The sequence below is a fragment of the Micromonospora sp. NPDC049529 genome (assembly GCF_055586685.1).
In genome coordinates, this window is record NZ_JBVJHT010000002.1 from 1 (window position 1) to 115,055 (window position 115,055).

Annotated in this window: 98 protein-coding genes and 5 pseudogenes (1 of these 103 running past the window's edge); 65 read left to right on the forward strand and 38 right to left on the reverse strand. The window is 72.3% G+C overall.

Annotated features, from left to right (window positions below; all coding sequences use genetic code 11):
- Positions 1-201 precede the first annotated feature (201 nt).
- The 3 genes from ACZ6QQ_RS02770 to ACZ6QQ_RS02780 form a co-directional block, all read right to left on the reverse strand.
- Positions 202-453, reverse strand: coding sequence for a hypothetical protein (locus ACZ6QQ_RS02770; RefSeq protein ID WP_465873796.1), 252 nt, complete (start codon positions 451-453; stop codon positions 202-204).
- A 77-nt stretch (positions 454-530) separates the two neighbouring features.
- Positions 531-800 carry a hypothetical protein gene (locus ACZ6QQ_RS02775; protein WP_465873798.1) on the reverse strand — a complete coding sequence of 90 codons (270 nt, stop codon included), beginning with the start codon at positions 798-800 and terminating at the stop codon, positions 531-533.
- A gap of 296 nt (positions 801-1,096) precedes the next feature.
- The gene (locus tag ACZ6QQ_RS02780) at positions 1,097-1,306 is read right to left on the reverse strand and encodes a hypothetical protein (protein WP_465873799.1); all 210 of its coding nucleotides are present in this window, start codon (positions 1,304-1,306) and stop codon (positions 1,097-1,099) included.
- A gap of 516 nt (positions 1,307-1,822) precedes the next feature.
- Here ACZ6QQ_RS02780 and ACZ6QQ_RS02785 point away from each other — a divergent pair.
- Together ACZ6QQ_RS02785 and ACZ6QQ_RS02790 are read left to right on the forward strand one after the other, a co-directional pair.
- The gene (locus ACZ6QQ_RS02785) at positions 1,823-2,617 is read left to right on the forward strand and encodes a helix-turn-helix domain-containing protein (RefSeq protein ID WP_465873801.1); all 795 of its coding nucleotides are present in this window, start codon (positions 1,823-1,825) and stop codon (positions 2,615-2,617) included.
- Entirely contained in the window at positions 2,608-2,808 is a 201-nt protein-coding gene (locus tag ACZ6QQ_RS02790) for a DUF397 domain-containing protein (RefSeq protein ID WP_465873803.1), read from the forward strand. Before ACZ6QQ_RS02785 ends, ACZ6QQ_RS02790 begins: the two co-directional genes overlap by 10 nt.
- 150 nt (positions 2,809-2,958) lie before the next feature.
- On the opposite strand, the gene ACZ6QQ_RS02795 is transcribed toward ACZ6QQ_RS02790, so the two are convergent.
- Positions 2,959-3,954 carry an aldo/keto reductase gene (locus ACZ6QQ_RS02795; protein ID WP_465873805.1) on the reverse strand — a complete coding sequence of 332 codons (996 nt, stop codon included), beginning with the start codon at positions 3,952-3,954 and terminating at the stop codon, positions 2,959-2,961.
- 121 nt (positions 3,955-4,075) lie between these two features.
- On the opposite strand from ACZ6QQ_RS02795, the gene ACZ6QQ_RS02800 reads away from it, so the two are divergent.
- Positions 4,076-5,335: a DNA polymerase IV gene (locus ACZ6QQ_RS02800; protein ID WP_465873806.1), complete on the forward strand. Its 1,260-nt coding sequence runs from the start codon at positions 4,076-4,078 to the stop codon at positions 5,333-5,335.
- 115 nt (positions 5,336-5,450) lie between these two features.
- Positions 5,451-5,834, forward strand: coding sequence for a DUF3040 domain-containing protein (locus tag ACZ6QQ_RS02805; protein ID WP_465873808.1), 384 nt, complete (start codon positions 5,451-5,453; stop codon positions 5,832-5,834).
- 351 nt (positions 5,835-6,185) lie between these two features.
- Here ACZ6QQ_RS02805 and ACZ6QQ_RS02810 read toward each other — a convergent pair whose 3' ends face one another.
- From ACZ6QQ_RS02810 to ACZ6QQ_RS02820, 3 genes are read right to left on the reverse strand one after another with little or no spacing between them, the layout of a single operon-like run.
- On the reverse strand, positions 6,186-8,648 hold the full coding sequence (locus ACZ6QQ_RS02810) for a transglutaminase TgpA family protein (RefSeq protein WP_465873809.1): 2,463 nt from the start codon (positions 8,646-8,648) through the stop codon (positions 6,186-6,188).
- Positions 8,645-9,943 carry a DUF58 domain-containing protein gene (locus ACZ6QQ_RS02815; protein WP_465874484.1) on the reverse strand — a complete coding sequence of 433 codons (1,299 nt, stop codon included), beginning with the start codon at positions 9,941-9,943 and terminating at the stop codon, positions 8,645-8,647. The genes ACZ6QQ_RS02810 and ACZ6QQ_RS02815 overlap by 4 nt, the downstream gene beginning before the upstream one ends.
- Before the next feature lie 2 nt (positions 9,944-9,945).
- Entirely contained in the window at positions 9,946-11,010 is a 1,065-nt protein-coding gene (locus tag ACZ6QQ_RS02820) for an AAA family ATPase (RefSeq protein WP_329102473.1), read from the reverse strand.
- Positions 11,011-11,419: 409 nt separating this feature from the next.
- Between ACZ6QQ_RS02820 and leuS the strand changes: the two genes are divergently transcribed.
- A complete protein-coding gene (gene leuS, locus ACZ6QQ_RS02825; protein ID WP_465874486.1) occupies positions 11,420-14,275 on the forward strand; it encodes a leucine--tRNA ligase in 2,856 nt (951 codons plus the stop codon).
- A gap of 86 nt (positions 14,276-14,361) precedes the next feature.
- On the opposite strand, the gene ACZ6QQ_RS02830 is transcribed toward leuS, so the two are convergent.
- The 3 genes from ACZ6QQ_RS02830 to ACZ6QQ_RS02840 all read right to left on the reverse strand — a co-directional run bounded on the left by ACZ6QQ_RS02830 (position 14,362) and on the right by ACZ6QQ_RS02840 (position 17,124).
- On the reverse strand, positions 14,362-15,084 hold the full coding sequence (locus ACZ6QQ_RS02830) for a TVP38/TMEM64 family protein (RefSeq protein WP_465874488.1): 723 nt from the start codon (positions 15,082-15,084) through the stop codon (positions 14,362-14,364).
- Between the two features lie 20 nt (positions 15,085-15,104).
- The gene (locus ACZ6QQ_RS02835; protein WP_465874489.1) at positions 15,105-15,809 is read right to left on the reverse strand and encodes a type 1 glutamine amidotransferase; all 705 of its coding nucleotides are present in this window, start codon (positions 15,807-15,809) and stop codon (positions 15,105-15,107) included.
- A gap of 67 nt (positions 15,810-15,876) precedes the next feature.
- Positions 15,877-17,124, reverse strand: a complete 1,248-nt coding sequence (locus ACZ6QQ_RS02840) for a MurT ligase domain-containing protein (protein ID WP_465874491.1) — start codon at positions 17,122-17,124, stop codon at positions 15,877-15,879.
- 501 nt (positions 17,125-17,625) lie between these two features.
- Between ACZ6QQ_RS02840 and mraZ the strand changes: the two genes are divergently transcribed.
- The 24 genes from mraZ to ACZ6QQ_RS02960 all read left to right on the forward strand — a co-directional run bounded on the left by mraZ (position 17,626) and on the right by ACZ6QQ_RS02960 (position 44,531).
- Positions 17,626-18,057, forward strand: coding sequence for a division/cell wall cluster transcriptional repressor MraZ (gene mraZ / locus ACZ6QQ_RS02845; protein ID WP_465873811.1), 432 nt, complete (start codon positions 17,626-17,628; stop codon positions 18,055-18,057).
- A gap of 206 nt (positions 18,058-18,263) precedes the next feature.
- Positions 18,264-19,397, forward strand: a complete 1,134-nt coding sequence (gene rsmH, locus ACZ6QQ_RS02850) for a 16S rRNA (cytosine(1402)-N(4))-methyltransferase RsmH (RefSeq protein ID WP_465874493.1) — start codon at positions 18,264-18,266, stop codon at positions 19,395-19,397.
- On the forward strand, positions 19,394-20,137 hold the full coding sequence (gene ftsL / locus ACZ6QQ_RS02855; protein WP_465873813.1) for a cell division protein FtsL: 744 nt from the start codon (positions 19,394-19,396) through the stop codon (positions 20,135-20,137). The genes rsmH and ftsL overlap by 4 nt, the downstream gene beginning before the upstream one ends.
- Before the next feature lies 1 nt (position 20,138).
- On the forward strand, positions 20,139-22,436 hold the full coding sequence (locus ACZ6QQ_RS02860; RefSeq protein WP_465873815.1) for a peptidoglycan D,D-transpeptidase FtsI family protein: 2,298 nt from the start codon (positions 20,139-20,141) through the stop codon (positions 22,434-22,436).
- Between the two features lie 91 nt (positions 22,437-22,527).
- On the forward strand, positions 22,528-24,054 hold the full coding sequence (locus ACZ6QQ_RS02865) for a UDP-N-acetylmuramoyl-L-alanyl-D-glutamate--2,6-diaminopimelate ligase (RefSeq protein ID WP_465873817.1): 1,527 nt from the start codon (positions 22,528-22,530) through the stop codon (positions 24,052-24,054).
- Positions 24,051-25,478: a UDP-N-acetylmuramoyl-tripeptide--D-alanyl-D-alanine ligase gene (locus ACZ6QQ_RS02870; RefSeq protein ID WP_465873818.1), complete on the forward strand. Its 1,428-nt coding sequence runs from the start codon at positions 24,051-24,053 to the stop codon at positions 25,476-25,478. Before ACZ6QQ_RS02865 ends, ACZ6QQ_RS02870 begins: the two co-directional genes overlap by 4 nt.
- On the forward strand, positions 25,475-26,581 hold the full coding sequence (mraY, locus tag ACZ6QQ_RS02875) for a phospho-N-acetylmuramoyl-pentapeptide-transferase (RefSeq protein WP_465873820.1): 1,107 nt from the start codon (positions 25,475-25,477) through the stop codon (positions 26,579-26,581). Before ACZ6QQ_RS02870 ends, mraY begins: the two co-directional genes overlap by 4 nt.
- A 310-nt stretch (positions 26,582-26,891) precedes the next feature.
- Entirely contained in the window at positions 26,892-28,319 is a 1,428-nt protein-coding gene (locus ACZ6QQ_RS02880) for an FtsW/RodA/SpoVE family cell cycle protein (RefSeq protein WP_465874495.1), read from the forward strand.
- Positions 28,319-29,425, forward strand: coding sequence for an undecaprenyldiphospho-muramoylpentapeptide beta-N-acetylglucosaminyltransferase (gene murG, locus ACZ6QQ_RS02885; RefSeq protein ID WP_465873822.1), 1,107 nt, complete (start codon positions 28,319-28,321; stop codon positions 29,423-29,425). Before ACZ6QQ_RS02880 ends, murG begins: the two co-directional genes overlap by 1 nt.
- Before the next feature lie 31 nt (positions 29,426-29,456).
- Positions 29,457-30,944 (forward strand): UDP-N-acetylmuramate--L-alanine ligase, encoded by a 1,488-nt coding sequence (gene murC / locus ACZ6QQ_RS02890; RefSeq protein ID WP_465873824.1) that lies wholly within the window; start codon positions 29,457-29,459, stop codon positions 30,942-30,944.
- 101 nt (positions 30,945-31,045) lie between these two features.
- Complete coding sequence (locus ACZ6QQ_RS02895) at positions 31,046-31,783, forward strand: cell division protein FtsQ/DivIB (RefSeq protein ID WP_465874497.1); 738 nt, start codon at positions 31,046-31,048, stop codon at positions 31,781-31,783.
- Positions 31,784-32,079: 296 nt separating this feature from the next.
- Positions 32,080-33,210, forward strand: coding sequence for a cell division protein FtsZ (gene ftsZ / locus ACZ6QQ_RS02900; protein WP_465873826.1), 1,131 nt, complete (start codon positions 32,080-32,082; stop codon positions 33,208-33,210).
- Positions 33,211-33,219: 9 nt separating this feature from the next.
- Complete coding sequence (locus ACZ6QQ_RS02905) at positions 33,220-33,966, forward strand: YggS family pyridoxal phosphate-dependent enzyme (RefSeq protein ID WP_465873828.1); 747 nt, start codon at positions 33,220-33,222, stop codon at positions 33,964-33,966.
- A 191-nt stretch (positions 33,967-34,157) separates the two neighbouring features.
- The gene (locus tag ACZ6QQ_RS02910; protein WP_465873830.1) at positions 34,158-34,883 is read left to right on the forward strand and encodes a cell division protein SepF; all 726 of its coding nucleotides are present in this window, start codon (positions 34,158-34,160) and stop codon (positions 34,881-34,883) included.
- 24 nt (positions 34,884-34,907) lie between these two features.
- Positions 34,908-35,207 (forward strand): YggT family protein, encoded by a 300-nt coding sequence (locus ACZ6QQ_RS02915; RefSeq protein WP_465873831.1) that lies wholly within the window; start codon positions 34,908-34,910, stop codon positions 35,205-35,207.
- A gap of 52 nt (positions 35,208-35,259) precedes the next feature.
- Positions 35,260-36,063, forward strand: a complete 804-nt coding sequence (locus ACZ6QQ_RS02920) for a DivIVA domain-containing protein (protein WP_121155746.1) — start codon at positions 35,260-35,262, stop codon at positions 36,061-36,063.
- 68 nt (positions 36,064-36,131) lie between these two features.
- A complete protein-coding gene (locus ACZ6QQ_RS02925) occupies positions 36,132-36,836 on the forward strand; it encodes a hypothetical protein (RefSeq protein ID WP_465873833.1) in 705 nt (234 codons plus the stop codon).
- A 13-nt stretch (positions 36,837-36,849) separates the two neighbouring features.
- Positions 36,850-37,176: a DUF167 domain-containing protein gene (locus tag ACZ6QQ_RS02930; RefSeq protein ID WP_465873835.1), complete on the forward strand. Its 327-nt coding sequence runs from the start codon at positions 36,850-36,852 to the stop codon at positions 37,174-37,176.
- A 22-nt stretch (positions 37,177-37,198) separates the two neighbouring features.
- A complete protein-coding gene (locus tag ACZ6QQ_RS02935; RefSeq protein ID WP_465873837.1) occupies positions 37,199-38,701 on the forward strand; it encodes a potassium/proton antiporter in 1,503 nt (500 codons plus the stop codon).
- A 501-nt stretch (positions 38,702-39,202) separates the two neighbouring features.
- Positions 39,203-39,625 carry a TraR/DksA family transcriptional regulator gene (locus ACZ6QQ_RS02940; protein WP_329102442.1) on the forward strand — a complete coding sequence of 141 codons (423 nt, stop codon included), beginning with the start codon at positions 39,203-39,205 and terminating at the stop codon, positions 39,623-39,625.
- 103 nt (positions 39,626-39,728) lie between these two features.
- Entirely contained in the window at positions 39,729-40,394 is a 666-nt protein-coding gene (gene lspA, locus ACZ6QQ_RS02945; RefSeq protein ID WP_465873839.1) for a signal peptidase II, read from the forward strand.
- Complete coding sequence (locus ACZ6QQ_RS02950; protein ID WP_465873840.1) at positions 40,391-41,353, forward strand: RluA family pseudouridine synthase; 963 nt, start codon at positions 40,391-40,393, stop codon at positions 41,351-41,353. Before lspA ends, ACZ6QQ_RS02950 begins: the two co-directional genes overlap by 4 nt.
- A gap of 49 nt (positions 41,354-41,402) precedes the next feature.
- Positions 41,403-42,488 carry a hypothetical protein gene (locus tag ACZ6QQ_RS02955; protein ID WP_465873842.1) on the forward strand — a complete coding sequence of 362 codons (1,086 nt, stop codon included), beginning with the start codon at positions 41,403-41,405 and terminating at the stop codon, positions 42,486-42,488.
- Between the two features lie 525 nt (positions 42,489-43,013).
- Positions 43,014-44,531, forward strand: coding sequence for a MinD/ParA family ATP-binding protein (locus tag ACZ6QQ_RS02960; RefSeq protein ID WP_465874499.1), 1,518 nt, complete (start codon positions 43,014-43,016; stop codon positions 44,529-44,531).
- A 20-nt stretch (positions 44,532-44,551) separates the two neighbouring features.
- Here the strand turns inward: ACZ6QQ_RS02960 and ACZ6QQ_RS02965 are convergent, their stop codons facing one another.
- Positions 44,552-46,348 (reverse strand): hypothetical protein, encoded by a 1,797-nt coding sequence (locus ACZ6QQ_RS02965; RefSeq protein ID WP_465873844.1) that lies wholly within the window; start codon positions 46,346-46,348, stop codon positions 44,552-44,554.
- A gap of 270 nt (positions 46,349-46,618) precedes the next feature.
- Here ACZ6QQ_RS02965 and dnaE point away from each other — a divergent pair, with 270 nt between their 5' ends.
- Together dnaE and ACZ6QQ_RS02975 are read left to right on the forward strand one after the other, a co-directional pair.
- Positions 46,619-50,152, forward strand: a complete 3,534-nt coding sequence (dnaE, locus tag ACZ6QQ_RS02970) for a DNA polymerase III subunit alpha (protein WP_465873846.1) — start codon at positions 46,619-46,621, stop codon at positions 50,150-50,152.
- Positions 50,153-50,334: 182 nt separating this feature from the next.
- Entirely contained in the window at positions 50,335-51,222 is an 888-nt protein-coding gene (locus tag ACZ6QQ_RS02975; protein WP_465874501.1) for a DUF2567 domain-containing protein, read from the forward strand.
- On the opposite strand, the gene ACZ6QQ_RS02980 is transcribed toward ACZ6QQ_RS02975, so the two are convergent.
- Positions 51,137-51,841, reverse strand: coding sequence for an LON peptidase substrate-binding domain-containing protein (locus tag ACZ6QQ_RS02980; protein WP_465873848.1), 705 nt, complete (start codon positions 51,839-51,841; stop codon positions 51,137-51,139). The genes ACZ6QQ_RS02975 and ACZ6QQ_RS02980 overlap by 86 nt on opposite strands.
- 109 nt (positions 51,842-51,950) lie before the next feature.
- Here ACZ6QQ_RS02980 and hisD point away from each other — a divergent pair, with 109 nt between their 5' ends.
- The 10 genes from hisD (at position 51,951) to hisF (ending at position 58,627) form a co-directional block, all read left to right on the forward strand.
- Entirely contained in the window at positions 51,951-53,285 is a 1,335-nt protein-coding gene (gene hisD / locus ACZ6QQ_RS02985; RefSeq protein ID WP_465873850.1) for a histidinol dehydrogenase, read from the forward strand.
- Positions 53,282-54,364, forward strand: coding sequence for a histidinol-phosphate transaminase (locus ACZ6QQ_RS02990; RefSeq protein WP_465873851.1), 1,083 nt, complete (start codon positions 53,282-53,284; stop codon positions 54,362-54,364). Before hisD ends, ACZ6QQ_RS02990 begins: the two co-directional genes overlap by 4 nt.
- Positions 54,361-54,972: an imidazoleglycerol-phosphate dehydratase HisB gene (gene hisB / locus ACZ6QQ_RS02995; RefSeq protein ID WP_465873853.1), complete on the forward strand. Its 612-nt coding sequence runs from the start codon at positions 54,361-54,363 to the stop codon at positions 54,970-54,972. The genes ACZ6QQ_RS02990 and hisB overlap by 4 nt, the downstream gene beginning before the upstream one ends.
- The gene (locus ACZ6QQ_RS03000; RefSeq protein WP_465873854.1) at positions 54,972-55,130 is read left to right on the forward strand and encodes a hypothetical protein; all 159 of its coding nucleotides are present in this window, start codon (positions 54,972-54,974) and stop codon (positions 55,128-55,130) included. Before hisB ends, ACZ6QQ_RS03000 begins: the two co-directional genes overlap by 1 nt.
- Entirely contained in the window at positions 55,130-55,750 is a 621-nt protein-coding gene (hisH, locus tag ACZ6QQ_RS03005) for an imidazole glycerol phosphate synthase subunit HisH (RefSeq protein ID WP_465873856.1), read from the forward strand. The genes ACZ6QQ_RS03000 and hisH overlap by 1 nt, the downstream gene beginning before the upstream one ends.
- 16 nt (positions 55,751-55,766) lie before the next feature.
- Entirely contained in the window at positions 55,767-56,093 is a 327-nt protein-coding gene (locus ACZ6QQ_RS03010) for a hypothetical protein (protein WP_465873858.1), read from the forward strand.
- 23 nt (positions 56,094-56,116) lie between these two features.
- Positions 56,117-56,839: a bifunctional 1-(5-phosphoribosyl)-5-((5-phosphoribosylamino)methylideneamino)imidazole-4-carboxamide isomerase/phosphoribosylanthranilate isomerase PriA gene (gene priA / locus ACZ6QQ_RS03015; protein WP_465873860.1), complete on the forward strand. Its 723-nt coding sequence runs from the start codon at positions 56,117-56,119 to the stop codon at positions 56,837-56,839.
- An 87-nt stretch (positions 56,840-56,926) separates the two neighbouring features.
- Complete coding sequence (locus ACZ6QQ_RS03020; RefSeq protein WP_465873861.1) at positions 56,927-57,376, forward strand: MarR family winged helix-turn-helix transcriptional regulator; 450 nt, start codon at positions 56,927-56,929, stop codon at positions 57,374-57,376.
- A gap of 5 nt (positions 57,377-57,381) precedes the next feature.
- Entirely contained in the window at positions 57,382-57,807 is a 426-nt protein-coding gene (locus tag ACZ6QQ_RS03025; RefSeq protein ID WP_465874502.1) for an organic hydroperoxide resistance protein, read from the forward strand.
- Between the two features lie 49 nt (positions 57,808-57,856).
- Entirely contained in the window at positions 57,857-58,627 is a 771-nt protein-coding gene (gene hisF, locus ACZ6QQ_RS03030; RefSeq protein ID WP_465873863.1) for an imidazole glycerol phosphate synthase subunit HisF, read from the forward strand.
- On the opposite strand, the gene ACZ6QQ_RS03035 is transcribed toward hisF, so the two are convergent.
- The 3 genes and pseudogenes from ACZ6QQ_RS03035 to yczE all read right to left on the reverse strand — a co-directional run.
- Positions 58,584-59,423 (reverse strand): metallophosphoesterase family protein, encoded by an 840-nt coding sequence (locus ACZ6QQ_RS03035; RefSeq protein ID WP_465873865.1) that lies wholly within the window; start codon positions 59,421-59,423, stop codon positions 58,584-58,586. The genes hisF and ACZ6QQ_RS03035 overlap by 44 nt on opposite strands.
- Before the next feature lie 100 nt (positions 59,424-59,523).
- Positions 59,524-59,982, reverse strand: coding sequence for a hypothetical protein (locus ACZ6QQ_RS03040; RefSeq protein WP_465874503.1), 459 nt, complete (start codon positions 59,980-59,982; stop codon positions 59,524-59,526).
- A gap of 114 nt (positions 59,983-60,096) precedes the next feature.
- Positions 60,097-60,748 (reverse strand): annotated as a pseudogene (yczE, locus tag ACZ6QQ_RS03045) (membrane protein YczE); the annotation flags it as partial.
- 60 nt (positions 60,749-60,808) lie between these two features.
- Between yczE and yczR the strand changes: the two are divergent.
- A complete protein-coding gene (gene yczR / locus ACZ6QQ_RS03050; RefSeq protein ID WP_465873867.1) occupies positions 60,809-62,269 on the forward strand; it encodes a MocR-like transcription factor YczR in 1,461 nt (486 codons plus the stop codon).
- 111 nt (positions 62,270-62,380) lie between these two features.
- Here the strand turns inward: yczR and ACZ6QQ_RS03055 are convergent, their stop codons facing one another.
- Entirely contained in the window at positions 62,381-64,207 is a 1,827-nt protein-coding gene (locus tag ACZ6QQ_RS03055; RefSeq protein WP_465873868.1) for an AMP-dependent synthetase/ligase, read from the reverse strand.
- Positions 64,208-64,457: 250 nt separating this feature from the next.
- Between ACZ6QQ_RS03055 and ACZ6QQ_RS03060 the strand changes: the two genes are divergently transcribed.
- Entirely contained in the window at positions 64,458-65,687 is a 1,230-nt protein-coding gene (locus ACZ6QQ_RS03060) for a S8 family peptidase (RefSeq protein WP_465873870.1), read from the forward strand.
- A gap of 131 nt (positions 65,688-65,818) precedes the next feature.
- Here ACZ6QQ_RS03060 and ACZ6QQ_RS03065 read toward each other — a convergent pair whose 3' ends face one another.
- From ACZ6QQ_RS03065 to ACZ6QQ_RS03075, 3 genes are all read right to left on the reverse strand, one after another.
- Positions 65,819-66,343 carry a PepSY domain-containing protein gene (locus tag ACZ6QQ_RS03065; protein ID WP_465873872.1) on the reverse strand — a complete coding sequence of 175 codons (525 nt, stop codon included), beginning with the start codon at positions 66,341-66,343 and terminating at the stop codon, positions 65,819-65,821.
- A gap of 81 nt (positions 66,344-66,424) precedes the next feature.
- Positions 66,425-67,753, reverse strand: a complete 1,329-nt coding sequence (locus tag ACZ6QQ_RS03070) for a sensor histidine kinase (RefSeq protein WP_465873874.1) — start codon at positions 67,751-67,753, stop codon at positions 66,425-66,427.
- A complete protein-coding gene (locus tag ACZ6QQ_RS03075; RefSeq protein ID WP_465873876.1) occupies positions 67,750-68,478 on the reverse strand; it encodes a response regulator transcription factor in 729 nt (242 codons plus the stop codon). Before ACZ6QQ_RS03075 ends, ACZ6QQ_RS03070 begins: the two co-directional genes overlap by 4 nt.
- 112 nt (positions 68,479-68,590) lie before the next feature.
- Between ACZ6QQ_RS03075 and ACZ6QQ_RS03080 the strand changes: the two genes are divergently transcribed.
- Entirely contained in the window at positions 68,591-69,106 is a 516-nt protein-coding gene (locus ACZ6QQ_RS03080; protein ID WP_465873878.1) for a septum formation initiator, read from the forward strand.
- Between the two features lie 17 nt (positions 69,107-69,123).
- Here ACZ6QQ_RS03080 and ACZ6QQ_RS03085 read toward each other — a convergent pair whose 3' ends face one another.
- Together ACZ6QQ_RS03085 and ACZ6QQ_RS03090 are read right to left on the reverse strand one after the other, a co-directional pair.
- Positions 69,124-70,077: a terpene synthase family protein gene (locus tag ACZ6QQ_RS03085; RefSeq protein ID WP_465873880.1), complete on the reverse strand. Its 954-nt coding sequence runs from the start codon at positions 70,075-70,077 to the stop codon at positions 69,124-69,126.
- Between the two features lie 551 nt (positions 70,078-70,628).
- The gene (locus ACZ6QQ_RS03090; RefSeq protein ID WP_465873881.1) at positions 70,629-71,258 is read right to left on the reverse strand and encodes a TIGR03085 family metal-binding protein; all 630 of its coding nucleotides are present in this window, start codon (positions 71,256-71,258) and stop codon (positions 70,629-70,631) included.
- A gap of 162 nt (positions 71,259-71,420) precedes the next feature.
- Here ACZ6QQ_RS03090 and ACZ6QQ_RS03095 point away from each other — a divergent pair.
- From ACZ6QQ_RS03095 to ACZ6QQ_RS03105, 3 genes and pseudogenes are all read left to right on the forward strand, one after another.
- A pseudogene (locus ACZ6QQ_RS03095) lies at positions 71,421-72,536 on the forward strand (ABC transporter transmembrane domain-containing protein); the annotation flags it as partial.
- 114 nt (positions 72,537-72,650) lie between these two features.
- Positions 72,651-73,472, forward strand: a pseudogene (locus ACZ6QQ_RS03100) (ABC transporter ATP-binding protein); the annotation flags it as partial.
- On the forward strand, positions 73,469-75,274 hold the full coding sequence (locus tag ACZ6QQ_RS03105) for an ABC transporter ATP-binding protein (RefSeq protein WP_465873883.1): 1,806 nt from the start codon (positions 73,469-73,471) through the stop codon (positions 75,272-75,274). The pseudogene ACZ6QQ_RS03100 and the gene ACZ6QQ_RS03105, both read left to right, overlap by 4 nt.
- 160 nt (positions 75,275-75,434) lie before the next feature.
- Here ACZ6QQ_RS03105 and rpsD read toward each other — a convergent pair whose 3' ends face one another.
- Positions 75,435-76,046 carry a 30S ribosomal protein S4 gene (gene rpsD / locus ACZ6QQ_RS03110; RefSeq protein WP_465873884.1) on the reverse strand — a complete coding sequence of 204 codons (612 nt, stop codon included), beginning with the start codon at positions 76,044-76,046 and terminating at the stop codon, positions 75,435-75,437.
- A 75-nt stretch (positions 76,047-76,121) separates the two neighbouring features.
- Between rpsD and ACZ6QQ_RS03115 the strand changes: the two are divergent.
- Positions 76,122-76,853: pseudogene (locus ACZ6QQ_RS03115) on the forward strand (DUF2470 domain-containing protein); the annotation flags it as partial.
- Positions 76,854-77,144: 291 nt separating this feature from the next.
- Here the strand turns inward: ACZ6QQ_RS03115 and ACZ6QQ_RS03120 are convergent.
- From ACZ6QQ_RS03120 to ACZ6QQ_RS03130, 3 genes are all read right to left on the reverse strand, one after another.
- Complete coding sequence (locus ACZ6QQ_RS03120; RefSeq protein ID WP_465873885.1) at positions 77,145-77,771, reverse strand: TetR/AcrR family transcriptional regulator; 627 nt, start codon at positions 77,769-77,771, stop codon at positions 77,145-77,147.
- 91 nt (positions 77,772-77,862) lie between these two features.
- Positions 77,863-78,618 carry an ABC transporter permease gene (locus ACZ6QQ_RS03125; RefSeq protein WP_465873887.1) on the reverse strand — a complete coding sequence of 252 codons (756 nt, stop codon included), beginning with the start codon at positions 78,616-78,618 and terminating at the stop codon, positions 77,863-77,865.
- A complete protein-coding gene (locus ACZ6QQ_RS03130) occupies positions 78,615-79,367 on the reverse strand; it encodes an ABC transporter ATP-binding protein (RefSeq protein WP_465873889.1) in 753 nt (250 codons plus the stop codon). Before ACZ6QQ_RS03130 ends, ACZ6QQ_RS03125 begins: the two co-directional genes overlap by 4 nt.
- Positions 79,368-79,528: 161 nt before the next feature.
- Here ACZ6QQ_RS03130 and ACZ6QQ_RS03135 point away from each other — a divergent pair, with 161 nt between their 5' ends.
- The 4 genes from ACZ6QQ_RS03135 to ACZ6QQ_RS03150 all read left to right on the forward strand — a co-directional run bounded on the left by ACZ6QQ_RS03135 (position 79,529) and on the right by ACZ6QQ_RS03150 (position 82,602).
- Complete coding sequence (locus ACZ6QQ_RS03135) at positions 79,529-79,915, forward strand: MerR family transcriptional regulator (RefSeq protein WP_465873890.1); 387 nt, start codon at positions 79,529-79,531, stop codon at positions 79,913-79,915.
- 70 nt (positions 79,916-79,985) lie between these two features.
- Positions 79,986-80,444, forward strand: coding sequence for a phosphoribosyl-AMP cyclohydrolase (hisI, locus tag ACZ6QQ_RS03140; protein ID WP_465873891.1), 459 nt, complete (start codon positions 79,986-79,988; stop codon positions 80,442-80,444).
- The gene (locus ACZ6QQ_RS03145) at positions 80,441-82,000 is read left to right on the forward strand and encodes an anthranilate synthase component I (RefSeq protein ID WP_465873893.1); all 1,560 of its coding nucleotides are present in this window, start codon (positions 80,441-80,443) and stop codon (positions 81,998-82,000) included. The genes hisI and ACZ6QQ_RS03145 overlap by 4 nt, the downstream gene beginning before the upstream one ends.
- Positions 81,997-82,602 carry a Trp biosynthesis-associated membrane protein gene (locus ACZ6QQ_RS03150; protein ID WP_465873894.1) on the forward strand — a complete coding sequence of 202 codons (606 nt, stop codon included), beginning with the start codon at positions 81,997-81,999 and terminating at the stop codon, positions 82,600-82,602. The genes ACZ6QQ_RS03145 and ACZ6QQ_RS03150 overlap by 4 nt, the downstream gene beginning before the upstream one ends.
- Here ACZ6QQ_RS03150 and ACZ6QQ_RS03155 read toward each other — a convergent pair.
- Positions 82,595-82,879, reverse strand: coding sequence for a hypothetical protein (locus tag ACZ6QQ_RS03155; protein WP_465873895.1), 285 nt, complete (start codon positions 82,877-82,879; stop codon positions 82,595-82,597). The two genes, ACZ6QQ_RS03150 and ACZ6QQ_RS03155, sit on opposite strands and share 8 nt — an antisense overlap.
- 409 nt (positions 82,880-83,288) lie before the next feature.
- Between ACZ6QQ_RS03155 and trpC the strand changes: the two genes are divergently transcribed.
- The 4 genes from trpC (at position 83,289) to ACZ6QQ_RS03175 (ending at position 90,466) form a co-directional block, all read left to right on the forward strand.
- Positions 83,289-84,092: an indole-3-glycerol phosphate synthase TrpC gene (gene trpC, locus ACZ6QQ_RS03160; RefSeq protein ID WP_465874505.1), complete on the forward strand. Its 804-nt coding sequence runs from the start codon at positions 83,289-83,291 to the stop codon at positions 84,090-84,092.
- 293 nt (positions 84,093-84,385) lie between these two features.
- Complete coding sequence (gene lgt / locus ACZ6QQ_RS03165; RefSeq protein ID WP_465873897.1) at positions 84,386-85,654, forward strand: prolipoprotein diacylglyceryl transferase; 1,269 nt, start codon at positions 84,386-84,388, stop codon at positions 85,652-85,654.
- 18 nt (positions 85,655-85,672) lie between these two features.
- The gene (locus ACZ6QQ_RS03170; RefSeq protein ID WP_465873899.1) at positions 85,673-86,872 is read left to right on the forward strand and encodes an FAD-dependent oxidoreductase; all 1,200 of its coding nucleotides are present in this window, start codon (positions 85,673-85,675) and stop codon (positions 86,870-86,872) included.
- Positions 86,873-87,145: 273 nt separating this feature from the next.
- A complete protein-coding gene (locus tag ACZ6QQ_RS03175; protein WP_465873901.1) occupies positions 87,146-90,466 on the forward strand; it encodes an AfsR/SARP family transcriptional regulator in 3,321 nt (1,106 codons plus the stop codon).
- A 174-nt stretch (positions 90,467-90,640) separates the two neighbouring features.
- Here the strand turns inward: ACZ6QQ_RS03175 and ACZ6QQ_RS03180 are convergent, their stop codons facing one another.
- Complete coding sequence (locus tag ACZ6QQ_RS03180; protein ID WP_465873903.1) at positions 90,641-91,486, reverse strand: GNAT family N-acetyltransferase; 846 nt, start codon at positions 91,484-91,486, stop codon at positions 90,641-90,643.
- 202 nt (positions 91,487-91,688) lie between these two features.
- Here ACZ6QQ_RS03180 and gltB point away from each other — a divergent pair, with 202 nt between their 5' ends.
- Complete coding sequence (gene gltB / locus ACZ6QQ_RS03185) at positions 91,689-96,380, forward strand: glutamate synthase large subunit (RefSeq protein ID WP_465874506.1); 4,692 nt, start codon at positions 91,689-91,691, stop codon at positions 96,378-96,380.
- A complete protein-coding gene (locus ACZ6QQ_RS03190) occupies positions 96,373-97,854 on the forward strand; it encodes a glutamate synthase subunit beta (RefSeq protein WP_465873904.1) in 1,482 nt (493 codons plus the stop codon). Before gltB ends, ACZ6QQ_RS03190 begins: the two co-directional genes overlap by 8 nt.
- A gap of 316 nt (positions 97,855-98,170) precedes the next feature.
- Here the strand turns inward: ACZ6QQ_RS03190 and ACZ6QQ_RS03195 are convergent, their stop codons facing one another.
- Positions 98,171-99,118 (reverse strand): type IV toxin-antitoxin system AbiEi family antitoxin domain-containing protein, encoded by a 948-nt coding sequence (locus ACZ6QQ_RS03195; RefSeq protein WP_465873905.1) that lies wholly within the window; start codon positions 99,116-99,118, stop codon positions 98,171-98,173.
- 212 nt (positions 99,119-99,330) lie between these two features.
- Here ACZ6QQ_RS03195 and ACZ6QQ_RS03200 point away from each other — a divergent pair, with 212 nt between their 5' ends.
- Entirely contained in the window at positions 99,331-101,871 is a 2,541-nt protein-coding gene (locus tag ACZ6QQ_RS03200) for an FtsK/SpoIIIE domain-containing protein (RefSeq protein ID WP_465873906.1), read from the forward strand.
- The gene (locus ACZ6QQ_RS03205; protein ID WP_465873908.1) at positions 101,868-102,725 is read left to right on the forward strand and encodes a hypothetical protein; all 858 of its coding nucleotides are present in this window, start codon (positions 101,868-101,870) and stop codon (positions 102,723-102,725) included. The genes ACZ6QQ_RS03200 and ACZ6QQ_RS03205 overlap by 4 nt, the downstream gene beginning before the upstream one ends.
- Positions 102,726-103,159: 434 nt before the next feature.
- Here the strand turns inward: ACZ6QQ_RS03205 and ACZ6QQ_RS03210 are convergent, their stop codons facing one another.
- Both ACZ6QQ_RS03210 and ACZ6QQ_RS03215 read right to left on the reverse strand, forming a co-directional pair.
- Positions 103,160-104,116: a hypothetical protein gene (locus tag ACZ6QQ_RS03210; RefSeq protein WP_465873910.1), complete on the reverse strand. Its 957-nt coding sequence runs from the start codon at positions 104,114-104,116 to the stop codon at positions 103,160-103,162.
- The gene (locus tag ACZ6QQ_RS03215; RefSeq protein ID WP_465873912.1) at positions 104,113-104,307 is read right to left on the reverse strand and encodes a hypothetical protein; all 195 of its coding nucleotides are present in this window, start codon (positions 104,305-104,307) and stop codon (positions 104,113-104,115) included. Before ACZ6QQ_RS03215 ends, ACZ6QQ_RS03210 begins: the two co-directional genes overlap by 4 nt.
- Positions 104,308-104,566: 259 nt before the next feature.
- Here ACZ6QQ_RS03215 and ACZ6QQ_RS03220 point away from each other — a divergent pair, with 259 nt between their 5' ends.
- The gene (locus tag ACZ6QQ_RS03220) at positions 104,567-104,758 is read left to right on the forward strand and encodes a winged helix-turn-helix domain-containing protein (RefSeq protein WP_465874508.1); all 192 of its coding nucleotides are present in this window, start codon (positions 104,567-104,569) and stop codon (positions 104,756-104,758) included.
- Between the two features lie 57 nt (positions 104,759-104,815).
- Here ACZ6QQ_RS03220 and ACZ6QQ_RS03225 read toward each other — a convergent pair whose 3' ends face one another.
- From ACZ6QQ_RS03225 to ACZ6QQ_RS03240, 4 genes are all read right to left on the reverse strand, one after another.
- Positions 104,816-105,427: a hypothetical protein gene (locus tag ACZ6QQ_RS03225; RefSeq protein WP_465873913.1), complete on the reverse strand. Its 612-nt coding sequence runs from the start codon at positions 105,425-105,427 to the stop codon at positions 104,816-104,818.
- Between the two features lie 59 nt (positions 105,428-105,486).
- Positions 105,487-106,125 (reverse strand): hypothetical protein, encoded by a 639-nt coding sequence (locus ACZ6QQ_RS03230; protein ID WP_465873915.1) that lies wholly within the window; start codon positions 106,123-106,125, stop codon positions 105,487-105,489.
- Positions 106,126-106,139: 14 nt separating this feature from the next.
- Positions 106,140-106,400 carry a hypothetical protein gene (locus ACZ6QQ_RS03235; protein WP_465873916.1) on the reverse strand — a complete coding sequence of 87 codons (261 nt, stop codon included), beginning with the start codon at positions 106,398-106,400 and terminating at the stop codon, positions 106,140-106,142.
- 89 nt (positions 106,401-106,489) lie between these two features.
- Entirely contained in the window at positions 106,490-106,768 is a 279-nt protein-coding gene (locus tag ACZ6QQ_RS03240) for a hypothetical protein (RefSeq protein WP_465873918.1), read from the reverse strand.
- A gap of 107 nt (positions 106,769-106,875) precedes the next feature.
- On the opposite strand from ACZ6QQ_RS03240, the gene ACZ6QQ_RS03245 reads away from it, so the two are divergent.
- Entirely contained in the window at positions 106,876-107,259 is a 384-nt protein-coding gene (locus tag ACZ6QQ_RS03245) for a peptidase inhibitor family I36 protein (protein ID WP_465873920.1), read from the forward strand.
- Positions 107,260-107,304: 45 nt separating this feature from the next.
- Here ACZ6QQ_RS03245 and ACZ6QQ_RS03250 read toward each other — a convergent pair whose 3' ends face one another.
- Entirely contained in the window at positions 107,305-108,942 is a 1,638-nt protein-coding gene (locus ACZ6QQ_RS03250) for an alpha/beta hydrolase family protein (RefSeq protein ID WP_465873922.1), read from the reverse strand.
- A gap of 679 nt (positions 108,943-109,621) precedes the next feature.
- Between ACZ6QQ_RS03250 and ACZ6QQ_RS03255 the strand changes: the two genes are divergently transcribed.
- The gene (locus ACZ6QQ_RS03255; protein ID WP_465873924.1) at positions 109,622-110,497 is read left to right on the forward strand and encodes an ArsR/SmtB family transcription factor; all 876 of its coding nucleotides are present in this window, start codon (positions 109,622-109,624) and stop codon (positions 110,495-110,497) included.
- Positions 110,498-110,540: 43 nt separating this feature from the next.
- Here ACZ6QQ_RS03255 and ACZ6QQ_RS03260 read toward each other — a convergent pair whose 3' ends face one another.
- Together ACZ6QQ_RS03260 and ACZ6QQ_RS03265 are read right to left on the reverse strand one after the other, a co-directional pair.
- Positions 110,541-112,196 carry an amidase gene (locus tag ACZ6QQ_RS03260; RefSeq protein ID WP_465873926.1) on the reverse strand — a complete coding sequence of 552 codons (1,656 nt, stop codon included), beginning with the start codon at positions 112,194-112,196 and terminating at the stop codon, positions 110,541-110,543.
- Entirely contained in the window at positions 112,184-112,483 is a 300-nt protein-coding gene (locus ACZ6QQ_RS03265) for a hypothetical protein (RefSeq protein WP_465873928.1), read from the reverse strand. Before ACZ6QQ_RS03265 ends, ACZ6QQ_RS03260 begins: the two co-directional genes overlap by 13 nt.
- Before the next feature lie 277 nt (positions 112,484-112,760).
- On the opposite strand from ACZ6QQ_RS03265, the gene ACZ6QQ_RS03270 reads away from it, so the two are divergent.
- Entirely contained in the window at positions 112,761-113,273 is a 513-nt protein-coding gene (locus tag ACZ6QQ_RS03270) for an O-acetyl-ADP-ribose deacetylase (protein WP_465873929.1), read from the forward strand.
- Between the two features lie 197 nt (positions 113,274-113,470).
- A pseudogene (locus ACZ6QQ_RS03275) lies at positions 113,471-113,590 on the forward strand (cellulose binding domain-containing protein); the annotation flags it as partial.
- Between the two features lie 186 nt (positions 113,591-113,776).
- Here ACZ6QQ_RS03275 and ACZ6QQ_RS03280 read toward each other — a convergent pair.
- A protein-coding gene (locus ACZ6QQ_RS03280) for a galactose-binding domain-containing protein (RefSeq protein ID WP_465873931.1) crosses the window boundary here: on the reverse strand, positions 113,777-115,055 show its 3' portion. It continues 995 nt past the right edge of the window; the window shows 1,279 of its 2,274 coding nt (coding positions 996-2,274); its start codon lies beyond the right edge, outside the window; the stop codon is at positions 113,777-113,779.

Consider the following 115,055-nt stretch of genomic DNA (forward strand, 5'->3'; position numbering starts at 1 on the left):
AGTCCTTCTCCCCCCCCCCCCCCCCCCCCCCCCCCCCCTCCTCCCCCCCCCCCCCCCCCCCCCCCCCCCCCCCCCCCCCCCCAACCCCGTCCGGCTTGCTCTGGTCGGGTGGGCGCCGGGTGCGTTGTCGCACGATCGGTTTGGGATACGGCGAAGCCGTTCGACCCGTCGCGGCGTGGGTGGCGCTGGGCGGGGGAAGGGTCAGAGCGGGCCGTTGCCGCATTGTTCGTAGACGGTCACCTGGTAGCCGGAGAGGTCGCCCCAGGAGAAGTGGTAGCCATCGCAGTTGGTGCCTTGCGCGCCGCTCGGGGCGCCGGGGTAGCCGTAGGCGTAGTAGGTGGTGACGCAGGATTGGACGCGCCCGCACGGGTTCGGCGGTATCGCCGAGGCCGGAGCGGCGGTGAGAAGGAGGAGAACGGTGGCGGCGGCGGGTAGCCAGAACCTGCGAAGCACGGTGATCTCCTTTGGTCGGCCGAACATCTATGGCGGTCGACGTTATCCGTAGCGGATTTCTTTGGCCAGATGTGTGGTCAGATTGATCGTTTCACCTGTCGGACGGGTGGGTCCCTGACCCATCCGATGAACCGGACGATGGCGATCTCGCGGGGCATGCCGCCCACTATGGCGCTGTCGCGGTATTTGGCCATGATCCCCTCCAGCCGGGGTCGGTCATGCCGGTAGTACGTCCACATGCGGCGTTTCCAGGTCGGGCACGGCCATTCCTCGCCGTCATCGGTGCAGTACCAGTTTTCCTTCGGTCGGTGCAGGGCGCCCTGCGATTCGGTCTCGTCGTGACCCATGCCGCACTCCCGTCAGAGCAGGTGTACCCGTTCGGTGCCACCGTCGCGGTTTTGCAGGGTGAGGCTCCCGCCGTCACGTTCCATCAACTCCAGCACCAGGTTCTAGACGACCAGCGCCCGATTGATCGTGTCCGTCTTGCTGTCCCGCGTGCGCCCGCAGGCCAGATCGAGCGCGTCCACCGCGCGCGGGGCAAGATTGACGGTGACTTTCACCAGTGAGCGTGTGCCGTCCCCGGCCGGGGCGGCTGTTCCCACATTCTCGACGGGAGGGGGTGCGGCCGAGCTTGATGCGTTGGTCACGGGATCACCCCCGCCCCGGCGAGTAGTACCGATACCGGTGAGGTCGGCCTGGCCTCGGTCCACTCCTTGATCGCCCAGTCGAGTTGCCGGCACTCGTGCTCGTCCGTGCACTGTGGACAGCGTCGGCCGTTGACGTGACCTTGGAGTGTCATGCGGACGGCCCACCAGATCCCGGCCCTCGTCAGCGGCTCGTCCTGCCTGCTCATGATTCCTCGACGCCGGCCTGTGAGGCAGACCGGTCGAGGCTCGGTTCCCCACTCATCGGTCACGTGGTGGGGTTCCGCCGGACGCGTCCGGACATCCCGACAGCAAAGAACTCCATGGGTACGCTCCGGCGGTCGGAGTCGTACCGGCCGGCGTTGGGCATCCGGCGCCGTGTGCCGGGAGCTGGCGGCGTATCGGGTTGCCTCTCGTCGGAGGCCGAATCGTCGGTGGTCGGGTCGGTCTGGTTGTCGCGCACGTTTGCGCCTCCCTCGGCTTGGATTAGGTGGGGTCGCCCCAATGTCGAGCAATGCGGGTGCGGGACGATCCCCGGTTCCGCCCGTCCACGTCCGGTCGTCGTCCTACCGGGAGGGTCCGAGCGGTTCCTTGATGACACTGTGGTGTGGAGGGGATTAGTCTCGGAAGGCATTTCGGGAGGCCGTGGGCATCTTGTGGGCTGCTGTATCGGTGACTCGGTGATTTTGGGTGCCGTGGGCGCCCGGTAGAGATTGTGGGATGGTGTGAAGTTGGACGACGATCGTGATCAACCGCTACTCCACGAGCTACGCCAGATGCGGACTGCTCGGGGCATGACCCAGGACGATCTGGCAAAAGCCGTCAGGTATTCCGCCTCGCTGGTGGGAATGATCGAGACCGGATCGCGAAAGCCACCCCTCGGCTTCTGGGACCGGGTAGACGAGGCGCTCCAGACCGGAGGACTGTTCGCTCGGCTGGACAAACGGTTCGGGACGCCAAAGTGGAAGATCGATTGGGAAACCACCGAGCGTGAGGCCGTCGCGCTCCGTTCGTTTCAACCTCTGGTCGTCCCCGGCTTGCTCCAGACGGAGGCGTACGCGCGCGCCATACTGACCGACGCCGGTCTACTCAGCCGCGACGACATCGAGCGCTACCTAGCACAGCGACTCGCACGGCAGGCGGTCCTGGCCGGCGAGTCGCCCCCACAGTTCACCGCCGTGATCGACCACTCCGTCCTGCGCCGGCCGGTCGGTGGACCGGAGGTGATGCGGGAGCAGATACAGGCCATCATCAAAGCGTGCGAAGAACCTCACGTCCGCGTGCACATCGTGCCGGACACGGTCGGCGCGTACGCTGGGCTGAGCGGATCTTTCGTGCTCGCCACCGCACCGGATCAGACCATCATTGGGTACATGGACGACCAGGTGCAGGGCCATCTGGTCAACCGTGCGGACGGCATCAAGGCGATGCAGGCAGCGTGGGAGGCCGTCAGGGGTGAGGCACTACCGCACGGCCAGTCAGTCGACCTGATGAGGGAAGTGGCAGACACATGGATCTAACGGGTGCGCGGTGGCGCAAGAGCACGCGCAGCAGCGGCGGCGCGAATGAGTGCGTCGAGGTTGCCGACAACCTGCCCGGTCGGGTGTTCGTTCGGGACACCAAGGATCGTGATGGCGGTACGTTGGCCTTCGGTCCGGCGCAGTGGCGGGGGTTCGTGGCCTTCGTCAAGGAGATTGGCCCCGTCGGCTGATCGCGCCACAGACAACACGGAAACGCTCCCGACCGGGATGGTCGGGAGCGTTTCCGCATCCAGCGGTGTCGGGTACGGCGGGCGGTGTCTGCGCGTACCCCTGGTTGTGACGCCGCCCCCCGATGCTCGCGGCGTCACGGGGTGGGTGGGTCAGGCGGTGGCCTGGTCCAGGCGGGTGAGGTGGTCCGGGGTGAGTTTGATTTCCAGGGCGGGCAGGGCGGCCTCGTACTGGGCGAGGGTTCTCGGGCCGATCAGGGAGACCAGGGTGGGGTTGTCCTGGTGCAGCAACCAGGCCAGGACGAGTTGGTTCGGGGTGACGTCGAGTTCGGCGGCGATCGTGTCGAGTACGGCGAGCCGGGCATTCGAGTCGGCGCCCCGGTACGGGTCGAGCACCGGGTGTTCGCGGCGTTTGGTCTCGTCGTCGTAGCTGCCCTTGAGGATCGGCGAGTACGCCACCAGGGTCAGGTCGTCGTGCGCCCGCAGGTAGTCGAGCTGCTCGTCGTCAACGATAGAGGCGTGCTCCACGCCGGGACGGCGGCGCAGGTAGGAGTGCTGCTGCTGGAGCGCGACGGGTGCGGGCCAGCCGTACCGGTCGCAGAGCTGGCGGATGCGTTCGAGGCGCCAGGTGTGCACGTTGGACCAGCCGAGGTAGCGGACCTTGCCGGCGGTGACGAGGCCGGCGAGCGCGTCCAGGGTCTCCTCCAGCGGGGTGGACCGGTCGTCCACGTGCACGTAGTAGAGGTCGACGTGGTCGGTGCCGAGCCGGCGCAGGCTGTCGTCGAGTTCGCGGCGTACGGTGTCGGCGCCGGCACCGGAGTAGTTGTCGCGGGCTTCGGCGCGGCCGCTGAGCACGGCGGCCGGGTCGGCTATCCAGGCGGTGCCCTTGGTGGCGAGGAAGACCTGGTCGCGGCGCCCGCTGCGGGCGAACCAGCGGCCCAGCAGGGACTCGCTCTCGCCGCCCCGGAAGGTCGCTCCGGGCCACCAGGCGTAGCAGTTGGCGGTGTCGAGGAAGGTGCCACCGGCGTCGAGGTAGTGGTCGAGCATCGCGTACGAGGTGTGCTCGTCGGTGCTCGTGCCCATCAGCATGCAGCCGAGGGCGAGCTGGCTGACCTGCTCGCCGGTGCGGCCCAGAGCGACGGTTTGCATCGGGGAACTCCATTCGGTGAGGGGATCCGTCGGCGACGTTACGAGTTGAGGTGCACTCGAAGTCAAGGGTTGGCCCGACAGCGGGCGGGGTGCTGTCGTACCGGGGGTCTAGCCTGCGGTTATGGGGCGGAGCCAGGCGGTGCGGGGCGGTGATGACCCGCGTTTCGGGCCGGATGGTGACGACGAGGGCTGCTCGATTCTGCACGTCGACATGGACGCGTTCTTCGCGGCGGTCGAGGTGCGCAAGCGGCCGGAGCTGCGGGGCAGGCCGGTGGTGGTCGGCGGGATCGGCCCGCGCGGCGTGGTCAGTTCGGCCAGCTACGAAGCCCGGCGGTACGGGGTCCGCAGCGCCATGCCGTCGATGCGGGCGCGGGCGCTCTGCCCGCACGCGGTGTTCCTGCCGCCGGACTTCACGGAATACTCGGCCGCCTCCCGGGCGGTGATGGAGATCTTCCGTGCGGTCACCCCGCTGGTCGAGCCGCTCTCGCTGGACGAGGCGTTCCTCGACGTATCCGGGGCCCGGCGGCTGTTGGGGCGGCCGGCCGAGATCGCCCGGATGATCCGGGCCCGGGTGGCCGAGCAGGAGCGGATCACCTGTTCGGTCGGGGTGGGGCCGACGAAGTTCATCGCGAAGCTCGGTTCGACCCGGGCGAAGCCGGACGGGCTGATGGTGGTGCCGGCCGGGCTGGTCCTCGAATTCCTGCACCCGCTGCCGGTGGAGGCGCTCTGGGGGGTGGGGGAGCGCTCGGCGGAGACGCTGCGCCGGCTGGGGCTGACCACGGTCGGGGATCTCGCCCAGGCCCGGGTGGAGATGCTGCGCGGGGCGTTGGGTGAGGCGGCGGCCCGGCACCTGCACGAGTTGGCCTGGGGGCGCGATCCGCGCGGGGTGAGCCCGGAGCAGGTGGAGAAGTCGATCGGCGCCGAGGTCACCTTCGACACCGACATCAGTGATCCGGAGCAGGTCCGGCGGGCCCTGTTGGCGCTGGCCGAGAAGGTCGGGGTGCGGCTGCGGCGGGCGGGTCAGGTGGGTCGGACGGTGTCGATCAAGGTACGGCTCTCCGATTTCCGTACGGTCAGCCGCTCCCGGACCCTCGGCGGTGCCACCGACGTCGCCCATGAGTTGTTCGAGGTCTCCTGGGCCCTGTTCGTGGCACTCAGGGTGACTGACCGGATCCGCCTCCTCGGGGTCCGGATGGAGGGGTTGACCGACGAGCGGGCGACTCCCCGACAGCTCGCCCTGGACGAGCCGGAGCACGGTTGGCGGGACGCGGAGGCGGCGGCGGACGCGGCGGCTGCCCGTTTTGGGCGTGCAATCGTGCGGCCCGCGAGTCTGTTGGGGCGTGATGACCTGCGCCGGACGGAAAATCAGGCGCGACCGTAGGTCGTCCCGCTTTCCGAGCGCCGACCCCCCTCGTAGACTTGCGCTAAGCAGCCGGTTGGCTGCCACGGTCTGTCGGTCCGACCGGACCGACTCAACGTGACCGGGGAGGAGTGCCGTGCCGCTCTCGGAGCACGAGCAGCGGCTGTTCGAGCAGATCGAACAGTCGCTTGCCGAGGACCCCAAATTCGCCTCGGCTGTGCGTGCCAGCGACCCGCGTTTCCACGCGCGACGTCGCCTGCTCGTCGCCGCTGGCGTGATCATCGCTGGCCTTGCACTGGTCGTTTACGGCACGGTGGACAAGACTCCGCTCATCGGAGTGGCTGGCTTCGTGGTCATGCTCGGCGCGGCCGCGTTTGCGATGCAGTCCCATCGCAAGGGGCAAACGCCCGATCTGCGCGTGGTCGGTGGTTCGACCAGCCGGCGCACGCGAGGTCGGCGGATGTCATTGCTCGACCGTCTCGAAGACCGGTGGCGGCAACGGCCGGAAGGCCACCGCTGACACCGGGGTGGTTCCGCCTTCGCGGGTTCGCCCGCGAGGCGGCTTCGCCGGACACCCCCGCTGGTGTCCGGCGATGATGTCTGTTCACTTTCTGGCGATTCGCCCTAACCCCCCTCGCCAAAACCCCCCAAAACCCCCTCCCCTCCCTCCCTCCCTCCCCTCCCCTCCCCTTCCCGCCCCCCACTGCGCCCGCGATCTAGGGCATATGGTGGCTTGTTGATCTCTAGTCACCACCATATGCCCTAGATCGCGGGGCAGAGGGCGGGGCAGAGGGCGGGGCAGAGGGCGGGGGAGGGAGCCCGTGGGGCCCGGAACCAGGTGCGGTTCCGGGCCCCGCGGGTTTACCGCTGGTTACCTCGCTCTATTGGCGAGTAGGCGGCGGGGGCTCCAGCGGAGCAGGCCCTCGCGCAAGCGGCCGTTGGCCGTGACGAACCGGCCCGAGCCGTCCATGATCGCCAGGCGCCAGCGCAGCAGCACCGACGGCGGCAGCACCGTGGCCAGCAGCCGGGTACGCCGGTCCGCCCGAGCCGCGAGGGAATCGCGTACCGCCCGCAGGGCCGGGTTCAGCTCCCCGCCGGTCAACGGGGCGCGGGCGTACCTCGCCCGCTCCTCGGCCCGACCGAGCAGCCGGGCGGCGTCCGCCCCTCCCGCAGTGAGCCCTTCGGCCACCAACCGGTCGGCGGTCGCCCGAGGCGTCTCCGTCCGGTCCACGGTCACCCGGAAGTCGACCATCGTGTCGATCAACTCGTCCCAGGCCGCGTGGGCGTCGGCGCGGGCCCGATCGGCCTCCGCCCCGGTCACCACCACCCGGGCCACGCCCGGCGGCGGATCACCCTCGACGGCGGTGGCGGCCGATGTCGTCGCCGTGAGCGTCGCCACCTGTCTCCGTCGCCGTACCGAGGCCCGCAGCAGCGCCGGCAGGGCGAGCAGCGCGAACAGCAGCAGCACCCCGCCACCGGCCCAGTACGGCCAGGTCGTCGAGGACGCGGCGAGCTGCCCCTCGGAGCCCACCACCCCGTCGTCGAAGCCCCGGTCCAACCGGTCGTCCGGGTTCGGCCCGGCGGTGCTGCCCACGCCCGGTGCCGCGCTCGGCACCGCCGCCGGGGCGACCGGATCGGGCGCGTCGGTGTCCGGCGCGTACTCGGTCCGGGTGGAGCCGGTCACGTTCGCCGCCGGGGTGGCGTCGAACGGGACCCAGCCGACGCCGGAGAAGTAGACCTCGGTCCAGGCGTGCATGTTCAGGTTGGTCAGCGTGTACGTGTTGTCCTGCCGGCCGCTGCCGACGGTGAAACCGAACGCCACCCGGCTCGGGATGTCGGCCGCCCGGACCAGCCAGGCCAGCGCCGCCGCGTACTGCTGACAGAAGCCGACCTTGCTGGTGAGGAAGTTGACGATGTCCTCACCGCTGGTGCCGCCCTGGGTGCTCAGGCTGTAGCTGAACCCGTTCTGCCGGGAGAAGTAGTCGTAGAGCGCCCGGACCTTCGCGTACTGCGTCTGCTTGCCCTCGGTCAGCCGGGTGACCAGCTCGTCGACCTGCGGCACCGGTGGCACGTTGGTGAACTGCCGCTGGATCGGATCACTGCCCGACAGCGGCGCCACCGCCTCCAGCACCTTCTGGTTGTACGCCGACCGGACGTAGTCGAACGAGTACTTCTTCCCCTTCGACTGCCGCCGGCTGGAGAACAGGGTCTGGGTGCCCCGGTCGTAGAGCCAGTTGCCGTCGAGGTTCTGCACCGACAGCGGGTTGGCGTAGATCGGCAGCAGCGGCATGTCGAAGTTGGTCACCTCGACCTGCGCCCGGTACGTCTGGAACGACACCCCCGGTGCCGCCCCCTCGCGCGGGTCGGGCATCCGGTTCAGCGGTGTCCCGGTCGGCGTACGGACCTCGAAGCCACCCGAACGCAACTGGTCCGCCGCCCCGAACCGCAGGTAGAACGGATCGGGTTCGTTCGTGGTCACCTTGACGTAGTCGGTGACCGTGGTCTGGTTGAGCTGACCGCGCAGGGCCGCGAACAACTGGACCCCGCCACCGGCGCCGCCCCGGCCGTTGCCCTCGCCGCCGACCCCGGTGCCGGTGTTGTTGAACCGGTTGAGCAGCCCGTCGGTCATCTGCGGCACGGCCAGCGGCAGCAGCACCGCCAGCACCACCCCGACGACCGCGAGCCGCCGGCCCGCCGCCGCCAGTGGTGACGGCTCCCAGATGTCGACGTCGCGCCCGTCGCCGGTGAACCGCCGACCGAAGTGCCGGACCCGGTTGACGTTGTCGGCCACCAGCAACCAGAGGAAGCCGACCGCACCGACGACGAACGGCACCGCCGGCACGTTGTCGACGTACACCGCGACCGGCACCGAGTAGATCGCCAGCATCGGCAGCCCGGCCAGCGCCGGCCGGCGCAGCCCGACGGTGAGCAGGTCCACCACGATCGCGACCCCGCCCACCCCCAGTACGGTGACGAAGAGCAGACCCTTGGTGTCCGGGACCTTCACCCCGTACGACTGCATGTCGGCGGCCGAGGAGTTCAGCAGCGTGCCGAAGTGCGCGATCGTGCCGGGCGTCGGCAGGATGCCGAGCAGTTCGTCGCCGCTGGCGAACAGCCAGGTCAGGCCGAGCAGCAGCGCCCCGAGCATGCTCAGCACCTGGGCCCAGACCGGCGCCCGCAGCGACCGGGTCAGGGTGGCGACCCCGGCGATCAGCGCCACCGCGAGCGCCGACTGGAGCAGCCAGGTCCACTGTTGGAAGATCGCCGACAGCGGCGCGGCGGCGAGCAGGGTCGCCGCCGCCGCGACGAACCCGAGATGACGTCGTCCCCTCATCGCATGCCCCCGGCAACGGTCTCGGCCATCGCGGCCCGCCAGGCGAAGCCCTGCGACCCCCGGGCGGCCTGCGGCCAGAGCGCGGGCAACCGGCTGCCGTGCTCGACCGGGATCACCCGCCAGCCGCTCTGCATCAGCGCCAGCACGGCGGCGCCGTGGGCGTGGTCGGCCTCGGTCCGTGCCGTTGCCGGCAGGGTCAGCCAGGTGGTGCTGTCGACCAGGAACGCCAGGCAGGTCGCGCCGTTGCCGCGCAGCCCGGCCAGGACCTCCGCCTCGGCGACGCTGAGCGTGCCGAGGACGGCGATCACCAGGCCGCCGTCGGAGCGCTGCCGGACCTGCTCGACCAGGGTGGCGACGTCGCCGCGCTGGCTCAGCCGCACGTCGGCGAGGTGGTCGAGCAGCAGACCCTCGCCGCCGCCCTCGGCCGCGTCGGCGTCCATCCCGGAACCGGTGACCAGCCGCAGCTTGTAGCCGGACTGGCGCAGGTGCACGGCGACGCTGGCGGCGGCGGAGACGGCCCACTCGAAGCTGGCGGTCGGCCCCTCGCCCCGGTGCGCGGTGGCGCGGGTGTCCAGCACCACGGTCGCCCGGCTCTCCCAGGGCTGTTCCTCCCGCCGCACCATCAGCTCGCCGGTGCGGGCGGTCGACTTCCAGTGCACCCGGCGCAGGTCGTCGCCGCGCCGGTACTCGCGGGTCGCCGCGTCGTCCTCACCGTGCACCGCCACCGACCGGGCCCGGCTGTCGCCGGTGCCGGCGTACTCGCCGGCCAGCCGGACCTGGGGCAGCGGGGTCACCTGGGGGATCACGGTGAGCCGGTCGACGCTGGGGAAGGCGCGGGTCAGCTCGCAGAGCCCGAACGGGTCGGTCAGCCGGACCACCAGCGGGCCGACCTCGTAGCGGCCGCGTACGTCGGCGCGCACCGTGTACGCCACCGAGCTGGCCTGGTGCGCGCCGAGCCGCTCCAGCACCACCCGGGGCCGGCTGCCCAACGCGTACGGCAGCCGGTCCTCCAGCAGCAGGGTCCCGGTCGGCAACCGGGACATGTTCTGTAGGCGCAGCACCACGCGGGAACTGGCACCGATCGGCACCCGCTGCGGTTCCAGCGACCGGGAACAGGCCAGTTTGTACCGGCTGCGGCCGACGTAGGCGGCGGCCAGCAGCGGCAGGACGCAGAGCAGCACCGCCACCCGGAGCAGGTCCCGTTCGCCGAGGATCGCCGCGGAGATGGCCGCCGCCACCCCCGCGGCGAGGAAGGACCGGCCACGGGTGGTGAGCCCGCGCAGTGCCTCGCGCACGGTCACCGCCTCCGCGGCTCGTACTGGGATCGACCCTTACCGTCCGGGGGAGTCGCCGGCCGGGTGTCGTACTGCGAGCGCTGCTGCCGTTCGTGCGGCAGCGGCAGCCGGTGCACCAGGTCGGAGACGACGGCGTCGGTGGTCCGCCGGGCGAGCTGCGCGTCCGCCGTGGGGATGATCCGGTGGGCGAGCACCGGTACGGCGAGGGCCTGCAAATCGTCCGGAAGCACGTAGTCCCGGCCCTCCAGTGCGGCCACCGCGCGGGCGGTCCGCAGCAGTTGCAGGGTGGCCCGGGGGGAGGCGCCGAGGCGCAGGTCGGGGGCCTCGCGGGTGGCGGTGACCAGGTCGACGGCGTACTGCTTGACCGCGTCGGCGACGTGGATGTCGCGTACGGTCGCGATCAGCCTGCGTACGGTGGCGGCGTCGGCGACCGGTTGCAGCGCGTGCAGCGGGTCCCGTCCACCGTGCCCGTCGAGCATCGCCAGCTCCGACCCGGCGTCCGGGTAGCCCATCGCGATCCGGGCGGTGAACCGGTCGCGCTGCGCCTCGGGCAGCGGGTAGGTGCCCTCCATCTCGATCGGGTTCTGGGTCGCGATCACCATGAACGGGGTCTGTAGCTCGTAGGTCACCCCGTCGACCGTGACCTGGCGTTCCTCCATGCACTCCAGCAGCGCCGACTGGGTCTTCGGCGAGGCCCGGTTGATCTCGTCGCCGACGACCAGGTTGGCGAAGACGGCGCCCGGCTTGAACTCGAAGTCGTGCGTCTCCTGGTTGTAGACGCTGACCCCGGTGACGTCGCTGGGCAACAGGTCGGGGGTGAACTGGATCCGGCGGACGGAGCAGTCGATCGAACGGGCGAGGGCCTTGGCGAGCTTGGTCTTGCCAACCCCGGGAACATCCTCGATCAGGAGATGGCCCTCGGCGAGCAGGACGGCGAGCGCGAGCCGTACCGTCGCGGTCTTGCCCTCGATGACCTGTTCGATGTTGGCCACGATGGCTTCGCTCGCGGTACGGAACTCGTCGGGTTGTAGTGCGCCGCCCAACTCGTCCCACGTCTGTTGTGTCACGGGCCTCCTCCTCGTCGCAGCACGGCTTCTCTGTCCAGACATGCTGGGTCGGCCGTAAGGTTCGCGGGAAAATACGGTCGCGGGGCGCGCCCGGATCACCCGCATGGAATCAGGCTAGCCGGAACTGACGCTCAAGCCGACCACACGTACGGTCCTGCTGACCGGTCGGCCCCGTACCCGCGACCGCCCGAACCGGGCGCGACAGCCCGTCGGGTGAGGGCGTAGACTGCCCGGTATGGCCCGGGCCTACCTGCTTCTTAGCGAGCCGTGCTGACGCTACCGAGCGCGACAGCACGGCTACCCCTCCTGTGTGAGGGGCTTTTTTATGCCCGGAAAAGCATGCCCTGAAATGCGAAACGTGCCCGTGTACGCACAACGGTGAGCGCGGCGAGGAGACGACGTGACTGACATGGCCGAGCCGGCGGCGGATACCCCGCCCTTCCGGTACACCGCCGGGCTGGCGGGGGAGATCGAGCACCGCTGGCAGGACCGCTGGGAGAAGTGGGGCACCTTCCACGCGCCGAACCCGGTCGGGCCGCTCGCCGACCCGGACCACCCCCGGGCCGGTGCGGAGAAGCTCTACGTCCTGGACATGTTCCCGTACCCGTCCGGCGCCGGCCTGCACGTCGGGCACCCGCTGGGCTACATCGGCACCGACTCGTACGCCCGCTACCAGCGGATGGCCGGGCGCAACGTGCTGCACGCGATGGGCTTCGACGCGTTCGGCCTGCCGGCCGAGCAGTACGCGGTGCAGACCGGCACCCACCCCCGGACCACCACCGAGGCGAACATCGAGCGGTACCGGGCGCAGCTGCGCCGGCTGGGCATGGGGCACGACGACCGGCGTTCGGTGGCCACCATCGACGTCGACTTCTACCGCTGGACCCAGTGGATCTTCCTACAGATCTTCAACTCCTGGTACGACCGGGACGCCCGCCGGGCCCGCCCGATCGCCGAGCTGATCGCCGAGTTCGAGTCCGGCGTCCGGGCCCTGCCCGACGGCCGGGACTGGGCGCAGCTGTCCGCGACCGAGCGGAACGTGGTGATCGACGACCACCGGCTGGCGTACGTCTCGCAGGCGCCGGTCAACTGGTGTCCGGGGCTGGGCACCGTGCTGGCCAACGAGGAGGTCACCGCCGACGGGCGCTCCGACCGGGGCAACTTCCCGGTGTTCAAGCGGAACCTGAAGCAGTGGAAGATGCGGATCACCGCGTACGGTGACCGGCTGCTGGAGGACCTGGACCGGCTGGACTGGCCGGAGCCGATCAAGCTGATGCAGCGCAACTGGATCGGCCGCTCGGTCGGCGCGCACATCGACTTCCCGGTCGCGGCCCCGGCCGAGACCGGAGCCGAGGTGGAGCCGATCCGGGTCTTCACCACCCGCCCGGACACCATCTTCGGCGCCACCTACGTGGTGCTGGCCCCCGAGCACGAACTGGTCGACCTGCTGACCCCGGCCGCCTGGCCGGCGGGGACGAAGGACGCCTGGACCGGTGGGCACGCCAACCCGAGGGTCGCGGTCGAGGCGTACCGCAAGGCCGCCGGCGCCAAGACCGACGTCGAGCGGCAGGCCGACACCAAGGAGAAGACCGGGGTCTTCGTCGGCGCGTACGCCACCAACCCGGTCACCGGCGCGCCGATCCCGATCTTCATCGCGGACTACGTGCTGGCCGGTTACGGCACCGGGGCGATCATGGCGGTGCCCGGTCAGGACGAGCGGGACTGGGCCTTCGCCGAGGTCTTCGACCTGCCGATCGTGCGGACCGTCCAGCCGTCGGCCGGCTTCGACGGCAAGGCGTACACCGGGGACGGCCCGGCGATCAACAGCGCCGCGCCCGAGCGCGGCCTGGACCTGGACGGCCTGGCCGTGACCGAGGCCAAGGCCAGGATCATCGAATGGCTGGAGACCAACGGGTACGGCCAGGGCGCGGTCACCTTCCGGCTGCGCGACTGGCTGTTCAGCCGCCAGCGCTACTGGGGCGAGCCGTTCCCGATCGTCTACGACGAGGCCGGCACCCCGATCGCCCTGCCGGAGTCGATGCTGCCGGTCGAGCTGCCCGAGGTGGAGGACTTCTCGCCGCGCACCTTCGACCCGAACGACGCCGACTCCAACCCGGAGACCCCGCTGTCGCGCAAGGCCGACTGGGTGGAGGTCGAACTGGACCTGGGCGACGGGCCCAAGCGCTACACCCGCGAGACCAACGTGATGCCGCAGTGGGCCGGTTCCTGCTGGTACGAGCTGCGTTACCTGGACCCGACCAACGAGACCCGGTTCGTCGACCCGGACAACGAGGCGTACTGGATGGGGCCGCGCGGCGGCACCGACCCCGGCGGCACCGACCTGTACGTCGGCGGCGCCGAGCACGCCGTACTGCACCTGCTGTACGCCCGGTTCTGGCACAAGGTCCTGTACGACCTGGGGCACGTCTCCTCGGTCGAACCGTTCCGCAAGCTGTTCAACCAGGGCATGATCCAGGCGTACGCGTACACCGACGAGCGGGAGCGCTACGTCGAGGCCGCCGAGGTGGTCGAGCGGGACGGCGCCTGGTTCCACGGTGACAACCAGGTCACCCGCGAGTACGGCAAGATGGGCAAGTCCCTGCGCAACGTCGTCACCCCGGACGACATGTGCGCGGCGTACGGCGCCGACACCTTCCGGGTGTACGAGATGTCGATGGGTCCGCTGGAGGTCTCCCGCCCGTGGGAGACCAGGGCGGTGGTCGGGTCGTACCGGTTCCTGCAGCGGGTCTGGCGGGCGCTGGTCGACGAGAACACCGGCGCCTCGCGGGTGGTGGAGTCACCCGCCGACGAGCCGACCCGGCGGCTGCTGCACAAGACCATCGACGGGGTCCGGGCCGACATGGACGGGATCCGGTTCAACACCGCCATCGCGAAGCTGATCGAGCTGACCAACGGGCTGACCCGGCTGGCCGGCACGCCCCGCGAGGTGGCCGAGCCGCTGGTGCTGATGCTGGCGCCGTTCGCCCCGCACATCGCCGAGGAGCTGTGGCAGCGGCTGGGCCACGACACCTCGCTGACGTACGCGTCGTTCCCGGTCGCCGACCCGGCCCTGCTGGTGGCCGACACGGTGACCTACCCGGTGCAGATCAACGGCAAGGTCCGGGGCCGGGTCGAGGTCCCCGCCGACGCCTCGCAGGACACGGTCCGTACCGCTGCCCTGGCCGAGGTCGCCGACCAACTGGCCGGCAAGGAACCCCGCAAGGTCATCGTCGTCCCGGGTCGCATGGTCAGCATCGTCGCCTGACCCGCACCCACCCCCCAAGATCCACGCACTTTCACGGAAAGAGTGGTTGTTTCCCGTCGGGAAGCCACTCTTTCCGTGAAAGAGGGTCAGCTGGTGGGAGGCGTGGTGGGAGGCGGGGCGGTGGTGCGGCGGTGGGCGAGTTCTGCTCGGCGCCAGCGGGTGATGAGGACGGCGGCGGCGATCAGGCCGAAACTGGCCGGGGCGACGGAGAGCCAGTTGAACTCGTCCGGGTTCGCCACCGCGGCACCGATCGCGGCGTAACCGAACGCGGACGGCACCGAGGCCAGCACACTGCCGATCAGGAACGGCACCACCCGTGCGCCGGTGGTGCCGTAGCCGTAACTGACCAGCCCGAACCCGCCCACCGGCAGCAGCCGTACGGTGATCACGCCGAGCACGCTCTGCCGGCTGAACCAGCCGTCGAGGCGGGCCAGCCGGCCGCGTACCCGTTCGGCGACGAAGTCACGGCCGAGCAGCCGACCGACGGTGAAGCCCAGCGCGGCGGCGACCAGCGCGGCGGCCAGGGTGTAGCCGGCCCCGCCGAGCGGGCCGAACAGCGCACCCCAGGCGACGGTGATCAGCGTTCGGGGGACCAGGGCCACCATCAGCAGCGCACCGCCGAGCACCGCGGCCACCGGCGCGGCCGGACCGAGCCGGTCGACCACCCGGGGCGCCGCCGCCAGGTCCGGTTGGACCACCAGCAGCGCCAGCCCGAACAGCCCGAGGATCAGCAGCAGCACCCCGAAGCGCAGCACGGAACGTTGCCGCAGCAGCGAGCGGAACCGCACGTCCGACAACTGCCGCAGCAGCCGCCGGAGGTGCGGGCCGGTCACGATCGGGCGGCGGCCACGCCGGCCACCCGCTCGGCCCGCAGTCGCTCCTGCCAGGTGTCGTTCAGCGGCGGCAGGTCGTTGACCCCGGTCGCCCAGCGCAACAGCAGGTCGGCCAGGGCCGGGTTGCGGGCCAGCGCCGGCCCGTGGGAGTAGGTGCCGAGCAGTTTCCCGCGCCACGCGCCCTCGCTGCTGCCGTCGTTGCCGATTCCGGTGCTCACCCGGGCCAGCGCGGAGACGCCGGGGCCGAGGTGGGTCCGACCACCATGGTTCTCGAAACCGCTCAGCGGCGGCAACCCGAGCCGGGGGTCGATCTCACCGGCGAGTTCGCCGACGGCCCGCGACGGGCCCCGGTCCGAGTGCAGGTCCAGCAGGTCCAGCCCGGCGCACTTGGCGCCCTTGGCGAAGAACGAGCCGCCGAGCAGTTGGTAGCCGGCGCAGACCGCGAAGACGACCGAGCCCTGGGCGACCGCCCGGTGCAGACCGCCGTCGGCGATCAGTCGCTGCGCGCCGAGCGCCTGCGGCCCGTCCTCACCGCCGCCGAGCAGGTAGATGTCGGCGCTGGTGGGCAGCGGCTGGTCGGAGCGGACCTCGATGGTCTCCACCGGCATGCCGCGCTGCTGGGCCCGGCGGGCCAGGATCAGCATGTTGCCCCGGTCGCCGTAGGTGGAGAGCAGGTCCGGGTAGAGCCAGGCGATCCGCAGCGTGCTCTCCGACCCGCTGGGCGAGGCCGTCGCGTACCCGCTCGGCTGGTCGACCGGGAAGTACGAGTTAGTTGACACGGTCCAACTCCGCTCGGATGTCCTGGAAGGCGGTGTAGTTCGCGATCACCTCTAGCCGGCCGGGCGGCACCGCCGAGACCGCCTCGGTGAAGGTCTGTACGTGTCGGAACGGCACCTCGTTCACGTCCAACCGGACCGCCAGGTCGTACGCCCGGTCGCCGGTGATCAGCACCTGCCGGCCGCGCAGCGGGGCGAAGTCCACGTCGAACAGCCACGAGGTGTCCAGGCCGTCGGGGTCGCGGGCGTTGATGGAGAGCAGGGTCGGGGCGTGGTCGGCCATGTCGAAGGCCTCCAGCCAACTCGCCGGGTTCTTCGCCAGCAGCAGCCGGATGTTGCGTCCGGCGCGGACGACCTGGGCGTACCGGCCGGCGACCGAGGCGACCCCACCGAGTCGGGAGACCGCGTCGGCCGGCCGTACGCCGAACTCGGCGGCGACGGCCAGCGCGGTGGCCGCGTTGCCGAGGTTGACCCGGCCGGGGAGTTGGAGCACCACCTTGTGCCAGGCGCCGGACGGGTCGAGCACACCGTCGTCCTCGACCACCCACTGCGGCTCGGGTCGGCGCAGCCAGCAGCCGGTGCACCACCACTGGTCCTGGGCCCGCTCGATCGGCGAGCCGCACTCGGGGCAGACCCACGAGTCGTCGTGCCAGCGCTGTCCGGCGCTGAACCAGGTGACCGTCGGGGTGTTCAGGTTCCCGCTGCGCATCTCGGGCGGGGTCGCGGCCCAGACCACCATCGGGTCGTCGGCGTTGGCCACCACCCGCAGCTCCGGGTACCGCACCAGGGCGGATCGCCAGAGCTGGGCCATCATGCTGACCTCCTTGGCCCGGTCGAGCTGGTCCCGGGAGAGGTTGAGCAGGGCCACCACGTGCGGTTCGGTGGCCTCCAGGACCTGGGCCAGGTAGTGCTCGTCGACCTCCAGCACCGCGTACGGGGTGTTGCCCGCCTTCGCCAGCGCCGAGGTGTGCCCGGTGGGCATGTTGGCGCCGAAGGAGTTGGTGGCCACCGGGCCGAGGACACCCACGGCGGCGGCGGTCAGTCGGGTGGTGGTGGTCTTGCCGTTGGTCCCGGAGATGAGGGCGATGGCCCGACCGGCCGACAGGTGCGCCAGCAGGTCCGGGTCGATCTTGAGTCCGATCCAGCCGCCGATCACCGAGCCGTCACCACGTCCGGCGGCCCGCGACAGCGCCGCCGCGGTGCGCGACACGGAACTGGCCACCTTCGCCCGCAGGGGCATTCTCGCGTCCGTCACCCGAGCGAGGTTACCGGACCGCGATGGTGCCCAGACCGTCGCACGAGGCGTTCGCCCGCCCGGGGCCGCCCGCCCGGTCCGCCGTGGCCGTTGCCCGTCTGCGCCACTTTCCACCCCGTCGCCATTTCCCCTCCACCTTTCCCCCCACTTTCCTCCCCGGACCGGGTGCGCGGGCCCGATGCGCCGGTGACGGTCACCCGAACGGCACTCAAAAGGTGCGTGACGGACGCCGCCCGGCCGTACGCGGGCCACATTTGATCTTTGTCGGAAAGCGGACCCCGGGCGGGCGCGTGAGCCCCCTCCACTTCGCACCACCCCCTCTGACGTGCAGTTTTACGAATGACACCGTCGTGGTTCCCCTGCGTTTCCGGTTGCGGGTGGAGGGAAGTGGAGTAGAGTGGGGCCCAATGGTGGGGCCGGGAGGGCCTGCCGGCCCGGGGGACAGCGGCGCCGCGAACGCCGCTGGAAGGGCGAGGGGGTTGGGCCGTGTTTCTCGGCACTCATACTCCGCGCCTGGACGAAAAGGGCCGGCTGATTCTTCCGGCCAAGTTCCGGGACGAGTTGGCGGGAGGTGTCGTGATCACGAAGGGGCAGGAACGCTGCCTGTACGTCTTCCCGACGCCCGAGTTCCAGCGGATCGCGGACCAGCTGCGCGAGCAGCCGATGACGCACAAGGCCGCCCGGGCGTACAGCCGGGTGTTCTTCGCCAGCGCGCACGACGAGGTGCCGGACAAGCAGGGCCGGGTGACTATCCCGGGCCATCTGCGGGAATACGCCGCCCTCGACCGTGACCTGGTGGTCATCGGCGCGAGCACCCGGGTGGAGATCTGGGACAAGCACGCCTGGGATACCTACCTCGCGGAGAGCGAAGACGACTTCGCCGACATCGAGGAGGGGGTGTTGCCCGGCGGGCTGTAGGGCGGGCCAACACGCCCGACGTACTGCGAGATCTCCAGCCGCTCCTGTTCCTGGCGCCTCTTCCCCGGTGCCAGGCGCGCGATCCGCTGACCCGCCTTACCAGGGGCGGGCCGACGGGCCAGAGCGGATGGGGATCTGGCGGTATGACGAGCGGTTGACAGCATACAGACGTGAACAGACAAGGAAGCCGGTCAGTGGGGGTCGACATGGGGGAGCTGCGCGGCACGCACGTGCCGGTGTTGCTTGAGCGGTGTCTCGAGCTGCTCGCCCCCGCGCTGGACCGGGGCGACCGTACGGTCCACGTCGACGCCACGCTCGGCCTCGCCGGTCACGCCGAGGCGGTGCTGGCCGCGTACCCGCGGACGATCCTGATCGGCCTCGACCGCGACCCCGAGGCCCTGGCGCACGCCCGGGCCCGACTGGCCCGGTACGCCGACCGGATCCACCTGGTGCACGCGGTCTACGACGAACTGCCGGAGGTGCTCGACCGGCTCGGCCACCCGCGTGTCGACAGCCTGCTGTTCGACCTCGGGGTGTCGTCGCTGCAACTCGACGCGCCCGACCGCGGGTTCGCCTACGCCCAGGACGCGCCGCTGGACATGCGGATGGACCAGACCCGCGGGGTGACCGCGGAGGAGATCGTCAACAGCTACACACACGGTGAACTCGCCCGGATCCTGCGGCTCTACGGCGAGGAACGGTTCGCCGGGCGGATCGCCTCGGCGATCGTCCGGGAGCGGGAACGGTCCCGGATCACCTCCTCGGCGTTCCTCGCCGAGCTGGTCCGGGACTCGATCCCGGCGGCGGCCCGCCGGACCGGGGGGCATCCGGCGAAAAGATCGTTTCAAGCGTTGCGGATCGAGGTAAACCGGGAGTTGGCGGCGCTGGAGACGGCGCTGCCGGCCGCGCTGGACGCGCTCACGGTGGGCGGTCGGCTGGTGGTGCTGTCGTACCACTCGCTGGAGGACCGGATCACCAAGCAGGCCTTCGCCGGTCGGGCCCGGAGCACCGGTCCGGTCGACCTGCCGGTCGAACTGCCGGGCACCGGCCCGACGCTGCGGTTGCTCAACCGCAGCGCCGAGTTGCCGAGCGAGGCGGAGGTGGCGGCCAATCCGCGGGCCGCCTCGGTGCGGCTGCGGGCAGCGGAACGGATCGATCCGGACCGGGCGACCGGTCCGGCGGAGCACGGACGGGCCGACCGCGAACGGCCCCGTCGACGGGTGAAGGCATTGCACGCCCCCGGTGCCGTGGCGCCGGGACGGTCCACCAAGGACCGGGAGAAGGGGCCATCGGGGCCAGGGGACGAAGGCGGGACGGCAGTAGAGGGGGAGGGATCATGAACGTTGACAAGCGCGACCACCGGGACGTTGCCGGTGCTCAGTCGCGTACACCACGGTCGGGGGGCCGGACCGTGGCGGAGCGGGCGACGACGGAACGGGCGACGCCCGAGCGGACCACCCGGACGACCCGGCCGGTGCCGGGTCAGCAGGCTCGTGCCCGGGGGGCGCGCGAGTTTCCGGCGCAGGGCAGCTTCCCGACCCAGGGCAGCGCCGCGCTGCGGGCACCGGAGTTGACCGTGCCCGCGCGGGACCACGCGGAGCGGGCCCGTGAGCGGGCCCGGGGGGCGCATCCGGCCGGTGGCGCGGCGCAGCGGGCCCGCGACGTCGCCCGTGAGGCGCACCCGGCCGGTACCGGTCGGGTCGAGGCACCGCAGCTGCGGGTCGCGCCGCCGATTCCGGTGAGTGTGCCGAGGGCGCCGTTCGTCGGGCTGATCCTGGCGGTCGTGGTCGGCGGGGTGCTCGGGGTCCTGGTCGTCAACACCAAGATCAATGAGAACGCGATCCGGTTGGACAAGCTCCAGAAGGAGCAGGCCACCCTCGACCTCCAGCAGCAGCAGTTGGACAAGGAGATCGCCGACGCCCAGGCGCCGGGCAACCTGATGGCCCAGGCCCGCAAGCTCGGCCTGGTCGAGTCCGGCACCAAGGCCTTCATCCGGCTGCCCGACGGCCAGGTGATCGGCGTACCGCAGCCGGCCGGGGGTCAGCCGGCCATCACCAGTCAGCAGAACGCGGGGGGTTAGCGTGTCACCACGCTCCGATGAGCCGCGCCGGGACGGGTCAGCGTCCCGGCGCGGTTCGTCCCAGGCCGGCTCGGAGCGGGACACCGGAGCGCGCGGCGCCGGCCGGGACACCCCGGCCCGAGGCGCCAACCGGGACGGCGGCGGACGGGGCGCCGTCCGGGGCGGTGCCACCGACTCCGAGCAGGGCCTTGGCGGGATCTCCGGCGCGCGGGCGTACACCCCCCGGGGCAGGACCCTGCGCGACGCCCCCGAACTGCGCCGTACCCCCAGGTCCACCCGTTCGGCGGACCCGTTCCGGCCGGCGTTGCAGGTGCTCGACGGCGGCCGGACCGGCGGTGCGCGTACCCGGCGTGACGCCCCCGCTCCCGAGCCCGCCGCCGGGCGCGGCGCCGGCACCGGGCGACCGGTACCACCGCGCACCCCGCGCGCCGCCGACGTCGCCCGGCCGGTGCCCGCACCCCGGCGCCGGACCGGCACCACCACCGCGACCGGCTCGGGACGCTCCGGCGCCGCGCCGCGCCGCGCGCCCCGCAAGCCGCCGAGTCCACCCCGGCTGGCCGACTCGCGCCGCCGGCTCCGGCTGGGCACCATGCTCGCGCTCGCGCTCTTCGCCACCGTCGGCATCCGGCTGATCGTGCTCCAGGTCGTGGAATCCCCCGCGTACGCCGACAGCGTCGACGACCGGCTCAAGCCGGTGATCCTCGCCGCGCCCCGGGGCGCGATCTACGACCGGTCCGGTGCGGTGCTGGCGCACAGCGTCGAGGCCCGTTACGTCTACGCCGACCCGAGCCTGGTGGAGGAGCCGGAGAAGGTCGCCGCCGAGCTCTCGCCGCTGCTCGGCATCCCCCGGTCGACCCTGGTCGCGGACCTGAACAAGAAGAAGACTCCGAACGGCTCCGTCTCCCAGTTCCAGTACCTGGCCCGTGGGGTCGAGATCGACACGGCGAAGAAAATCATGGAGTTGAACCTGCTCGGCATCGGCACCGGCCAGGACGAACGCCGGGAGGTGCCCGGCGGCGGCGACGTGGCGGCCAACCTGATCGGCTTCATCGGCGACGACATGAGCGGCCTGGAAGGGATCGAGGCGCGGTACGAGGAGTTGCTGCGCGGGGTCAACGGCAAGCGGGTCTACGAGGCCGGCCGGGGCGACCTGAACAGCCCGATCCCCGGTGGGTACGACAAGGTGGTGATCGAGCCGAAGCCGGGCAGCTCGCTGGCGCTGACCATCGACCGTGACCTCCAGTACGAGTGCCAGCGGATCCTCAGCGCGGCGGCCCGGGAGGAGAAGGCGACGATCGCCGCCGCCGTGGTGATCGACATCCGGACCGGCGCGGTGCTGGCCCAGGCGAGTCATCCGACCTACAGCGCGGTCGACTGGAAGAACAGCGTCGCGACCGACCGGGAGGACGCCGCGACCAGTTTCGTGGTCGACCCCGGCTCGGTGCACAAGGCGATCACCTTCGCGGCGGCGCTGGAGGAGGGGGTGGTCAAGCCCGCTGACACGGTCACCGTCGGCACCAGCGTCACCAAGGGCGGCAAGAGGTTCACCGACACCCACCCGCTGCCGGGCGGTGTCAGCCAGGCCAAGATGAGCCTGCCCGGCATCCTGGCCTACTCGTCGAACATCGGCACGATCAAGATCGCCGACCGGTTGGGCGCGCAGAAGCTCTACGACTACCAGCGGAAGTTCGGGCTGGGCGAGGCGACCGGCGAAGGGGTGCCGGGCGAGGCGACCGGCCGGGTGCTGCCACCGGACCAGTGGAGCGGCTCGGCGTACGGGTCGATCCCGATCGGGCACAGCGTCGACGCGACGCCCCTACAGATGGCCGCCGTGTACGCCGCCATCGCCAACGGCGGCACCTGGATCCAGCCGCACCTGGTCAAGGAGACGATCGCCCCGGACGGCACCCGTACGCCCGCCCCCGCACCACAGACCCGGCGGGTGATCAGCGAGGAGAACGCGGCCGCGCTGCGGGAGATGCTGGAGGCGGTGGTGACCGTGCCGGACGGCACCGGCACCAAGGCCGCGATCCCCGGTTACCGGGTGGCGGGCAAGACCGGCACCGGTTCACGGGTCCTCAACGGCTCGTACGCCCCCGGCGAGGTCGCCTCGTTCGTCGGCATGGCCCCGGCGGACAATCCCCGGTACGTCGTCGCGGTGTTCGCGTACACGCCGGGTGGTGGTGGCGGCGACGTTTCCGCTCCGGTGTTCAAGAAGATCATGAGCTTTGCGTTGACCCACTACCGGGTGCCGCAAACGGGGACCAAACCGCCGAAGTTTGTTGTCTATCCCCGCTGAGCGGCCATTACGGGACATCATCGGTGGGTGCGGGCAAACCACCGGGGCGGCTGTCTGGTGCGGGTCCCTCGACCGGGTAGGGTCTGACGCCGTGCCCGGCAATCCACGTCCACGCACGGTGAGTTCGATCCGGCTCCGCGAACTCGCCGACCGGCTCGGGGTCCAACCGCCCGACGATCCTGCCCTGGCGGTGACCGGGGTCACCCATGCCAGCAACGAGGTCCGGCCCGGTGATCTCTACGCGGCGCTGCCCGGATCGCGCCGACACGGCGCCGAGTTCATCCCGGCGGTCGTGCAGGCGGGGGCGGTGGCCGTACTGACCGACCCGGCGGGCGCACCGGCCGCGGTCGCCGCCGGACTGCCGGTGCTGGTCGTACCGGACCCGCGCGCGGTGCTCGGCACCGTCGCCGCCGCCGTCTACGGGGAGCCCACCGCCGGGCTGATCATGATCGGCATCACCGGTACCGCCGGCAAGACCTCCACCGCGTACCTGGTCGAGTCCGGCCTGCGGGCGGCCGGGCACGTCACCGGCCTGATCGGCACGGTCGAGACCCGGCTCGGCGACCTGCGGCTGGACAGCGTCCGGACCACCCCGGAGGCCACCGACCTGCACGCCATGCTCGCCGCCGCCCGCGAGCGGGGGGTGACCGCCGTGGTGATGGAGGTCTCCAGCCACGCGCTGGCCATGGGCCGGGTCGGCGGGGTCCGCTTCACCGCCGGCGGCTACACCAACTTCGGCCAGGACCACCTCGACTTCCACGCCGACGCGGACGACTACTTCGCCGCCAAGGCGCAGCTCTTCGACGGCCGGTGCGACGTCGAGGTGCTCAACCTCGACGAGCCGGCGCTGCGCCCGCTGTTCAAGCCGGCCACGGTGAGCTACTCGGCCGCCGGTGACCCGGACGCCACCTGGCGGGCCACCGGGGTCAGCGGTTCCGGCTACGCCCAGCGGTTCACCGCCCTCGGCCCGGACGGGCTGGCGCTGGACTCGACGGTGGCGCTGCCCGGCCGGCACAACGTGGCCAACGCGCTGCTCGCGATCGCGCTGCTGGTCGGCGCCGGGGTCGACCCGGTGACCGCGGCGGCGGGCGTGGCCGCCTGTCCCGGGGTGCCGGGGCGGCTGGAACTGGTCGAGGCGCCCGGTCCGGTGCGCGGTGTGGTCGACTACGCCCACAAACCGGACGCCGTGGTCGCCGTACTCGCCGCGTTGCGTGAACTGACCCTGGGAGGTGGCCGGGTGATCTGCCTGATCGGCGCCGGTGGTGATCGGGACCGGCAGAAACGACCGGTGATGGGGGCCGCCGCCGCGCGCGGCGCCGACCTGGTCGTCGTCACCGACGACAATCCGCGTACCGAGGATCCGGCCGCGATCCGGGCCGACGTGCTCCGGGGCGCGCGGGAGGCCGGCGCCGACGCCCTGATCCTGGAACTGGCCGGCCGGCGGGCCGCGATCGACGAGGCGGTGCGCCTGGCCGAGCCCGGTGACGTGGTCGCCCTGCTGGGCAAGGGACACGAGCGCGGGCAGGAGATCGCCGGCCGGGTGCACCCGTTCGACGACAAGGTCGAGCTGGCCGCCGCGCTGACCGCCCGCTTCGCCCACCCGGTGGAGCAGCGATGATCGCCCTCACGCTGGCCGAGGTGGCCACGGCGGTGAACGGGCGGCTGGTCGGCGCCGACCCGACGACCCGGATCACCGGACCGGTCGAGTTCGACTCCCGCAAGGTCCGGCCCGGATCGTTGTTCGTCGCGTTCCCCGGCGAACACGTCGACGGCCACGACTACGCCGCCACCGCCGTCGCGGCGGGAGCGGTCGCGGTGCTCGGCACCCGCGAGGTCGCCGGCGTGCCGATGGTGCTGGTCGACGACGCGCTCACCGCGATGGGGCCGCTGGCCCGTACGGTGGTCGACCGGTTGCCCGAGCTGACCGTGATCGGGCTGACCGGCTCCTCCGGCAAGACCAGCACCAAGGACCTGATCGCGCAGCTCGTCGCCCGGCTCGGCCCGACGGTGGCGCCGCCCGGTTCGTTCAACAACGAGCTGGGGCACCCGTACACGGCGTTGCAGGCCGACGAGCGGACCCGGTTCCTGGTGCTGGAGAAGGGCGCCCGTGGCCCCGGCCACGTGCGCTACCTGACCCGGGTGGTCCCGCCCCGGATCGCCGTGGTGCTCAACGTCGGGTCCGCCCACGTCGGCGAGTTCGGCTCGGTCGAGGCGATCGCGCAGGCCAAGGGCGAGCTGGTGGAGGCGTTGCCGGCCGAGGCCGACGGCGGCGTCGCGGTGCTCAACGCCGACGACCCACGGGTACGGGCGATGGCATCCCGGACGACCGCGCGGGTGGTGCTGGTCGGTGAGGCCGCCGACGCCGCCGTACGCGCCATCGGGGTGACCCTGGACGACCGGGGCCGGGCCTCGTTCCTGCTGGCCACCCCGGACGGGAGCGTGCCGGTGCGACTCGGGCTGTCCGGGCGCCACCAGGTGGGCAACGTGCTCGCGGCGGCCGCCGTGGCGATCGAGGTCGGGTTGCCACTGGCCGACCTGCCCACCGCACTGGGTGAGCTGCGGCTGGTGTCGACCCGCCGGATGGACGTCTTCGACCGTCCCGACGGGGTGACGGTCATCGACGACTCGTACAACGCGAATCCCGCGTCGATGTCGGCGGCGCTGCGTGCGCTGGCCGAGTTCGGGCGGGACCGCCGGACCATCGCGGTGCTCGGCTACATGGCCGAGCTCGGCGAGTTCGAGCAGCAGGGACATGACGAGGTCGGCCGGCTCGCGGCCGATCTGGGCGTCGACCGGCTCTTCGTGGTTGGTGACTCGGCGGCGCCGATCCACCACGGGGCGTCGGCGGTGAGTACTTGGGGAGGAGTGTCGGTGCTGGTGACCGATCAGGCGGAGGCGGTGGCCGCGGTACGGGCCCAACTGCGCCCGGGCGACGTGGTCCTGGTGAAGGGCTCGCGCTACCGCACCTGGGAGGTGGTCGACGCGCTGCGCGCGGACGGCACGACGGGGACCGGGAACGGCGTCGGAGGGGTTGACGCGTGAGGGCGGTCATCGTCGCCATCGGCGTGGCCTTCCTGGTGTCCCTCTTCGCCACCCCGTTGGCGATCAAGGTGTTCACCAGGCTCAAGGCGGGCCAGCCGATCCGGGCCGAGGGCCCGATCATGCACCAGGGCAAGAAGGGCACCCCGACCATGGGCGGGGTGGTGTTCATCATCGCCACCGTGATCGCGTACGTCGCCGGTCACCTGGCCCTGACCACCCTGCCGAGCCAGCAGATCGCCCAGGTGCAACCGACCATCACCGCGCTGGTGCTGCTGGGCCTGATGGTCTTCGCCGGGGCGGTCGGTTTCATCGACGACTTCCTGAAGGTGCGCAAGCGCAACAGCGCCGGGCTGAACAAGCGCGGCAAGCTGCTGGGGCAGATCCTGGTCGGTGCGGTGTTCGGGGTGGTCGCGCTCTACTTCCCGAGCACCAACGGGCAGACCGTGGGTTCGACCACGCTCTCCTTCATCCGGGACATCAACGCGCTCGAGGTCGGCAAGATCGTCTCGGTGATCATCTTCATCTTCGTGGTGATGGCGTCGACCAACGGCGTGAACCTGACCGACGGCCTCGACGGTCTGGCCACCGGCGCCTCGGTGATGGTGCTCGCCGCGTACGCGCTGATCGCGTTCTGGCAGTACCGGCACTGGTGCGCCGACCCCGACTACAACATCAGGCCCTCGACCTACTGCTACGAGGTACGCGACCCGCTGGAGATCGCCCTGATAGCCGGGGCGGCGGCCGGCGCCTGTGTCGGCTTCCTCTGGTGGAACACCTCCCCGGCGCGGATCTTCATGGGGGACACCGGCGCGCTCGGCCTGGGCGGGTTGATCGGCGGCATGGCGATGTCCACCCGTACGGTGCTGCTCCTGCCGATCATCGGTGGCCTGTTCGTGATCATCACGATGTCGGTGGTGATCCAGATCATCTCCTTCCGGACCACGGGCAAACGCGTGTTCCGGATGTCGCCGCTGCAACACCACTTCGAACTCGCCGGATGGAGCGAGGTCAATATCGTGGTCCGGTTCTGGATCATCGCCGGAATCGGGGTCGCGATCGCTCTCGGCCTGTTCTACAGCGACTTCCTCGCCGCGATGAGCTGATCCGGGCGGCGGGCGACCCGACCGGCACGACCGTCGGGCCGCCCGCCGCACCGGTGCGGTGCGACAACGTACGCCGGTCGGGACGGCCCGCCCGGCGGCGGTGCGGATCCGACACGCCGGCCGTCCGCCTGCGGTGAGCCGGTGCGGCGAGCGTCGATGATGGGCCGATGACTGCGCTGGGTGGGGCCCGGGGGCCGGCGAGATGACCGGCGAACATCCGCGGCAGACCGCCGCCCCCGGACGTACGACGGGGTCGTCCGCACCGGGACCGACCCGGCCGGGACCGGGCGACCTCGACCTGGCCGGCGGCCTGGCCGCGCTGCGCGGCCTGCTGGACCGCCCACTGGCCTCCTACTACCTGCTGCTGTCCAGCGCCGGCCTGCTGCTGGTGATCGGGCTGACCATGGTCTTCTCCGCCACCAGCGTCAAGGAGTACGCCGAGGGCGGCAACGCCTTCGGCGCGTTGGCCAAGCAGACCCTCTTCGCGCTGATCGGACTGGTCGCGTTCTGGGCCTGCCAACGCCTGCCCGCCCGCACCTTCCGTGCCCTGGGCCGGCCGGTGCTCTCCCTGGCGGTGGCGCTGCTGCTGGTGCTCAACGGACTGCTGCTGCTGTTCCCGGTGGGGGATCCCGTAGACAAGGAGGGCAGGCTCGGCCCGTTGATGGCCAGCCTGAACTGGCTGCACCTCGGCCCGGTCCAGCTGCAACCGTCCGAGTTGGCCAAGTTCGGCCTGGTGCTCTGGGGGGCCGACCTGATCGCCCGCAAGGGCGCCGCGCTCGGCTACTGGCGCGAACTGGCCCTGCCGCTGTTCCCGGTGGTCGGCCTGCTCTTCCTGCTGGTCGGCTACAACGATCTCGGCACCATGCTCTGCCTGCTCGCCCTGGTCGTCGGCCTGCTCTGGGCGGCCGGGGTCCGGATGCGGGTCTTCGCCGCCCTGACCGTGCTCGGGCTGGCCGGCGTCGGGCTGCTGATCGCCGCCGCCTCCGGTGGCGGCGGGTCGGGCAGCGCGAACGCCGAGAACTACCGCCTGCTGCGGCTCACCGCGTTCCTGAACCCGCCGGAGGACTGCGCGGAAAAGGCCTGCTACCAGTTGGACCAGGCCCGCCTCGCGATCGACCACGGCGGCTGGTTCGGGGTCGGGCTGGGACGCGGCACCGCCAAGTGGGACTGGCTGCCGATGGCGCACAACGACTTCATCTTCGCCGTCGTCGCCGAGGAACTCGGCGTGGTCGGCTGCGTCGTGGTGCTCGCCCTGTTCGCCGTACTGACCTACAGCGGCCTGCGGATCGCCCGCCGGGTCGACGACCCGTTCCGCCGGCTCGCCGCCGCCGCCGCGACCACCTGGCTGGTCAGCCAGGCGATCATCAATGTCGGCGGGGTCACCGGCATGCTGCCGATCACCGGCCTGCCGCTGCCGTTCATCTCCGACGGCGGAAGTGCCCTGGTGGTGACGCTGGCCGCGATCGGCATGCTCGCCTCGTTCGCCCGCGCCGAACCGGACGCGGCCAGAGCCCTGAACGCCCGCCCGCCGGCCCGGTGGGTACGACTAGTCTGGGCCCCGTTGCCGCCGCTTTCCACGGGCCGGCGCTCGGGCACCAGTCCCGGCGCGGCCGCCCGTGATCCCCAGTCCCGATCGGGTAAGCGGCGCGACGGGCAGGCCCGGCCGGAGGGTGGTCGGGCGGCGGGTGGTCGGGCGGCACGGGAGCGTGCCGGCTCGGCGAACGAGAGGAGACGCTGATGGGTCCGCTGCGGTCGGTAGTGCTTGCCGGAGGTGGCACCGGGGGGCATATCTACCCGCTGCTGGCCTTCGCCGACTGCCTGCGCCGTCACGACCCGGGAGTACGGATCACCTGCGTGGGTACGCCCCGAGGGCTGGAGAACGAACTGATCCCCCCGCACGGGTACGAACTGCGCCAGATCCCCGCGTACCAGCTGCCCCGGTCGGTGAACCTGAACCTGCTGCGTACCCCGGACCGGATGCTGAAGGCGTCCAAGGCCGCCGGCAAGGTGCTCGACGAGGTCCGGGCGGACGTGGTGGTCGGCTTCGGCGGCTACGTCTCCGTGCCGGCGTACCTGGCCGCCTGGCGGCGGGAGCTGCCGATCGTGATCCACGAGGTGAACGTGCCGCCGGGGGTGGCCAACCGGCTCGGGATGAAGTTCACCAAGCACGTCGCGGTCGGCTTCCCGCACCAGCCGGCGCAGGCCGAGTCGCTGCGCGACGCCCGGGTGGTCGGCGTACCGCTGCGCCGGGGGATCACCGGGTTGGACCGGGTGGGCCAGCGGGCCGCCGCCCGGGCCCACTTCGGGCTCCGGCCCGACCTGCCCACGCTCTTCGTCTCCGGTGGCTCCCAGGGCGCCCGCTCGATCAACCTGGCCGTCTCCGGTGCGGCCAAGGAACTCGCCCGCGCCGGAGTGCAGGTGCTGCACGTGATCGGTGCCCGCAACGAGGGCATCTCGGTCCCCACCGACCTGCCGGTGCCGTACGTGACGCTGCCCTACCTGTCGGAGATGGAACTCGGCTACGCCGCCGCCGACCTGATGCTCTGCCGGGGCGGCGCGATGACGGTCGCCGAGCTGGCCGCGATCGGGCTGCCGGCGGTCTACGTGCCGTACCCGCACAGCAACCAGGAGCAGAAGCGCAACGCGCTGCCGGTGGTCGAGGCGGGCGGCGGTCTGCTCGTCGACGACGGTGAACTGACCCCCGGCTGGGTCGAGCAGAACGTGCTGCCGCTGGCCCGCGACCCGCGCCGGCTGGCCGCGATGGGTGCCGCGGCCGCCGGCTACGGGCGGCGCGACGGTGACGAGGCGCTGCTCGACTTCGTTTACGAGGCGGTGGCCCGGTGACCGGGTCCATCGCGAACGGAAGGTTGGTCCTATGAACACCGCGCAGTCCAGTCCGGCCGGTACGGTCGCCGCCGAGGACCTGGGCACCGTACACCTGATCGGGATCGGTGGGATCGGGATGAGCGGGGTGGCCCGACTGCTGCTCACCCGCGGCATCCCGGTCTCCGGCAGCGAGTTGCGGGAGTGGCCGGCCCTGGCCGCCCTGCGCGCCCTCGGCGGCACGATCCACATGAGTCACGACGCGGTGAACCTCGACGGGGTGGACACGGTGGTCTACTCCACCGCCATCCCGCAGGACCACCTGGAGCTGGTCGAGGCGCGTCGGCGCGGGCTGCGGGTGCTGCACCGGTCGGAGGCTCTCGCGGCGGCGATGACCGGGCGGCGGACGATCGCGGTCGCCGGCACCCACGGCAAGACCACCACCACCTCGATGCTCACCCTGGTCCTGCAACAGGCCGGCGAGGATCCGTCGTTCGTGATCGGTGGCGAGATCGGTGAGGTGGGCTCCAACGGCCACCACGGCAGCGGGCGGTACTTCGTCGCCGAGGCCGACGAGAGCGACCGCTCGTTCCTGCGCTACCGGCCGTACGTCTCGATCATCACCAACATCGACGAGGACCACCTCAACACGTACGGCGACTACGCCGGGCTGGAGGCGGGCTTCGGGGAGTTCGCCCGGCTGACCGACCCGGACGGGTTCGTGGTCACCTGCGCCGACGACCCGGGCACCCACCGGCTGGCCGAGGCGCTGCGCGCGGAGGGCCGCACGGTCTACACGTACGGGCTGGCCGCCGACGCCGACCTGCGACTGTCCGAGGTGGTCTCGTCCGCCGCCGGGGCGCGTTACCTGGCCACCCTGGACGGCGAGTCGCTGGGCGAGATCCGGCTGCCGATGCCGGGCCGGCACCTCGCCCTGAACAGCGCCGCCGCGGTGCTGACCGCGCTGAAGCTGGGCCTGCCGCTCTCGGCTGCGGTGACCGCCCTCGGGACGTTCCCCGGCGTACGCCGTCGGTTCGAGCGCAAGGGCGTCGTCGGCGGCGTCCTGGTCTACGACGAGTACGCCTACCACCCGACCTCGATGACCGCGGCTTTGCAGACCCTGCGCGAGGTGGCCGGTGACGGGCGCCTGCTGGTGGTCTTCCAGCCGTACCGGGTCTACCGCACCCGCGACCTACAGGACCAGCTCGCCGCCGCGCTCGGCATCGCCGACGAGGTGGTGATGCTGGAGGTCTTCGGCCCCGGCGAGGTACGCCAGCCGGGGGAGGGTGCGGCGGCGTTGACCGCGGCCGTGCCGCTGCCGGCGGAGCGGAAGATCTTCCTGGAGTCGTGGGCGGACGTGCCGGCGGAGGTGGTCCGGCGGGCCGGTCGCGGCGACGTGGTGGTGACCATGGGCGCACCGCCGATCTCGCTGATGGGCGACGAACTGCTCGCCGCGCTCGCCGGTCGACCGGCGGACGACGCGGATCGGGACGCGGTCGTGGCGCCCGGCCCGGCCGGATCGACTCCGCCCGGCGCGTGACGCCGGGTACGCCGCCGCGCGGTCGGGCCGCCGGGCCGGGTGGTGCCGCCACCGCCGGCCCCGGCTCGACCGGCCGGGGCGGTCCCGAGCGGCGGTGGCGGTTGGTCCGGGCCGGCAGTGACGCGGTGCCGCCGTCGGCCCGGCGGTTCATGCGCCGGGCCCGGCAGCGGCGGCTGCGCGCGGCGCTGCCCTGGGCCGGTGTCGGTGCGGTGCTGGTGGTCGCCGCCCTGGTCGCCTGGATCGTCTACGGCACCTCGTTGTTCGGGGTCCGCGAGGTGCGGGTGAGCGGCACCGCGCTGACCACTCCGGAGCAGGTACGCGAGGTGGCCCTGGTGCCGACCGGGTTGCCGCTGGCCCGGGTGGACCTGGCGGGGGTCCGGGACCGGGTCGGTGGGCTGCCGCCGGTGCAGCGGGTGACCGTGTCCCGGCAGTGGCCGGGAACGCTGCTGGTCGAGGTGGTCGAGCGGACTCCGGCGGCGGTGGTGCCGCAGGGCCGGCAGTTCGCGGTCGTGGACGGTGGCGGGGTGGTGTTCCGTACGTTGCCCCAGCGCCCGGCCGACCTGCCGGTGGTTCGGGTCGGATCGCCGGGCGGCGGGGACCCGGCGACCCGTGCGGCGTTGACGGTGCTGGCCGCGTTGACCCCGCAGCTGCGCGAGCAGCTGGTCGAGGTCGTGGTGGAGGGTCCGGCGCGGATCCTGGTCAAGCTCCGTGGCGGCCGGACCGTGGTCTGGGGTGACGGGGAGCGCAGTCGCGACAAGGCGACGGTGGCCACCGCGCTGCTCGGGCACGACAGCGACACCATCGACGTCAGCTCGCCGGACGTGGTGACCATCCGCTGAGCCGGGCGGGCGGGTGCGTCGCAGGGGCGCCACCGTCGATCCGTTCGGGTCGGGTCGTCGCGCGGGTGCGATCGACCGATTGTGGACGGGCGTGGCGACACGCCGCAAAGGTCCTTGGTTGACGACGCACGGACGCTTACGTTGCCCGGAGAGGATCAGTGGTTGACATAACTATAACTCTCTAGTAGAGGGTTAGGGTTTCCCTTCGCCCGCTCGTACCGGGGTGAATGTCGACCATGGTCCGGCCGGGCCGCGTGACGGGCCGGCGCCGCCAATCTCGAAGGGAAAGGACCCCGATGACACCTCCGCACAACTACCTGGCGGTCATCAAGGTCGTCGGCATCGGTGGCGGCGGCGTCAACGCCGTCAACCGGATGATCGAGGTTGGGCTCAAGGGCGTCGAGTTCATCGCGATCAACACCGACGCCCAGGCCCTGCTGATGAGTGACGCCGACGTCAAGCTCGACGTCGGCCGGGAGCTGACCCGGGGACTGGGCGCGGGCGCCAACCCGGACGTCGGCAAGAACGCCGCCGAGGACCACCGCGACGAGATCGAGGAGGTGCTCAAGGGCGCCGACATGGTCTTCGTCACCTGCGGCGAGGGCGGCGGTACGGGCACCGGTGGCGCGCCGGTGGTGGCGAACATCGCCCGCAAGCTCGGCGCGCTGACCATCGGTGTGGTGACCCGCCCGTTCTCGTTCGAGGGCAAGCGCCGGCAGGTGCAGGCCGAGGCGGGAATAGAAGAACTCCGCAACCAGTGCGACACCCTGATCGTGATCCCGAACGACCGGCTGCTCGCCCTGGGCGACCGGGGGATCAGCATGATGGACGCCTTCCGCCAGGCCGACCAGGTGCTGCTCTCCGGTGTGCAGGGAATCACCGACCTGATCACCACCCCCGGTCTGATCAACCTGGACTTCGCCGACGTCAAGAGCGTGATGAGCGGCGCCGGCAGCGCGCTCATGGGCATCGGCAGCGCGCGCGGGGACAACCGGGCGGTCGAGGCGGCCGAGGCGGCCATCTCCAGCCCGCTGCTCGAACAGAGCATGGACGGGGCGCGCGGCGTACTGCTCTCCATCGCCGGTGGGTCGGACCTCGGTCTGTTCGAGATCAACGACGCGGCGCAACTGGTCACCGACGCGGCCCACCCGGACGCCAACATCATCTTCGGTGCGGTGATCGACGACGCGCTCGGCGACGAGGTCCGGGTGACCGTGATCGCGGCCGGGTTCGACGGCGGTACGCCCTCGTACAAGGCGGCCGAGTCGCCGCGCAAGGCGAACCAGTCGCAGCCGCAGACGCAGCCGGTGGTCGCCCACGGTTCGACGTCGACCGTCCAGAGCACGCCGCCCGCGCCGACCCAGTCGACCCGCCGGGTGCTCTTCGACGACGTGGACGTGCCGGACTTTCTCAAGAACGGTTCCTGAGCCGGCCCGATGAACGCACCAGCCAGCGCGGCGCAGCTCGACCGTCGCGCGCAACTCGCGGCCAGCCTGGCCCGGATCCGGACCAGGATCGCCGACGCGGCCGAGGCCGCCGGCCGTACCCGGGACGCGGTCACCATGATCGCCATTACCAAGACGTACCCGGCCAGTGACGCGGTGTTGCTGGCCGGGCTCGGCGTACGGGAGATGGGCGAGAACCGGGATCAGGAGGCCGCGCCGAAGGCGGCCGAGGTCGCCGCCGCCGGAGTGGACGTTCGCTGGCACTTCGTGGGCCAACTGCAGCGCAACAAGGCCCGTTCGGTGGTCACGTACGCCGACCTGGTCCATTCGGTGGACAGCGGCCGTCTGGCGGGCGCGCTGGCCACCGCCGCAGGACGCCTGCGGGACCGGCCGCTGGCCGCGTTGGTGCAGGTCAGCCTCGATGGCGACGCCGACCGGGGCGGTGCGCTGCCGGACAGCGCCGACGCCGACCGGGGACTGTCCCCGGTGGCCGCCGAGATCGCCCGGCACGACACGTTGCGGCTGGCCGGGCTGATGGCGGTCGCGCCGCTGGGCTGGGAGCCGGAGCGCGCGTTCGCCCGGTTGGCCGAGGTGGCGGCCGGTTTCCGGGTGGACCATCCGGAGGCGGGGCTGCTCTCGGCCGGCATGAGCGGCGACCTGGAGGCGGCGATCGCCTACGGCGCGACACATGTGCGCGTCGGTAGCGCGTTGCTCGGAATGCGTTCCACGCTGCGGTAGCCTGGCACCGGACACCAAACTACAACAGTGTTGTTTGAGGCGTACTCACCGCCATCGGGGGGTAGGGGGGACGACCGGGACACCGGTCGTCGGCGAGCGGGTCTCGGACCGGTGGGCACTGCAGTGTTCACGCGCGTGACAGTGGCATGGGCACGGGGGGCGTGTCGCACGGCGGACGGAGGGGCGCGGCGATGGGTGCACTGCGCAAGGCGGGGGTCTGGCTCGGGCTGGTCGAAGAGGACGACGAGCGGGCCTACGACGACGGCTACGAGAACAAGGCCGGCTACCGCGGCGACTCGCGTTACCGGCAGAGCCGGTACGCCGAGGAGTTCTCCGACGAGGACGACGAGCCGGACGAGCCGCCGACGGTGCCGCGCGCCCGGTCCACCGACCGGGGTGGGCGGCTCTCCGAGCGGGCCAGCACCCGATCGGCCGACCCGGACCGGTCCGACGGCGAGCGGCCGGAGCGGGCCGAGCGTCCGGAACGGACCGAGCGGGCCGAGCGGGCCAGTGTCCGGTCGATCACCCGGCCGAACTCCACCGAGCCGTCCTCCGCGCTGACGTACCACACCCGGGACAACCTGGCGCTCGCGCCGCAGGTGCAGTTGCGGGAGCGGGTGGCGCCGGAGGAGGACCAGCGGTACCAGATCACGACGCTGCACCCGACCACCTACCGCGAGGCGCGCACCATCGGCGAACACTTCCGAGATGGTGTACCTGTGATCATCAACCTCACCGAGATGGATGAGGCGGATGCCCGCCGATTGGTCGATTTCGCCGCCGGGTTGGCCTTCGGGCTGCGCGGTACGATCGAGCGCGTGACCAACCGGGTGTTCCTACTCTCACCGGCCAATGTCCAGGTCACCGCGGAGGACAAGGCCAAGATCGCTGAGGGTGGGTTTTTCAGCCTGAGTTAGCCCGACCGAGGGATCTCGCCTGCCGTGTCTTCGATCCTGTTCCAAGTCCTGTACCTGATCCTCTACATCTTTTTGCTGGTTCTTTTGGCCCGATTTGTCCTGGGCGCCGTCCTGCAGTACGGACGACGCTGGCAGCCGAGCCGCGGAGCGTCAGCAGGACTCGAAACGGTGTGGAGCGTCACTGATCCGCCCCTCAAGGCGTTGAGGCGTGTGATCCCACCGTTGCGAATTGGTACCGTGAGCATCGACCTGGCCTCCCTTGTGCTCCTGGTTATCCTGTTCGTGCTGATGGAGTTCGTGTTAAGGCCGTTGATCCACGGGTGAACAACCCGGTGACCAGCGCGCTACGCGGCCGCAACTGACCCGAGGAGTTTCGATGCCGCTGACCCCGGCTGACGTACACAACGTCGCCTTCAAGAAGCCGCCGATCGGCAAGCGGGGGTACGACGAGGAGGAGGTCGACGCCTTCTTGGACGAGGTCGAGCGAGAGCTCGCCCGTCTGATCGAGGAGAACAACGAGCTTCGCGCCCAGGTGGAGCGCGGCGGTCGTGGCGGCGCACCAGCCGGCCCGGGCGCCGACCCGCGACTGGCCGCCGAGCTGAACGATGTCAAGGCCCAGCTCGACCGGGTGCAGCGCGACAAGGCGGCGGCCGAGCAGGCCGCCCGGGCGATGCAGGCCGAGCTGGAGCAGGTGCGGTCGCAGGGTGGCCCGGTCGCGGGCGGCGATGGCGAGCAGCAGGCACTGCGGGTGCTGATGATGGCGCAGCGTACGGCCGACGACCACGTGTCGGACGCCCGTCGCGAGGCCGACAAGCTGCTCTCCGACGCGCGCTCCAAGGCCGAGGAGGTCACCCGCGAGGCGCGGGCCAAGGCCGACGCCCTGGAGCGGGACGCCCGCCAGCGCCACCAGGAGGCCATGGGCGGCCTGGACGCCAAGCGCACCGCGTTGCAGAAGCACATCGAGGAGCTCAAGCAGTTCGAGCGTGAGTACCGCACCCGGCTCAAGGCGTACCTGGAGAGCCAGCTGCGGGACCTCGACGGACGTGGACAGGGTCTCGAAGCGGAGATGACCCGGACCGACGGCAATCGGTCCGGTGGCGGATCCGCGAGCCTGGCCGCGGCCGGACTGGCCAACTCCTACGGCGGCAGCCGGTCCGGCGCGCTCGAAGCCGGGCGCTGACCCGTTCGTACGGTTCGGCCCGAAGCACGACGACAAACAGCTGGACACGATGCGGCGAGGGGTGAGCCGTGATAGTCGGAAGTCTCCTGCTCATCCTCGTCGCGGTCGCGCTGCTCGTGCTCGGGCTGGCCAATGGTTCGAGCGTGCTGCTGATCGCCTCCATCGCGGCGAGCCTGTTGGCTGCCGTCGCGCTGGTGGTGGGCGCCCGCCAGGCGGCCGCCATCCGCGCTGGGGCCGGTGACTCCGAGGAGGAGTCACTCCCGCTGGCCGGTGGCGAGGGTGTCGGTGAACCGCACCCTCGCCGGGCCGGTGCCGGTGCTCGTGGTCACGAGCGGCGGCGTTCCGACCGGTTCGACCTCGACGACCGCGCGACCGGGTTCGAAGCGCCGGTCGAGGTGCTGGTCCCCCATCAGGGCGGCCACCACCAGGGTGGGCCCGATCCGCTGAGCACCGACGACCGCGACCGGCGGCAACCGGCCGGGGCGGCGGGGCCGGCGGCCACGGGCCGTACCGAACCGACTGACGACGACCCGTACCCGGACGAGCCGGCGGCGCAGTACGTGCCGCCCGCCGACGCCGCCCGGATCGCCCGGATGGCCGACGACGTGCTGGTGGTCGACGGCCGGCCGCGCTACCACCTGGCCGACTGCCCGCACCTGCGGGACCGGGAGACCGAACCGCTGCCGGTCGGCGAGGCGGTCGAACTCGGCTTCACGCCGTGCGCCGTCTGCGAGCCGGACACCAGGCTGCTCGCCGACACCCATCGCGGCTGAGCGCCGAAGCACCGTGCCCACCGGTGGCTCCACCTCGGCCGACCAGGACCCGGTGACCGTCGCGGTCCGGGTCAAGCCCGGATCCGCCCGGGTCCGGGTCGGCGGCGCCTTCACCGGCCCGTACGGCTCGGCCCTGGTCATCGCGGTCAACCCGCCGGCGGTCGACGGCCGGGCCACCGAGGCCGCCCGGCTGGCCCTGGCGCGGGCCCTCGCGGTCCGTCCGGCCGCCGTGGTGCTGCGGGCCGGTGCGGCCAGCCGCGACAAACTCTTCCTGGTCGACGGCCCGGCCGAGGTGCTGGACGCCCGCCTGCGTCAGTTGCGGGACGGGTCGCCGGGGTGAGGACCGTCCGCGCGGGGCGCGCATGACGCACGGCCTCGACGTCGCCCTCCTGGTCGGGGCGGCGGTGCTGCTGGTCGCCGTCGGCGCGGTCCGGCTCTCCACCCGGCTCGGTGTCCCCAGCCTCCTGGTCTACCTGGCCATCGGCGTGGCGATCGGCGAGTCCGGGCTCGGCATCCGGTTCGACGACGCCGAGCTGACCCGGATCCTCGGCTTCTGCGCGCTGATCGTGATCATCGCCGAGGGCGGCCTGACCGCCCGGTGGAGCCTGCTGCGTCCGGTGCTCGGCGTCTCCGTGCTGCTCTCCACCGTGGGTGTGGTGGTCAGCATCGCCGTGGTCGGGCTGGCGGTGCACCTGCTGCTCGGGCTCGACTGGCGGCTCGCCCTGCTCTACGGTGCGGTGCTCTCCTCGACCGACGCGGCCGCGGTCTTCGCCACCCTGCGCCGGCTGCGGTTGCCGCCCCGGCTGGTCGCCACCGTCGAGGCCGAGTCGGGCATGAACGACGCCCCGGTGGTGCTGCTGGTCATCCTGCTCGCCACCCCGGCGCTCGGCGCGCACCCGTGGTGGCAGGAGGTGCTCCTGGCCGTCTACGAACTGGTGATCGGCGCCGCGATCGGGTTCGGCGTCGGTCTCGGCGGCCGCTGGGCGCTGCGTCGGGCCGCGCTGCCGTCGTCCGGTCTCTACCCGATCGCCGCGGTCGGGCTGACGGTGCTCGCGTACGGCGCCGGCACCGTACTGCACGCCTCCGGCTTCATCGCCGTGTACGTCGCCGGCGTGGTCCTGGGCAACGCCCGGCTGCCGCACCGCCAGGCCATCCTGGGATTCGCCGACGGGCTCGCCTGGCTGGCCCAGATCGGCCTGTTCGTGCTGCTCGGGCTCCTGGTCTCGCCCGGTCGCCTGGGCAACGCCCTGCTGCCGGCGGTGGTCGCCGGGGTGGCCCTGGTGTTCGTGGCCCGGCCGCTGTCGGTCGCGGTCGCCGCGACGCCGTTCCGCACCGCCGGGCGCGACCAGCTCTTCCTTTCCTGGGCCGGGCTGCGCGGGGCGGTGCCGATCGTGCTGGCGACGATCCCGCTCTCCGAACGGATGCCCGGTGCCGACCGGCTCTTCGACGCGGTCTTCGTCCTGGTGGTGATCTTCACCGTGGTGCAGACCTCGACGCTGGCCCCGGTGGCCCGCCGGCTCGGGGTGGTCGCTCCGGCCGAGGCGGCGCAGCTGCGGGTGGAGACGGCCCCGCTGGAGCGGATGGGCGCGGACCTGTTGCAGCTGGAGATACCGTCGGGTTCCCGACTCGCCGGGGTGCACATCGACGAACTCAGGCTGCCGGTCGGGGCGGCGGTGACCCTGGTGCTGCGGGACGGCAGCGGCTTCGTACCCGCTCCGGACACCCGGTTGAAGGTCGGCGACAGCCTGCTCGTGGTCGCCACCGAGCAGGTCCGGGACGCGGCCGAGAGCCGGCTGCGGGCGGTCAGCCGACGCGGGCGACTGGCCCGTTGGTTCGGTGAAAGTGGTGACGATCGTGACGGATGATCTGCTAGGTTCTTTTTGCCCGGATTAGGGATTACTCCGGGCTGAAATGCGTGACATCGGTGCGGCGTGTTGTCGGACGTCTGTACGTTCCGTATTCTTGCCAACCTCCGGAGTGCGCGGCGGCCCGCCGCGCGCCCGTTTTGCAACTGGGGGACGCTATGGCCGAGCGGGCGCAAACCGCGGGCGGGGCGGCCCCGGATTCCGGTTCATCGCCGGTCGATTCCGGCGCCGAACGACCGAATCGCACACCGGTACCGGACGCACCAGCGACGGCCCCGGCCGCCGCTGCCGGTAACCCACCGCCGTCGGTCGCACCGGTCACACCGCCCAGTCCGGCAACGTTGGCGAAGTGGGCGCTGGCGCGACGGGCACCCGCCGCCGCGACGTCGGACACCGGCACGGTGGCCGCGAACGGCACGGCCGGACCCAACCTCCGGGTCGCGGAACAGATGAGTCCAGGCACCGCCGATCGCCGCGGGGAACGCGGCCGAGGGAGCGACGATGGCGAAGCCAGCTGACACCAAGACCGCAGCGGGACGCAAGTCGGCGGAGAAGGCCACCCGCAGCACCGCGGAGACGGAGAAGATCCGGGCCGCCCTGGCAGCCCGGCGCGACGACTTGCGCGCCGAGTACGATCAGACCCTGAGCGAGATAACCGAGCTGCAGCGCGACCGGCTGACCGACTCGGCCGGGGACGACCAGGCCGATACCGGTACCAAGACGTTCGAGCGGGAGCAGGAGATCTCTCTCGCCAACAGCATCCTGGAGCGGATCACGCAGGTGGAACGGGCGCTGGAGCGGCTCGACGAGGGCGGCTACGGCTGGTGCGAGAAGTGCGGCAACCCGATCCCGGTGGAGCGGCTCGCCGCGTTCCCGTCCGCCACCCTGTGTGTCTCCTGCAAGCAGTTGGAAGAACGACGCTGAGCGACCGGCTCGGCGCGGTCCGGGGCACGCCCCGCCGCGCCGGGCCGACGGGCTGCGTCGCCACGGGTGAGAGGCAGTACCGCTGAACGTCGATGGGGAGCAGATGACCGCAGTACGCCCCGCCGGGCCCGACACCGCCGAACCGAAGGTGGGGGTGGGCCGACGGCGGGCGATCACGATCCTCGTGTCGACCGCGCTGCTGGTCCTCCTCGCCGACCTCGGCACCAAACAGTGGGCCCTGTCGACGCTGACCCCCAGCGAGCCGGTACGGCTGTTCGGCGGTGCGGTCTACCTCACCCTGATCCGCAACAGCGGCGCGGCGTTCGGGCTCGGCTCCGACTACACCTGGGTCTTCCCGCTGGTCACCCTCGCCGTGGTGAGCTGGATCGGCTGGATGGCGACCCGGCTGCGCTCGCTGCCCTGGGCCATCTCGCTCGGCCTGGTCCTCGCCGGAGCGCTCGGCAACTTCACCGACCGGATCTTCCGGGCACCCGGCCCCTTCCTCGGGCACGTGGTCGACATGGTGAGCCTGTTCGACCCGTACGGGCAGACCTGGCCGATCTTCAACCTCGCCGACAGCGCCCTGGTCAGCGGCGTGATCCTGGCGATCCTGCTCGAACTCACCGGCCGGCAGCGCGACGGCACCCGGGTCCGCAGCGGCTCCGACCGCGCCACCGACGGGACCGAGCGGGACGCCCCCACCGAGACCAGGACGGCGCCGGGCGACCCGGACGCCGGACCGGGCAGTCGAGATCGGGAAGTGTCATGACCTCCTCCACGTACGGAACGGGACCGGCCCGCGCGGTCGGCGACCAACGATCGCTGCCGGTGCCCGACGGACTCGACGGGATGCGCCTGGACCAGGCCGTCGCCCGCCTGTTCGGGCTCTCCCGGACCGTCGCCGCCACCCTGGTCGAGGCCGGCGACGCGCTGGTCGACGGCACCCCCCGACCCAAGTCCGACAAGGTCAGCGCGGGCTCCTGGCTGGAGGTGACACTGCCGGCACCACCGGTCGCCCCGCAGGTCGTCCCGCAGTCCGTCGACGGCCTGCGGGTCATCTACGCCGACGACGACATCGTCGTGGTGGACAAGCCCGTCGGGGTCGCCGCCCACCCCAGCCCCGGCTGGACCGGCCCGACCGTGATCGGCGGCCTCGCCGGCATCGGTCACACCATCGCGACCAGCGGTGCCGCCGAGCGGCAGGGCGTGGTGCACCGGCTCGACGTGGGCACCACCGGCGTGATGGTGGTGGCCAAGAGCGAGCAGGCGTACAGCGCGCTCAAGCGGGCCTTCAAGGTGCGCGAGGTGGAGAAGCGCTACCACGCCGTGGTGCAGGGGCACCTCGACCCGCTGCGCGGCACCGTGGACGCGCCGATCGACCGGCACCCGACCCACGACTGGCGCTGGGCGGTGATGGCCGACGGCAAGCCGAGCATCACCCACTACGACACCCTTGAGGCGTTCCCGTCGGCTAGCCTGCTCGACGTACGGCTGGAGACGGGGCGTACGCACCAGATCCGGGTGCACCTGTCCGCCCTGCGTCACCCCTGCGTGGGTGACCTGACGTACGGCGCGGATCCGACGCTTTCCGCCAGACTCGGACTGGATCGCCAGTGGTTGCATGCCCGAGAGCTCAGTTTTCTCCACCCCCGTACGGCCGAAGAGGTTCGCTTCGTCAGCGACTACCCTGACGATCTGAAGCGGGCGCTCGCGATACTGCGCGACTGAGCGTCGAAGCGACCACCATCGACCCGCTCGACAAGGGGGAGTTCCGCCCGTGCGTGCCGGTGACCTGCTGCGTCAGCTGGATCGACGGCTGCTGCCGCCGCTCGCCCGGGGGCTGGCCCGGCTCGGTCAGGGACAGGTCCGGATGCGGGTGCTCACCACCGCCGCGCTGCTCTCGTCGGTCGCCGTACTGGTCACCGCGGTCTGGGCGGCGGACCGGGGGCAGGTCGGCGGTGACCGGACGGTCGGCGAGGTCACCCGGGTCGGTGTGATCGAGGGGGATTCGATCCCCCGTTACGTCGAGTCCAGCCGGACCGAGCTGCGGAAACTGGTCGCCAGCCCACCCGACGAGCCGGGCGGCCAGACGTACGCGTTGGTGACGCTGGCGGCGTACCTGGCACCGGACCGGCTGACCCCGATCGTCGGCGACGTGTCGGTGTCGGAGGTCTTCGGTCGGGTGCCGCTGCCGCAGACCCAGACGGAACTCGTCCGCATCCCGGCCATGCGCATCCCGTCCGACGTCCTCGCCGGCATGCGCCGGGTCGCCGAGCGCAAGGACCGGGAGGCCGCCGACTACCGGTCCCGCGCCGCCGGGCTGCCCGCCGACGGTGATCCCGAACTGCGCCGGCTCTACGACACCGGGGCACAGGTCGCGCTCGACGAGGCGACCGCGTACGACGAGGGTTGCTCCTGCGTCTACGCGGCGATCGTCCGGGCCACCCCGACGGTGCTGGACCGGATCGCGGCCCGTCCGGGGGTACGGGCGGTCGACCCGGCGCCGGAGGTGCGCCGGCTCGACCGGGCGGTGTTCACCCCGCCGTTGCCGGAGCAGCTCGACGTGGCCCGTCCACCGGCCGACGCCGGCCTCCCCGTCCCGTCGGCGGCGGCGACCGGCGCACCGACCACCGGCCCGGCTCCCGATCCCGGCACCGCGCCGCCGCCGCTGTCGGTCCCGCCGACGGTCCCGCCGAGTGTGAGCCCGACGACGTTCGCGCCGACCAACGGTCCGCCGCCGGTGACGCCGCCGACCCCGGCCGGGCCTTCGGCACCGCCGTCGCCGGGCCCGTCGGCGGCACCGAGTCTGGTCGACGATTCCCTGGTGGAGCCCACGGAAGGGGAGCCGGTGGCGGCCCGCTGAGCGGCGGCGGTCATACCCTCGGGGTCACCGCATTGTCTGGCGAACCGGACACTGCTGTCGGCCCTCCGGTGTGGCCTTAATAGGGTTTGCCTCATAGCCTTGTCAGGCGGGGCACCGAGGGCGCTGGGAGGGCAAGCCGTGGACGGCACCGAGACCGGCTGGAGCCGGCCGGCGGAACCAGCACCGCGTTGGCGCGCGTTGCTGGACCGAGCGCGGCTTGGCGGCAGCCGTTCCGCCGAGCAGCCCGAGCCGGAGGACCGCTGGGTGGAGGACCTGCGGGCCGCCGGCGCGTCCGCCGAACTCGCCACCCCCCGATCCGGCGGTGGACAGCAGGACTGGTCGGATGTCGGCCGATCCGGCGAGGCCGGTTACCGGGCGGAGCCGGCCAGTCCCGTCGGGCCGGGTTACGGACCGGACCCGGCCGAGTCCCGGTATTCGGCCCTCGACAACGGCTACCGCCAGGAGCCGGGTCAGCCCGTCGAGTCCCGCTACGCGGCCCTGGAGTCCGAATACCGCAGGGCCGCCCTGGAGACCGACTACGGTCGGGCGGATCCGGGCTACGGCCGGGCCGACGCGGCCGGCTACGGTCGGGCGGAGCCGGAGTACGGCCGCCCAGAACCGGACTACGGTCGACCGGACGCCGCCGGTTACGGTCGGCCGGAGCCGGCCTACGGTCGCCCGGACACCCCCGCCTACGGTCGCCCCGAGCCGGACTACGGCCGGGCCGACGCGGCCGGTTACGGTCGCCCGGACAGCCCCGCCTACGGCCGGCCGGAGCCGGACTACGGCCGCGCCGACGCCGCCGGTTACGGTCGGGCGGAGCCGGGCTACGGCCGGGCCGAGTCGACCGGTTACGGTCGCGCCGAGCCGGACCTCGGTCGGGTCGAGCCCGCCGCGTACGGTCGCCCCGAACCGGACCTCGGTCGGGTCGAGCCCGCCGCGTACGGTCGGGTCGATCCCGGTTACGTCCCCACCCGGTCGGCTTCCGTCGGGGCGGCCTCGGTGCCGACCGCGGTGCCGCTGCCGACCGCCGGCCCGCCGGCCGCGGCGCCCCCGATCATCGCGCCCCCGGTCGTCGCGCCCCCGGTGCCCGACCCGGTCGTACCCGCCCCGGTCTCGGCGGCGGCCCGGGTCGCCCCGGTACGTGGCGCCGCCCGCGCTGCCGCCGTCGCCCCGGCCAACGGCAACGCCTACGGCCCCGGCCGGGTCGAGTGGCGCGAGGGCGCACCGGACGCCGAGGTCGACCGCGCGGTCAGCGTGCTCCGTCGCGACCTCGGCACCCCCAGGGTGCTCGCCTTCGCCAACCCGAAGGGCGGGGTGCACAAGACCACCGCGACGGTGCTCGCCGCCGCCACCATCGGCAGCGTGCGCAACCGGGGGGTGCTCGCCTGGGACGACAACGAACTGCGCGGCACGCTCGGGCTGCGCGCCGGCAGCGCCCGGCACGCCCGGACCATCCGGCACCTGATCACCGACCTGGCCGAGGTCGAACTGCGCACCGGTACGGACCTGACCGGTCGCCTCGACGACTACCTGCGGCACGCCTCGGACGGGTCGTACAACGTGCTGGCCGGGGAGGAGAGCCCCCGGTTCGCCTCCCGGCTGGACCAGCAGACCGTACGGCGGGTGCTGGACCTGCTGCGCCGTACCCAGGACGTGATCTGCGTCGACACCGGCAACAACGTGGAGAGCGTCAACTGGCAGACGGTGATCCAGGCCGCCGACCAACTGGTGGTGACCACGGTGCCCCGCGAGGACGCGGCGTTCGCCGCCGACTGGATGCTCGACCTGCTGCACGAGGTGGGCATGGGTGAACTCGCCGACAACGCGGTCACCCTGGTCTCCTGCCCGACGCCGGGCCGGTCGCCCTTGCAGGCGGACCTGGAGCGGCACTTCGCCACGCGTACCCGCGCGGTGGTCGTGGTGCCGTACGACCCGGCGTTGGAGAGTGGCTCGTCGATCGAGTACGCCAACCTCCAGCACGACACCCGGCAGGCCTGGCTGAAGGCGGCCTCGGTCATGATCGAGCCGTTCGCCCGCTGACCCGGCGTGCGGTGACCGGTTCAACGGGTCGCCGGCGTACCGGGCGACGGGCTCGCCGTCGGGGTGGGGCTCGGGCTCGCCGGTGGGCTGTTGTCGGCGGCCGGTGGGGTGGACCGGTCGGATCTGCCGCAGTCGTGCAGTCGGCCGTAGGTCGAGCAGGTACCGACGTGCGGGTACCACCGGGTCTGGGCGATCCAGGCGAAGTACCCGGTGCTGTTGCGCCGGCTGTCCGGCATGTACTGGTCGGCCATGGCGGAGCCGGCGCAGGCGAGGACGAACAGCAGCGGGATGCAGACGATCCCGACCGGTACGCCGCCGCCACCGGACGCCCCGACCGGTGCACCACCGGAGTACGCGCCCAGCCGTTGCCGCAGCGCGGTGAGCGCGTAGAGCAGGCCGAAGCCGCCGAGGATCAGCAGGCAGTAGAGCAGCACCATCGTCGTACGCGGGTAGAGGCGTACGGTCAGCGTCTCCCACTGCTCGCTGGCCAGCCACATCCGCAGCAACCAGGCGCTGACCGCGCAGAGCCCGACGGTGACCACCACGGTCCGGCGCCAGCCGAACCAGAGCGCCAGGCCGAGCCCGATGGCGAGCGCGATGGTGAACAGGCCCACCCCGCCGAGTTCACCCAGCGGCGGCCAGGCGGGGCCGACGTCCGCCGGTCGGTCGTTGCGCCACATGGCGATGTAGGTCGGCTCGGTGTCGGTGTCGAAGTAGAAGTAGTTGTCGGCGGTGCCGCCGGTGGCGGCGAGCAGGCCTCGCAGGTGCACCCAGGAGACCAGCAGCAGGGCGGCCAGGGTGGCGGCGGCGAGCAGCAGCACCCGGGCCCAGGCCCGCCGCCACGGGGCCAGCAGCAGGAACGCGGTGGCGGCACCGGCGGCGCACCAGACGAACCAGCCGGAGTAGAGCAGGAAGAGCAGGCCCAGGCCGGTGCCGTAGGCGAGCCCGAGGCCGACCGTACGGCGGGGTCCGAGGTCGGCGGTGCGGCGGACCGTTCGCAGGTAGCGGACCAGCACCGGGATCAGCATCACCAGGGTGATCTGTGGGTACGGTTTCACCGGCTCGATGAACGGCAGCATGGCGACCACGCCGATGCCCAGTGCCGGCAGCGGGCGCAGGACCAGCCGCCAGGCGAGGTAGGCGGCCGGGCCGAACAGGGCGGTGCCGACGAGCTGGATCTCCTTGATCGCGAAGGCCGGGGACTGCCCGCTCAGCTTCGCCCAGCCCCGGATCAGCCAGAAGATGACCGGTGGGTAGTGGTCGGGCACGGTCTCGCCGCGGGACATCCGGCCGATCCAGTCGAGGATCCAGCCGTAGTCGCCGCCGCCGGCCCACAGGCCCCACTGCGTGCCGCGCAGGGCGACGTCGATGCCGCCGGCCACCAGCCCGGTGGTCAGTCCGGCGATGACCGCGCAGCCGACGGTGACCACCCGGCCCCGTCGTCGCGGGTCGAGCAGCCGGTGGGCCACCACCAGGGCGGTGACCAGCACTATCGCCACCACCGCGAACCGGAACTGCAACGCGGCCAGCCCGCTGACCTGCCCCTTGCGGTCCAGCGGGTCGACGTCGACGGTCCGGCTCCAGGCCAGGAACGCCACGGCGGTGCCGACGCTGGCGACCGCCTCGATGGCGTACCAGGGCAGCCGGCGGGAGCGGGCGGTGGCGGTCCCGGCGCCGTCGGTGCCGCCCGGCCCGGTGGCCGCGTACGGCGGGTCGACCGCCTCGGACCGGTCGGTACGGACGGTGCCGTGGAGTTCCGGTGGGGCGGGCACCTCCTGCCGCGGGTTCGGCACCACCGTGCTGTCGTGGGTGGTCATCGGCTGCCCCTTCGACGGAACGCTACGGCTTCCTGACACGCTGCTATGGCCGGTGGGGACCGTATCGCAGTCGACGGCGAGTGTGGTGGAGGTCAAGGCGGCGCGGCCGGAGGAACGCCGGATGTGTCTCTTCTCAAGGGGCCGTGTCACCCGTGTCGGCGGCCGGACGGGGCGACTAGGCTTCTCGGTCTGGCGACCCCCGGACGGCCCAAACCGGTGCCTTGCGGGTGGGCGCCCGCTGGTGATGACGCTGAGGTGAAGGGGGTCCCGGTGTCTGACTCGTTCGTGCACCTGCACACGCACACCGAGTATTCGATGCTCGACGGGGCGGCCCGGCTCAAGGAACTCTTCGCCGAGACCAACCGGCTCGGCATGCCCGCGCTCGCCATGACCGACCACGGCAACCTGTACGGGGCGTACGACTTCCACAAGCAGGCGACCGCGGCCGGGGTGAAGCCGATCGTGGGCCTGGAGGCGTACCTGACGCCGGGCACCGACCGGCGGGACCGGACCAGGGTGCGGTGGGCCGACGGTGGCGAGAACGACGTCTCCGGCAGCGGCGCCTACACCCACATGACGCTGCTGGCCCAGCACGCCGACGGGCTGCGCAACCTGTTCGCGCTCGCCTCCCGGTCCAGCCTGGAGGGCTTCTTCTACAAGCCGCGCGCCGACCGGGAACTGCTCAACCAGTACGGCAAGGGCATCATCGCGACCACCGGCTGCCCGTCGGGTGAGATCCAGACCTGGCTGCGGATCGGCAACTTCGAGAAGGCGTGCGAGTCGGCGGCGGAGTTCCGCGACATCTTCGGCGCGGACAACTTCTACCTGGAGTTGATGGACCACGGCCTCGACATCGAGACCCGGATCCGCCAGGACCTGATCCGGCTCGGCAAGACGCTCAACCTGAAGCCGATCGCCACCAACGACCTGCACTACACCCACGCCGCCGACGCCGACGCGCACGAGGTGCTGCTCTGCGTGCAGTCCGGCTCGACGATGGCCGACCCGAAGCGGTTCCGGTTCGACGCCCGCGACTTCTACCTGAAGTCGCCGGCCGAGATGCGCGCGCTGTGGGACGCCGAGGTGCCGGGCGCCTGCGACAACACCCTGGAGATCGCCGAGAAGATCGGCGACTACAAGGAGGTGTTCGCCTCCCGGAACCTGATGCCCCAGTTCCCGGTGCCCGAGGGCGAGACCGAGGAGACCTTCCTGCGCAAGGAGGTCATGCGCGGGTTGCAGCGGCGGTTCCCGGGCGGGGTGCCCGAGGACCGGCTCCGGCAGGCCGAGTACGAACTCGACGTGATCCTGAAGATGGGCTTCCCCGGCTACTTCCTGGTCACCGCCGACCTGATCGCGTACGCCAAGCGGGAGAAGATCCGGGTCGGTCCGGGTCGTGGGTCGGCCGCCGGTGCGCTGATCGCGTACGCGCTGGGGATCACCGAGTTGGACCCGATGGTGCACGGTCTGCTCTTCGAGCGGTTCCTCAACCCGGACCGCATCTCGATGCCCGACATCGACATGGACTTCGACGAGCGTCGGCGCGGCGACATGATCCGCTACGCCACCGAGAAGTACGGCGAGGCCCGGGTCGCGCAGATCATCACGTACGGCACGATCAAGGCGAAGGCGGCGATCAAGGACGCGGCCCGGGTGCTCGGCTACCCGTTCGCGGTCGGCGACCGGATCACCAAGGCGATGCCCCCGGCGGTGATGGGCAAGGACATCCCGCTCGGCGGCATCTTCGACAAGAACCACCAGCGTTACCAGGAGGCGGCCGAGTTCCGGGCGCTCTACGACTCCGACGCCGAAGTGGCGAAGATCGTCGACACCGCCAAGGGGCTGGAGGGCCTCAAGCGCCAGTGGGGTGTGCACGCCGCCGGGGTCATCCTGTCCCGCGACCCACTGCTTGAGGTGCTGCCGATCCACAAGCGCGAGCAGGACGGCTCGATCATCACCCAGTGGGACATGGGTGCGTGCGAGACCATCGGCCTGCTCAAGATGGACTTCCTCGGCCTGCGGAACCTGACCATCATGGACGACTGCCTGGAGTCGATCAAGGACAACCGGGGCATCGACCTGGTCCTGGAGGACCTGCCGCTGGACGACAAGGCGACGTACGCCCTGCTCGGCCGGGGCGACACCCTGGGCGTGTTCCAGTTCGACGGCGGGCCGATGCGGGCCCTGCTGCGGTCGATGGCACCGGACAACTTCGAGGACATCTCCGCCGTCGGCGCCCTCTACCGGCCCGGCCCGATGGGCGCCAACGCCCACAACGAGTACGCCGACCGGAAGAACAAGCGCAAGCCGGTGGTGCCGATCCACCCCGAGCTGGCCGAGTCCCTGGCCGACATCCTGGGCGACACCTACGGGCTGATCGTCTACCAGGAGCAGGTCATGGCGATCGCGCAGAAGGTGGCCGGGTACAGCCTCGGCGCCGCGGACCTGCTCCGCCGGGCGATGGGCAAGAAGAAGAAGGAGATCCTCGACAAGGAGTTCAAGCCGTTCGCCGCCGGTATGAAGGGCAACGGCTACTCCGACGAGGCGATCAAGACCCTCTGGGACATCCTGGTCCCGTTCTCCGACTACGCGTTCAACAAGGCGCACAGCGCCGCGTACGGGGTGGTGTCGTACTGGACGGCGTACCTGAAGGCGAACTACCCGGCCGAGTACATGGGCGCGCTGCTCACCTCCGTCGGTGACGACAAGGACAAGTCCGCGGTCTACCTCGCGGAGTGCCGCCGGATGGGGATCAAGGTCCTGCCGCCGGACGTGAACGAGTCCAACGCCCGGTTCGCCGCGGTCGGCGAGGACATCCGGTTCGGTCTCGCCGCGGTGCGCAACGTCGGCACCAACGTGGTCGAGTCGATCCGCCGCTCCCGCAGGGAGAAGGGCCGGTTCGTCGACTTCTACGACTACCTGCGCAAGGTCGACGCGGTCGCCTGCAACAAGAAGACCATCGAATCGCTGATCAAGGCGGGGGCGTTCGACTCGCTCGGGCACACCCGCAAGGGCCTGCTCGCGGTGCACACCGACGCGATCGACTCGTTCCTCGACCTGAAGCGCAACGAGGCCGTCGGTCAGTACGACCTGTTCGGCGACGCCTTCGGCGGCGGCGGGGACAGCGGCCCCGGCATGATCGTCACGCCGCCGATCCCGACGACCGAGTGGGACAAGACCGACCTGCTCACCTTCGAGCGGGAGATGCTCGGCCTGTACGTCTCCGACCACCCGCTGTTCGGGGTGGAGCACGTCCTCGCCGCCGCCGCCGACATGTCGATCGCCTCCCTGGCCGAGGAGGGCAACGTCTCCGACGGTCAGATCGTCAACCTCGCCGGCATCCTCTCCGGGGTGCAGCGCCGGATCACCAAGCAGGGCCGGGCCTGGGCCTCGGCCACCCTGGAGGACCTCGGCGGCGCGGTCGAGGTGCTGTTCTTCCCGAACACCTACGAGGTGGTCGGGCAGTACATCGCCGAGGACGCGATCGTGGTGGTCAAGGGTCGGGTGGACCGCCGCGACGACCAGCCCCGGCTGATGGCGATGGACATGTCGATGCCGGAGATCACCGCCGTCGACGAGATCAAGCCGGTCGTGCTGGCGCTGCCCCCGTCGCGGTGCACACCGCCCCTGGTCGAACGGTTGCGTGAGGTGCTGACCAGTCATCCCGGTTCGGCCGAGGTGCACGTCCGGCTGGTCAACGGGTCCCGGGGCACCCTGCTGCGGCTGGGCCGGATGCGGGTGGCGCCGAGCACCGCGCTGATGGCCGACCTCAAGGCACTGCTCGGCCCGAGCGCCGTCGCCGGCTGATCGGCTACCGGCCGATCGGTCACCGCCGACCGATCGGCTTCCGCCGCTGATCGGCTACCGCTGGGCGCGCGGATCGGGCAGTCCGCGGATCCGCCGCCCGGTGGGGGTGGTCGGCCTGAGAGGATCACGGGGTGAGCCCGGCAACCCCCGACGACCAGCATCCCGCCGACGACGCCAGCGTCATCCGGGACGAGAACCGGCAGCCCGCGACGGCCGCCCCGGACGGTCCCGGCCCCACCGGGGCTCGCGCCGAGCAGGCTGCCGGGTCGGCCGGGGCGCAGCGGGACGACACGCCGCCGGCCGGGCCGGGCAGCGCCGCCGGGAGCGCACCCGAACCGTCGGGCCCGCCGATCAACGGCTACCCCCTGGCGTACGTCCATCCGGCGCCGCCCCGCCCGCGCGCGCCGCTGCGGACGCTGACCGTGGCGGTGGTGGCCATCCTGGTGCTGACCGTGCTCGGTGCCCCGCTCGGGCTGGCCTGGCGGGCGGTGGCACCCTCGGTGCCGGTGATCCAGGCCGAGGGCGGTGCGGTGCTGGCCCAGCCGCAGCCGGAGGAGTTCGTCGCGGCGGACGGCTGGTTCAGCCTCTTCGGCCTCATCTTCGGGCTGCTCGCGGCGCTCCTGGTCTGGCTGCTCCTGCGCCGCTACCGGGGCCCGGTCGGCATGGTGGTGGTCGCGCTCGGTGCGATCGGCGCGGCCGTGGTCGCCTGGCAGGTGGGTCGACAGATCGGACTCGGCGAGTACCAGCGGATGCTGGAGACCGCGGCCGCCGGTACGGCCTTCAGCAAGCCGCCGGACCTGCGCGCCGGCCGGTTCGAGTGGCTCTTCGGCTTCATCCCGGTGCTCCGGGGCGACCTGCTGGTGCCGGCCTTCGGTGCCGTGGTGATATACACCCTGCTGGCCGGTTGGTCCCGGTACGCGGGCCTCGGTGCCGAACCCGAACCGGTGGGCGTCAGCTGGGACTCCGACCCCGCGACGGCGGGCGTCAGTTGGGACTCGGCGGCACTGCCAACTCCGCCAGCGGCACCGGCACCGCCCGCACCTGACGCAGCAGAGCCGCCTCGCGACTGAGCAGCCGCAGCTCCGCCCGGAGCCGGTCGGCGGTGTCCGGGGTGGCGAGCAGCCGCTGCCGGTCGGCCAGGGTCAGCGCGGCGGTCGCCGCCACCAGGTGCGAGAGCACCGTCGGGTCGTCCGGCAACTGCTCGGTGAGCTGCTCCGGGTCGGCCCGGATCAGCCCGAGGTACTGCCGGAACACCGCCAGCACCCGGGGTGCCAGCAGGTCGGCCGCCTCCTCCTGCCCCGCCGGCTCGGGCAGCCACTCCACCTCGGCGGTCAGGTACGGCTGCGCGCCCTCGTCGACCTCGCTGATCCGGAACCGGCGCCGCCCCACCGTCACCAGGTCGAACCGCCCGTCGGCCAGCTCGGTGACCTGCCGCACCTCCGCCGTACAGCCGATCTCGTGCAGGGTGACGGCCTCGGCCGGCGCGGCCGGGCCGACCTGGCCGGGCGCCGGCTGGGTCTCCCAACCGCTGCGGATGGCGACCACACCGAACTCGCGCGGGGTGCCGTCGGGCAACCCGATCAGGTGCCGGACCAGCACCCGGTAGCGTTCCTCGAAGATGTGCAGCGGCAGCACCAGACCAGGGAAGAGCACCGTCCCGAGCGGGAAGACCGGTAGCCGTGCGTGCACCGGTCGAGCCTAGCCGTTTTTGCCCCGCACGGGTGCGGTGGCCGGTCTCACCGTCCCGCCCGCTGGGCGTGCGCGAAGCGCCGGCCGGGTGCCGCCTAGACTCGTGGACGTGCTGAATCGGATCGACCTGCGCGGTAGCGCGCGTGACCCACGGGGCCTGCTGCCCCGGGCCCAGCTTGACGTCTCGGTCGCGGCGGAGCAGATCCGCCCCATCGTCGAGGCGGTGCGCACGGACGGGTTCGCCGCGATCCGCGAGGCCAGCCATCGATTCGACGGCGTGCAGCTCGACCAGTTCCGGGTGCCGGCGCAGGCGCTCGCCGCCGCCGAGCGGGCGCTCGACCCGGCGGTCCGGGCCGCGCTGACCGAGAGCATCAACCGGGCCCGCCGGGTCCACGACGAGCAGCGGCGCACGGACACGCACACCGAGGTGGTGCCGGGCGGCACGGTCACCGAGCGCTGGGTGCCGGTCGACCGGGTCGGTCTCTACGTCCCCGGCGGCCTGGCCATGTACCCGTCGACGGTGGTCATGAACGTGGTGCCGGCGCAGGCGGCCGGGGTCCGGTCGCTGGTGGTGGCGAGCCCGCCGCAGAAGGAGAACGGCGGGCTGCCCGACGACCGGGTGCTGGCCGCGTGCGCCCTGCTCGGCGTCGACGAGGTCTACGCCGTCGGCGGTGCCCAGGCGGTCGCGATGCTGGCGTACGGCGCCGACACCGACGCCACGGGGGCGACCCGGTGCGCGCCGGTCGACATGATCACCGGTCCGGGCAACATCTGGGTCACCGCCGCCAAGCGGCTGCTGCGCGGCGTGGTCGGGATCGACGCCGAGGCCGGGCCGACCGAGATCGCCGTACTGGCCGACGACACCGCCGACCCCGCGCACGTCGCCGCCGACCTGATCAGCCAGGCCGAACACGACCCGCTGGCGGCGAGCGTGCTGGTCACCCCGTCGGTCGCACTGGCCGACGCGGTCGAGGAGGAGCTGACCCGTCAGCTCGCCGCGACCAAGCACGTCGAGCGGATCACCGTGGCCCTCTCCGGCGAGCAGAGCGGGGTCGTGCTGGTCGACGACCTGGCGGCCGGGCTGCGGGTGGTCGACGCGTACGCGGCCGAGCACCTGGAGATCCAGACCGTCGACGCCCGGCAGTGGGCGATGCGGGTACGCAACGCCGGGGCGATCTTCGTCGGGCCGTACGCGCCGGTGTCGCTCGGGGACTACTGCGCCGGCTCCAACCACGTGCTGCCCACCGGCGGCTGCGCCCGGCACTCCTCCGGCCTGTCGGTGCAGTCCTTCCTGCGCGGCATCCACATCATCGAGTACGACGAGGCGGCCCTGCGCGACGTCGCCCCGTACGTGGTGACCCTGGCCGAGGTGGAGGACCTGCCCGCGCACGGGCAGGCGGTGTCGGCCCGGTTCCCGAACCAGCGGCTCGGGCGGCCGTCATGACGACCCTCGACGACCTGCCGCTGCGGCCGGACCTGCGCGGCCGCTCCCCGTACGGTGCACCCCAGCTCGACGTGCCGGTACGGCTGAACACCAACGAGAACTCGTACCCGGTCCCGGAGACCGTGGTGGACGCGATCGGCAAGGCGCTGTCGGCGGAGCTGGCCGACCTGAACCGCTACCCGGACCGGGACGCGCTGGCGCTGCGCGCCGACCTGGCCGACTACCTGGGCCACGGCCTGCACACCGCCAACCTGTGGGCGGCGAACGGGTCCAACGAGATCCAGCAGCAACTGCTCCAGGCGTTCGGTGGGCCGGGGCGGACCGCGCTCGGTTTCACCCCGGCGTACTCGATGCACCCGCTGCTGGCGCTGGGCACCGGCACCACCTGGGTCGACGGGCGCCGCGACGGACAGTTCGGGCTGACCGCCGCCGACGCGGTCGCCCAGGTCGAGGCGCACCGGCCGGACCTGGTCCTGCTCTGCTCGCCGAACAACCCGACCGGCACCGCGCTCGACCCGGCCGTGGTCACCGCCGTGCTGGCCGTCGCGCCCGGCATGGTGGTGGTCGACGAGGCGTACGCGGAGTTCGCCCGCCCCGGTACGCCGACCGCGCTGGCCCTGCTGCCCGGCCACCCCCGGCTGGTGGTGACCCGGACGATGAGCAAGGCGTTCGGCTTCGCCGGGGGGCGGCTCGGCTACCTGGCCGCCGACCCGGCGGTGGTCGACGCGGTGCAGCTGGTCCGGCTGCCGTACCACCTGTCGGCGCTCACCCAGGCCGCCGCGCGGGCCGCGCTGGCGCACCGGGACGCGCTGCTGGCGACCGTCGACGCGATCAAGGTGCAGCGGGACCGGATCGTCGACACGTTGCGCGGCGCGGGCCTGCGGGTCGCCGAGAGCGACGCGAACTTCGTCCTGTTCGAGGTCGGCGGGGACCAGGGCGTGGTGTGGCGGGCCCTGGTCGAGCGGGGGGTGCTGGTCCGCGACGTCGGCCTGCCGGGCTGGCTTCGGGTCACCGCCGGTACCCCGGCCGAGACGGACGCCTTTCTGACCGAGTTGACGATCGTGCTGGAGTCGCTGTGAGCAGAACCGCCCGGGTCGAGCGGACCACCAACGAGACCAAGGTGCTGGTCGAGATCGACCTCGACGGCACCGGCCAGGCCGACATCAGCACCGGCGTCGGCTTCTACGACCACATGCTGAACCAGATCGCCCGGCACGGCGGGTTCGACCTGACCGTGCAGACCGTCGGCGACCTGGAGATCGACGCACACCACACGGTCGAGGACACCGCGCTGGCGCTGGGCACCGCGTTCGACCAGGCGCTCGGCGACAAGGCCGGGATCCGGCGGTACGGCTCGGCCACCATCCCGATGGACGAGGTGCTGGTCCGGGCCGCGGTCGACCTCTCCGGTCGGCCGTACGTGGTGCACGACGAGCCGGCGCTGGCGCCGTACATCGGGCCGGTCTACCCGACCAGCCTGACCCGGCACATCTGGGAGTCGTTCGGGCAGTCGGCCCGGATGACCCTGCACGTGTCGGTGCTGCGGGCGGCCCGCGACGGCGGCCACCCGGACGCGCACCACGTGGTCGAGGCCCAGTTCAAGGCGGTCTCGCGGGCGCTGCGCGAGGCGGTCACCGTCGAGGCGCGCAACGCCGGGGCGATTCCCAGCACCAAGGGCGCGCTCTAGTGGCACCGGCGCTGTTCGTCCTGGCCGGCGTCCTGGTCGGCGGGGTCTGGTCGCTGCACCGGCAGGGCGCCTCGACCGGCGTGATCGCCTTCGTCGGCCTGCTCGCCCTGCTGGCCACCGCCGGTGGCGTGCTCTGGCTGCTGCCCGGGGACTCCTGATGCCGGCCGTGGTGGTGCTCGACTACGGGTCGGGCAACCTGCGCTCGGCGCAGCGCGCCCTGGTCCGCGCCGGTGCCGAGGTCACGGTGACCGACGACCTGGCCGCGGCCGCCGCCGCCGACGGCCTGGTGGTGCCGGGTGTCGGGGCGTACGCGGCCTGCATGGCCGGGATCGAGGCGCTCGGTGCCGGCCCGGTGATCGCCGAGCGGGTCGCCGCCGGCCGGCCGGTGCTCGGCATCTGCGTCGGCATGCAGATTCTTTTCGAATACGGCGAGGAGCACGGCGTGGTCACCAAGGGGCTGGGCCTGCTGCCCGGCGGGGTGACCCGGCTCGCCGCGCAGCGGGTGCCGCACATGGGCTGGAACACGGTCGACCCGGCGCCCGGTTCGGTGCTCTTCGCCGGGCTGCCCGAGCACGCCCGGTTCTACTTCGTGCACTCGTACGCCGCCGCCGATCCGGACATCCTGGCCGGGGCGGGGGCACGGGTGACGACCGCGACCCACGGTGGGCGGTTCGTCGCCGGGGTGGAGCGCGGGGTGCTGCACGCCGCCCAGTTCCACCCGGAGAAGTCCGCCGACACCGGTGCGGTCCTGCTGCGCAACTGGCTGGGCACGCTGTGACCGGGCGGCTGGGCCGGTGAGCAAGGAGCGGGCCCGGCGACGGGCGGTACGCGAGGCCGAGGCCGAGCGGGAACGGGCCGTACGCGCCCGGCGGGTGGCCCGTCGGCAGCGACGGCGTACGCTGCTGCGGCGACTCACGCCGAAGCTGCCGGATCGGCGTACCGGGCGGATGTTCGCCCGGCGCAGCCGGGGCGAGCGGGCCGGGGTGGCGGTGCTGTCGATCGCGGCGCTCGGCGCCATCTGGTTCCTCGTCGACAATCCGGGGTTGCGCCTGGGGCTGATCGTGTTGCTGCTGCTCGTACTGCCGGCGGTCGTGGTGCTCGCGCTCGGCCGCCGGATCTAGACCCCCTAGCTACAGGAGACACTGTGAGCCTCACCCTGTTTCCGGCCGTCGACGTAGCCGACGGCCGGGCGGTCCGCCTGGTCCAGGGCGCCGCGGGCAGCGAGACGACGTACGGCGATCCGCTGGAGGCCGCCCTGGCCTGGCAGCGGGACGGGGCGACCTGGTTGCACCTGGTCGACCTCGACGCCGCCTTCGGCCGCGGGTCGAACGCGCACCTGCTGGCCGACGTGGTCCGGCGGGTGGACGTGGCGGTCGAGCTCTCCGGTGGCATCCGCGACGACGAGTCGCTGCGGGCGGCGCTCGGCACCGGGGCGGCCCGGGTCAACATCGGCACCGCCGCGCTGGAGGACCCGATCTGGTGCGACCGCGTCCTTGCCGAGTACGGCGACAAGGTGGCGATCGGGCTGGACGTACGCGGCCGTACGCTGTCGGCCCGTGGTTGGACCCGCGACGGCGGTGACCTGTTCGAGGTGCTGGAGCGCCTGGACAAGGCCGGTGCCAGCCGGTACGTGCTGACCGACATCACCAAGGACGGGACCATGCGCGGGCCGAACCTGGACCTGTTGCGCGAGGTCTGCTCCCGGACCGATGCGCCGGTGATCGCCTCCGGTGGCGTGTCCACCCTGGACGACCTGCGGGCGCTGGCCGCGCTGGAGTCGATCGGGGTCGAGGGTGTGATCGCCGGCAAGGCGCTCTACTCCGGGGCGTTCACCGTCGCCGAGGCGCTGGCCGTACTGGCCGAGTAGGTCCGGAACCGTCATCCCCTCCGGGGTGGCGGTTTCTCGTACCCGGATCAGTTGTGCACAACTTGATTGAGGGCTATTGTTCTGGTCATGGACGTGGACGAACTGGCGCTGGACCGGCAGGTCTGCTTCGCGCTCTACGCCACCTCCCGTGCCGTCACCGACCTCTACCGGCCGATCCTGGACGAGTTCGGGCTCACCTACCCGCAGTACCTGGTCCTGCTCGTGCTCTGGGCACGCCCCGACGAACCGCACACGGTCAAGCAGCTCGGCGCCCAGCTGCACCTGGACTCGGGCACCCTCTCCCCGCTGCTCAAGCGGATGGAGCGGGACGGCCTGGTGACCCGGCAACGGGCGGCCCGGGACGAACGGGTGGTCGAGATCGAGCTGACCGAAACCGGGCGCGCCCTGCGCGGGCGGGTCGAGCAGCTGCCCCGGCGGATCGTCCGGGCCACCGGCCTGGGCGAGCGGGACCTGGTCGCGCTGCGCGGCACGCTGAACCAGATCACCCAACTGATCCACCAGCAGAAGGAGCAGTGATCACCATGCAGGTGCTCTACACCGCCGAGGCCCAGTCCACCGGCGAGGGCCGGGGCGGCCGGGTCCGTACCACCGACGGGACCCTCGACATCGACCTCGCGGTGCCCAAGGAGATGGGCGGCGAGGGCGGCGGCAGCAACCCCGAGCAGCTCTTCGCCGCCGGCTACGCCGCCTGCTTCCACTCCGCCGTCAAACTGCTCGGCCGCAAGACCAAGGCCGATGTCACCGGCTCCGTGGTCACCGCCGAGGTCGGCATCGGGCGCGGCGAGGGCGGCGCCTTCGGCCTAGCCGTGACGCTCGTGGTCGACCTGCCCGAGATCGACCGGGCCGCCGCCGAGCAACTCATCGAGCAGGCCCACCAGGTCTGCCCGTACTCCAACGCCACCCGGGGGAACATCGAGGTCGACCTGCGCCTCGGCCAGACCCGCTGAGCCGGGCCGCCCGGTCGGGCCGGTCCGGCCGGGCGGTTAAGCTCGACCCATGACCGTGGCGGTGCGCGTGATCCCCTGTCTCGACGTGGACGCCGGGCGGGTGGTCAAGGGGGTCAACTTCCTCGACCTGCGCGACGCCGGTGACCCGGTCGAGTTGGCCGCCGCGTACGACCGGGCCGGCGCGGACGAGTTGACCTTCCTTGACGTCACCGCCTCGGTCGACGACCGGGGCACCATGCTCGACGTGGTCCGCCGGACCGCCGAGTCGGTGTTCATCCCGCTCACCGTCGGCGGCGGCGTACGCAAGGTCGCCGACGTCGACACGCTGCTGCGGGCCGGCGCGGACAAGGTCGGCGTCAACACCGCCGCGATCGCCCGACCGGAGCTGATCGCCGAGATCGCCGAGCGGTTCGGCAGCCAGGTGCTGGTCCTCTCGCTCGACGTACGCCGGGCACCCGACGGCAGCACCCCGAGCGGGTTCGAGGTCACCACCCACGGCGGTCGCCGGGGCACCGGCCTGGACGCCGTCGAGTGGGCCCGGCGCGGGGCCGAACTGGGCGCCGGGGAGATCCTGCTCAACTCGATGGACGCCGACGGCACCAAGGCCGGCTTCGACCTGGCCCTGATCGGCGCCGTACGGCAGGTGGTCGAGGTGCCGGTGGTCGCCAGCGGCGGTGCCGGCGCGGTCGCCGACTTCCCCCCGGCGGTCGACGCCGGTGCCGACGCGGTCCTCGCGGCCAGCGTCTTCCACTTCGGCGAGCTGAGCATCGGCGAGGTCAAGGACGCCCTGCACGACGCCGGTCACCCGATCCGCCGGTAACCGCCGGGCCGAGGATGTCCTCGATCAGGGTGAAGCGGCCGTCGCCGTCGCGTTCGAGTACGGCGTACGCGTCCCGCCCGCTGCGGATGTGCCCCAGGCAGACGACTCCGGTCGGCCCGATCACGGCCCGGTGCCGGCGGTGCATGTGTCCGCAGAAGTGCCATCGGGGCCGGATCCGTTCGCAGAGCGCGCGCAGGTCGTCCTTTCCGATCGGCCGGTCCCGGTCCGGCTCGGCGATCCCCGCCGGCCAGTCGTGGGTGAGCAGGACGTCCACCTCAGCGCCCCGACGCGCGTCCCGACCGACCCGGTGCAGCTCGTCGGCCGTGTAGTAGGTCCGGTCCCTGATCGTCTCCCGGCGGGGCCGGGGCAGGGCGGTGACCCTGGGCGAGTGGATGCCCGACAGGAACGCCACCCGCAGGCCGGCGACCTCGGCCACCCCCGCCCGGCCGAGGAAGTACGCCCCGTCGCTCCACCAGCCCGGTCCCGCCTCGTCCAGCGCCGGCCACGGCTCGTGGTTGCCGCCGATGAAGTACAGCGGGGCGCCCAGGTCGAGCAGTCCCTCGTGGACCAGCGGAAAGTCGCCGACCCGCCGGTACTTCGCCGGCCCGTGCACCCCGGCGGCGTCCGTCTCGTCTCGGTTCGGTTCGACGTCGCCGACGGCGAGGATGGCGTCCAGCGGGCCGAGGTGTCGGCGTACGGCGGCCGACGCGTCGGCCAGCAGCTCGAACTCGCCGTGCACGTCGCCGACGACCAGCACCCGGACCGGTGCGCTGACCATGCCCCGCCTGCCTGCCACGGTCGCGCTCCCTCCACCACGGTCCGGGCGACGCTACGGGAACCGGGTGGGCGCACTCCAGTGAATAACGTGCACGACCCCGCCGCGTGGCGGCGGCCGGTCAGTTCGGGTCGTTCTCCGGGGAGCGGCGGGGCCGGGGCACGCTGGTGCGGGCGGAGAACTCCAGCACCGCGGCGGCGTGTTCGTCCTCGTCGAGGTCCCAGTCGGCGGTGCCGGGAGCAGCCCGCCGGCCCAGCACCGTGTGCACCGTCTCGACCGCGCTGGCCAGGCCGTTGCGTGGACGCGTACGCCAGAGGTGTTCGCCGGCCGGGGTGACCCGGAACCAGCCGTCGGCCACGTTGATCAGCCCGGCTCCGGCGAGCCGGCGGACGGCAGCCTCGACCTCGTGCCGTCCGGGAATGGCGTGGTTGAGGTGGTCAGCGGTGGAGAGGACGTCGGCCAGGCGGACACCCTCGGGGCGTCGGGTCGTCGCCGATCGTCGGTGTCGTCCGGCGCCTCCGGCGATCACGAGCGACACGAAGATCCAGGCGTCTGCCCAACGCCACCCTTCTTCCCCCATGGGGAAATGATGCCGTGTGATCGCCGCCGAGGGAACCATTGCGGCGACTGTGTTTCCCGCCTCACCGGCTCGCACCGCCCGGACCTGCGACGATGAACATCGTCTATGCCGGTCCGGTGCCGGCGGTAGCCGGCTGGCCGGGGGCCGGACCGGCGGCGGTCGGTGGGATCCGGAACATCGGGATGAACAGGTGCGCGAGCGGTCCGATGGCCAACGCGTACGCGACGGTGCCGACGCCGATCGTGCCGCCGAGCAGTACGCCGATCACGAGCACGCTCACCTCGATCACCGTACGGACCAGTCGGATGGAGCGGCCCGGACGGCGGGCGACGTAGCCGGTCATCAGCCCGTCGCGGGGTCCGGGGCCGAGCCGGGCGCCCAGGTAGAGGCCGGTGGCCACCCCGTTGAGCAGGATGCCGGCGACCAGGAACCCGATCCGGGTGGCGAACGCGGACGGGGTCGGCAGGAGGTACTGGCCGGCGTCGACCACCACGCCGATCACCACCACGTTGCTGACCGTGCCGATGCCGGGGCGCTGCCGCAGCGGGATCCAGAGCAGCAGCACCAGGGCGCCGACCACGATCACCACCGTGCCGAACGAGAGCCCGGTGCGTTCCGCCAGGCCCTGGTGGAAGACGTCCCACGGGTCGAGGCCGAGCGTCGACTCGATCATCAGCGCCATGCTGAAGCCGTACAGGACCAGGCCGGCGAAGAGCTGGACGAGACGCCGGGTCAGCCGGTCACGAAGGTTGCCAATTTCGGTCACGGGTGCCACTCTAAGTACCAATTCAACGGCCGGAAGAGAGCCAATTGAGGGTGGGTGGCCATGACGGTGCTGGTACGTGGCACACAATTGGCTCGGCTCCTGGGGCAGTGGCACTCGTTGCCGGGCCGGCGGCGCAGCCCCGACTACCTCGCCCTCGCCAGCGCCATACGCGGACTGCTCGCCGACGGGCGGCTGGCGCTGGGCGTACGGCTGCCGGCCGAACGTGAACTGGCCGAGGCGCTGCTGGTCAGCCGGACCACGGTCACCGCGGCGTACCGGGAGTTGCGCGAGAGCGGCCACCTGAACAGCCGGCGCGGCGCCGGAAGCTGGACCATGCTCCCCGGTGGACATCGGGTCGCCAGCTCCGGTCTCTGGACCCCGCAGGACGACCTCGACATGATCGACCTGGGCTGCGCCGCGCTCGCCGCGCCGGCCGAGCTGGTCCCGGCCGCCCGCGCCGCCGCCGAGGACCTGCCCCGCTACCTCGGCGGCGCCGGTTACCACCCGACCGGCATCATCGAGCTGCGCGAGGCGATCGCGGGCGAGTACACCGCCCGGGGACTGCCGACCAGCGCCGAGCAGATCATGGTGACCAGCGGCACCCAGCACGCGCTCGACCTGGTGCTCCGGCTGACCCTGCCGACCGGCGGCAGCGTACTGGTCGAGTCACCGACCTATCCGAACGCGCTGGCCGCGCTCGCCGCGCGGCGGGCCCGCATCGCCACCCACGGCCTGGCGCCGGGCGGTGCCGGCTGGGACGACGAACTGCTGCTCAGCGCGTTGCGTCAGAGCCGGCCCCGACTGGCCTACCTGATCCCGGAGTTCCAGAACCCGACCGGGCACCTGATGTCGGCCGACCTGCGCGAGCGGGTGGTCGCCGCGGCCCACGCCGGCGGCACCGACCTGGTCGCCGACGAGTCCTTCGTGGACCTGTCGCTGACCGGTGCCCCGATGCCACCGCCGGTCGCCGTCTTCGACCGGCACTCCCGGGTGATCTCGATCGGCGGCATGAGCAAGCCCTACTGGGGCGGCCTGCGGATCGGCTGGGTACGCGCCTCGGCACCCCAGGTGCAGCGGCTGGCCGCCGCGCGGGTCGGGGTCGACATGGCCAGCCCGGTGCTGGACCAGCTGGTCGCCGTACGCCTGCTCGCCGACGCCGCGACGATCGTGCCCGCCCGGCGGATCCAGTTGGCCGAGCAGCGCGACGCCCTGCTCGCGGCCCTGCGTGACGCGTTGCCGGACTGGCAGGTGACGGTGCCGCAGGGCGGGGTGACGCTCTGGGCGGAGCTGGACGGGCCGATTTCCAGCGCACTGTCCCGCGCCGCCGAGGGGGTGGGCGTACGGCTGGCGCCCGGACCCCGGTTCGGGCTGGACGGCACCCTGGAGCGTTTCCTCCGGCTGCCGTTCACCCTGCCCGCCGCCGACCTGGTCGAGGCGGTGCACCGGATCGCCGCAGTCCGCTACGACCTGGACCGCTCCGTGTCCCGTCCACAGTGGCGGGAACCGGCGGTCATCGCATAAGGAACGCGACCGACGGGCCCGAGTCAGGGGCTGCTCGGCGGGCGGGGTGCGCCACCGGTCGGGCAGCCCCTGATCGGCCTCGGCCGGGGGAGCGGCCGAGGCGGTGTGGGGTCAGATCTCGGCGAGGGTGCCCTCGTACAACCGGTCGATCTCGGCGGCGAAGTTGGCCTCCACGCCGCGACGCTTGATCTTCAGTGAGGGGGTCAGCTCGCCGTCCTCGATGGTCAGGTCACGGGTGAGGATGGTGACCTTCTTGATGGTCTCCCAGCGGTTGAGCTTGCCGTTGAGCTCCTTGACGTACCCGTCGACCATGGCGCGGGCCTCGGCCGAGGCGACGATCTCGGCGTACGGCTTACCGGCCAGCGGGCCGCCGACGGCCCAGCCGGCGATCGCGTCCGGGTCCAGGGTGACCAGCATGACGCAGTAGTTGCGGGCCTGGCCGATCACCACCGCCTGCGAGGTGTACGGGCAGAGCGCCTTGAACAGACCCTCGATGTGCGACGGTGCGATGTACTTGCCGCCGGACGTCTTGACCAGGTCCTTCTTCCGGTCGGTGATCCTCAGGTAGCCCTGGTCGTCGAGGGTGCCGATGTCTCCGGTGCGGAAGAAGCCGTCCTCGGTGAAGGCGGCGGCGGTCTCCCCGGGCAGGTTGTGGTAGCCGCGCATCACCGGGGCGCCGCGCAGCAGCACCTCGCCGTCGGCGTCGATCTTGCATTCGAGGTCGCCGAGGCGCTGGCCCACCGTACCGATCCGCAGGTGGCCGGGCCGGTTGACGAAGTTGCCCGCGCTGGTCTCGGTCAGTCCGTAGCCCTCCGAGATCGGCAGGTTGGCGGCGGCGAAGAACGCGCCGATCTCCGGGCTCAGCGGGGCGGCACCGGAGACCAGCACCCGGATCCGCCCGCCGAGTCGGGCCTGGAGCTTGCTGAAGACCAGCTTCTCCGCCAGCCGGTACCGGAACGCCAGCCCGCCGGGCACCGGGTGACCGGCCTGCTCCAGCCGGACCTTCTCCTTGCCGGTCCGGACCGCCCAGGCGAAGATCTTCGCCTTGGCGCCGCCACCGGACTGCGCCGTGGTCACCGCCTTGTTGTAGACCTTCTCGAAGACCCGGGGCGCACCGCACATCAGCGTCGGCCGGACCACGGAGAGCAGTTCGACCAGCTTGTCCACCCGCCCGTCGACGTAGGTCCGCAGGCCGACGTGGATCACGCCGCAGATCAGCGTCTTGCCGAACGAGTGCGACAGCGGCAGCCAGAGGTACTGCAGGTCCTCCGGCTTGAGTAGCTCGAACTCTCCCTGGCGTACGCCCTCCCAGACCCAACCGGCGTGCAGCAGCTCGACGCCCTTCGGTCGTCCGGTGGTGCCCGAGGTGTAGATCAGGGTGGCCAGGTCGTCCCCGTTGATCTCGGCCACGATCCGCTCGATCAGCTCGGGGTCCTGGTCGAGCACCTGCGTACCCCGGATCTCCAGGTCGGCGAGGGTGAGCTGGGGCACGGCTGCGGCCGGGTCGGCCTCGCCGTCGACGAGCACGACGTGGGTCAGCGCGGGCAGGTCCGCCCCGGCGATCTTGCCGGCCTGGGTGGCGTTCTCCGCGATCAGCACCCGCGAGCCGGAGTCGGCCACGATGAAGCTCGCGTCCTCCGGCTCGGTGGTCGGGTAGACCGTGGTGGTCGCGCCGCCCGCGCACATGATGCCGAGGTCGGCGACGACCCAGTCGAGGCGGGTGTTGGACAGGATGGCGACCCGGTCCTCCCGTCCGACGCCGAGTTCACGCAGGCCGGCGGCGACCGCCTTGGCCCGCTGGCCGACCTGGGACCAGGTCAACCAGGCCGGCCCGGAGTCGTCCGGCGCGGGGTAGCCGAACGCCTGCCGGTCGGGGGTGGCGGCGACGCGCTGGAGGAACATGTCGGGGACGGACCGGTACGGGAGGTCGAAAGCCATGAGGGGGTCAGCCTTCCGAATATGGGTGCGTGACGGGCATCACGTTAAATGTTGGTTACTAGACAGTATTGCGTGGGGTCCGGCCTCGGCTACCCCCGGAGCGACCGGGGCGATCAATGGCCGAACGTCCGGTCCCCCGATGGTCCGGACGGCGCATGGTATGAGGATTTCGATATAGAGCGGCGCTGATTTTTCTACATAGGCTGACCTCGATCAGTCCAGGATCGGACGATCAGGGAGGAGTCGGAAGATGACACGTGCGGACTTGCGCTACGCGCGCCGGCTGGCGCTCGGGATCTTCATCGCGTCGGCCACCGCCGCGGTAGCCACCACCAGCCCGGCCATCGCCGCACCGGCAACCGGCGAGGTGCGCCTCGCCGGCACCCCGAACGCGGTCGCGGGCAGCTACATCGTCGTCCTCAAGGACGGTGCCGTCGGCGCCGCGGCCGGCACGGCACGCGCCGCCACGGCGGTGCCGACCAAGGCCGGCGAACTCGCCGACAAGTACGGCGGCAGCGTCGCCCAGGTGTACGGAGCCGCCCTCAACGGCTTCGAGGCCCGGCTGAGCGCCAAGGCGGCCCAGCGCCTCGCCGCCCACCCCGACGTCGCGTACGTCGAGCAGGACCAGGTGGTGTCGATCAACGCCACCCAGACCAACCCGCCCTCCTGGGGGCTGGACCGGATCGACCAGCGCGCCCTCCCGCTGAACCGGTCGTACACGTACCCGAACACGGCCAGCAACGTGCGGGCGTACATCATCGACACCGGCATCCGGTTCTCCCACAACGACTTCGGCGGGCGGGCCACCAGCGGCTACGACGCGGTCGACGGCGGGTCGGCCGACGACTGCAACGGGCACGGCACGCACGTCGCCGGCACCGTCGGCGGCAGCGCGTACGGCGTGGCCAAGGCGGTCCGGCTGGTCGGCGTACGGGTGCTCAACTGCTCCGGCAGCGGCACCAACGCGGGCGTCATCGCCGGCGTCAACTGGGTCACCCAGAACGCGGTCAAGCCCGCGGTGGCGAACATGAGCCTCGGTGGCGGCGCCAGCAGCGCCCTGGACAACGCGGTGGCCAGCTCGATCAGCTCCGGCGTGACGTACGCCCTGGCGGCCGGCAACTCCAGCGCCAACGCCTGCAACTCCTCGCCGGCCCGTACCGCCTCGGCGATCACCGTCGGCGCCACCACCAGCACCGACGCGCGGGCGTCGTACTCGAACTTCGGCACCTGCCTGGACATCTTCGCGCCGGGCTCGTCGATCACCTCGGCCTGGTACACCAGCAACACCGCGACCAACAGCATCAGCGGTACGTCGATGGCGGCGCCGCACGTGGCCGGCGCGGCGGCCCTGGTGCTCTCGGCCAACCCGTCCTACACGCCGACCCAGGTGCGCAACTACCTCTACGACAACGCGACCCAGAACGTCGTCACCAGCCCCGGCAGCGGCTCGCCGAACCGGCTGCTCTTCGTCGTCAACTGACGTCGCGGTCGACCGATCTTCTCTCCGTCGACCGACCGTACGATCCGGTGCCCGGCCCGGCATCCCCCGAGGGGAGCCGAGCCGGGCACCGGCCGTCACGTCACCGTGACCGGGCGACGGGCGAAACGACGTCAGTCGTCGTCCCGGTCGTCGTTGTCGTCATCGTCGTCGTTCTTGCCGTTCTTGTCGTCGTCGGAGTCGACCGGTTCCTCCTCGGCCTGCACGATCTCCCCGTTGACCGCGTCGACGTCCACCTCGTACTCGGTCCGGTCCCTGGTGATCTCGATGCTCCAGACCTCCCGGTCGTGCTCCCGCTCCCGTTCCACCTCGGTCACCTGACCACCCCCGGACCGGCCGAGCGCGATCTCGGTGGCCCGGTCACGGCCGATCTCCCCGGCCCCGGCCGGGGTGCCGCTCGGGGCACCGCTCGGGACACCGGTCGGGCTCGCCGCCGGGCTGCCGGACGGATCCGTCGTCGGGGCCGAGGTCGGCGTACCGCCGGGGGTGCCGCCCGGTGTTTCGGTCGGCATCGCGATCGCGGGCACGGTCGCGGTCGTCCGGCTGTTGTCCGCCCCGGCGGCGGCCACCCCGATCCCGGTGCCCACGACGGCGGCGACCGCACCACCGGTGATCACGATCAACATCTTGCGGTTCACGGCGAACCTCCTCGTCCTGGTTGTCCCCAGAGGTTCGCCCGGCGGTGGATAGCGGCGCGCTGCGTGAGTGCTAAGCCGAGGTTAAGGTCGCGGACCGGCCGCGCCGGGTGCCGCCGGTGGCCGGGGCGGGCCGAGGTCGACCGCCACCCGCGCCCCGCCGTCCGGGCCGGCGGAAAGCCGCAGCCGACCACCGCTGACCTCCGCCGCCCGGCGGGCGATGTCCAGGCCGAGCCCGGTCGACCCGGCGGAACTCGTACCCCGCCGGAGCAGTGCGGCCGGCTGCACCAGCGCCACCGGCAGGCCGGGTCCCTCGTCGGTCACCGTCAGCCGGGCGCCGCCACCCGGTCGCGCGGTCAGGCCGACGGCGAAACCGGTCCCGTCCGGGGTGTGCGCGAACACGTTGCCCAGCAACGCGTCCACCACCGCGCCCAGCTCGTCGGCGGCCAGCCCCACCGGCAGCGGCCCGTCGGCCAGGCCGAGGTCGATCGAGCGACCGGTGTCCTCGGCGAGCACCGACCAGAACGCCACCCGGTCCCGGACCACCCCGGCCGCGTCGCAGGCGTCCCCGACCACGCTCCCGCCCCGCCGCCGGGCCTGCCTGATCAGCCCGGTGACGGCCCGTTCCAGGGCATCCACCTGGGCGGTGATCCGCTCGGCGTCACCCGGCCCGGCCAGCGACTCGGACTCCAGCCGGAGCGCGGTCAACGGCGTACGCAGCCGGTGCGACAGGTCCGCGACCTGCTCGCGTTCCTCCCGGAGCAGTTCCTGGATCCGCCCGGCGAGGTGGTTGAGCGCACCGGCGACCTTCCGCAGCTCCGGCGGGCCGGCCGGTTCCGCCCGCGCGTCCAGATCCGCGGCGGCCAACCGGTGCGAGACGGTGGCCAGCTCGGTGATCGGCACGATCAGGGAGCGGGCCAGCCGGTCGGCCACGAAGAGCCCGAGCAGCAGCAGCGCGACGCCGAGCCCGGCGAGCACCAGCCAGGCCCGGTGCACCCCACGGATCAGCTCGGCCTCCGGCACGAAGGTGCGGATCACCGCCACCCCGTCCGGCCGACCGGCCACGGCGACCAGGATCTCCCGGCCCCCGTCGACGTCCACGGTCAGGCTCGCGCCCCGCGACGCCAACCGCACCCCGTCGCTGCGGGGTGCCGACGTGCCCAGCACCGTGCCGTCGGGCAGGAAGACGGTGACCGGGCGGCCGGTGGCGACCATCGTCTGCTCGGCGCCCCGGCGCAGCTCCTCCGGCCCGGCGCTGCCGGCGAACGGGACCAGCCCCTGCACGTCCACACTGGCCGCCACCACCGCCCGGTCCCGGGCGACCGTCCGCAGCAGCAGCGCCAGCGGCACCAGGAAGGCGAGCAGCACCAGGCACATCGTGGCGGCGACCAGCAGCGCCAGCCGCCGCCTCACCGCTCCTCCGGTGGGCCGTCGAGCCGGACTGCGCCCCGATCCTCCGGTGGGGCGTCGAGGCGGATCCCGACCCCGCGCACGGTGTGCAGGTAACGCGGCGAGTCGGCGGTCTCCCCGAGCTTGCGGCGCAGCCAGGACAGATGCACGTCGACGGTCTTGTCGGCGCCGCCGTACGGCACCTGCCAGACCTGGGTGAGCAGTTCCCGCTTGCTCACCACCTGACCGGCCCGACCGGCGAGGTAGTGCAGCAGGTCGAACTCGCGCGGGGTCAGCTCCACCGGCGTACCGGCCAGGCTGATCCGGCGGGCCGACGGGTCCACCCGCAGCCCGCCGACGACCAGCACGGCGGCCGCCTCCGACAGGCCGGGGCCGCGCCGGAGCACCGCCCGGATCCGGGCGTCGAGCTGCGCGGCGGTGAACGGTTTGACCACGTAGTCATCGGCGCCCGCGTCGAGCCCCCGGACGATCTCGGCCTCGTCGTCCCGCGCGGTCGCGATGATCACCGCGACGGTGCTCACCGCGCGCAGCATCCGGAGCAGTTCCAGGCCGTCCAGATCGGGCAGGCCGAGGTCGAGCACCACCAGGTCCGGCCGGTCCTCCAGCGCGGTCTGTAACCCGGTCATCGCGGTGCTCGCGGCGGCGACCGCGTGGCCGCGTTCGCGCAGCGCGCGCAGCAACGGGGTACGGATCGCCGGATCGTCCTCGACGAGTAGTAGACGGGCCACACCAGGCACGTTATCCGCCCGGTACACCCGATCGAGGGTTCCCGAGCCGGCTTAACCGTCCGTTAGGACTCGCCGGCCCCACTCTTAACGATCGGCGGGGCATAGTCGGGGGATGGCTCGACGTACTCTGCTCGCCGTCGCCGGGTGGCTGGTCGCCGCGGCTGCCGCCACCGGCACCGGGCTCGCCGCCGTGGAGCTGATCGGCACCGAGCTGACCGGCCCGGCCGGTGAGGTGCGCAGCGCCGACGAGGTGGCCAGGGCGCTGTCCGCGCCGGCCCGTACGCCGCTGCCGCCCGACGGCACCGCCGGGTTGCCGACGGCGCCGGACGACCCGGACGGGTTGCCGACGACGCCGACCGTCGGCCCGTCCGGAACCGCCACGACCGCCCCGTCCGGGGCGAGTCGCGTGCTGTCCACCCCCGGCGGCACCGTCGTCGCGCAGTGCCGGGGCCGCGACGTGTGGCTGGCCTCCTGGGCGCCGGCCCAGGGGTACGCCGCCAGCGAGGTGGAGCGAGGTCCCGACGACGACGCCGAGGTGACCTTCGCCAACTCCACCAGGAAGATCGAGGTGCGGATCCGGTGCGAGGCCGGCCAGCCGGTCGAGTCCTGGAGCCTGGACGACGACTGACGGCCGGCCCCGCGTCGTCAGGCGTACCGGGTGGCGTGCAGGGACCAGTCGTAGGTGGCCCGGATCCAGTCCCGGCGTCCCGCCACGAACCGGGCGACCGCCGGCTCGGCACCGTCGAGCACCAGTTCCTCCAACCGCAGGTACGCGTCGAGTCCGTGGTTGAACCGCCCGGCCGCGTCGGCGAGTGCGGTCTGCTCGTCCTGCCCGGTCTCCCGGGCGATCACCATGGTCAGGTTGTGCCCGTCCTGCTCCAGCCGGCGCTCCTTGCCGTACGAGAAGACGTCGTTGCACCAGCAGACCAGGTCGGCGGCCCAGCGGTCGAGTGCGGACAGTCGCGGATCGGCGAGCGCGGCCGCCCCCGGCCGGGCGTCGCGGGCGTGGTCGGTCAGCGTGAAGCTGGGATGTACGGCACCGGTGTGCCGCCGCATCTGGATGTACTCGTCGACGGCCGGCACCCGGTGGTGTTCCCGGTTCGCGGCCTCCCAGAGCAGGGCGAGCAGGTAGTCGCGGAACCGGGCGGCGAAGCGCACCAGCAGGTCGGGGCGATCGCTTCGGCGCAGCCGTAGGCACAGGTCGTGCAGTCCCGCGCCGGTGGGACCGGCGGCGGCGAGTACCGCCGGTGGCGGCGGCTCTCCGAGCAGGTCGAGTACGTCGAGCAGCCGGCTCACCACCGGCGACAGCCGGCCCGGATCGGCGCCCAGGCCGTCGTCGTCGCACGCGTCGTCGAAGGCGAACAGCCAGGTCACCAGGTCGGTGAGCAGGTCGAGCCGATCCGGGTCCGCGTCCGGGCAGGCCCGCCCGGCGAGGTCACCGGCGTTCGCCCGGTCGAGTCGCCGGGCAGCGTCGGAGGTCACGATCAGGCCGAGTTCGGCCGCCCACCGGGCGGACCGGGCGGCGGACTCGGCGGCGTGCGGGTTGAGACGCGCCGGAAACGGCGGCACGATGAGTGCCGCCGCGGCGAAGGACCGCATGTTGCCCCCTGTCGCACGGGGCCCACCGCGACTGGCGGCGGTCGGGCGTGGAGACGCCCACGGCACTCTGGCCACCGTCCACGGAGGACGGACCGGCCGGGCGAGCGAGCGCGGCCGGGCACCAGCGGGGGTGTGCCGGTGAACGCCTCCCGCCACCCAACCGCTCGTGAGCCGCCGCATCGGGTCCGCGCCGTTGAAGGTTGTCGAGAGGTGGACCGGACGCCACGGCCGCCGAGCGGTACGCGGTATCCGGCAGAGGTGCGCGATGAAGCCTACGGCCACCGGGCGTCCCGCGGGTTACCGGATCCGGTGCAACTTGCGCGCGGGCGACGAACCGCCGGCCCCCTGCGGCCACCGGTCAGCACCGAGCGCCAACCGGCCCCCGCTCCCCGCCCCTCCCCGCCCCTCCCCGCCGTCGATCTAGGGCAAATGGTGGTGATCGGAGATCAACACACATGTATTTGCCCTAGATCGACGGGAGGGGTACGTCGCCCGAGGGGGCGGTGGGGGGGTGGGGGGTGGGGGGGGGTGGGGGGTGGGGGGGTGGGGGGTCAGTTGCCGAGTTTGGTGGTCCGGAGCTGCTCGGTCAGGGGGGTTGGGCCGGTCAGTTGGACCCTCGCCACCCGCTGCCGGCCCATCAGGAACAGCGCCAGTTCGCTGGGGGCACCCACCACGCGCAGCGATTCACCGCCGGCTCCGGCGGGGCGCTCGCCGTGACCGGGGGCCTGGACGAGCAGCGCGGCCGGGAACCGGCGCAGTGCCATCCGGGCCATCAACGGCACCTGCTTCCAGACCGCCGCCTGGTGGCCGGGGGACAACTCGCGGGGCTGCCAGTCCGGCTGGGCCCGGCGTACGTCCTCGTGGTGCACGAAAAATTCGAGACCGTTGACCAGCTCGTTGACGAGCGGGTTGGTCAGCAGGCCCCACCGGGGTGGGCGGCGCAGCCGGGCGATCAGGTCGGCGTACGGCTCGGCGGCCATCTGCTGCAACAGCCGCTCGGTGCGCCCGCCCAACGCCGGGATCACGAGTCCGGCCGAGGCGTCCGGTCGCCGTTCCCGGAGCACCAGGTGGGCGGCGAGGTGCCGGGTCTGCCAACCCTCGTTGATGGTCGGCGCGTCCGGGCCGAGCCTGAGCAGGAGGTCGGCGAGCGACTGGCGTTCCGAATCGGCGTACCGGGGCATGTTGTCGATCGTAGGCGTGATCGGTTCGGTCGGCTCGGGCGGCGGACGGCCGGCTCGGGTGACGATTGCTGTGACAGCAGACACAATCGGACCCAGATCGTCACCGACCCCCCAGATCGGTAAGGATGGGGAGGACAGGCGTGGCTTACGGCGGGGGAGCGAGTGGCGACCAGGACAAGTCGGGATGTACCCGGGCGGGGACTGCGGATTCTCGGCTGGGCGATTCGTGAGGAACCGCGGATCTTCGCCGTCGCGGTCAGCGGCAGCGTGCTCTTCGGGCTGGTCACCATCGCCAGCGCGTACGTCGTCGGGGCGATCGTCGGGAACGTGGTGGTCCCGTCGATCACCGACGGGCGGGCCGACGCCGGGCTGGTCGCGCTCGCCGCCGCCGCCCTGGTCGCGGTCAGCCTGTTCAAGGTGCTGGGCGTCTTCGGGCGCCGGATCGCCGCCGGTTACATGCAGTACCGGCTCCAGGCCACGTACCGGCGCCGGGTCACCCGCCGCTACCTGGACCTGCCGCTGTCCTGGCACCACCGGCACGCCACCGGAACCCTGCTGTCCAACGCCAACTCCGACGTCGAGGCCGCCTGGTACCCGATCGCGCCGCTGCCGTTCGCCGTCGGCACGCTGGTGATGCTGGTCGCCGCGATCGGCTCGCTGTTCCTCACCGACTGGGTGCTGGCCATGGTCGGCATGGCGATCTTCCCGGCCCTGTTCGCACTCAACGTCGTCTACTCCCGCCGGATGGCCCCCCGCCAGACCCGCGCCCAGCAACTGCGGGCCGAGGTCAGCGCGATCGCGCACGAGAGCTTCGACGGCGCCCTGGTGGTCAAGACCATGGGCCGGGAGGCGCAGGAGACCGAACGGTTCGCCCTCCGGGCCGGCGAACTGCGCGACGCGCTGATCTCCGTCGGCCGGCTGCGCGGCGTCTTCGACCCGATGCTCGACACCCTGCCCAGCCTCGGCACCCTGGCCGTGCTGCTGATCGGGGCGTTCCGGCTGCGCCAGGGCGCGGTCACCGTCACCGAACTGGTCAGCGTCGCGTTCCTGTTCACCGTGCTGGCCTTCCCGGTCCGCGCGATCGGCTGGGTGCTCGCCGAACTGCCGCGCAGCGTCGCCGGCTGGGACCGGCTCCAACGGGTCCTCACCGCCACCGGCGACATGCCGTACGGGCAGACGGTGCTCGACCGGCGCGACAACGGCCCCGCCACCCTCGCCTTCGACCGGGTCGGGTTCGGCTACGAACCCCCGGACTGGGCCGACTCGGGTCTCGGCGGCCCGACCGGTGCCGCCGATCCGGGCGGCCCGACCGACCCGGCCCGCGCCACCGCCCCGACCGACCCCGCCCCGGCCACCGGTGTGCTCCCGCCGGAGCAGGTGCGCTCGGCCCGGATCCCGGTGCTGCACGACGTCTCGTTCACCGTCCCGCCCGGTCGCACCGTCGCCCTGGTCGGACCGACCGGGTCGGGCAAGTCGACGATCGTGTCGCTGGCCGTACGGCTGGTCGACCCGCAGTCCGGGACGGTCGCCCTGGACGACGTCGACGTACGGGACCTGACCTCGGCCTCGCTCACCGACACCGTCGCCCTGGTGGCGCAGGTGCCGTTCGTCTTCGACGACACGGTCCGGGCCAACATCACCCTCGACCGGCCCGGCATCGAGGACGAGGACGTCTGGGCGGCACTGCGGCTGGCCGAGGCGGACGGGTTCGTCTCCGCGCTGCCCGACGGGCTGGACACCAGGGTCGGCGAACGCGGCACCTCGCTCTCCGGCGGGCAACGCCAGCGGCTCACCCTGGCCCGCGCGCTCGCCGGCCGCCCGCGCCTGCTGGTCCTCGACGACGCCACCAGCGCGGTCGACCCCCGGGTCGAGGCCGCCATCCTGGCCGCGCTCAGCCGGGGCGGGCCGCCGACCGGTGCCGACGGGGCCACCGGCCCGGCCGCCTCGATCCTGGTGGTGGCGTACCGGCGGGCCACCATCGCCCTGGCCGACGAGGTCATCTACGTGGAACAGGGCCGGGTCCTGGCCCGGGGCACCCACCCCGAACTGCTGGCGACCGTGCCCGGCTACGCCGACCTGGTCACCGCCTACGAGAAGGCCGAGGCCGAACGGGAGCGGGAGAAGGCGTACGTGGACGAACCGCTCGACCCCGATCCGCCGGCCGGTGCCGGTGTGCGTACCGCCGACGACGACGTCAACGAGGTGGTGGCATGAGCACCGACACGGCGACCGCCACCGGCGCCATCGGCGCCACCGAACGGACCGAGGGCACCTGGCGTACGTTGCGCCGCGGCCTGGCGCTCTCACCCGAGCTGCGTACCGGTCTCGCCGGCACGCTCGCCTTCGCCCTGGTGTCGATGATCGGCCGGGCTGCCGTACCGGTCGCGATCCAGCAGGGCATCGACCGGGGCCTGCGCGCGCCCGGCGGCCCGGACCTCGGCGTGGTCGGCGTGGTGGTGGCGGTGACCGCCGTGGTGCTGGCGCTGACCACGGTCTGCGGTTACCTGATGATGCGCCGGCTGTTCACGGTGAGCGAGACGGCCCTGGCCGGCGTACGCACCCGCGCGTTCCGGCACGTGCACGACCTGTCGATGCTGCACCAGCAGTCGGAACGGCGCGGCTCGCTGGTCTCCCGGGTCACCAGCGACGTCGACCAGATCACCCAGTTCCTCCAGTGGGGCGGCGTGATCCTGCTGGTCAGCGTCGGCCAGGTGATCGTGACCGCGATCGTGATGGCGGTCTACTCGTGGCAGTTGACGCTGGTGGTGTTCGCCGCGTTCATCCCCGCCGTGCTGGTCATCCGGGCCTTCCAGAAGCGACTGGCGCAGGTCTTCGGGGTGGTCCGGGAGCGGATGGGCACCCTGCTCGGCGCGATCGCGGAGAGCGTCGTCGGCGCGTCGGTGATCCGCGCGTACGGCGTCTCCGGCCGCACCGCCAAGCGGATCGACGAGGCCATCGCCGGGCAGCGCACCGCCCAGCAGAAGGCGATCCGGACCAGCGTCGTCAGCTTCTCCACCGGCGAGATCTCGGCCGGGCTGGCGTTGGCCGCGGTGGTCGTGCTCGGGGTCAAGCTGGGCGTCGACGGGACGCTCAGCATCGGCCAGCTCACCGCGTTCCTGTTCCTCGTCACGCTCTTCATCCAGCCGGTGCAGATCGCCACCGAGGTGCTCAACGAGGCGCAGAACGCGGTCGCCGGCTGGCGCCGGGTGCTCGACGTACTCGACCTGGCCCCGGACGTGGCCGACCCCGGTGAGCAGGGCGTCGACCTGCCCCAGGGGCCGATCGAGGTACGGTTCGCGCAGATCGGCTTCGCCTATCCGGGCGGCCCGCCGGTGCTCTCCGACATCACCGTGGACATCCCGGCGAAGAGCCGGGTCGCCGTGGTGGGCGAGACCGGCAGCGGCAAGACCACCTTCGCCAAGCTGCTCACCCGCCTGATGGACCCGACCACCGGTACGGTGCTGCTCTCCGGCGCCCCGCTGGACCGGGTGCGGTTCTCGTCGCTGCGCAGCCGGGTGGTGATGGTGCCGCAGGACGGCTTCCTGTTCGACTCCACCGTGGCGGAGAACGTCCGCTTCGGCCGTCCGGGCTGCTCGGACGCGGAGCTGGCGGCCACCTTCGCCGAACTCGGCCTCACCGACTGGGTCGACGGGCTGCCGGACGGGCTGCACACCCGGGTCGGCGAGCGCGGCGAGGCGCTGAGCGTGGGGGAGCGGCAGCTGGTGGCGCTGGCTCGGGCGTACGTGGCCGACCCGGACCTGCTGGTGCTGGACGAGGCGACCAGCGCGGTGGACCCGGCGACCGAGGTACGCCTGCAACGCACCCTGGACGCGGTGACCCGGGGCCGGACCACCGTGGCGATCGCCCACCGCCTCTCCACCGCCCAGGCGGCGGACGAGGTGATCGTGGTCGACCGGGGCCGGATCGTCCAACGCGGCCCCCACGACGACCTGATCCTCGACCCCACCTCCACCTACGCCCTCCTCTACGCCTCCTGGCTAGAACAAACCCGCTGACCCGCCACCCGCCACCCGCCACCCGCCACCCGCCGCCCGCCGCCCGAAACAGTGTTGATCTAGGGCATATGGTGGTGAGTTGATCTCTGCACGCCACCATATGCCCTAGATCGATGGTGCGGGATGCGTGGGGGCGGGATGGGAGGGGCGGGGCGGGGGGTCAGCGGGAGTAGAACTCGACGACCAGTTGCTCGTCGCAGATGACCGGGATCTCGCGGCGCAGCGGCGGGCGGATCAGGGTGACCGTGAGGTCGGTGAGGCTGGTCGACAGGTACGGAGCGGTCGGTCCGGAGCCGGACTGCGCGCCGGTGGCGGCGAGTTGGAACGGCGGCTTGTGCAGGCTGCGCTCGCGTACCCGGATGGTCTGGCCGGGGCGCAGCCGGTAGGACGGGCGGTCGACCTTGACCCCGTCGACGGCGAAGTGCCCGTGCGCGACGAGTTGCCGGGCCTGGTAGACGGTGCGGGCCAGGCCGGCCCGGTGCACCACCGCGTCGAGGCGTCGTTCCAGCAGCGTCACCAGGTTCTCGCCGGTCTTGCCGTCGAGTCGTACGGCGTCGTCGAAGGCCCGCCGCAGCTGCGTCTCGCTGACGTTGTACTGGTGCCGCAGGCGCTGCTTCTCCAGCAGTCGTACCTGGTAGTCCGAGGTCTTGCGGCGCGACCGGCCGTGTACGCCGGGCGGGTAGGGCCGGCGCTCGAAGTACTTCACGCACTTCGCGGTGAGCGGGATGCCGAGGGCGCGGGAAATTCGGACCTTGGGTCTTGCCTGGTTCACGTGGACGTCTCCCGGGTTAGTAGGTTAGCCTGCCCTAACTTAGCCCACCCTAATTCACTCGCCGGAGGTACGGTCATGCAGCCCAGTCCCGCCGAGGTCGCCCGCACAATGGCCGCCGGCCGGCTCGCCGGCACCGCGTACGTCGCCAACCATCCGGGGCCGCACCACACCCGGCACGTCACCGACCCGCTCGGCCGGATCCTGCTGCTGGTCCCGGTCGTCGACGACCTGGCCCTCGCCCTGCGCCCGGTGCCCGGCACCGACGACACCGCGCTGGTGCTCGACATTCGCGACCTGCCGCCCGCTGCTGGTGCGCCGCCGCTGGGCCGGGTCTGGATCTCGGGCTGGGCCGCAGTGCTCGACGGCGCGCAGGCCCGGCAGGCGGCCCTGGACTACGCCGACGTCGACCCCACCGGTGACCTGCTCGACGTCGGCACCCGGTTCGTCCTCTACCGGTTCGAGCCGGCCGAGATCAGGCTGGAGCGGGACACCGAGACGATCCACGTCGACCCGGGCGAGTACAGCGACGCGGAACCGGATCCGCTGCACCACCTGGAACGGGAACTGCTGGCCGACCTCGCCGACCACCACCAGTCGGAGATCACCGACTTCGTCCTGCGGCAGCTCGGCGAGCCCGCCGCCCGGCACGGGTCCGGGCCGCCGCCGCGAGTGGTCCGGCTGGACCGGTACGGCTTCGTGGTGCTGCTCGGCGAGCCCGGTTCCCGCTACCGCGCCCGGCTCGCCTTCCCCCGCCCGGTACGCGACCACGCCGACCTGGTCCACCTTCTGCACCCGGTCCTCTGGCCGGCCCGACACCCACGCCCCGGCCTGACCGAGTGCACCCCGACCGAATACACCCCGGCCGACCTCGACCGCGCCGACGCCACCAAGGCTGAACTCGGCCGTGGCGAACTCGGTGGCGAGCTCGGCCGTGGCGAACTCAGCCGGGGTGAGCTCGGCCGTGGCGAACTCGGCCGGGGCGAGCTCAGCCGGGGTGAGCCGACGGCGCCGTAGCGGCCGTAGTGGCCGTTGCGGTGGTGGCCGGGCCGTTCCGCCCGGTCCGGCCGTGAGCGCGGATCGCGGGTGCGAACGCCCCGGTCAGCTCGCGGGTCCGGCCGTGGGCTCGAACACCCCGGCCAGCTCACCGGTCAGGTAATGCTGCACGGTCGGCGCGATCGCCGCCACCGCGACCTCGGCCGGTGCGTCGGCCAGCGGGTCGATCCGCAGCACGTAGCGGGCCACGGCCAGCCCGACCAGCTGGGAGGCGACCAGGGAGGTGCGCAGCGGTGCCTCGGTCGGCGGCAGGTCCAGCCCGGCGAGCACCCGCCGCAGTACCTGGGTGACCACGAAGTCGCGCATCAACCGGGCCGTCCACTCGTTGCTGATCACCGAGCGGAGCAGGGCCACACCGGCGGCGCCGGCGGGCGAGTCCCAGATCCGCAGGAACGTCGAGACCAGCCGCTCGCCGATTCCGTCCGCCCCGCCGGCCACGATCTGCGGCAGCAGCTCTGCCGGGTTGAACGGCACCTTCATCACGGCCAGGAAGAGGTCGTTCTTGGTGCCGAAGTAGTGGTGGACCAGCGCCGGGTCCACCCCGGCGCCGGCCGCTATCGTCCGGATCGACGCGCCGTCGAAGCCGCGCTCGGCGAACGTGTCCCGGGCCGCGCCGAGGATCGCCTCGCGGGTGTCGGGGTTGCCCGGCCGCCGTCCGGTTCGTCGTGCCATCGCCGTCCTTCGTCGTTCCCGCCACGGTCCACTGTGGCGCCCGCCCACCGTGACCTTCGCCGTCCGCCCCGGTGCTCAGCCGTCCCGGTGCTCAGCCGGTCCGGCGCCGCAGGGTGGCGGCGGCGAGGACCAGGGCCACCAGCACCGCGCCGACGACCACCGCCAGGTCGCGCCACATCGTGCCGGTCGCCTCGGTGTGGGCGCCGACCTGTTGCAGCGCCTCGACCGCGTACGACAGCGGCAGGGCGTCGCTGATCGCCTGTAGCCAGCCGGACATCTGCTCGCGGGCCACGAACAGGCCGCAGAGCAGGAGCTGGGGCAGCACCACGACCGGCATGAACTGTACGGCCTGGAACTCGGTCTGCGCGAAGGCGCTGCAGAGCAGCCCGAGGGCGACCCCCAGCACCGCGTTCACCACCGCGATCAGGATGACCAGACCGGGCGCACCCGCGGTGTCCAGATCCAACAGCCAGTACGCCGCCCCGGCGGCGACGCTCGCCTGCACCGCCGCCGCCAGGCCGAACGCGATGCCGTAGCCGAAGAGCAGGTCGAGTTTGCCCAGCGGGGTGGTGAGCAGCCGTTCCAGCGTGCCGGAGGTGCGTTCGCGCAGCATCGCGATGCTGGTCACCAGGAACATGATCACGAACGGGAAGACGCCGAGCATGACCAGTGCGATCCGGTCGAAGGTGCTCGGCCGACCCGGCACGCTCGGCTGCTCGGCGTACATGAAGTAGAGCAGGGTGAGCAGCACCGTCGGTACGACGACCAGCAGCGCGACCGTACGCCGGTCGTGTCGCAGCTGACGCAGGATCCGGCCGGTGGTGGCGGTCAGCAGTCTCGGGTTCATCGGGTCACCGTCTCTCGTGGGGCAGCCGGGGAGCGGTCCGCCTCGGTACGCCTGATCAGCCGGAGGAACGCCTCCTCCAGGTCGTCGGTGCCGGCGCTGGCCCGTACGGCGTCGGGGGTGTCGTCGGCGATCAGCCGGCCCTCGCGGATCAGCAGCAGCCGGTCGCAGCGGGCCGCCTCGTCCATCACGTGGCTGGAGACGACCAGGGTGGTGCCGTCGGCGGCCATGGCGTGGAACCGGTCCCACAGCTCGGCCCGCAGCACCGGGTCCTGACCGACCGTGGGCTCGTCGAGGATGACCAGGTCGGGTCGGCCGACGATGGCGCAGGCCAGCGACGCCCGGCTGCGCTGGCCGCCGGAGAGCGAGCCGACCAGTTGGGTCGCGGCGCTGGCGAGGCCGACGTCGGCGACCGCCCGGTCGGCGTCGGCGGCGGAGCACCCTTGCAGGGCGGCGAAGTAGCGGGCGTTCTCCCGGACGGTCAGGTCGGTGTAGACGCTGGGCGCCTGGGTCACGTAGCCGACCCGGCGGCGCAGCGCGGCGGTGCCGGCCGGCTCGCCGAGCACGGTGACCGTGCCGGAGGTGACGAGCTGCACGCCGACCACGGCCCGCAGCAGGGTGGTCTTGCCGCTGCCGCTCGGGCCGAGCAGCCCGGTGACGCTGCCCTTCGGCAGGGCGCAGGTCAGCCCGTGCAGCACCCGCCGTCTGCCGCGCTCGACGACGAGGTCGTGGACCTCGATCGCGGGTTCCATGGTGCCTCCTCGGATAAATTCAACGCTTGGTGAACTCAACGCTAGTTGAAATCTTGCCGCCCGACAATCGCCACCGCGTCCGGTTCCCGACGCCGGGCCACAGCAGCCGCTGTCGGGCCAGCCCTTGACTTCGAGCGCACTCGAACTGGCAATCTGGATCGATGGACACCCGCCTGGACGAGACGACACTCACCGTCAGCGAGGCCGCCGACCGGGTCGGTCTGACCGCGTACACGCTGCGCTGGTACGAGCAGGAGGGGCTGGTCTCGCCGGTCGGGCGGGACACCGCCGGACGGCGGCGCTACACCGTCACCGACGTCGAGTGGCTGATGCTGCTCACCCGGTTGCGCCGCACCGGCATGCCCGTACGCGACATGCGCCGCTACGCCGACCTGGCCCGGCAGGGCGACCAGACGCTCGGCGCCCGACGCGAACTGTTCGAGGCCCACCGGGACCGGGTGCTGGCCCGGATGGCGGAGCTGGAGCAGGACCTCGCCGTACTCAACTTCAAGATCGAGGTGTACGGCCAACTCGAACGGGCCCGCTGAGTCCCGTCCCACACCGCGCCGGGGCGGTACGGGTGGACGACCTCCGCCCCCGGTGCGGAACAATCGGTTGGTGCCCGTACCCGACCTGCCGGTGGCCGCTCCACCGGCCACCCCGCCCGTCACCCCGACCGCCCCGTCCCCCGGCCCGAGCGGCCCCGCCTCCGGGCTCGACCCGGCGATCGCCGTACGCCTGCGCCGTGGCGCCGACGGCCTGGTCGCGGCCGTGGTCCGCCAGCACGACTCGGGCGAGGTACTGATGGTCGCCTGGATGGACGACGAGGCGCTGCACCGGACCCTCACCACCGGCCGGGCCACCTACTGGTCGCGCAGCCGCCGCGAGTACTGGGTCAAGGGCGCCACCTCCGGCCACCACCAGTACGTCCGCTCGGTCGCGCTGGACTGCGACGGCGACGCCCTGCTGGTCAGCGTCGACCAGGTCGGCCCCGCCTGCCACACCGGCAACCGGACCTGCTTCGCCGACGACCTCCCGGTCACCGGCCGAATCGACACCCAGGGGGAGCGGGCATGAGCCAGACCAGCGGCGAGGTCAGCCCGGACGAGGCGACCTTCCGGGAACTGGCCGCCGGTCGACGGGTGGTGCCGGTGACCCGGCGTCTGCTCGCCGACGGGGAGACCCCGGTCGGGGTCTACCGGAAGCTGGCCGGCGGACCGGGGACCTTCCTGCTGGAGTCCGCCGAGCAGGGCGCCGGACCGGGCGGGGTGGCCTGGTCGCGGTACTCGTTCATCGGCGTACGCAGCAGCGCCACCCTGGTCGAGCGGGACGGCGAGGCGCACTGGCTGGGCCAGCCGCCGGCGGGCGTACCGACCTCCGGTGACCCGGTGGCGGCGCTGCGGGAGACCGTCGCCGCCCTGGCCGGCCCCGGCGGCGACCCGGTGGCCGGGCTACCGCCGCTGACCGGGGGCATGGTCGGCTACCTCGGCTACGACTTCGTCCGCCGGCTGGAGCGGCTGCCGTCGCTGACCCGCGACGACCTCGGCCTGCCCGAGCTGGGCATGATGCTCGCCACCGACCTGGTGGTGCTGGACCACTTCGACGGCTCGGCGATCCTGGTCGCCAACGCGGTGCTGCCGGCACCGGACGAGCCGGACCGGGCCGGGCGGGTGCTGGCCGCGTACCACCAGGCGGTCGGTCGGCTCGACGCGATGACCACCGCGCTCTCCCGACCGATCCCGCCGATGATCTCGACCCTGGGCAGCCCGCCGGCCGGCGAGGTGCTCTGCAACACGCCGGACGGGGGGTACCCGAAGGCGGTGGAGGTGGCCAAGGAGGCGATCCGGGCCGGCGAGTGCTTCCAGATCGTGCTCAGCCAGCGGTTCGAACGCGACACCGAGGCCGATCCGCTCGACGTGTACCGGGTGCTGCGGACCACCAACCCGAGCCCGTACATGTACCTGCTGCGCTTCGACGGGTTCGACATCGTCGGCTCGTCGCCCGAGGCGCACCTGAAGGTGACCGCCGCCGAGGGCGGGGCCCGCCGGGCGATGCTGCACCCGATCGCCGGGACCCGGCCGCGCGGCGGCACACCGGAGGAGGACAACCGGCTCGGCGCCGAGCTGCTCGCCGACCCGAAGGAGCGCGCCGAGCACGTGATGCTGGTCGACCTGGGCCGCAACGACCTCGGCCGGGTCTGCCGGCCGGGCACCGTGGAGGTGCCCGAGTTCGCCACCATCGAGCGGTACAGCCACGTCATGCACATCGTCTCGACCGTGGTCGGCACGCTGCGGGCCGACCGGACGGCGTTCGACGCGCTCGCCGCGACCTTCCCCGCCGGCACCCTCTCCGGCGCACCGAAGGTACGCGCCATGGAGATCATCGAGGAGCTGGAACCGACCCGGCGCGGGCTCTACGGCGGCACCGTCGGCTACTTCGGCTTCGGCGGCGACATGGACATGGCGATCGCCATCCGGACCGCCCTGATCCGCGACGGTCGGGCCTACGTGCAGGCCGGGGCGGGGATCGTCGCCGACTCCGACCCGGCGTCCGAGGATCGGGAGACCCGGAACAAGGCGGCCGCCGTACTGGCCGCCATCGCGGCCGCCGAGACCCTGCGGCCGGCCCGGTGAGCGAGCAGCCCGAGCCGACCCGGCCGGCACATCCGGGGCGTCGGCAGCTGACGTACGCGGTGCTGCTCTGTCTGGCCGGGGCGGGCCTGGCGCTCTACGCGGCGACCCGGACCTGGTCGGTCGAGATCACCACCCGGCCGGAGCCGCTGTCGGCACTGCGCGAGCCGCACACCGGCGGAGCGCTGCTGCCCTGGCTGCCGGCGCTGGCCCTGGTCGGCCTGGCCTCGGCCGGCGCACTGCTGGCCACCAGGGGGCTCGGCCGACGCCTGGTCGGCGGGCTGCTGGTGCTGGTCGGGCTCGGGATCGCCGCCGGTGGCGGGTACGGGCTGACCGCCCCGGACTCCGGCGAGAAGAACCTGCTCTGGCCGGTGCTCTGCGCACTGGGCGCGGTGCTGGTCGCCGCGGCCGCGGTGCTGACCGCCGGCCGGGGGCACACCTGGCCGGCGATGGGCGCCCGCTACGAGCGGGTACGGCCCGGCGCCCCGGCCACCGCCCCCGGCACGTCCGGCACCGCCGCGACCGGTGGTGTCCGGGTCGACGCCGGCCGGACCGTCGCCGCCTGGGACGCGCTCGACCGGGGCGAGGATCCGACGGTCAGCTGACCACCGACGCGCCCCGGCTGCCGCTCGCGGTCGACTCGGTCGGGGCGGTCCGGGGTGCGGTGAGCGCGGCCACCATGGCGCGGATCTCGGCCTGCTGGTGTGCCCGGTCCCGGTCGGCGCAGATCGCCGCCCAGGCGTTGCCCCGGGCGGTACGCACCCGCGCGTCGCCGACCACGGCCCGCTCCACCGAGTGCACCACGCCGATCGCGACGGACGCGACCACCCTCGGGATGCTGGTCAGGTCGATGGTCGAGCCCGGCTCGGTGCTGTTGCTCATGATCCACCCCGCACGATGATCGATTCGACGAGTACGCGGCCACCCCGCGACCAGTCTGCCCGACCCCGATCGTGCCGAGGCGGTGTTTCGAACCGGTGACCCACGGGTCAACTGTGGCCGACGGGAGCGCTGCCGGCGACGCTTCGGCGGGCTGCGCCGGGCGCCCCGGCGTGGTTCGATTACCCGATGACCGTCGATGGTGCCGGTGGCAGTGGGTGATAGCCCGCTTACCAGAGGTCGGCCATTATGCCCGAGCCCACCTGGTGAGGTGCGCCATACCCCCCGGCTCCGGTCCTACCCCGGCGCCCCCTAGCATCGGCCCATGACGCCCGGAGAGGGGAGTCCGTTGGTGACTGCTGAGCATCCGCACGCGGAGGGGGACGGCGCCGATTCGGCCGCGCCCGTAAGTGTGCTCGACGAGATCCTGGCCGGAGTACGCGAGGACGTCGAACGCCGACAGGCGGAGATCCCGCTTGAGCGGATTCGGGAGCTGGCCGCCGCCATGCCCCCACCCCGCGACGCGTACGCGGCCCTGCGCCGCCCCGGCGTCGGGGTGATCGCCGAGGTCAAGCGTTCCTCGCCGTCCAAGGGCCAACTCGCGGAGATCGCCGATCCCGCCGAGCTGGCCGGCGAGTACGCCGGCGGCGGAGCCCGCTGCATCAGCGTGCTCACCGAGGGGCGCTGGTTCGGCGGATCGCTGGCCGACCTCGCCGCGGTCCGGGCGGCGGTGGACATCCCGGTGCTGCGCAAGGACTTCGTCGTCTCCAGCTACCAGGTGCACGAGGCCCGCGCGCACGGCGCCGACCTGGTGCTGCTGATCGTCGCCGCGCTGGAGCAGAACGCCCTGGTCGGGCTGCTGGAGCGGATCGAGTCGCTCGGCATGACCGCGCTGGTCGAGGTGCACGACGAGGACGAGGCCGACCGGGCGCTGGACGCCGGTGCCCAGGTGATCGGCGTCAACGCCCGCAACCTGCGCACGCTCGAGGTCGACCGGTCGGTCTTCGAGCGGATCGCCCCCGGCCTGCCGAACAGCGTCGTCAAGATCGCCGAGTCGGGCGTACGGGGACCGCACGACCTGATCCGCTACGCCTCGGCCGGTGCCGACGCGGTGCTGGTCGGCGAGGGTCTGGTCACCCAGAAGAGCCCACGCGAGGCAGTGGCCGAACTGGTCAACGCCGGCAACCACCCGGCCACGCCCCGGCCGGTCCGCTGACCCGAACGGGCGCCGGCCCACGCGCCGGCACGTACCGAACGTGTCCTGAACGTTTGACGAACCGGTCATCGCCGGTCGCGTACCACCCGGCTGCGGCGGGCCCGTGCGATCTCGTACGGGCCCGCCGTTTGCCGTACCCATCCCCGGTCGTTGCGCCGATCACCGACCGGGGCGCCGAGGTGAGCGGGTTCACGGACAAACGCGCACGACTGTGCACGGCCGGGTACACCCGTGCAGAAGGCAACCGGCCCGGGGTGCCGCGACGACCCGGTACGGCGGTACCGTGTGCAATCGTGACCCTAGCCTCAGTGTCCCCGCTGGCCGCCCTGCCCAGTCCGAGCACCGCAGTCTGGCAGCTCGGACCGATCCCGATCAGGGCGTACGCGCTCTGCATCGTGCTGGGCATCGTCGTCGCCGCGGTGGTGACCGAGTACCGGCTGCGCCAGCGCGGCGTCGCCCCGTGGGCGATCCTGGACGTCGCGGTCTGGGCGGTGCCGTTCGGCATCGTCGGGGCGCGGATCTACCACGTGATCACCTCGCCGCAGGCGTACTTCGGTGCCGACGGTGACCCGATCCGGGCCCTCTACATCTGGGAGGGCGGCCTCGGCATCTGGGGTGCGGTCGCCGGTGGCGCGGTCGGCGCCTGGCTGGCCGCCCGGCAGCTCGGCATCCCGCTGACCGTGGTCGCCGACGCGCTCGCCCCCGGCCTGCCGCTGGCCCAGGCGGTCGGCCGGCTCGGCAACTGGTTCAACAACGAACTCTTCGGCGGCCGGACCACGCTCCCGTGGGGCCTGGAGATCCACCGGATGGACTCGGGCAACCCCGGGCACGCGTTGCTCGACGAGAACGGCAACCCGATCCTCGAACCCGGCCTCTACCACCCGACCTTCGCCTACGAGGCGCTCTGGAACATCGGCGTCGCCCTGTTCGTCTACCTGGTCGACCGCAAGCTCAAGCTCGGCCGGGGCCGGGCCTTCGCCCTCTACGTGATGGGTTACACCGTCGGCCGGTTCTGGATCGAGATGATGCGTACCGACCAGGCCAACGAGATCCTCGGCGTACGGCTCAACGTCTGGACCGCCGTGGTCGTCTTCCTCGGCGCGCTGATCTACTTCCTCCGGGTCCGGGGGCCGCAGGAGTTCCTGGTCCCGATCTACGCCGGCTCCACCACCACCGCGGTCGGCGACGACGACGAGTCCGGTGACGCCGACGGCGCGACCGGGTCGACCAGCGACATCTCCCAGGTCGACCTCTCCCGGCGGACGGTGGCGAAGGACCCGAACGCGCTGCCCGAGGCGTACCGGGTGGTCACCGAGGAGCAGTTCCGGACCTACCAGCGCACCGGCGAGCTGCCGGAGGAGGAGATCGGCGCGACCGGGGGACCGGACCGGCTGCTGGACGACCTCGGCGACGACGAGCCGGACGACGTCGACGCGATCGGCGCGGACGAGGCGACCGACGACAACCCGCACGACGATGACGACGACCGGGCGGCCGGTGGTAGCGGGCAGGCCCGGGCGGGCGCCGCGCCGCCGGGGACCGCGGACCGCGACAACAGCTGAGCGGGAGGGACCGCAGCCATGCGTACGGCCGTGGTGGTGGGCGCCGGGATCGGCGGCCTGGCCGTCGCCGGTGCCCTGGCCCGTTCCGGCTGGCAGGTCACACTCCTCGAACGGGGTGACCGGCTGCGGGCCGAGCGCACCGCACTGGTGCTCTGGCCCAACGGCGTACGGGCGCTGCGCGCGCTCGGCCTCGGTGACGGGCTGGACGCGATCGCCACCGCCCTGCCCGACGTCGGGGTACGCCGTCCGGACGGGCACTGGCTGGTCCAGCCCCGGCCGATGGTCGACGAGCGGGCCCCGGTGGTGGTGCACCGCGAGGACCTGCACGACGCCCTGATCGCCGGCCTCGGCGACCGGGTCGACATCCGTACCGGGGTGCGGGTGCGGACCGTACGCAACGCGGCCGGCGAGCGGCCGGCGGTCGGTGACGGGCGGACCGAGTTCGAGGCCGACCTGGTGGTGGCCGCCGACGGCGTGGACAGCGCGGTCCGGCACCGGCTCGCCCCGGAGGCGACCGTGGTCAGTTCCGGCTCGGCCGCCTGGCGGGCGGTGATCCCCTGGTACCGGGCGCCGAAGCTGCCCGCCGACCGTCCGGTCAACGGCGAGACGCTCGGCGCCGGTTACCGGTTCGTCGCCATCTCCCTCGGTGACCGGGGTTCGTCCGGCGGTTCCACCCGGGGCGGCATCTACTGGGTGGCGACCGCCGCCGGGGCGTCCCGCCCGGAGTCGCCCGAGACCCAGCTCGCCCTGCTCCGCCGCTGGTACGCCAACTGGCCGGCGCCGATCGGCGACCTGCTCGCCGCGACCGAGCCGGACGACCTGGTCCAGCAGGAGGTACGCGAGCTGCGCCCGCTGCCGAAGGAGTTCGCGTACCCGGTCGGGCCGGGCGGGATCGTGCTGCTCGGTGACGCCGCGCACGCGATGCCGCACCACCTCGGCCAGGGCGCCTGCCTGGCGTTCGAGGACGCCGCGACGCTGCGCTGGGCGGTTCGGGACGCGGTGCCCGGTGAGCCGCTGCGGACCGCCGTCGAGTCGTACAGCCGGGTACGTCGCCCGCGCGCGGTCACCGTCGTACGGCAGACCCGGCGGATGTCGGCGGTGTTGCAGAGCCGGGGCCGGCTGGCCCTGCGCGCCCGCGACGCGGCCCTGGGCACGATCACCCCCCGCCTGATGGGCAGCGCCGCCACCGCGGCCGCCGCCTGGCGCCCACCCGCCTAGCCCGCCTAGCCCGCGCGGTTCACCGGTCGTGCGGGTATCCCGGCTTCCGGGACGGGGCAACCTCGGGGCCGGCATCGTGTGGCACCCTCGGTGCCGGCGGGCCCGCCCCGGAGGATCGGGGCTGGCACGGTGGCTGGTGTCGCGCCGGCCGAGCGGTGTGCGGAAACGCCCGGTTCGTTGTCCGATCGGGCCGGACGGGGGGATTACCTCCGGGGCGGCCGACGGCGCAGACTACCCGGGACTGAAAGCGAGGGCTTCCAGGTGCGGGGTAGTGTGCCCGTTCGACAGACCGCCGTGGGGCCGGGACATCGGGCCCGACGCGCGGTGCGGTTGCTCGGGCCGGTCGAGCTGATCGGGCCCGACGGCCCGGTGCCGCTCACCGACGAGGTACGCCGGATGCTGGGCCTGCTCGCCCTCCGGGTCGGCCAGCCGGTCGCCGCGGCCGACCTGCGCGGCGTACTCCCGTCCGAGGTGACCCCGGCGACCCGTTCGCTCGACGGTGCGGCCGCCGAACTCGCGTCCGCGCTCGACCGGGCCGGGCTGCCGAACTCCGTCGTCGCCCACCCGATCGGCTATCTGCTGCGGCTGCCGGCCCGCCGGGTCGACGTACAGCGGTTCACCCGGCTGCTGACCCGGGCCCGGCGGCGGATGGCGGCCGAGCAGTGGGCGACGGCGTTGCCGCTGTTCGACGCCGCGCTGCGGCTGTGGCGGGTGCCGTTGCACAGCGAACCGCTCGGCGGCGGCGCGGCCCGCCCGTCCGGCTGGGTCGCCGGTGAGGTGGGGCGCCTGGTGCAGAGTCGGATCGCCGCGATCGAGGAACGGTGGGAGTGTGCGCTGCGGCTCGCCCTCGCCGCCCAGGCGGCGGCCGGGCAACCCGCCGTGGACCGGGCCTCGGTGATCGACGGGCTCGCCGCCGCCCGGACTGCGGTCGCGGCGGTCGGCGAGCTGGAGGCGGCCCTGGCCCGGCACCCGCTGCGGGTGCGGCTGTGGGAGTTGCTGCTGGTCGCGGCGGCCGTCGGCACCGGCCGGCGATCCGCGGCCCGGGTGGAGCAGCGGGCGCGGGAGACGTTCCGGGAGCAGTTGGGCGTCGAGCCGGGGGAGCGGCTGCGCGCCCTCGCCGCCGCCGCCCAACGCGGCGACCTGGCCCAGCGGTGGCCCCCGGCACGCGGCTCCGATCCGGTCTCCCGGCTGGTCGACCGGACCAAGTCCCAGGCACCGCTGCCGGTGCCGATGACCCCGTTGCTCGGCCGGGACGCCCTGCTCGCCGTGGTCAACCAACGGCTGGCCACGCAGCGCCTGGTGACGTTGACCGGTCCCGGTGGCGCCGGCAAGACCCGGCTCGCGGTGGCGGCGGCGAGCCGGTTCGGCGCCGCCTGGTTCGTCGACCTCACCGCCGTGGAGAGCCCGGTACGGGTACCGGAGGCGGTCGCCGCCGCGCTCGGCGTACGGGCGGAGCCGGGGCGGGACGTGGCCGACACCCTGGCCGAGGAGGTCGGCTGGACCCCGGCGCTGCTGGTGCTGGACAACTGCGAGCACCTGGTCGCCGGGGTGGCGGAACTGGTCGACCGACTGCTGCACCGCTGTCCGGGGCTGCTGGTGCTGGCCACCAGCCGGGTCCCGCTGCGGTTGCACACGGAGGCGGTGGTGGCGGTGCCGCCGCTGGCCCTGCCGCCCGAGCCGACCGGCAACACCATCGCGTCCCTGGCCACCCATCCGGCCACCCGGCTCTTCCTGGACCGGTCCCGGTCCCGGTCCGGCCGACCGGTGCCGGAGGCGAGCGCCGACGCGGTGGCCCAGCTCTGCGCCGAACTCGACGGGTTGCCGTTGGCGATCGAACTCGCCGCGGCGCACACCTCCGTACTCGGCGTCGGTGAGATCGTCGCCCGGCTCCGTACCGACCTGCGCCTGCTGGCCAGCCCGGACCCGACCGCGCCGGAGCGGCACCGGACGCTGGCCGCCGCCGTCGAGACCAGTGTGGAACGCCTCGATCCGGGCGCGCGGGCCCTGTTCGAGCGGCTCGCGGTCTGTCCGGGCGGGTTCGACGCCGAGACCGCCCGCGCGATCGCCGGCCCACAGGCGCCCGACGCACTCGCGGCGCTGGTCGAGTCGTCGCTGGTGGTGGCGGCACCACTGGCCGCGCCACCGCTGCCGGCCACGCTGCCGTCGGCCGTCGCACCGCCGACACCCCCGCCGACCGTCCACCTGCCACCGTTGCGCTGGTCCGGGTCGGCGCGGCCCGATCCGGAACCCGCCGGCGGGCCGGCGACCGCTTCGGCACTCCTGCTGCCGACCCCACCGAGCCTGCCGGATCCGCCGGCCGACGAGCCGCCGCTTCCGGCGCGTTACCGGATGCTCGCGCCGATCCGCCGGCACGCGATGACCCGGCTCGGTGCGGGGGCGGGTGAGGCGCCCGCCCGTACGGCGTTGGCCGCGCACTGCCTGGCCCTGGCCGAGTACGCCGACGCCCACCTGCGCGGCCCCGAGCAGGAGTGGTGGTTGCGCCGGCTGCGGTCCGAGGCGGCGAACATGCGGGCGGCGATGAGTTGGCTCTCCGAGGCCGGTGCCGGTGCCCCGCCGTACGCCGAACTGCGCCTCGCCGCCGCGTTGGCCCGGTACTGCCGGTTGGACGGGCACTACCGTGACGGTCATCGTTGGCTGGCCGAGGCGCTGGTCCGGCACCCGGACGCGCCCGTGCCGATGCGCGCCGGTGCCGGGGCGGCGGCGGCGATGCTTGCCATGCTGAGCTGCGACTATCCGGCCGCGACGGAGCACGCCGAGGCGGCCCTGGGCGGCTACCGGCAGGTGGGTAACCGGGCCGGGGTGGCCCGGGTCCTGCTGACGCTCGGCTCGATCGCCCGTGAGCAGGCCCGCTACGTCGACTCCACTGTGTACCTCGCCACCGCCGCCGCGACCTTCGCCGAGTACGGCGACGAGTGGGGCGAGGCGCAGACGGCGCAGTTGCGCGGCTTCACCGCCTGGCTCTCCGGTGACCTGGACCGGGCGGATTCCCGCCTCTGGGTCAGCCGCCGCTGGTACGAGCAGCTCGGCGAGCCACGGGCGGAGGCGGAGGCGCTGATGAACCTCGGTGCGGTGGCGCTGTACCGGGGTGACACCGACCGGGCGGCGTCCCTGCTCGACGTGGCGTTGCGGCGGTACTCCGTACTCGGGTTCCCGGAGGGGGTGGGCTGGGCGCACAACCTGCGCGGGCTGGTGGAACTGCGCGGTCGGCGTACGGATCGGGCGGCGGCACACCTGCTCACCAGCCTCGCCGCGCACCGCCAGGTCGGTGACCGGTGGCGTACGGCGAGCGTGCTGGAGGCGTTGGCCGAGGTGGCCCGGCTCGACGGCGCTCCCGGTCGGGGGGCCAGGCTGCTCGGCGCGGCGGCCCGGATCCGGGACGAGATCGGTGCCCCGGTGCCCGCCTGCGAGCGCCCGGACACCGAGGCGACGGCACGGGCGATCCGGTCCCAGCTCGGCGACACCGGCTTCGCCGCCGCCCACGACTACGGCCAAGATGCCCCCCTGGACACCCTCCTCACCGCCGACCCCACCCGCCACGACCGCTCCCCGGCCCACCCCGCCCCACTGCGTTGACCCGCCCCACCCCGCCCCGTTGACCCGCCCCACCCTGCCCCGTTGACCCGCCCCACCCCGTTGATCATGAAGTTGGCGCAGATTTTCGCGGCGGAAGGCGCGCCAACTTCATGATCAACGGCAAAGCGGATGGGCGGGCGGGGCGGATGGGCGGCGGGCGGGGTGGGTGGGGGGCTAGGGGGTGACGGGGGTGGGTTCGGCGATGCAGGCGGTGCCGAGGCGGCGGAAGCCGGCGCGGAGGTAGACGCGGGCGATGTCGTCGCTGCCGGCGGAGAGGAAGATCAGCTCGGTTCCGGCGTCCAGCAGGTGGCGGGCCAGTGCCGCGGTGACCGCCGCCGCCAGCCCGCGTCGCCGGGCGGTGGGCAGGGTGGCGATGCCGGCGATCTCGGCCACGTCGCCGACCCGCATCGCCATGCCGGCCGAGACCGCGCCCTCGTCGGCCGTCTCGGCCAGGGCGAAGACCCTACTGCCGGCCTCGACCTGGGCTCGTTCCTCGTCGACCCGGCGGGGTGCCAGCGAGACCAGGGCGGCATCGCGGGCGATCGGGCCGGCGTCACCGGGGGCGGTGCCGGGCACACCGAAGCCGATCGCGGCGACCGCCCGCTGGGTCGCGACATCGCGCCCGAAGTCGGGCGAGGCCGGGTCGGCGAACCGCACCGGTACGTCACCCAGGCTGCCCGCCGGTGGCAGGGCGGCCGGGTCCAGCACCATCAGCGGCGCCTCCAGGACGGCCAGTCCGGCCGAGCGGGCCACCGGCAGTAGGCTGGGATGGTTCTCGTGCACCCATTCGAGTGCTTCCGGTACGCCGAGGGCCCGCTGTCGTTCGCGGACGGCCGTGACATCGGCGGCGTTCGGTGGCTCTGTCGCACCGGGCCGGGGGCGGGCGTAGAACGGCCAACCAGCACCGTCCCGGACGAAGAGCACCAAGCCGCCATACTCTTCCACGTGAGCTACATCACGTGGCACTCCGTCATAAAAGCGTTCTAAGCGCTCGAATACCTCACGATGCACCAGGCTCACCGCGCGAGACTACACGTCCCACTCCGTGGAAGTGTGATCAATCCGTACTGGTGGTGCGTGGTGGGACCTAACGTAGACTCAAGAGACTCGCAGGGCCGACGTCGTCCCGACCCATGATTGAACATGAGTGACGACAGGAGACCCGGTGGTTTTTCCGTACCCTCAGGGACCTCGCCTCTCCTCGCCGCCCGCCTCGCCGACGCTGCCGGCCCCGGGTATCGCGACGCTGGCCGGAACCCCGCAGGCGCAAGGGCTGTACGACCCCGCGTACGAGCGTGACGCCTGCGGGGTGGCCTTCATCGCCGACCTCAACGGACGCCGCTCGCACGACGTGGTGGCCAAGGGGCTCGGCGCACTCTGCCGGCTCGACCACCGGGGCGCCCGCGGCGCCGAGCAGAACACCGGCGACGGCGCCGGCATCATGCTCCAGGTACCCGACGCCTTCCTCCGCGAGGTGGTCGACTTCCCGCTGCCACCGGCCGGGCAGTACGCCACCGGGCTGGTCTTCCTGCCCCGCGAACCGGACGCCGAACAGCGCGCCCGCGCGGTGCTGGAGAAGTACGCCCTGGTCGAGGGGGCGGAGGTGCTCGGCTGGCGGGACCTGCCCGTCGACCCGACCGACCTCGGCGAGACCGCGCTGGCCGCCCGTCCGCTGATCCGGCAGGTGTTCCTCGCCGCGCGCCGCCTCACCGGTTCACCTGCCGGTCCGGCCGGCACCGCGCTGACCGGGATCGACCTGGACCGGGTCGCGTTCTGCGTACGCAAGCAGACCGAGCGGGAGACCGCCGAGCGCGGGGTGCCGGCGTACTTTCCGTCGCTGTCGGCGCGCACCATGGTCTACAAGGGCATGCTCACCCCGGACCAGTTGCCGGCGTTCTTCCCCGACCTGACCGACGAGCGGGTGAGCAGCGCCATCGCCCTGGTGCACTCCCGCTTCTCGACCAACACCTTCCCGTCGTGGCCGCTGGCGCACCCGTACCGGTTCATCGCCCACAACGGAGAGATCAACACCATCCGGGGCAACAAGAACTGGATGAACGCGCGCGAGGCACTGCTGGCCAGCCCCCAGGTGCCCGGCAACCTCAAGCGGCTGTTCCCGGTCTGCACCCCGGCCGCCTCCGACTCGGCCAACTTCGACGAGGTGCTCGAACTGCTGCACCTGGCCGGGCGGACCCTGCCGCACGCGGTGCTGATGATGATCCCCGAAGCCTGGGAGAACGACCCGGAGATGGCCCCCGCCGAGCGGGCCTTCTACCGCTTCCACGCCAGCCTGATGGAACCCTGGGACGGGCCCGCGTCGGTCGCGTTCACCGACGGCACCATCGTCGGCGCGGTGCTCGACCGCAACGGGCTGCGCCCCGGCCGCTGGTGGCAGACCAGCGACGGCCTGGTGGTGCTGGGCAGCGAGGCGGGCGTACTCGACCTCGACCCGGCGACCGTGGTGGCCAAGGGGCGCCTCCAGCCGGGCCGGATGTTCCTGGTCGACACCGCCGCCGGGCGGATCGTGCACGACGACGAGATCAAGGCCGGGCTCGCCGCCGAGCAGCCGTACGCCGAGTGGCTGCACGCCGGGCTGATCGACCTCGCCGACCTGCCGGCCCGCGAGCACACCGTCTACACCCACGACTCGGTGCAGCGCCGCCAGCAGACCTTCGGTTACACCGAGGAGGAGCTGAAGATCCTGCTCGGGCCGATGGCCCGGACCGGCGCCGAACCGCTCGGCTCGATGGGCACCGACACCCCGATCTCGCCGCTGTCGACCCGACCCCGGCTGCTCTACGACTACTTCCACCAGCTCTTCGCCCAGGTCACCAACCCGCCGCTGGACGCGATCCGGGAGGAACTGGTCACCAGCCTCCAGTCGACCATCGGCCCGGAGGGCAACCTGCTCGACCCGGGACCGGCGAGCTGCCGGCAGATCGTGCTGCCGTACCCGGTGCTGGACAACGACGAGCTGGCCAAGCTGCTGGACGTGGACGAGGACGGCGACCTGCCCGGCTTCAAGGCGGTCCGGGTCTCCGGGCTGTACCGGCTGCGCGACGGCGCGGCGGGCATCCGGGCCCGGCTGACCGAGATCTGCCGGCACGTGTCGGAGGCGATCGAGGACGGCGTACGGATCCTGGTCCTCTCCGACCGCGACTCCACCGCCGACCTGGCCCCGATCCCGTCGCTGCTGCTCACCGCCGCCGTGCACCAGCACCTGGTACGCGAGCAGACCCGGACCCGGGCCGCGCTGATCGTCGAGTCCGGCGACTGCCGCGAGGTGCACCACGCCGCGGTGCTGATCGGCTACGGTGCCGCCGCGGTGAACCCGTACCTGGCGTTCGAGTCGGTCGAGGACCTGATCGCCACCGGCGCGCTGACCGGGATCGAGCCGCGTACGGCGGTCCGCAACTACGTCAAGGCGCTCGGCAAGGGCGTCCTGAAGATCATGTCGAAGATGGGCATCTCCACCGTCTCGTCGTACTGCGGGGCGCAGGTGTTCGAGGCGGTCGGTCTCGACTCCCGGCTGCTCCAGCGGTACTTCGCCGGCACCCCCGGCAAGATCGGCGGAATCGGCCTGACCGGCATCCACGAGGAGATCGCCGCCCGACACGCGGTCGCGTACCCGCCGAGCGGGGTGCCGGGCGCGCACCGCCGGCTGGAGGTCGGCGGCGAGTACCAGTGGCGCCGCGAGGGTGAACTGCACCTGTTCAACCCGGAGACGGTCTTCCTGCTCCAGCACGCCACCCGCTCCCGCCAATATGAGGTCTTCCGCGACTACACCGCCAAGGTCGACGCCCTGGCCGCCCAGGCCGGCTCGCTGCGCGGGCTGTTCACCCTGCGTACGGGCGTCCGGCCGGCGGTGCCGCTGGACGAGGTCGAACCGGCCAGCGAGATCGTCAAGAGGTTCGCCACCGGCGCCATGTCGTACGGCTCCATCTCGGCCGAGGCGCACGAGACCCTCGCGGTCGCGATGAACAACCTCGGCGGAAAGTCCAACACCGGTGAGGGCGGCGAGGACGTCGAGCGCCTCTACGACCCGCGCCGCCGCTCCTCGGTCAAGCAGATCGCCAGCGGTCGTTTCGGTGTCACCAGCGAATACCTGGTCAACGCCGACGACCTCCAGATCAAGATGGCGCAGGGGGCGAAGCCCGGCGAGGGCGGCCAGCTGCCCGGCAACAAGGTCTGGCCGTGGATCGCCCGGACCCGGCACGCCACTCCCGGCGTCGGCCTGATCTCCCCGCCGCCGCACCACGACATCTACTCCATCGAGGACCTGGCCCAACTCGTCCACGACCTGAAGAACGTGAATCCGGCGGCCCGGGTGCACGTCAAGCTGGTCAGCGAGATCGGCGTCGGTACGGTCGCCGCCGGGGTCGCCAAGCTCAAGGCCGACGTCATCCTGATCTCCGGCCACGACGGCGGCACCGGCGCCTCCCCGCTGAACTCGCTCAAGCACGCCGGCACCCCGTGGGAGCTCGGACTGGCCGAGGCGCAGCAGACGCTGCTGCTCAACCGGCTCCGCGACCGGGTCACCGTGCAGGTCGACGGGCAGCTCAAGACCGGCCGGGACGTGCTCGTCGCGGCGCTGCTCGGGGCCGAGGAGTTCGGCTTCGCCACCGCCCCGCTGATCGTCGCCGGCTGCGTCATGATGCGTGTCTGCCACCTCGACACCTGCCCGGTCGGCATCGCCACCCAGAACCCGGTGCTGCGCGAGCGTTACACCGGCAAGCCGGAGTTCGTGGAGAACTTCTTCCTCTTCCTCGCCGAGGAGGTTCGCGGCTACCTGGCCGAGCTGGGCTTCCGGACCCTGGAGGAGGCGATCGGCCAGACCGAGCTGCTCGACCTCGCCCCGGCGCTGGACCACTGGAAGGCACGCGGGCTCGACCTGCGGCCCGTACTCCATGTGCCGGACCTGCCGGCCGGCGCCGCGCGGCGCGGCATCCGGGCCCAGGACCACGGCCTGGCCGCCGCCCTGGACAACGAGTTGCTGGCCCTGGCCGCCCCGGCGCTGGCCGACGGCACCCCGGTCCGGGCCTCGGTCCGGGTCCGCAACGAACACCGCAGCGTCGGCGCCATGCTCGGCGGTCAGGTGACCCGCCGGTTCGGCGGCGCCGGCCTGCCGGCCGACACCATCGAGTTCGCCCTCACCGGCACCGCCGGGCAGTCCTTCGGCGCGTTCCTGCCGGCCGGGGTGACGCTGCGGCTGCACGGCGACGCCAACGACTACGTCGGCAAGGGCCTCTCCGGCGGCCGGCTGGTCGTCCGCCCGGACGCCGCCGCGCCGTTCGCCGCCCGCCTCGCCGACCGCCCCGACGGTACGCCCGGCGCCGAGGACCAGATCATCGCCGGCAACACCATCCTGTACGGGGCCACCGCCGGTGAACTCTTCCTTCGGGGGCGGGTCGGCGAGCGGTTCGCGGTCCGCAACTCCGGCGCGGTGACGGTGGTGGAGGGCGTCGGCGACCACGGTTGCGAGTACATGACCGGTGGCACGGTGGTGGTGCTCGGCCCGACCGGGCGCAACTTCGCCGCCGGCATGTCCGGTGGTGCCGCCTTCGTCTGGCAGCTCGACCGGCGTCGGGTCAACCCCGAACTGGTCGACCTGGCCCCGCTCACCGACGACGAGCGGGTCACCCTGCACGACCTGGTCCAGCGGCACTTCGCCGAGACCGACTCGGCGGTCGCCGAGCGGCTGCTCAAGCGCTGGCCGGAGGCGGTCGAGGAGTTCACCGCCGTGGTACCCCGCGACTACAAGCGGGTCATGCAGATCATGCGGGCCGCCGAAGCCGCCGGCCAGAACGTCGACGAGGCGGTGATGACCGCGCTCGCCGCCCCGGTGGCGCCGTCCGTGCCGTCCCCCGCCGCCGCGCCGGCTCCGCGCGCGTCCCAGGAGGTGGCTCGTGCCTGACCCGAACGGTTTCCTGCGCTACGGGCGGCGCGTACCGGACCGCCGTCCGGTGCCGGTACGGATCAGCGACTGGCGGGAGGTCTACCCGGCCGCCACCGACGAACTCGTCCGCGAGCAGGCCACCCGGTGCATGGACTGCGGCATCCCGTTCTGCCACGACGGCTGCCCGCTGGGCAACCGCATCCCGGACTGGAACGACCTGGTCCGGACCGGCAACTGGGCGCACGCGATCGAGTCACTGCACGCCACGAACAACTTCCCGGAGTTCACCGGGCGGCTCTGCCCGGCACCGTGCGAGGCGGCCTGCGTACTCGGCATCTCCGGGGGACAGCCGGTCACCATCAAGCAGGTCGAGGTCGAGATCATCAACCGGGCGGTGGACCTGGACCTGGTCCGGCCGCAGGTGGTGGCGAAGCCCTCCGGCAAACGGATCGCCGTGGTCGGCTCCGGGCCGGCCGGACTCGCCGCCGCGCAGCAGCTCGCCCGCGCCGGCCACTCCGTCACCGTGTACGAGCGCGACGACCGGATCGGCGGCCTGCTCCGCTACGGCATCCCCGACTTCAAGCTGGAGAAGGAACACATCGACCGGCGGCTGGAACAGCTCACCGCCGAGGGCGTCAGCTTCGTCACCGGTGTCAACGTCGGCGTCGACATCACCGCCGAGCAGCTGCGCGCCGAGTACGACGCCGTCCTGCTCGCCTGCGGTGCGCTCCAGGGCCGGGACACCCCGGCCACCCCCGGTCGGGCCCTGCGCGGGGTGCACCAGGCGATGGAGCACCTGGTGGCGGCGAACCGGGTGGTGAACGGTCTGGACGCGAGCACCCCGATCGACGCCGCCGGCAAGCACGTGGTGATCATCGGTGGTGGTGACACCGGGGCGGACTGCCTCGGGGTGGCGCACCGGCAGGGCGCGGCCGGCGTACACCAGCTCGACCTGTACCCGGAGCCGCCGGGCAGCCGGGACGAGTCCCGCGACCCGTGGCCGACCTGGCCGTGGATCCTGCGCGACTACCCGGCGCACGAGGAGGGCGGCGAGCGGGTCTTCGCCGTCGCGGTGCAGGAGTTCGTCGACGACGGCACCGGCCAGGTACGCGCGGTCCGGGTCGCCGAGGTGAGCGTGACCAAGCAGGACGGGCAGCGGATCCTGACCGTCAAGCCGGGTTCGGAGCGGGAGCTCCCGGCCGACCTGGTGCTGCTGGCGATCGGCTTCGAGGGGACCGAGGAGCAGCCGCTGCTCGACCAGCTCGGGGTGGCCCGCAACCGGCGCGGCGCGATCGACGCCACCGCCGACTGGCAGACCGCCGCCGACGGGGTCTTCGTCGCCGGTGACATGCACCGGGGCGCCTCCCTGATCGTCTGGGCGATCGCCGAGGGCCGCGCTGCCGCCGCCGCGATCCACACCTACCTCGCCGCCCCCGGCACCCTCCCCGCCCCCGTAACCCCCTCCGCCCACCCCCTGACCACCACCCGCTGACCCGCACCCCCGCGCGCTTCGCGCGCGCACTCTCACTGGTTCGAGATCTTGGAAGCGGATCGTCGTTGACGCGACGGTGTACTTCCAAGATCTCGGATCATGAGACCCGGCAGCGGTGGGGTGGGCGCGGCAGCGCGTAGGGCGGGTGAACCGTTCCGGTGCCGTCAACTGGGCGGGCAGCCCGCCGCGTGTCAAAGATGTGATCGGGGGATGGGGCGGCGCCGTCCGCCCCCCGCCACTCGCCACGAGCGCACACGATCCGGGATCGCGGAAGAACACCGTCGCGCCAACGACGATCCGGTTCCAAGATCTCGGATCATGACGGGGGCGGCGCGGGGCGCCAGCCGGCGGCGAGGAGGGCTCGGCGTACCTGGGGCGTCGCCTCGTGGGGGCGGTCGCGGACGAGCCAGGCCGGGAAGCGCAGCAACCGCTCGCCGGCGATCCAGAGATCGTTCTGCCGGGCCATGTCGGCCCAGTACGCCCGGACCTCCAGGTGCTGCCCGCCGTCGTTTTCCACCTGTACGCCCCACTCCTCGTAGTAGACGTCCAGGTAACGCACCCGCCCCGAGGCGTCCGTACGCCGGTGCTGTCGACTTGGCTCGGGTAACCCGTCGCGCCGCGCGGCGGCCAGGTAACGCAGCTCGGGCAGCGAGTGTGAACCGTCACGGGCATCGTTCGCGGTCGCCAGGATCAGCGCCCGCCGCCGGAGCGTGGGCTGCCGATGGACGACCTCGTGGATCTCCTCGCCGCCGACCAGCCGTTGCTGGTAACCGGCCGCGATCACCGCGCGGGCCTGATCGTCCGAGCCGGCCCAGGCCGCCGCGTCCACCAGGGACCGGGCATGCCCGGTGTACGGCGGGCTTCCCCGCCAGTTGACGTCCTGCGACCCGATGGTGGTGCTTCGGTGCACCACGACACCCAGTGGCGGGCTTGTGGTCCGCATCAGCGCCGGACGGATGATGTGGATCCTCGACTCGGCGAACCCGACCAGGCCGCAGCGGATGGCGGCGGTCATCCCGGCGAGCGCGCTGCGCGTACCGCAGCCGAGTACGGCGATCCACAGCCGCTGGTCGCGGGTGAGCGGCCCGGTGTGGGTGACGTACACGCTGCGGTGGATTCGTCGCCACCGGCCGGACCGGATCCGGTGTCGTACGGTCGACTCGGACAGGTGCCGGCGTGCCTGCCGGTACGTGATCACCTGGTCCTGCCGGAACAGGAGTCGGGACAGGTCCTCGACAGCGGTGTCGGCGGAAGATCGTGGCATGACCGCCGATCCTGGCCCGGATCACCAGGAGACGTCTGCCACCGATCCGTCAGCGCAACCATCCGACACCGCCGCCCGACGGGGCGCCGTCATGGCATCCGCCGGCCGCTGTCCTTGTTACGGGGTGCCGCTGGCACGTCCGGGTGCCCGTACGGGGGTGCTTCGGTTAGTGTTCCGGTGACTACGCACGCCGACAGGGGTGGGGGAGCAGGGTGGGCAGGCTCGCGGTCACGTACGGGCGGGCGGTCGCGGCACACCGGCAGGCGCGCTCGCATCTGGACGCCGCCCGTCGGGCGCTCGCCGGACTCACCGCACCGCCGCCACCGGCAGCGACCGGCGACATGGTGCAGCGACTGCGCCGGGTCGGTGAATCCCTCAGCGCGGTGACGGCCGGACCGGAGTTCCCCGGCCGCCCGGTGCCGATCCGGATCGGTGCGGCGACCACTGGGGACGGCGACTTCCCGGTGGTCGTACCGCTGGCCGGCGGGGCGCACCTGGCGATCGACGCCGACGCCCGCGATCCCCGTACGGCGGCGGCGCTGCGCTCGGTGGTGATCCGGCTGCTGCTGGCCGCCCCGGCCGGCTCGGTACGGGTGGTGGCGATCGACAACGCCGCGCTCGGCGCCACCTTCCTGCCGTTGCGGCCACTGGTCGACGCGGGGGTGCTGAGCCCGCCCGCGACCAGTGACGAGGAGATCCAGAACCTGCTCACCGGTGCCGAACACCATGCCCGCGCCGGCCACTCCGACCCGACCCGTCAGGACCGGTTGCTGCTGGTGGTGGCGGCGTCCATGCCGGAGGGACGGGCCGAGCTGACCCGGCTGGCCGCGCTCACCCACGCCGGCCCGGCGGCCGGGGTGTGCGTGCTCGCGGCCGGGTACCCGCCCCGGTCGACGGGGCTGGAACCGCCGTCGTTCGGCACCACCACCCGGGTGACCCGCGACGCCGACTACGCCTGGGTCGGTGACCCGCCGTGGCGGCCGTACAGCGAGGACGGGACCGGGCTGGTGGTGCCGGTGCTGCTCGACGGGGACCCACCGGCCGGCACGGTCAACGCGGTCGCCGAACGCCACGGGGACGCCACCCGACGCGATTCCAGTGTGGAGTTCGCCGACCTGCTGCCGGCCCGGAACTGGACCGAGTCGGCCGGCACCGGACTGCGTACGGTCATCGGCCGCAACGGCCGCGACCCGGTCACCCTGGCGTTCGACGACGCCACCCCGCACTGGCTGGTCGGCGGCCGGACCGGCTCCGGCAAGACGGTATTCCTGCTCGACGTCCTCTACGGACTCGCCGCCCGCTACTCGCCCGACGAGCTGGCCCTCTACCTGCTCGACTTCAAGGAGGGCGTCAGTTTCACCGAGTTCGTGCCGACCGGGCACGACGGCTCCTGGATTCCGCACGCCCGCGCCGTCGGCATCGAGTCCGACCGGGAGTACGGCGTCGCGGTCCTGCGGGAGCTGCGCCGCGAGCTGAACCGTCGGGCGAACGCGCTCAAGCGCCACGGCGTCACCAAGCTCGCCGACCTGCCCCGCGACGGCAAGCCCGTACCCCGGGTGGTGGCGGTGGTCGACGAGTTCCATGTGCTCTTCGCCGGCAACGACGCGCTCGCCCGCGAGGCGGTCGCGCTGCTGGAGGAACTGGCCCGCAAGGGCCGCTCGTACGGCATCCACCTGGTCCTGGCCAGCCAGAGCATGTCCGGGATCGAGGCGCTCTACGGCAAGGTCGACTCGATTTTCGGCCAGTTCCCGCTCCGGGTGGCGTTGCCGGGCGGCTCCGGCGTACTCGATGCCCTGAACGAGGGTGCGGGGGCGCTGCCGCTCGGTTCCGCGATCATCAACCCCGCCGCCGGCCTGGCCTCGGCGAACACCGTGGTCCGCTTCCCGGACGCGCACGCCAGCGCCGCGCGGGTCGCGGCGCTGCGGCACGAGTTGTGGCAGGGGCGGGCGCAGGGCTCGTTCCCACCCGCGGTCTTCAAGGGGTACGACTCCGCGCACGTCGAGGACGACCCGACCTACCGTGGCCTGATGCCCGGTGGACGGCGACCGATGGCCCTGGTCGGCCGGGTGGTCGACGTGAACCTGACCTCGGCGATGTTCATGCTCGACGCCACCCCCGGCCGGCACCTGGCCGTCGTCGGCACCACCCCGGTCGGCGCCGACGTGTTGCAGGCGGCCACCCTGAGCCTGGCCCGCCAGGCCCAGCCGGGAACGGCCCGGTTCCTGCTCGCCCCGCTGGTCGCCGCCGCCGACGAGGTGGCCGACTCCACCGCCGACACCCTCGCCGGGGCCGGGCATCCGGTGACCCGGCTGGACGCGATGGGACTGCGCGAGGAGATCCGCAAACTCGCCGAGCCGGTCGCCCAACCGACCGAGCGGACCTACCTGGTGGTCTTCGGCATGGACGGGGCCGGCGGCGTGCTCTCCGCCAAGGACCAGAACTACCGCTCCGGCCTGGACGACCTCCAGCAGGTGCTGCGCCACGGCCCCGCGTACGGGGTGCACCTGCTCGGCTGGTGGCGGGGGCTGCGCCGGCTCGCCGACGACATCGGCGGGGCGCACAACAAGGACGACATCGCCTGCCTGGTGGCGCTGAACGTGCCCGGCGGTGAACTGGGCATGTACCTCGGCATGCACGACCTGGCGTACACGCCCCGACCGAACCGGGCCCTGCTGGTGGACCGGCACGACCAGCGCAGCCGGCTGATCGTGCCGTTCGTCCGACCCGGCTACGAGCTGGACGAGGGACAGTGACGATGCAAGCCTTCGACGAGTACGCCACCCTGGCCCGGCACCTGCACCGACTCCAGCGCACCGGGGAGCGTACGACCGCCCAGGCCGCCGCCCACCGCGACGCCACCGACGCCGCCATCGACCAGCTCGGGCAGCGGCTCAGCATGCAGCAGCAACGCCTGGTCGAGCTCGCCCGGGCGATCGGCGAGCCGGTGCCGCAGCTCAGCGCGCCACAGCCACCGCTGACCATCGCCGGCCACCTCGGTTCACCCGTACCGCCGGCCTATCAGGGTGCGGAGCAGGAGGTGACGGGCGGTTCGGCGTACCCGGAACTGCCCGGCGGCCCGGACCGGGTCGCCCTGAGCGCCACCCCCACGCCGACCCCGGCGGTGCCCGGCCCGAGGCTGCCGACCGGGGATGCCGACGGGTGGCCGGCGCACCATGCGGCGGCCCCGGCCCCGCCGGTGAACCCGGACGTGGAGCTGGACCTGGCGCACCGGGCGGCGGCGGCGGCCGACGAGATCGCCACCGAGGTCGAGACGCTGGCCCAGCAGCCGGCGCTGCTACCGACCTCGTCGCCGTTCAGCCGGGCGATCGTCGTCTACGTCGGTTTCATCGCGGCCGGCAACCTGGCCCAGGCCATGCTGGCACTGATCGCCAAGGCCGGTGGCATCGACGGTTTCACCCTGTACGCCTGGACCCTCGCCGGACTGCCGACGATCACGTTCTTCGCCGCCTACGTCGCGCTCGGCTCCTGGGGCCGGGCCCGGATCGGAATCAGCCGGCCCGCCCGGTACGCCAAACTCGGCTTCGCCCTCTGCTTCGTCGTCATGGCCGTCACCTCCTGCTTCTGGACCTCCCTGATGCAGGTCTGAGCAGGCGTCGCCACCGGGTACGCCGGCCGTGGTGGCACCGGTCTCGGCGGTCAGCAGGAACGCGGTCAGCTCGTTCGGGGACATCCCCTCGTCGTCGAGCAGCCCGACAACGAGCATGGTCTGGGCGGCGACGCTGGCGGCATCCATCGGGATCGGTGGGTGCTGACCGAGCGCGGCGTGGATCAGCGACTCGGCGGTGGCCGGGTCGATGTCGCTGCCACTGTGGTCGTACCGCTCCCGGACACTCGCCACGAACCGGATCACGGGTCCGTTCTCCTGGCCGGGCCGGAACCGGCGGTCGACGGCGAGCAGGAACACGGCGTCGAGCAGCTCGGCGTACCGCTGCCAACCGGTGTCGTCGAAGCGGCGCAGCCGATGCTGGTGGTCGCGTACCCGGCCGGTGACCAGGTCACGGATGGCGGCAGCGTACGGGGTCAGGCGGTCCACGGGCGGCTGAACTCCTTCCATGCTTCCTGGCGCCAGCGGGCCATGAAACCCCGCCAGCCGCCCCAGGGGTGGCGGCGCATGATGAGTCGGGCTGCGGACTGGGCGCCGGCACGGGTGTGCGGCACACCCGGCCGGGGGCCGGACAGGATGCGGTGCAGGCGGGCGGGTACGTCGACGGCGGCCGGTTCGGGGATGCCGGCGAGCCTGGCGGCGTAACGGTCCAGGGCACGGGTGCCGATGGCGAGCCGGGCGGCGACCAGGTCGAGTCGGCTGCCCGCGATGCTCCAGCGTTGGGCTGCGGCTCGGGCGTCTGGATTTGGCTGGGCGTGGCGGAGCCGGTCTTCGGCGGTGGCGAGCTGTCGGCGTACCCGATCGACCTCGCGGGCGGCGCGGCCGGCACCGAGACGGGCCTCCCGGAGACCGGCGAGCACGTCGCCGACAGAGGGAGGGTGCGCGCCGGGTAGCCGCCGGGCCTCGGCGAGGCCGGCGTAGACCATGGTCAACGACTCCCAGGCGGCGTCCACCGCACTGTCGAAGGTGGCCACGGCGGTCCGAGGGAACGGATGCTCGACGCCGTCGACCTGCTGGATCGTTCGTTCGAGCGCTTCGGTCGCGGCGAGACAGGCGGTGCGCAGCACCTCGACCGTGCCCTCTGCGGTACGGATCGTGCTGTCGAGCGAACCGCCGCCGGCGAGCTGTCTCCCCGGTGTGGTGGACCGGTCCCATCGACGGCTGCGGTTGTCCGGCGGTGCGGCGTCGAGGGATCGGGAGTAACGGGCGAAAATCTGTTCGGCCTGGTCGCGCTCCGGGCAGGGGCCGGGCCGCTTGCACACCACGCATACCCCGGTGTACGCGCAGACGGCGTGCCGGTCGATCGTGTGCCGCGCCTCGGCGGCTCTGGCCCGGGCGTACCGGCTGTAGTAGATCTCGGAGAGGGCGTTCACCGACCCGCCTCCGCGACCTGTTCGATCAGTCGCGCCCACCGGACGTCGAGACACGGGTACGCCTGCCCACAGGAGCAGTTGACGACGGCGATCCGCATCGGGGCGTGGGCAGACAGGATGTCCCGGGCGTCTTCGAGGTCTTCCTCGGAGAGGAAGTCGGGTGGTGGGGGTTGGGGTGGGGTCTCGCTCACCGGTTTGTGCCTCCCGTCGCTGGGGTGCGGGCAGGTTCACGCACCCGGCCGACCAGGCGAAACCGGTCGACCGGGCTCTGTGCGGTGGGGACCAACTCCATGGTTTGCAGACCTGGGAGCCGGACAGACCTGAGCGTATATAACAGGTGATGTATGCGCAACCCTTACTTGCGATGTGTTGCCATACAAGGTGCAGCGTGATCAAATGGCGGGGCAGACCTGGGAGTGACCTATGCCCGCCAAGGCCAAATAGGCGCAGATTGTCGACAGCATCCGCGCCCAGATCGAGTCCGGAGAGCTTGCTCCGGGCGACAAGTTGCCGTCCACGTCGCAACTCTGCGTCCAGCACGGCGTGTCCGCGATCGTCGTCCGGCAGGCCATCAACGCACTCAAGATCGAGGGCTTGGTGGAGGGCGTCGGAGGCGTGGGAGTGTTCGTGGCCGAGCGCTGACAGAGGCTGTGGCGTTCTGGTACCCCTCCAGGGGTAGTGAAGCGCCACAGCGATGCGTCAGATGCTCGCCCGGTAGGCGCGCAGGTCCTCGCTCGCGCTGCGCAGCAGGACGGCGCTGTCGTACACACTGTCCCGCGCACCCGACATCGCATCGTGCGTACGCCGAACAACATCCGCACGGCCGCCGTAGATCAGGACCATCATCGCGTCCTGGCTGTTGCGCATGCCCGCCGCCAACGCATTCAGCTTGCCCGCCGTCTGCTCAATCTGCTCCATGACCTGCTCGATCCCCGAAATCACCTGCCCAGCGATCCCACCCGAGCTGCCGTGAGTTGTCCGTACACTGCCACGGCGGGATCGACCCGTGCTTGTAGGCCCCAACCGGATCGAACCACGCTCGCTAGAGGCCGTCTTACCGGCGGCGGTGCTGCCGGCAGCAGCCGCCTGTGCCGACTTCTCTCGCTGTTCGCGCCTGAGGTCGATTGCGGTGACCACGATGGCCTTCGCTTGTGAGCCGATCAGTCCTCCGGCCACAGTGCCGCCGATGGCGGCGACGGCGGGAGAGACAGGGATACCGAGGCGAGTAGCGACCAACCCCAGGAGCATCCCGACTCCGGCACCACCCCATTCGAGTAACTTGCCGAGGCCTTCCTTGGCACTTTCGTACATCAGCCGCCGTCTGAAGGGGCGCTCCTTTGGTTCTTGTCGCTGTCCTTTGCGGCGGTATCTCATTGCGGAACCAGCGGGTCGAGCAAGGCGCAGCCGGTCGCGATGGCCATGGGTAGGTTTACGGCAACCTCACGGGCGACACTCTCGGGTGTGAAATCAAGCGCGTCACCCCCGTCCGCGACATGTTCCGAGTCGTCTGCGTAGAAGGCGCAGGCGTCCCAGAGGTTCGCGTGCAGGTACGCGAACGACCACTGCATGTAGACCGTGTTGGAGACTGCGATCCTCGGCTGCCCGCCGTGTCCGATGCGGTGGAGGTGGGGCTCCTCCGGGGTTGAGCCGAGTCCTTCGCCGAGGGGAAGGAGTTTGTGGCGGCGGAAGACGGGTTCGAGGTTGGCTTCCGGGTCGAACTCGACCAGCAGGCCGCGTGCGATCAGGTCGTCGACGATGTCGGCGGCACGGGGCTCGGGCTTGGGAGCGGTCTGGACGAGCTGGATCAGGGACTTCCGGTTCACCGCCAACTTGGCGTGCCGCTCGGCGTCGACAAAGGCCGCCGCCCATACGGCAGCCTCGGTTTCGGTCAACTCCACCAGGTCGTCGCCGAGGTGGATCTCGTAGCACTCCGGGGTCGGGTCCGGCGGGCGTACGTACCGGTAGCGCGGTCCCATGGAGAGCCCGACGGGCACGATGACGGTTGGCATGACGTACCCCTTGCTCAGAAGCTGGCGGCGTAGCTGTTGGTGGCCTCGACCGCGCCCTGCGCGAGCGTGGTCGCCTCGTGCAGTTTCTGCTTCGCCTGTTCCATCCGGGACAGCGCCTCGCCGACGCGCGAGTGGCTGGTGCCCTGGGTGAGGCTGCGCAGGAGTGCGGTGGTCTGTTCCAACTGGTCCGCGATGCCTCGGATGGTGGCCGCCTGCTGGCTGGTCTCACTGCTGAATCTGGCTACTCCGGCTTTGATCTCTTCGATCGACGCCATGTTGTTTGTCCTCCCCGGTAATGGTCGTCCTGCCCCGAGCCGACCGTACCGGACCGGGCACGGTCGGTCAGTCCCGCCCGGTTGTGCCGTCACCAGGTCGACAGAGTTGGGCCCCGGTCGTCCACCACCCCGGACGCCGCGAGTAGGACCGTCGCGAGTGGCGCGCCAGCCCACGCGACAACGCTCACCTGTGCTGCGACGACCAGCACCGTGATGCCCACGAACATGCCGGTCGGCCAGGCGGGGGAGCCGTGCAGGTGGGCTGTGGCCAGCACCGGCAGGACCACTTCGAGTACGCCGAAGCAGAGCGCGTACGGCAGGTTGGCGACACCGAGGATGGCCGTCCGCAGGGTGTTGACGTCACCCATGGGGTAGTGCAGGATTCAACTACTTGGTGTTGGGGCGTGTTTGTGCGCTTACATGCCAATTTTGCCGCGCGGCAGAGCCCATCGACCCCCTGTTCACAGGAGGATTCATGCGTCTGCGCAAGTCGACCCTCACGTCCGTCCTCGCGACCGCGTCCGCCGCGGCGATGGCGTCCGCCGCGCTCGGCGCGCCCGCGTACGCCGCCGCCGGCTCGTCCACCACGGCCGCGCCGCCCAGCAGCACCTGCACGTACGTTGACGGCACGGTCTGTTTCTGGGAGACGATCTGGTTCACCGGACAGCAGGTCCAGTACACCGCGCCACTGAGCACCGGCTGCGTGAACAGCCCGATCGAGATCCGCGCCCACGTCAACCTGACCGACCGGAACCTGCTGCTCTACCCGGGAGCCAACTGCACCGGCAGCGCGACCTTCGTGCCAGTCAGTGACCTGCACAGCAACAACACCACGATCCGGAGTTTCCGGGTCGCCTGAGCAAGTCTGGTTCGGCAGCGTCCCGCCCGTCCGCCCGGCGGGGCGCTAGCCGAGCCGGTCGGCCAGGAACCGTTCGATCTCCCCGAAGAGTGCCAGCCGGTCGGCGGTGGACAGCCGCCGCTGCCCGAGCCGGGTGCTGATGGAAACGGCGCAGCGTACGAGGTCCGCCCGGTGGTACGCGGCCAGCAGGGCGGCCTGCCCGCCATACGAGGTGCCGAGGAAGGCGACCCGGTCGGGATCGACCAGACCGGCCTCCACCCCGTGCGCGACCGCGTCGTAGAGGTCCTGTTGTCTGCGGCCGCCGTACGCATCGTCGCTGGCCCGGCGGAACGCGGTGCCGAACCCGCGTGAGCCACGGTGGTTGATGTGCAGCGACAGGTATCCGAGGGAGGCGAGGTACTGCGCCTCGGCGTGGAAGCGCCACGATTCCCGGTCGGTCCGGCCGTCGTGCACGATCACCACGGTGGGCAGCGGCAGCCGGTGGTAGACCGGGCGCATGGCGTACCCGTTCAGTTCTCGGCCGTCACCGGCGACGAAGATGAAGTCCTCCAGTTTCGGAAGCTGGTAGCCGGCCAGGTCGGGACGGTCGACGAAGAGCGGCTCCGACTCGCCGGTCCCCGGATCGAACAGGTGGTACGCCACCGGCCCGTCGTCGCGGACCCGCCCGATCAGCCAGGTCCGGTCGTCGGCGCTGCGGTCGACGATGACGGCCGAGCCGGCGCCGGTGGCCGCAAGCAACTCCACCGCCCGCTGTCGGGCCGGATGGAGTGCGTGGTAGCGCAGGCGTTGGTCGGTGACCGCGCAGATGTCCGGCAGGCCGGTCGCCGGCTCGAACCAGACGCCGTCGCCCGCGATCGGATAGCCGTCGACGTCCAAGGTCGGATGCGCGAACACCGCCATGGTGGCGCCGCTGGTCGAGCCGATCGAGATCAGCCGGCGGGTCGGGGCGTCGTAACTGGTGAGCAGGAACAACCGGCGACCGTCCGCGCTGAAGCCCTGGACGGACAGGTCCTCGGCCGCCGTGGCGTCGATCCGGAGCAGGCCGCGCGCGGCATCGAGTCGATCGCCGAGGACGATTTCCACCGAGCCGTCAGCGGCGACCCGGAGACCGCCGCGCGGCCGGAGCGAAGAGTCCACCAACCACCGCTGGAAGCCCCGGTCGGTCGCGATCGTGGTGCCGGATGAGCCACCGGTGACCGTGTCGCCGGTAGGTGGCCCGCCGGTAGGTGGCCCGCCGGCAGGTGGGCTGGCGAGAGCGAGGCGGACCAGGTCAGGGCCGGGCGATCCGGTACGGCGGCAGCTGTAGACGGCGACCGTCGGATCGTGGCGTGAGAGCCAGTATTCGGTGACGCTGCCGGCGATCCCGTACCGTACCGGGCCGCCGCCCTCGGCCGGTCGGAACCCAGCCAACCTCCACTGCGGACCGTTCACCGGTCGGTGCCGGTACAGCAGCAGCGTGCCGTCCACGGTCCAGCGCAGGTCGTCGATTGTCTCGCCCGGATGCGCGGTCAGGCGACGCTCGCCGGCGCCGGTTGTCCACAGCCACAGTTCCGGCCCCTCGTCGGTGTTCCGGACGAACGCGACGGCACCGCCGTCCGGTGCGAGGCGGGGTGTGGTGTTGTACGCGGGCGAGAGCAGTGCCCGCCGCAGCCGCGCCCGGCTGCCCGTCCGCTGGCCGGTCATCACCCGTCCTCGCCGACAACCACCGGGATCTCGGCCCCTGGTGCCGATGCCGATGCCGATCTCGGTGCTGGTGTCGGTGCCGATGCGGTGGCGGGACCGTACGGCTGAACTCGTGCCAGCGTGGCCCGACCCGCGGCGCGGAGGTTCTCCACCACCGTGTCGCCCTCTCCCCGTGGCGGTCGCCCCCGCGGACCGCCGTGGCGTCATCTTCGCCACGCCGGTTTTATCGCGTCAAGACCCCTTTTTGTCGGCTGCAACTACACAATGTCATCGAACCTCTGCTACGGGGTGCTTCGGGCCAACACGGCACATCCGAGCTGATGGCCGACGCCCGTCTCGGCGGGAGATCAAGTGATGGGTCCATTGTGTCACGCTGTGTGCAGGTGTTCTGCCGTGCATCGGCACTCGGCGGCCGAGCCTTTCGGGGACGGTCGAAATGTCGGCGGTGCGTCACCTCTTGTCGCCCGCGCACCTCCCGGTGATACTTGGCGAACTTTATCGGCACGCCAGCCAACGGGGGGCAATCGTGCTGCATATCCATTTCTCTGTGGAAGATCTGGCCAGGACGCGTGTCGCGGCCAACTGGGGACCGCTCGGCGAAACGCTGCTCAGTCTGATGATATTGCAGAGACCTGCAACGTCGGGACTGTTCGGCGGCTGGCGTGACCGGGTCCGTCGCATGTCGAGTGTGCTGACCCATCCGGCCGCCGCCCTGTCCGACGACACGATCGGGGAACTGTTCGTGGCCAGCGGACCGGCCGACACGATCGAACAGGGGCTGGATTCCCTGCTCAGAGCGTGTCCACGGCAGCTTCGTCCGGAGTTGGTCGCGGCGTCGCGGGGTGCGTCGGGCGACCCTGCCGGTGCGGGACGCCGGCCGGGACAACCGGCGGGTGGGCCGGCATCCGAGCGGTTGGACCGCCGTGATCTCGTGCGCTTTCTCTACCGCTATCACCAGGTGGCTGTCGCGCCGTACTGGTCGCGGATCCAGTCACGATTGCGGGCCGAGCACGCGTTGCACGCCGGCACCCTGGCGACGTACGGAGTGGAGGCGATGTTCGCCGGACTGCCGCCCGGATTCCATTGGCGCTCGCCGATATTAGAGGTGGGTCGTGGAACGCCGGCCAGTGACCTCGTACTCGCCGGACGTGGTCTGGTGCTGGTGCCGTCCGCCTTCTGCCGGACCACACCCAGCGTCGTCACCGGCGCGGTCGACGACCGGGCGCCGGTGATCCTGTTCGTGCCGGCCATGCGCACGGTCGACGATGCCACCGCCCTGTTCACCGCACCGCACGGCGGCGCGGTGTCGAAGGCGCTGGCGGCGTTGCTCGGCCGGACCCGGGCCAACGCCCTCGAAGCGGTCGCCCGTGGCGCCTGCACCACCGGCCAGCTCGCCGAGCGGCTCGCCTGCTCGCTGGCCAGCGCCAGCGAACACGCGACGGTACTGCGCGGGGCCGGGCTGATCACCACGATCCGGCAGGGCAAGGCGGTGCTGCACGCCCTCGCCCCGCTCGGCGCCGCCCTGCTCAACGGCATCCCCCGCCCGCCCCGCTGACGCGCGGAAGGGCCCCTGACTAAGGGGCCCTTCCACACACGGCTCACTGGGTCAGGGCGGCGACCTCGTCGGCGGTCAGGCGGTGGGTGACGGCGGCGGTCCGCGCCGCGACGGCACCGGCCGGCGGGTTCGGCGGCCGGCGCCGGTGCCAGTCGGTGACCGCCTGGTACGCGGCCACCAACGACAACAACCGGTCCTCCCCGTACGGGAGTCCGCCGAGGATCGCGCCGATCGGCACCCCGGCGGCGGAGAAGCCGATCGGGAAGGCGATCTCCGGCAGCCCGAGGATGTCGAACGGCACCGGCCCGGTCTGCACCACCACGTCGCAGGTCTCGAAGAGCTGGTCCAGCACCCGCTCCATCAGCACCAGCTTGGCCCGCTGGCCGGTGATGAACTCGTTGCCGCCCATCAGCGCGCCCTGCAACCAGCTTGTCACCGACACCCCGAACCCGCGCAGGTCGGTCCGCAGGTACGGCATGAACGGCTCGCTGCGCTCCGGCAGCCGTACGTTGTTGAAGTTGTTGCCGGTGAGCAGGTCCCAGTCTTCCGGCAGCGTCACGTCCACCAGCGTCGCGCCGGGGATCGCCCCCAGTGTGGCCAGGTACGCCTGCTGGGCCAACGCGGTCGCGGAGGTGCCGCTGCCGTAGCCGGGCAGCACACCGATCCGGGTCGGCCAGCGCAGTTTCAGCGCGCTGCCGTCGTAGAGCGGGGTGGCGGCGTTGATCAGGTTCGGCAGTTCGGGCAGGCCCTGGCTGCGCGGGTCGGCCGGGTCCTCGCCGGCCATCGCGGTCAGCATGATCGCGGCGTCCTTGGCGTCGCGGGCCAGCGGTCCGGGATGGTCGCGGGTGTAGCTGAGCGGGATGATGCCGTTGAGTGACACCCGGCCCATGGTCGGCTTGAGCCCGGTCAGGTTCTGCGCGTTCGACGGTGCGGTGATCGAGCCGCCGGTCTGGGTGCCGATGCCGGACGAGACCAGTCGGCCGGCGACCGAGGTCGCGGTGCCGGTGGACGAGCCACCGGGGTCGGTGCCGGGATTCGTCGGCGTCCAGGCGTTGACCGTGGTGACCACACCGGCCGGCGTGGTCGCCCGCGTCGTCGCGAGCGGACCCATCTGGGTCTTGCCCATGACGATCCCGCCGTTGACCTTGAGCTTGGCGACCGCCGTCGCGTCGTACGGTGGCACGAAGTCCTGGAACAGGTAGGAGTTGGCGGTGGTCGGCACCCCCTCGGTCCAGTAGTTGTCCTTGATCGCCAGCGGGATGCCGTGCAGCGCGCCCCGGTGCGGCTTGCGGGCCGCGGCCCGGGCCGCCTTGACGGCCGCGTCCGCGAGCACCACGTTGAACGCCTTGTACGTGCCCTCGTACGCCTCGATCCGGGCCAGGTACGCCTCGACGAGCTGCTCCGGGGTGAGCTTGCCGGCGCGGATCAGCCAGGCGGCCTCGGAGATGGTCAGCTCGGTCGGGTCGGCCACCGCCTCGGGGCGAGGTTTGGTGTAGGCACTCGGCACGTCCAGCGCCGGATTCCACTTCACCGGGTTCCCGCCGGAGGTGGTGGTGTCCGGGGCGGCGACCACGATCGACGGGAGCGCGACCGTGGCGCCGACGGTGGCGGCCGCGGCCAGGGCGGCGGTACGGGCGAGGAAGGCGCGGCGGTCGACCGTACGGTCCTGGGGTTGCAGGGTGGTCATCACTTCCGCCATTCGGTGCTGATCGAGGGGTAGAGCATCGGGGCGGCCTGTTGCGACAGCGCCTTCGCGACGGCCGGTGCGGATCCGGCCGGCGCCGGAAGCTGGTACGCGGCCAGTGCCGTCACCGTGCTCCGGACGAACGAGCGCAGCGAGGCGAGTACGGAGTCCCGTCCGGGTGATCCGGTCACCGGGTCGGCGGTGGTGCCGGGGGGAAGCTGGTCGAGGTCTATTCCGAGGGCGGCGAGCCGGGCCCGGATCGCGATGTCCAGTTCGGCGTCGGTCGGCGGTGTGGGTGCCATGGTGCTCCTCCGCTTGAAAAACGTTGCCCCACTCTCGGATCACCCTGTGTCGCCCCCATAACCCCAAGATCACATACCCGTGAACCGCCCCTGCTCAATGGCTGTCGATCTAGGGCAAATACGTGCTTGTTGATCTTCAACAACCCCCTCGTTCACCCTGTCGCCGGGGCGGGCCGGAGCGGGAGCGGGCGGGGCGGGGGCGGGGCGGGGCGGGGCGGGGCGGGAGGAGCGTGGGGGAGTGGGGCATGGAAGTAGGGGTGGAGAGGAGAATCAGGGCATGGTGGATGTCGAGGTTGTGCAGGGGGACATCACTGCGGAGGACGTGGACGCGCTGGTGACGGCGGCCAACGAGTCGTTGCTTGGTGGGGGCGGGGTGGACGGAGCGATCCATCGGGCCGCGGGACCACGGTTGGCCGAGGCGGGGGCGGCGATCGCGCCGTGCGATCCGGGCGACGCGAAGGCAACGCCGGCGTTCCACCTCGACCCGCCGGTCCGGCACGTGATCCACACCGTCGGCCCGGTCTGGGAGGGCGGCGACCACGGCGAGGCGGACGTGCTTGCCTCCTGTTACCGGCGCTGCCTGGAGGTCGCGGACGAGCTCGGCGTACGCGCGATCGCCGTCCCGGCCATCGCGACCGGCGTGTACGGGTTCCCGCCGGAGCAGGCGGCCCGGATAGCGGTCGACACGATCCGGGCCACCCCGTCCCGGGTCGAGCGGGTCCGGCTGGTCGCCTTCGACGAGTCCACCCACCACCTCCTCCAAGCCGCCCTCGACCATCCCCGACCCTGACCCACCCCACCCCACCTGGACCCCCTCCCTCCAGGAGCGCCGCGCGACCCCCCTGGTTGATCATGAAGTTAGCGCGACCTCTGGTTGCTCGGCGGTGCGCTAACTTCATGATCAACGGGGGCCATGGGGCCATGGGGCCATGGGGCCATGGGGCCATGGGGGCATGGGGGCGGGGTTAGTTTGGTTTTTGCGCCGCGATCAGCGGTTGGGCGGTCACCTGGGCCTGGCTCAACGGGCAGTCGGTCGCGTCGAGTTGGGGCGTCACCCTCACCTCGACCGGCACCGGGGTGAGCGCCACCAACGTCGCCTACAACGGCGGCCTCGGCGCCGGTGCGAGCACCACCTTCGGGTTCCTCGGCTCGTGGACCGGCACCAACAGGTTCACCGACCCCGACCTGTGTCGTCAGCTGACCGGACGCCAACGGGCCGCGCCCGGCCCGGTCGACGTGTCGACCGGACCGGGCGCGGTTGGTTCCCGGAGGTGTGGTGCCAGTCGGGATTTGTTACGGGTAGCTGACCACGTAGATGGTCTGGTTGGCCTGGTTCGCCGGACCACCGACGTTGTTGATGACGTGGTTGATGGTGCCCACGCCGCCGAGGGACACCGAGACCATGTTCCGGAACCGGACCCCGGTCTTGTTCGGCACCTCGAACGACCGTTCGGCGACCACGCTGGGGTTGACGTTGAAGTAGGAGTAGCTGCCCAGCCCCCACGCCTCGTGGGTGTTCACCGCGTCGGCCACCTTGTACGCCGCATAGCCTCGGGTGGAGCCGTTCATCCAGGCCGCCTGCGTCGGCGGGTCGTACGGGAACTCGTTCTGGTAGAAGTACGTGCGGCCGCGTTCGCCGTTCCAGATGGTCTGGTACTTCTGGTAGTGCTCGACGAAGAGGCCGTACATGGTGACGTCGTCGCCGTTGACCACCAGCCCGGTGTCGGCGGTGTTGATCGTCCAGCCGTAGGTGCCCGCGTTGCCGTGGTCGGCCCGCCACAACCACATGTGGTCGCCGATCACGTCGTCGCTGTTGATCACCAGGCTGTTGGTCGCCCGGCCGGCGACCGCGCCGCCGATCCGGAAGAAGACGTCGTGCAGCGAGGTCGGGTTGGCCGCGTGGTCCGCGCTGGAACCCGCCGGGCCGACCTCCATCAGGGTGGCCGAGTTGGTGGTGCCGGCCTCGAACATGATGCCGGCGACCTTCACCCCGTCCACGTCGGCGACGGTCATCGCGGTCACGCCGTTCTGCGGCTCGATCGTGGCCAGGCCGAGGCCGAGCACGACCGTGTTCGGCCGGGTGATCCGGATCGTGTCGGTGGTCCGGTGCAGACCCGGGGCGAACAGCAGGTCCTTGCCCTGGGCCAGAGCGGCGTTGATGGTCGCCGTCGGGGTGCCCTGCCGGACGATGAAGTACTGGCTCAGCGAGGACGAGGTACCGGCCGGCGTCTTGTTGTACCAGGTGGTGCCGGTGCTGTTCTGCCGCAGCGCCGGTACGAAGACGCGGTACTCGCCGCTGCCGTCGACGTACAGGAAGGGCTTCTCCCGGACCACCGGGGTGGTGGGGAGCACGGTGTGCGAGGGGTTCGGGAAGTTCGGGGCCGGGGCACCGGCCACGCCCTGGAACACCATGTTCCACACCGAGCCGGTCCAGCCGTTGCCGAACTCGCTGTTGCGCGAGTACCACTGCTGCTGCGAACCGGAGACCACCAGGCCGTCGATCCGGGTGTCGGCCATCAGGCCGCCGCTGGACCAGCCGTCGCCGCCGTTCCAGAGCTGGATCTGGTTCTGC

What these genes read in the sequence shown, in the direction of transcription:
- ACZ6QQ_RS03270 (WP_465873929.1), top strand. Translation starts at nt 112,761, where the DNA reads ATGGTGGATGTCGAGGTTGTGCAGGGGGACATCACTGCGGAGGACGTG.
- ACZ6QQ_RS02935 (WP_465873837.1), top strand. Translation starts at nt 37,199, where the DNA reads ATGACGCACGGCCTCGACGTCGCCCTCCTGGTCGGGGCGGCGGTGCTG.
- ACZ6QQ_RS03135 (WP_465873890.1), top strand. Translation starts at nt 79,529, where the DNA reads ATGGACACCCGCCTGGACGAGACGACACTCACCGTCAGCGAGGCCGCC.
- ACZ6QQ_RS03265 (WP_465873928.1), bottom strand. Translation starts at nt 112,483, where the DNA reads ATGGCACCCACACCGCCGACCGACGCCGAACTGGACATCGCGATCCGG.
- ACZ6QQ_RS03235 (WP_465873916.1), bottom strand. Translation starts at nt 106,400, where the DNA reads ATGGCGTCGATCGAAGAGATCAAAGCCGGAGTAGCCAGATTCAGCAGT.
- ACZ6QQ_RS02910 (WP_465873830.1), top strand. Translation starts at nt 34,158, where the DNA reads ATGGGTGCACTGCGCAAGGCGGGGGTCTGGCTCGGGCTGGTCGAAGAG.
- ACZ6QQ_RS02780 (WP_465873799.1), bottom strand. Translation starts at nt 1,306, where the DNA reads ATGAGCAGGCAGGACGAGCCGCTGACGAGGGCCGGGATCTGGTGGGCC.
- ACZ6QQ_RS02870 (WP_465873818.1), top strand. Translation starts at nt 24,051, where the DNA reads ATGATCGCCCTCACGCTGGCCGAGGTGGCCACGGCGGTGAACGGGCGG.
- leuS (WP_465874486.1), top strand. Translation starts at nt 11,420, where the DNA reads ATGGCCGAGCCGGCGGCGGATACCCCGCCCTTCCGGTACACCGCCGGG.
- ACZ6QQ_RS02965 (WP_465873844.1), bottom strand. Translation starts at nt 46,348, where the DNA reads ATGACCACCCACGACAGCACGGTGGTGCCGAACCCGCGGCAGGAGGTG.
- ACZ6QQ_RS03025 (WP_465874502.1), top strand. Translation starts at nt 57,382, where the DNA reads ATGCAGGTGCTCTACACCGCCGAGGCCCAGTCCACCGGCGAGGGCCGG.
- ACZ6QQ_RS02990 (WP_465873851.1), top strand. Translation starts at nt 53,282, where the DNA reads ATGACGACCCTCGACGACCTGCCGCTGCGGCCGGACCTGCGCGGCCGC.
- ACZ6QQ_RS02775 (WP_465873798.1), bottom strand. Translation starts at nt 800, where the DNA reads ATGGGTCACGACGAGACCGAATCGCAGGGCGCCCTGCACCGACCGAAG.
- ACZ6QQ_RS02790 (WP_465873803.1), top strand. Translation starts at nt 2,608, where the DNA reads ATGGATCTAACGGGTGCGCGGTGGCGCAAGAGCACGCGCAGCAGCGGC.
- ACZ6QQ_RS03145 (WP_465873893.1), top strand. Translation starts at nt 80,441, where the DNA reads ATGAGCCAGACCAGCGGCGAGGTCAGCCCGGACGAGGCGACCTTCCGG.
- ACZ6QQ_RS03130 (WP_465873889.1), bottom strand. Translation starts at nt 79,367, where the DNA reads ATGGAACCCGCGATCGAGGTCCACGACCTCGTCGTCGAGCGCGGCAGA.
- ACZ6QQ_RS03170 (WP_465873899.1), top strand. Translation starts at nt 85,673, where the DNA reads ATGCGTACGGCCGTGGTGGTGGGCGCCGGGATCGGCGGCCTGGCCGTC.
- ACZ6QQ_RS03080 (WP_465873878.1), top strand. Translation starts at nt 68,591, where the DNA reads ATGGCTCGACGTACTCTGCTCGCCGTCGCCGGGTGGCTGGTCGCCGCG.
- ACZ6QQ_RS03225 (WP_465873913.1), bottom strand. Translation starts at nt 105,427, where the DNA reads ATGTACGAAAGTGCCAAGGAAGGCCTCGGCAAGTTACTCGAATGGGGT.
- ACZ6QQ_RS02920 (WP_121155746.1), top strand. Translation starts at nt 35,260, where the DNA reads ATGCCGCTGACCCCGGCTGACGTACACAACGTCGCCTTCAAGAAGCCG.
- ACZ6QQ_RS03040 (WP_465874503.1), bottom strand. Translation starts at nt 59,982, where the DNA reads ATGGGGGAAGAAGGGTGGCGTTGGGCAGACGCCTGGATCTTCGTGTCG.
- ACZ6QQ_RS02810 (WP_465873809.1), bottom strand. Translation starts at nt 8,648, where the DNA reads ATGAGGGGACGACGTCATCTCGGGTTCGTCGCGGCGGCGGCGACCCTG.
- ftsZ (WP_465873826.1), top strand. Translation starts at nt 32,080, where the DNA reads ATGACACCTCCGCACAACTACCTGGCGGTCATCAAGGTCGTCGGCATC.
- ACZ6QQ_RS03155 (WP_465873895.1), bottom strand. Translation starts at nt 82,879, where the DNA reads ATGAGCAACAGCACCGAGCCGGGCTCGACCATCGACCTGACCAGCATC.
- ACZ6QQ_RS02800 (WP_465873806.1), top strand. Translation starts at nt 4,076, where the DNA reads ATGGGGCGGAGCCAGGCGGTGCGGGGCGGTGATGACCCGCGTTTCGGG.
- hisF (WP_465873863.1), top strand. Translation starts at nt 57,857, where the DNA reads ATGACCGTGGCGGTGCGCGTGATCCCCTGTCTCGACGTGGACGCCGGG.
- ACZ6QQ_RS03255 (WP_465873924.1), top strand. Translation starts at nt 109,622, where the DNA reads ATGTCGAGTGTGCTGACCCATCCGGCCGCCGCCCTGTCCGACGACACG.
- ACZ6QQ_RS02840 (WP_465874491.1), bottom strand. Translation starts at nt 17,124, where the DNA reads ATGCCCCTGCGGGCGAAGGTGGCCAGTTCCGTGTCGCGCACCGCGGCG.
- hisH (WP_465873856.1), top strand. Translation starts at nt 55,130, where the DNA reads ATGCCGGCCGTGGTGGTGCTCGACTACGGGTCGGGCAACCTGCGCTCG.
- ACZ6QQ_RS03240 (WP_465873918.1), bottom strand. Translation starts at nt 106,768, where the DNA reads ATGGGTGACGTCAACACCCTGCGGACGGCCATCCTCGGTGTCGCCAAC.
- ACZ6QQ_RS03195 (WP_465873905.1), bottom strand. Translation starts at nt 99,118, where the DNA reads ATGCCACGATCTTCCGCCGACACCGCTGTCGAGGACCTGTCCCGACTC.
- ACZ6QQ_RS03105 (WP_465873883.1), top strand. Translation starts at nt 73,469, where the DNA reads ATGAGCACCGACACGGCGACCGCCACCGGCGCCATCGGCGCCACCGAA.
- yczR (WP_465873867.1), top strand. Translation starts at nt 60,809, where the DNA reads ATGACGGTGCTGGTACGTGGCACACAATTGGCTCGGCTCCTGGGGCAG.
- ACZ6QQ_RS03060 (WP_465873870.1), top strand. Translation starts at nt 64,458, where the DNA reads ATGACACGTGCGGACTTGCGCTACGCGCGCCGGCTGGCGCTCGGGATC.
- ACZ6QQ_RS03055 (WP_465873868.1), bottom strand. Translation starts at nt 64,207, where the DNA reads ATGGCTTTCGACCTCCCGTACCGGTCCGTCCCCGACATGTTCCTCCAG.
- ACZ6QQ_RS03245 (WP_465873920.1), top strand. Translation starts at nt 106,876, where the DNA reads ATGCGTCTGCGCAAGTCGACCCTCACGTCCGTCCTCGCGACCGCGTCC.
- ACZ6QQ_RS02940 (WP_329102442.1), top strand. Translation starts at nt 39,203, where the DNA reads ATGGCGAAGCCAGCTGACACCAAGACCGCAGCGGGACGCAAGTCGGCG.
- ACZ6QQ_RS03230 (WP_465873915.1), bottom strand. Translation starts at nt 106,125, where the DNA reads ATGCCAACCGTCATCGTGCCCGTCGGGCTCTCCATGGGACCGCGCTAC.
- lspA (WP_465873839.1), top strand. Translation starts at nt 39,729, where the DNA reads ATGACCGCAGTACGCCCCGCCGGGCCCGACACCGCCGAACCGAAGGTG.
- ACZ6QQ_RS03020 (WP_465873861.1), top strand. Translation starts at nt 56,927, where the DNA reads ATGGACGTGGACGAACTGGCGCTGGACCGGCAGGTCTGCTTCGCGCTC.
- ACZ6QQ_RS03085 (WP_465873880.1), bottom strand. Translation starts at nt 70,077, where the DNA reads ATGCGGTCCTTCGCCGCGGCGGCACTCATCGTGCCGCCGTTTCCGGCG.
- ACZ6QQ_RS03120 (WP_465873885.1), bottom strand. Translation starts at nt 77,771, where the DNA reads ATGGCACGACGAACCGGACGGCGGCCGGGCAACCCCGACACCCGCGAG.
- rsmH (WP_465874493.1), top strand. Translation starts at nt 18,264, where the DNA reads ATGGGGGAGCTGCGCGGCACGCACGTGCCGGTGTTGCTTGAGCGGTGT.
- ACZ6QQ_RS03250 (WP_465873922.1), bottom strand. Translation starts at nt 108,942, where the DNA reads ATGACCGGCCAGCGGACGGGCAGCCGGGCGCGGCTGCGGCGGGCACTG.
- ACZ6QQ_RS02795 (WP_465873805.1), bottom strand. Translation starts at nt 3,954, where the DNA reads ATGCAAACCGTCGCTCTGGGCCGCACCGGCGAGCAGGTCAGCCAGCTC.
- ACZ6QQ_RS03090 (WP_465873881.1), bottom strand. Translation starts at nt 71,258, where the DNA reads ATGCCCCGGTACGCCGATTCGGAACGCCAGTCGCTCGCCGACCTCCTG.
- ACZ6QQ_RS02950 (WP_465873840.1), top strand. Translation starts at nt 40,391, where the DNA reads ATGACCTCCTCCACGTACGGAACGGGACCGGCCCGCGCGGTCGGCGAC.
- ACZ6QQ_RS03125 (WP_465873887.1), bottom strand. Translation starts at nt 78,618, where the DNA reads ATGAACCCGAGACTGCTGACCGCCACCACCGGCCGGATCCTGCGTCAG.
- murG (WP_465873822.1), top strand. Translation starts at nt 28,319, where the DNA reads ATGGGTCCGCTGCGGTCGGTAGTGCTTGCCGGAGGTGGCACCGGGGGG.
- ftsL (WP_465873813.1), top strand. Translation starts at nt 19,394, where the DNA reads ATGAACGTTGACAAGCGCGACCACCGGGACGTTGCCGGTGCTCAGTCG.
- ACZ6QQ_RS02905 (WP_465873828.1), top strand. Translation starts at nt 33,220, where the DNA reads ATGAACGCACCAGCCAGCGCGGCGCAGCTCGACCGTCGCGCGCAACTC.
- ACZ6QQ_RS03260 (WP_465873926.1), bottom strand. Translation starts at nt 112,196, where the DNA reads ATGGCGGAAGTGATGACCACCCTGCAACCCCAGGACCGTACGGTCGAC.
- murC (WP_465873824.1), top strand. Translation starts at nt 29,457, where the DNA reads ATGAACACCGCGCAGTCCAGTCCGGCCGGTACGGTCGCCGCCGAGGAC.